The organism is Enterobacter sp. K510 (genome assembly GCF_055804875.1).
The window spans coordinates 221,273-336,615 of record NZ_JBNRLQ010000003.1 but is presented as its reverse complement, the minus strand read 5'-3'; the positions used below and the strand labels follow the sequence as shown (position 1 = coordinate 336,615).

Annotated in this window: 100 protein-coding genes, 1 tRNA gene, 1 other RNA gene and 1 other annotated feature (2 of these 103 running past the window's edge); of the genes, 53 read left to right on the top strand and 49 right to left on the bottom strand. The window is 56.1% G+C overall.

The annotated features are described in order from the left end of the window. From ACQUTD_RS07015 to ACQUTD_RS06990, 6 genes are all read right to left on the bottom strand, one after another. A protein-coding gene (locus ACQUTD_RS07015) for a cytochrome o ubiquinol oxidase subunit IV (protein ID WP_072567540.1) crosses the window boundary here: on the bottom strand, window positions 1-227 show its 5' portion. It extends 103 nt beyond the left edge of the window; only the first 227 of its 330 coding nucleotides appear in the window; the start codon lies at window positions 225-227; its stop codon lies off the left edge, out of view. Continuing rightward, window positions 227-841: a cytochrome o ubiquinol oxidase subunit III gene (locus ACQUTD_RS07010; RefSeq protein ID WP_072567541.1), complete on the bottom strand. Its 615-nt coding sequence runs from the start codon at window positions 839-841 to the stop codon at window positions 227-229. The genes ACQUTD_RS07015 and ACQUTD_RS07010 overlap by 1 nt, the downstream gene beginning before the upstream one ends. Further along, complete coding sequence (gene cyoB, locus ACQUTD_RS07005; protein WP_072567542.1) at window positions 831-2,822, bottom strand: cytochrome o ubiquinol oxidase subunit I; 1,992 nt, start codon at window positions 2,820-2,822, stop codon at window positions 831-833. Before cyoB ends, ACQUTD_RS07010 begins: the two co-directional genes overlap by 11 nt. 19 nt (window positions 2,823-2,841) lie before the next feature. Continuing rightward, window positions 2,842-3,789, bottom strand: coding sequence for a cytochrome o ubiquinol oxidase subunit II (cyoA, locus tag ACQUTD_RS07000; protein ID WP_072567543.1), 948 nt, complete (start codon window positions 3,787-3,789; stop codon window positions 2,842-2,844). A gap of 471 nt (window positions 3,790-4,260) precedes the next feature. Further along, window positions 4,261-5,736, bottom strand: coding sequence for a muropeptide MFS transporter AmpG (gene ampG / locus ACQUTD_RS06995; RefSeq protein ID WP_473274073.1), 1,476 nt, complete (start codon window positions 5,734-5,736; stop codon window positions 4,261-4,263). 43 nt (window positions 5,737-5,779) lie between these two features. Then, window positions 5,780-6,358, bottom strand: a complete 579-nt coding sequence (locus ACQUTD_RS06990; protein ID WP_072567545.1) for a lipoprotein — start codon at window positions 6,356-6,358, stop codon at window positions 5,780-5,782. 305 nt (window positions 6,359-6,663) lie between these two features. Here ACQUTD_RS06990 and bolA point away from each other — a divergent pair, with 305 nt between their 5' ends. The 9 genes from bolA to ACQUTD_RS06945 all read left to right on the top strand — a co-directional run bounded on the left by bolA (window position 6,664) and on the right by ACQUTD_RS06945 (window position 17,057). Beyond that, on the top strand, window positions 6,664-6,981 hold the full coding sequence (gene bolA / locus ACQUTD_RS06985; protein ID WP_072567546.1) for a transcriptional regulator BolA: 318 nt from the start codon (window positions 6,664-6,666) through the stop codon (window positions 6,979-6,981). A 348-nt stretch (window positions 6,982-7,329) separates the two neighbouring features. Then, a complete protein-coding gene (gene tig, locus ACQUTD_RS06980; RefSeq protein WP_072567547.1) occupies window positions 7,330-8,628 on the top strand; it encodes a trigger factor in 1,299 nt (432 codons plus the stop codon). A 285-nt stretch (window positions 8,629-8,913) separates the two neighbouring features. Continuing rightward, window positions 8,914-9,537 carry an ATP-dependent Clp endopeptidase proteolytic subunit ClpP gene (gene clpP / locus ACQUTD_RS06975; RefSeq protein WP_032616835.1) on the top strand — a complete coding sequence of 208 codons (624 nt, stop codon included), beginning with the start codon at window positions 8,914-8,916 and terminating at the stop codon, window positions 9,535-9,537. Between the two features lie 125 nt (window positions 9,538-9,662). Continuing rightward, window positions 9,663-10,937 (top strand): ATP-dependent protease ATP-binding subunit ClpX, encoded by a 1,275-nt coding sequence (gene clpX / locus ACQUTD_RS06970; RefSeq protein WP_072567548.1) that lies wholly within the window; start codon window positions 9,663-9,665, stop codon window positions 10,935-10,937. 185 nt (window positions 10,938-11,122) lie between these two features. Then, entirely contained in the window at window positions 11,123-13,477 is a 2,355-nt protein-coding gene (lon, locus tag ACQUTD_RS06965; protein WP_318363238.1) for an endopeptidase La, read from the top strand. A gap of 209 nt (window positions 13,478-13,686) precedes the next feature. Continuing rightward, complete coding sequence (hupB, locus tag ACQUTD_RS06960; protein ID WP_042391603.1) at window positions 13,687-13,959, top strand: nucleoid-associated protein HU-beta; 273 nt, start codon at window positions 13,687-13,689, stop codon at window positions 13,957-13,959. A gap of 202 nt (window positions 13,960-14,161) precedes the next feature. Beyond that, the gene (ppiD, locus tag ACQUTD_RS06955; protein WP_473274075.1) at window positions 14,162-16,036 is read left to right on the top strand and encodes a peptidylprolyl isomerase; all 1,875 of its coding nucleotides are present in this window, start codon (window positions 14,162-14,164) and stop codon (window positions 16,034-16,036) included. A 145-nt stretch (window positions 16,037-16,181) separates the two neighbouring features. Next, window positions 16,182-16,562, top strand: coding sequence for a helix-hairpin-helix domain-containing protein (locus tag ACQUTD_RS06950; RefSeq protein ID WP_072567551.1), 381 nt, complete (start codon window positions 16,182-16,184; stop codon window positions 16,560-16,562). Between the two features lie 96 nt (window positions 16,563-16,658). Beyond that, window positions 16,659-17,057, top strand: coding sequence for a YbgC/FadM family acyl-CoA thioesterase (locus ACQUTD_RS06945; RefSeq protein ID WP_072567552.1), 399 nt, complete (start codon window positions 16,659-16,661; stop codon window positions 17,055-17,057). 109 nt (window positions 17,058-17,166) lie between these two features. On the opposite strand, the gene queC is transcribed toward ACQUTD_RS06945, so the two are convergent. After that, window positions 17,167-17,862, bottom strand: coding sequence for a 7-cyano-7-deazaguanine synthase QueC (queC, locus tag ACQUTD_RS06940; RefSeq protein WP_072567553.1), 696 nt, complete (start codon window positions 17,860-17,862; stop codon window positions 17,167-17,169). A 26-nt stretch (window positions 17,863-17,888) separates the two neighbouring features. Continuing rightward, window positions 17,889-19,622 (bottom strand): SgrR family transcriptional regulator, encoded by a 1,734-nt coding sequence (locus ACQUTD_RS06935; RefSeq protein WP_072567554.1) that lies wholly within the window; start codon window positions 19,620-19,622, stop codon window positions 17,889-17,891. Between the two features lie 97 nt (window positions 19,623-19,719). Between ACQUTD_RS06935 and cof the strand changes: the two genes are divergently transcribed. Continuing rightward, window positions 19,720-20,538 (top strand): HMP-PP phosphatase, encoded by an 819-nt coding sequence (gene cof, locus ACQUTD_RS06930; RefSeq protein ID WP_072567555.1) that lies wholly within the window; start codon window positions 19,720-19,722, stop codon window positions 20,536-20,538. Window positions 20,539-20,581: 43 nt separating this feature from the next. On the opposite strand, the gene ACQUTD_RS06925 is transcribed toward cof, so the two are convergent. Beyond that, a complete protein-coding gene (locus tag ACQUTD_RS06925; protein ID WP_318375848.1) occupies window positions 20,582-21,628 on the bottom strand; it encodes a PLP-dependent cysteine synthase family protein in 1,047 nt (348 codons plus the stop codon). 115 nt (window positions 21,629-21,743) lie between these two features. On the opposite strand from ACQUTD_RS06925, the gene ACQUTD_RS06920 reads away from it, so the two are divergent. The 5 genes from ACQUTD_RS06920 (at window position 21,744) to amtB (ending at window position 27,709) form a co-directional block, all read left to right on the top strand. Beyond that, the gene (locus tag ACQUTD_RS06920; RefSeq protein ID WP_199775920.1) at window positions 21,744-22,202 is read left to right on the top strand and encodes an Lrp/AsnC family transcriptional regulator; all 459 of its coding nucleotides are present in this window, start codon (window positions 21,744-21,746) and stop codon (window positions 22,200-22,202) included. A 53-nt stretch (window positions 22,203-22,255) separates the two neighbouring features. Continuing rightward, window positions 22,256-24,028: a SmdA family multidrug ABC transporter permease/ATP-binding protein gene (locus tag ACQUTD_RS06915; protein WP_473274078.1), complete on the top strand. Its 1,773-nt coding sequence runs from the start codon at window positions 22,256-22,258 to the stop codon at window positions 24,026-24,028. After that, window positions 24,021-25,799 carry a SmdB family multidrug efflux ABC transporter permease/ATP-binding protein gene (locus ACQUTD_RS06910; RefSeq protein ID WP_318374453.1) on the top strand — a complete coding sequence of 593 codons (1,779 nt, stop codon included), beginning with the start codon at window positions 24,021-24,023 and terminating at the stop codon, window positions 25,797-25,799. The genes ACQUTD_RS06915 and ACQUTD_RS06910 overlap by 8 nt, the downstream gene beginning before the upstream one ends. A 254-nt stretch (window positions 25,800-26,053) precedes the next feature. After that, window positions 26,054-26,392: a P-II family nitrogen regulator gene (gene glnK, locus ACQUTD_RS06905; protein ID WP_002891893.1), complete on the top strand. Its 339-nt coding sequence runs from the start codon at window positions 26,054-26,056 to the stop codon at window positions 26,390-26,392. A gap of 30 nt (window positions 26,393-26,422) precedes the next feature. Then, the gene (amtB, locus tag ACQUTD_RS06900; RefSeq protein WP_072567560.1) at window positions 26,423-27,709 is read left to right on the top strand and encodes an ammonium transporter AmtB; all 1,287 of its coding nucleotides are present in this window, start codon (window positions 26,423-26,425) and stop codon (window positions 27,707-27,709) included. Window positions 27,710-27,808: 99 nt separating this feature from the next. On the opposite strand, the gene tesB is transcribed toward amtB, so the two are convergent. Further along, complete coding sequence (gene tesB / locus ACQUTD_RS06895; protein WP_318363247.1) at window positions 27,809-28,669, bottom strand: acyl-CoA thioesterase II; 861 nt, start codon at window positions 28,667-28,669, stop codon at window positions 27,809-27,811. Window positions 28,670-28,888: 219 nt separating this feature from the next. Here tesB and ACQUTD_RS06890 point away from each other — a divergent pair, with 219 nt between their 5' ends. Further along, the gene (locus ACQUTD_RS06890; RefSeq protein ID WP_072567563.1) at window positions 28,889-29,458 is read left to right on the top strand and encodes a YbaY family lipoprotein; all 570 of its coding nucleotides are present in this window, start codon (window positions 28,889-28,891) and stop codon (window positions 29,456-29,458) included. A 42-nt stretch (window positions 29,459-29,500) separates the two neighbouring features. Here the strand turns inward: ACQUTD_RS06890 and ACQUTD_RS06885 are convergent, their stop codons facing one another. Continuing rightward, window positions 29,501-29,815, bottom strand: a complete 315-nt coding sequence (locus ACQUTD_RS06885; protein ID WP_072567564.1) for an MGMT family protein — start codon at window positions 29,813-29,815, stop codon at window positions 29,501-29,503. Window positions 29,816-29,979: 164 nt separating this feature from the next. Here ACQUTD_RS06885 and ffs point away from each other — a divergent pair. From ffs to ACQUTD_RS06870, 3 genes are all read left to right on the top strand, one after another. Next, window positions 29,980-30,076: signal recognition particle sRNA small type (gene ffs, locus ACQUTD_RS06880), an RNA gene on the top strand. Between the two features lie 204 nt (window positions 30,077-30,280). Next, window positions 30,281-30,532, top strand: coding sequence for a hypothetical protein (locus ACQUTD_RS06875; protein WP_318363248.1), 252 nt, complete (start codon window positions 30,281-30,283; stop codon window positions 30,530-30,532). Beyond that, window positions 30,529-30,744 (top strand): hypothetical protein, encoded by a 216-nt coding sequence (locus tag ACQUTD_RS06870; protein WP_072567566.1) that lies wholly within the window; start codon window positions 30,529-30,531, stop codon window positions 30,742-30,744. The genes ACQUTD_RS06875 and ACQUTD_RS06870 overlap by 4 nt, the downstream gene beginning before the upstream one ends. 137 nt (window positions 30,745-30,881) lie before the next feature. Here the strand turns inward: ACQUTD_RS06870 and yczR are convergent, their stop codons facing one another. Next, window positions 30,882-32,309 (bottom strand): MocR-like transcription factor YczR, encoded by a 1,428-nt coding sequence (yczR, locus tag ACQUTD_RS06865; protein WP_473274083.1) that lies wholly within the window; start codon window positions 32,307-32,309, stop codon window positions 30,882-30,884. An 88-nt stretch (window positions 32,310-32,397) separates the two neighbouring features. Here yczR and yczE point away from each other — a divergent pair, with 88 nt between their 5' ends. From yczE to ACQUTD_RS06850, 3 genes are all read left to right on the top strand, one after another. Beyond that, on the top strand, window positions 32,398-33,012 hold the full coding sequence (gene yczE / locus ACQUTD_RS06860) for a membrane protein YczE (protein WP_473274085.1): 615 nt from the start codon (window positions 32,398-32,400) through the stop codon (window positions 33,010-33,012). A gap of 75 nt (window positions 33,013-33,087) precedes the next feature. After that, window positions 33,088-34,170 carry a LacI family DNA-binding transcriptional regulator gene (locus ACQUTD_RS06855; protein ID WP_473274086.1) on the top strand — a complete coding sequence of 361 codons (1,083 nt, stop codon included), beginning with the start codon at window positions 33,088-33,090 and terminating at the stop codon, window positions 34,168-34,170. Window positions 34,171-34,278: 108 nt separating this feature from the next. Continuing rightward, window positions 34,279-37,356: a beta-galactosidase gene (locus tag ACQUTD_RS06850; RefSeq protein WP_473274088.1), complete on the top strand. Its 3,078-nt coding sequence runs from the start codon at window positions 34,279-34,281 to the stop codon at window positions 37,354-37,356. 39 nt (window positions 37,357-37,395) lie between these two features. On the opposite strand, the gene ACQUTD_RS06845 is transcribed toward ACQUTD_RS06850, so the two are convergent. Beyond that, entirely contained in the window at window positions 37,396-38,964 is a 1,569-nt protein-coding gene (locus tag ACQUTD_RS06845) for an EAL domain-containing protein (RefSeq protein ID WP_473274090.1), read from the bottom strand. A gap of 92 nt (window positions 38,965-39,056) precedes the next feature. On the opposite strand from ACQUTD_RS06845, the gene ACQUTD_RS06840 reads away from it, so the two are divergent. Further along, window positions 39,057-39,773, top strand: coding sequence for a GntR family transcriptional regulator (locus tag ACQUTD_RS06840; protein WP_072567571.1), 717 nt, complete (start codon window positions 39,057-39,059; stop codon window positions 39,771-39,773). Here ACQUTD_RS06840 and ACQUTD_RS06835 read toward each other — a convergent pair. Then, window positions 39,770-40,969, bottom strand: a complete 1,200-nt coding sequence (locus ACQUTD_RS06835; protein WP_473274094.1) for an enolase C-terminal domain-like protein — start codon at window positions 40,967-40,969, stop codon at window positions 39,770-39,772. The genes ACQUTD_RS06840 and ACQUTD_RS06835 overlap by 4 nt on opposite strands. Window positions 40,970-41,246: 277 nt before the next feature. On the opposite strand from ACQUTD_RS06835, the gene ACQUTD_RS06830 reads away from it, so the two are divergent. The 3 genes from ACQUTD_RS06830 (at window position 41,247) to ykgO (ending at window position 43,183) form a co-directional block, all read left to right on the top strand. Beyond that, window positions 41,247-42,623: a PTS transporter subunit EIIC gene (locus ACQUTD_RS06830; protein WP_473274096.1), complete on the top strand. Its 1,377-nt coding sequence runs from the start codon at window positions 41,247-41,249 to the stop codon at window positions 42,621-42,623. Between the two features lie 155 nt (window positions 42,624-42,778). Then, complete coding sequence (locus ACQUTD_RS06825) at window positions 42,779-43,039, top strand: type B 50S ribosomal protein L31 (RefSeq protein WP_072567574.1); 261 nt, start codon at window positions 42,779-42,781, stop codon at window positions 43,037-43,039. A 3-nt stretch (window positions 43,040-43,042) separates the two neighbouring features. Further along, window positions 43,043-43,183 carry a type B 50S ribosomal protein L36 gene (gene ykgO, locus ACQUTD_RS06820; protein ID WP_072567575.1) on the top strand — a complete coding sequence of 47 codons (141 nt, stop codon included), beginning with the start codon at window positions 43,043-43,045 and terminating at the stop codon, window positions 43,181-43,183. Window positions 43,184-43,208: 25 nt separating this feature from the next. Here ykgO and ACQUTD_RS06815 read toward each other — a convergent pair whose 3' ends face one another. The 6 genes from ACQUTD_RS06815 to acrA form a co-directional block, all read right to left on the bottom strand. Further along, on the bottom strand, window positions 43,209-43,679 hold the full coding sequence (locus tag ACQUTD_RS06815) for a YlaC family protein (protein ID WP_318363256.1): 471 nt from the start codon (window positions 43,677-43,679) through the stop codon (window positions 43,209-43,211). 104 nt (window positions 43,680-43,783) lie between these two features. Then, window positions 43,784-44,350: a maltose O-acetyltransferase gene (gene maa, locus ACQUTD_RS06810; protein ID WP_473274101.1), complete on the bottom strand. Its 567-nt coding sequence runs from the start codon at window positions 44,348-44,350 to the stop codon at window positions 43,784-43,786. 182 nt (window positions 44,351-44,532) lie between these two features. Beyond that, window positions 44,533-44,751: an HHA domain-containing protein gene (locus ACQUTD_RS06805; protein ID WP_072567578.1), complete on the bottom strand. Its 219-nt coding sequence runs from the start codon at window positions 44,749-44,751 to the stop codon at window positions 44,533-44,535. A gap of 21 nt (window positions 44,752-44,772) precedes the next feature. Beyond that, window positions 44,773-45,147 (bottom strand): Hha toxicity modulator TomB, encoded by a 375-nt coding sequence (gene tomB, locus ACQUTD_RS06800; protein ID WP_072567579.1) that lies wholly within the window; start codon window positions 45,145-45,147, stop codon window positions 44,773-44,775. Between the two features lie 518 nt (window positions 45,148-45,665). Then, window positions 45,666-48,815: a multidrug efflux RND transporter permease subunit AcrB gene (acrB, locus tag ACQUTD_RS06795; RefSeq protein WP_072567580.1), complete on the bottom strand. Its 3,150-nt coding sequence runs from the start codon at window positions 48,813-48,815 to the stop codon at window positions 45,666-45,668. A gap of 22 nt (window positions 48,816-48,837) precedes the next feature. Then, window positions 48,838-50,034 carry a multidrug efflux RND transporter periplasmic adaptor subunit AcrA gene (gene acrA, locus ACQUTD_RS06790; protein WP_318375864.1) on the bottom strand — a complete coding sequence of 399 codons (1,197 nt, stop codon included), beginning with the start codon at window positions 50,032-50,034 and terminating at the stop codon, window positions 48,838-48,840. Window positions 50,035-50,176: 142 nt separating this feature from the next. Between acrA and acrR the strand changes: the two genes are divergently transcribed. Together acrR and mscK are read left to right on the top strand one after the other, a co-directional pair. Beyond that, window positions 50,177-50,830 carry a multidrug efflux transporter transcriptional repressor AcrR gene (gene acrR, locus ACQUTD_RS06785; RefSeq protein WP_072567582.1) on the top strand — a complete coding sequence of 218 codons (654 nt, stop codon included), beginning with the start codon at window positions 50,177-50,179 and terminating at the stop codon, window positions 50,828-50,830. A gap of 133 nt (window positions 50,831-50,963) precedes the next feature. Beyond that, on the top strand, window positions 50,964-54,317 hold the full coding sequence (gene mscK, locus ACQUTD_RS06780) for a mechanosensitive channel MscK (RefSeq protein ID WP_473274104.1): 3,354 nt from the start codon (window positions 50,964-50,966) through the stop codon (window positions 54,315-54,317). Window positions 54,318-54,351: 34 nt separating this feature from the next. On the opposite strand, the gene rsmS is transcribed toward mscK, so the two are convergent. After that, the gene (gene rsmS / locus ACQUTD_RS06775) at window positions 54,352-54,510 is read right to left on the bottom strand and encodes a pleiotropic regulatory protein RsmS (RefSeq protein WP_072567584.1); all 159 of its coding nucleotides are present in this window, start codon (window positions 54,508-54,510) and stop codon (window positions 54,352-54,354) included. Window positions 54,511-54,523: 13 nt separating this feature from the next. Beyond that, complete coding sequence (gene priC / locus ACQUTD_RS06770; protein WP_473274107.1) at window positions 54,524-55,051, bottom strand: primosomal replication protein N''; 528 nt, start codon at window positions 55,049-55,051, stop codon at window positions 54,524-54,526. A gap of 68 nt (window positions 55,052-55,119) precedes the next feature. On the opposite strand from priC, the gene ACQUTD_RS06765 reads away from it, so the two are divergent. From ACQUTD_RS06765 to ACQUTD_RS06725, 9 genes are all read left to right on the top strand, one after another. Continuing rightward, window positions 55,120-55,497: a DUF454 family protein gene (locus ACQUTD_RS06765; RefSeq protein WP_318375866.1), complete on the top strand. Its 378-nt coding sequence runs from the start codon at window positions 55,120-55,122 to the stop codon at window positions 55,495-55,497. A gap of 152 nt (window positions 55,498-55,649) precedes the next feature. Then, window positions 55,650-56,201, top strand: coding sequence for an adenine phosphoribosyltransferase (gene apt, locus ACQUTD_RS06760; RefSeq protein WP_318363262.1), 552 nt, complete (start codon window positions 55,650-55,652; stop codon window positions 56,199-56,201). Between the two features lie 119 nt (window positions 56,202-56,320). Next, entirely contained in the window at window positions 56,321-58,255 is a 1,935-nt protein-coding gene (dnaX, locus tag ACQUTD_RS06755) for a DNA polymerase III subunit gamma/tau (protein WP_473274108.1), read from the top strand. After that, window positions 57,588-57,652: a sequence feature (DnaX frameshifting element), on the top strand. Its footprint overlaps the gene before it by 65 nt. Before the next feature lie 81 nt (window positions 58,256-58,336). Continuing rightward, entirely contained in the window at window positions 58,337-58,666 is a 330-nt protein-coding gene (locus tag ACQUTD_RS06750) for a YbaB/EbfC family nucleoid-associated protein (RefSeq protein WP_072567589.1), read from the top strand. Continuing rightward, window positions 58,666-59,271, top strand: coding sequence for a recombination mediator RecR (recR, locus tag ACQUTD_RS06745; RefSeq protein WP_072567590.1), 606 nt, complete (start codon window positions 58,666-58,668; stop codon window positions 59,269-59,271). Before ACQUTD_RS06750 ends, recR begins: the two co-directional genes overlap by 1 nt. Window positions 59,272-59,382: 111 nt before the next feature. Continuing rightward, window positions 59,383-61,257, top strand: coding sequence for a molecular chaperone HtpG (gene htpG / locus ACQUTD_RS06740; RefSeq protein WP_473274110.1), 1,875 nt, complete (start codon window positions 59,383-59,385; stop codon window positions 61,255-61,257). Between the two features lie 233 nt (window positions 61,258-61,490). Next, window positions 61,491-62,135, top strand: coding sequence for an adenylate kinase (adk, locus tag ACQUTD_RS06735; RefSeq protein WP_072567592.1), 645 nt, complete (start codon window positions 61,491-61,493; stop codon window positions 62,133-62,135). Between the two features lie 120 nt (window positions 62,136-62,255). After that, entirely contained in the window at window positions 62,256-63,218 is a 963-nt protein-coding gene (hemH, locus tag ACQUTD_RS06730) for a ferrochelatase (protein WP_473274112.1), read from the top strand. Window positions 63,219-63,278: 60 nt separating this feature from the next. Continuing rightward, window positions 63,279-64,583, top strand: a complete 1,305-nt coding sequence (locus ACQUTD_RS06725; protein WP_473274113.1) for an inosine/guanosine kinase — start codon at window positions 63,279-63,281, stop codon at window positions 64,581-64,583. Window positions 64,584-64,635: 52 nt separating this feature from the next. Here ACQUTD_RS06725 and ybaL read toward each other — a convergent pair whose 3' ends face one another. Together ybaL and ACQUTD_RS06715 are read right to left on the bottom strand one after the other, a co-directional pair. Next, window positions 64,636-66,312: a YbaL family putative K(+) efflux transporter gene (gene ybaL, locus ACQUTD_RS06720; RefSeq protein WP_473274114.1), complete on the bottom strand. Its 1,677-nt coding sequence runs from the start codon at window positions 66,310-66,312 to the stop codon at window positions 64,636-64,638. A gap of 232 nt (window positions 66,313-66,544) precedes the next feature. Further along, complete coding sequence (locus tag ACQUTD_RS06715; protein ID WP_072567596.1) at window positions 66,545-67,762, bottom strand: MFS transporter; 1,218 nt, start codon at window positions 67,760-67,762, stop codon at window positions 66,545-66,547. A gap of 179 nt (window positions 67,763-67,941) precedes the next feature. Between ACQUTD_RS06715 and ushA the strand changes: the two genes are divergently transcribed. Beyond that, window positions 67,942-69,594, top strand: coding sequence for a bifunctional UDP-sugar hydrolase/5'-nucleotidase UshA (ushA, locus tag ACQUTD_RS06710; protein ID WP_473274115.1), 1,653 nt, complete (start codon window positions 67,942-67,944; stop codon window positions 69,592-69,594). Window positions 69,595-69,640: 46 nt separating this feature from the next. Here the strand turns inward: ushA and ybaK are convergent, their stop codons facing one another. The 3 genes from ybaK to copA all read right to left on the bottom strand — a co-directional run bounded on the left by ybaK (window position 69,641) and on the right by copA (window position 73,714). Then, on the bottom strand, window positions 69,641-70,120 hold the full coding sequence (ybaK, locus tag ACQUTD_RS06705) for a Cys-tRNA(Pro)/Cys-tRNA(Cys) deacylase YbaK (protein ID WP_321986995.1): 480 nt from the start codon (window positions 70,118-70,120) through the stop codon (window positions 69,641-69,643). Between the two features lie 184 nt (window positions 70,121-70,304). Then, window positions 70,305-71,114: a TraB/GumN family protein gene (locus ACQUTD_RS06700; RefSeq protein WP_473274117.1), complete on the bottom strand. Its 810-nt coding sequence runs from the start codon at window positions 71,112-71,114 to the stop codon at window positions 70,305-70,307. A 98-nt stretch (window positions 71,115-71,212) separates the two neighbouring features. Next, window positions 71,213-73,714, bottom strand: coding sequence for a copper-exporting P-type ATPase CopA (copA, locus tag ACQUTD_RS06695; protein ID WP_473274119.1), 2,502 nt, complete (start codon window positions 73,712-73,714; stop codon window positions 71,213-71,215). 95 nt (window positions 73,715-73,809) lie between these two features. On the opposite strand from copA, the gene cueR reads away from it, so the two are divergent. After that, entirely contained in the window at window positions 73,810-74,220 is a 411-nt protein-coding gene (gene cueR, locus ACQUTD_RS06690) for a Cu(I)-responsive transcriptional regulator (protein WP_072567601.1), read from the top strand. On the opposite strand, the gene ACQUTD_RS06685 is transcribed toward cueR, so the two are convergent. Beyond that, complete coding sequence (locus ACQUTD_RS06685) at window positions 74,221-75,645, bottom strand: PTS transporter subunit EIIC (protein ID WP_473274121.1); 1,425 nt, start codon at window positions 75,643-75,645, stop codon at window positions 74,221-74,223. It lies immediately after the preceding gene. Window positions 75,646-75,838: 193 nt separating this feature from the next. On the opposite strand from ACQUTD_RS06685, the gene ACQUTD_RS06680 reads away from it, so the two are divergent. Further along, window positions 75,839-77,224: a sulfatase-like hydrolase/transferase gene (locus ACQUTD_RS06680; RefSeq protein WP_473274122.1), complete on the top strand. Its 1,386-nt coding sequence runs from the start codon at window positions 75,839-75,841 to the stop codon at window positions 77,222-77,224. A gap of 24 nt (window positions 77,225-77,248) precedes the next feature. Here the strand turns inward: ACQUTD_RS06680 and ACQUTD_RS06675 are convergent, their stop codons facing one another. The 5 genes from ACQUTD_RS06675 to tesA all read right to left on the bottom strand — a co-directional run bounded on the left by ACQUTD_RS06675 (window position 77,249) and on the right by tesA (window position 81,225). Next, window positions 77,249-77,698 carry an NfeD family protein gene (locus tag ACQUTD_RS06675; RefSeq protein ID WP_473274124.1) on the bottom strand — a complete coding sequence of 150 codons (450 nt, stop codon included), beginning with the start codon at window positions 77,696-77,698 and terminating at the stop codon, window positions 77,249-77,251. 2 nt (window positions 77,699-77,700) lie between these two features. After that, window positions 77,701-78,615, bottom strand: a complete 915-nt coding sequence (locus ACQUTD_RS06670) for an SPFH domain-containing protein (RefSeq protein WP_318374638.1) — start codon at window positions 78,613-78,615, stop codon at window positions 77,701-77,703. Between the two features lie 274 nt (window positions 78,616-78,889). Then, window positions 78,890-79,744 (bottom strand): tetratricopeptide repeat protein, encoded by an 855-nt coding sequence (locus ACQUTD_RS06665; protein ID WP_473274127.1) that lies wholly within the window; start codon window positions 79,742-79,744, stop codon window positions 78,890-78,892. Window positions 79,745-79,802: 58 nt separating this feature from the next. Beyond that, a complete protein-coding gene (locus tag ACQUTD_RS06660; protein ID WP_473274130.1) occupies window positions 79,803-80,570 on the bottom strand; it encodes an SDR family oxidoreductase in 768 nt (255 codons plus the stop codon). Between the two features lie 28 nt (window positions 80,571-80,598). After that, complete coding sequence (gene tesA / locus ACQUTD_RS06655) at window positions 80,599-81,225, bottom strand: multifunctional acyl-CoA thioesterase I/protease I/lysophospholipase L1 (protein WP_158684884.1); 627 nt, start codon at window positions 81,223-81,225, stop codon at window positions 80,599-80,601. Here tesA and ybbA point away from each other — a divergent pair. The 5 genes from ybbA to ACQUTD_RS06630 all read left to right on the top strand — a co-directional run bounded on the left by ybbA (window position 81,193) and on the right by ACQUTD_RS06630 (window position 87,052). Next, window positions 81,193-81,879, top strand: a complete 687-nt coding sequence (gene ybbA, locus ACQUTD_RS06650; protein ID WP_473274132.1) for a putative ABC transporter ATP-binding protein YbbA — start codon at window positions 81,193-81,195, stop codon at window positions 81,877-81,879. The two genes, tesA and ybbA, sit on opposite strands and share 33 nt — an antisense overlap. Further along, window positions 81,876-84,290 (top strand): putative ABC transporter permease subunit YbbP, encoded by a 2,415-nt coding sequence (gene ybbP, locus ACQUTD_RS06645; protein WP_473274134.1) that lies wholly within the window; start codon window positions 81,876-81,878, stop codon window positions 84,288-84,290. Before ybbA ends, ybbP begins: the two co-directional genes overlap by 4 nt. A gap of 206 nt (window positions 84,291-84,496) precedes the next feature. Then, entirely contained in the window at window positions 84,497-85,324 is an 828-nt protein-coding gene (locus ACQUTD_RS06640; RefSeq protein WP_318363276.1) for a MetQ/NlpA family ABC transporter substrate-binding protein, read from the top strand. Between the two features lie 59 nt (window positions 85,325-85,383). Continuing rightward, entirely contained in the window at window positions 85,384-86,400 is a 1,017-nt protein-coding gene (sfbB, locus tag ACQUTD_RS06635; RefSeq protein WP_072569404.1) for a virulence-associated ABC transporter ATP-binding protein SfbB, read from the top strand. Beyond that, a complete protein-coding gene (locus ACQUTD_RS06630; RefSeq protein WP_072567612.1) occupies window positions 86,393-87,052 on the top strand; it encodes a methionine ABC transporter permease in 660 nt (219 codons plus the stop codon). Before sfbB ends, ACQUTD_RS06630 begins: the two co-directional genes overlap by 8 nt. Here ACQUTD_RS06630 and mnmH read toward each other — a convergent pair whose 3' ends face one another. The 5 genes from mnmH to ppiB form a co-directional block, all read right to left on the bottom strand. After that, complete coding sequence (gene mnmH, locus ACQUTD_RS06625) at window positions 87,053-88,126, bottom strand: tRNA 2-selenouridine(34) synthase MnmH (RefSeq protein WP_473274135.1); 1,074 nt, start codon at window positions 88,124-88,126, stop codon at window positions 87,053-87,055. A gap of 148 nt (window positions 88,127-88,274) precedes the next feature. Next, entirely contained in the window at window positions 88,275-89,342 is a 1,068-nt protein-coding gene (gene purK / locus ACQUTD_RS06620) for a 5-(carboxyamino)imidazole ribonucleotide synthase (RefSeq protein WP_072567614.1), read from the bottom strand. Further along, entirely contained in the window at window positions 89,339-89,848 is a 510-nt protein-coding gene (gene purE, locus ACQUTD_RS06615; protein WP_318363279.1) for a 5-(carboxyamino)imidazole ribonucleotide mutase, read from the bottom strand. The genes purK and purE overlap by 4 nt, the downstream gene beginning before the upstream one ends. A gap of 119 nt (window positions 89,849-89,967) precedes the next feature. Next, entirely contained in the window at window positions 89,968-90,690 is a 723-nt protein-coding gene (gene lpxH / locus ACQUTD_RS06610) for a UDP-2,3-diacylglucosamine diphosphatase (RefSeq protein ID WP_473274137.1), read from the bottom strand. A 3-nt stretch (window positions 90,691-90,693) separates the two neighbouring features. Next, window positions 90,694-91,188, bottom strand: a complete 495-nt coding sequence (gene ppiB, locus ACQUTD_RS06605; protein WP_072567617.1) for a peptidylprolyl isomerase B — start codon at window positions 91,186-91,188, stop codon at window positions 90,694-90,696. 174 nt (window positions 91,189-91,362) lie between these two features. Here ppiB and cysS point away from each other — a divergent pair, with 174 nt between their 5' ends. Beyond that, window positions 91,363-92,748: a cysteine--tRNA ligase gene (cysS, locus tag ACQUTD_RS06600; protein ID WP_318363281.1), complete on the top strand. Its 1,386-nt coding sequence runs from the start codon at window positions 91,363-91,365 to the stop codon at window positions 92,746-92,748. A 134-nt stretch (window positions 92,749-92,882) separates the two neighbouring features. Here cysS and malI read toward each other — a convergent pair whose 3' ends face one another. The 4 genes from malI to folD form a co-directional block, all read right to left on the bottom strand. Continuing rightward, complete coding sequence (gene malI / locus ACQUTD_RS06595; protein ID WP_473274138.1) at window positions 92,883-93,899, bottom strand: Mal regulon transcriptional regulator MalI; 1,017 nt, start codon at window positions 93,897-93,899, stop codon at window positions 92,883-92,885. 89 nt (window positions 93,900-93,988) lie between these two features. Continuing rightward, window positions 93,989-95,488: a PTS transporter subunit EIIC gene (locus ACQUTD_RS06590; RefSeq protein ID WP_318363283.1), complete on the bottom strand. Its 1,500-nt coding sequence runs from the start codon at window positions 95,486-95,488 to the stop codon at window positions 93,989-93,991. Between the two features lie 230 nt (window positions 95,489-95,718). Beyond that, window positions 95,719-95,931, bottom strand: coding sequence for a ribosome-associated protein YbcJ (gene ybcJ / locus ACQUTD_RS06585; RefSeq protein WP_072567621.1), 213 nt, complete (start codon window positions 95,929-95,931; stop codon window positions 95,719-95,721). A 1-nt stretch (window position 95,932) separates the two neighbouring features. Continuing rightward, window positions 95,933-96,799, bottom strand: a complete 867-nt coding sequence (gene folD, locus ACQUTD_RS06580) for a bifunctional methylenetetrahydrofolate dehydrogenase/methenyltetrahydrofolate cyclohydrolase FolD (RefSeq protein WP_072567622.1) — start codon at window positions 96,797-96,799, stop codon at window positions 95,933-95,935. A gap of 225 nt (window positions 96,800-97,024) precedes the next feature. Between folD and ACQUTD_RS06575 the strand changes: the two genes are divergently transcribed. Further along, window positions 97,025-97,101, top strand: a tRNA-Arg gene (locus ACQUTD_RS06575). A 132-nt stretch (window positions 97,102-97,233) separates the two neighbouring features. On the opposite strand, the gene fdnI is transcribed toward ACQUTD_RS06575, so the two are convergent. The 3 genes from fdnI to fdnG are packed head-to-tail and all read right to left on the bottom strand — an operon-like array spanning window position 97,234 to window position 101,826. After that, on the bottom strand, window positions 97,234-97,887 hold the full coding sequence (gene fdnI, locus ACQUTD_RS06570) for a formate dehydrogenase-N subunit gamma (protein WP_318377611.1): 654 nt from the start codon (window positions 97,885-97,887) through the stop codon (window positions 97,234-97,236). Next, the gene (gene fdxH, locus ACQUTD_RS06565) at window positions 97,883-98,767 is read right to left on the bottom strand and encodes a formate dehydrogenase subunit beta (protein WP_072567623.1); all 885 of its coding nucleotides are present in this window, start codon (window positions 98,765-98,767) and stop codon (window positions 97,883-97,885) included. The genes fdnI and fdxH overlap by 5 nt, the downstream gene beginning before the upstream one ends. Window positions 98,768-98,778: 11 nt before the next feature. Then, a complete protein-coding gene (fdnG, locus tag ACQUTD_RS06560) occupies window positions 98,779-101,826 on the bottom strand; it encodes a formate dehydrogenase-N subunit alpha (RefSeq protein WP_473274382.1) in 3,048 nt (1,015 codons plus the stop codon). A 268-nt stretch (window positions 101,827-102,094) separates the two neighbouring features. Here fdnG and ACQUTD_RS06555 point away from each other — a divergent pair, with 268 nt between their 5' ends. Further along, window positions 102,095-102,235 carry a hypothetical protein gene (locus tag ACQUTD_RS06555; RefSeq protein ID WP_473274139.1) on the top strand — a complete coding sequence of 47 codons (141 nt, stop codon included), beginning with the start codon at window positions 102,095-102,097 and terminating at the stop codon, window positions 102,233-102,235. A 452-nt stretch (window positions 102,236-102,687) separates the two neighbouring features. On the opposite strand, the gene ACQUTD_RS06550 is transcribed toward ACQUTD_RS06555, so the two are convergent. The 3 genes from ACQUTD_RS06550 to ACQUTD_RS06540 form a co-directional block, all read right to left on the bottom strand. After that, window positions 102,688-104,106, bottom strand: coding sequence for a PAAR domain-containing protein (locus ACQUTD_RS06550; RefSeq protein ID WP_473274140.1), 1,419 nt, complete (start codon window positions 104,104-104,106; stop codon window positions 102,688-102,690). A 9-nt stretch (window positions 104,107-104,115) separates the two neighbouring features. Next, window positions 104,116-104,817 (bottom strand): hypothetical protein, encoded by a 702-nt coding sequence (locus ACQUTD_RS06545; RefSeq protein ID WP_473274141.1) that lies wholly within the window; start codon window positions 104,815-104,817, stop codon window positions 104,116-104,118. 180 nt (window positions 104,818-104,997) lie between these two features. Further along, the gene (locus ACQUTD_RS06540; RefSeq protein WP_473274142.1) at window positions 104,998-106,029 is read right to left on the bottom strand and encodes a zinc-binding dehydrogenase; all 1,032 of its coding nucleotides are present in this window, start codon (window positions 106,027-106,029) and stop codon (window positions 104,998-105,000) included. 218 nt (window positions 106,030-106,247) lie between these two features. On the opposite strand from ACQUTD_RS06540, the gene ACQUTD_RS06535 reads away from it, so the two are divergent. Genes ACQUTD_RS06535 through ACQUTD_RS06520 form a run of 4 tightly spaced genes read left to right on the top strand, consistent with a single transcriptional unit; the run spans window position 106,248 to window position 113,603 of the window. Next, window positions 106,248-108,119, top strand: coding sequence for a fructose-specific PTS transporter subunit EIIC (locus tag ACQUTD_RS06535; RefSeq protein ID WP_473274143.1), 1,872 nt, complete (start codon window positions 106,248-106,250; stop codon window positions 108,117-108,119). A gap of 15 nt (window positions 108,120-108,134) precedes the next feature. After that, window positions 108,135-110,759: a glycoside hydrolase family 38 N-terminal domain-containing protein gene (locus ACQUTD_RS06530; RefSeq protein WP_473274144.1), complete on the top strand. Its 2,625-nt coding sequence runs from the start codon at window positions 108,135-108,137 to the stop codon at window positions 110,757-110,759. 13 nt (window positions 110,760-110,772) lie between these two features. Then, a complete protein-coding gene (locus tag ACQUTD_RS06525) occupies window positions 110,773-111,633 on the top strand; it encodes a nitrilase-related carbon-nitrogen hydrolase (protein ID WP_473385620.1) in 861 nt (286 codons plus the stop codon). Between the two features lie 44 nt (window positions 111,634-111,677). Then, complete coding sequence (locus tag ACQUTD_RS06520) at window positions 111,678-113,603, top strand: PTS sugar transporter subunit IIA (RefSeq protein ID WP_473274385.1); 1,926 nt, start codon at window positions 111,678-111,680, stop codon at window positions 113,601-113,603. 49 nt (window positions 113,604-113,652) lie between these two features. Here ACQUTD_RS06520 and ACQUTD_RS06515 read toward each other — a convergent pair whose 3' ends face one another. Next, window positions 113,653-114,720: an SDR family oxidoreductase gene (locus ACQUTD_RS06515; RefSeq protein ID WP_072567631.1), complete on the bottom strand. Its 1,068-nt coding sequence runs from the start codon at window positions 114,718-114,720 to the stop codon at window positions 113,653-113,655. Window positions 114,721-114,822: 102 nt separating this feature from the next. On the opposite strand from ACQUTD_RS06515, the gene ACQUTD_RS06510 reads away from it, so the two are divergent. Next, on the top strand, window positions 114,823-115,343 hold the 5' portion of the coding sequence (locus ACQUTD_RS06510) for a LysR family transcriptional regulator (protein WP_318363294.1). Its footprint extends 406 nt past the window's final position; only the first 521 of its 927 coding nucleotides appear in the window; it begins with the start codon at window positions 114,823-114,825; its stop codon lies off the right edge, out of view.

The window sequence follows — 115,343 nt, the reverse complement described above, 5'->3', positions numbered from 1 at the left end:
CAGCGATCCTCAGAAGAGGTATTCATATGCAGGAAGCACACCAGGTGAACCAGAATCTGTACCACTGCCATCCCCACGACGACGCTAACCAGCGTGGCATGAGAAGCAGTGCCGTTCATTACCATCCAGAACGGGATCACCGTCAGGATGATCGACAGGATAAAACCTGTCATGTACGTTTTTACGGTACCGTGAGAAGCGCCGCTATGATCGGTTGGATGACTCATTACATTGCCCCCATCAGATAAACAACAGAGAACACACAGATCCACACCACGTCCAGGAAGTGCCAGAACATGCTCAGGCACATCAGACGGGTACGGTTAGTGCTGGTCAGTCCGCGACGGGAAACCTGGAACATCATCAGCGCCATCCACACCAGACCAGAGGTCACGTGCACGCCGTGGGTACCTACCAGGGCGAAGAACCCGGACAGGAAGCCGCTGCGATCCGGGCCGAAGCCTTCGGCGATCAGATGATGGAATTCATAGATTTCCATCCCAACGAAGCCCGCACCAAACAGGAAGGTCAGCGCCAGCCAGGATAGAACCTGGCTTTTGTTGCCTTTGTCCATGGCGATAACCGCCATGCCGTAGGTGATGGAGCTAAACAGCAGGAGGAAAGTTTCCACCAGCACGAACGGCAGTTCGAAAATATCTTTACCGCTCGGGCCGCCCGCTGTGCCGTTCACCAGAACGGCATAGGTTGCGAACAGACATGCAAAGAGAATGCAGTCGCTCATCAGGTAGATCCAGAAGCCAAAGACTTTATTGGCTCCTGCATCGTGATGCCCATGGTCATGCGCATGAGCGCCAGAATGTGCCAGAGAATCAGTTGACATTTTTCAGCCCTGCTTTGCTAATTTCATCAAAGTGCTGGTTTTCCAGTTTCTCAACGGTCGCGACCGGGACGTAGTAATCCACGTCTTCATCGAAGCTCTTCACAATCCAGGTAATGATGATACCTGCGAAGCCTACGATGGCCAGCCACCAGATATGCCAGATCATGGCGAAACCGAAAATGGTGCTGAACGCGCCGATAACCACACCTGCACCGCTGTTTTTCGGCATATGAATTTCTTCATAATGCGTCGGCTGCTGGTACGCTTCGCCTTTCTCTTTCATTTCCCAGAACGCATCACGCTCGTGGATATGCGGAACTACGGCAAAGTTGTAGAACGGCGGCGGGGAAGAGGTTGCCCACTCCAGCGTACGGCCACCCCACGGATCGCCCGTCAGGTCGCGGTTCTGGTTGCGATCGCGTACAGAGGTATAAATCTGCATCACGATGCTGAAGATACCGCAGGCAATCAGCAGCGCGCCGATTTCAGCCACAATCATCAGCGGTTCGAACATCGGATCGATGTCCTGGCTAACGCGACGGGTCATACCCATGAAGCCCATAGCGTACAGCGGCATAAAGGTTACGAAGAAGCCGATGATCCAGAACCAGAATGCACGTTTGCCCCAGGCTTCGTTCATGGTGTAACCGAAGGCTTTCGGCCACCAGTAGGTCATACCTGCGAAGCAACCGAACACTACGCCACCGATGATAACGTTATGGAAGTGCGCCACCAGGAACAGGCTGTTGTGCAGTACGAAGTCTGCGCCCGGCACGGCCAGCAGCACGCCCGTCATCCCACCGATAGAGAAGGTGACGATGAAGCCGATAGTCCACAGCATGGAAGAGTGGAACTGGATACGACCCTGGTACATGGTAAACAGCCAGTTGAAGATCTTCACCCCGGTCGGGATGGCGATAATCATCGTGGTGATACCGAAGAAGGCGTTAACGTTCGCACCGCTGCCCATGGTAAAGAAGTGGTGCAGCCAGACGATGAACGACAGTACGGTAATAGCGATAGTTGCCCATACCAGCGAGGTATAACCAAACAGACGCTTTCTGGAGAACGTTGCCGTCACTTCAGAGAACACACCGAACACTGGCAGAACAAGAATGTACACTTCCGGATGGCCCCAGGCCCAAATCAGGTTCACGTACATCATCATGTTGCCACCCATATCATTCGTGAAGAAATGGGTGCCCAGGTAGCGGTCCAGGGTCAGCAGGGCTATCGTCACCGTCAGGATCGGGAAGGAGACGATAATCAGTACGTTAGTACACAGCGACGCCCAGGTGAACACAGGCATTTTGAACATCGTCATGCCCGGCGCACGCATACGCAGGATGGTTACAAAGAAGTTAATACCGGTCAGCGTAGTACCAATACCGGAGAGCTGGAGACTCCAGATCCAGTAGTCGACCCCGACCCCCGGACTGTACTCAATGCCCGACAGTGGCGGATAAGCGACCCAACCCGTCTGCGCGAACTCGCCCACACCCAGAGAAACGTTCACCAGGATTACGCCGACAACGGTGAACCAGAAGCTCAGGTTGTTCAGGAACGGGTAAGCAACATCGCGTGCGCCGATTTGCAGCGGCACCACAATGTTCATCAGACCGATAACGAACGGCATCGCCACGAAGAAGATCATGATAACGCCGTGGGCGGTAAAGATCTGATCGTAGTGATGCGGTGGCAAGAAGCCCTGTTCGCCCGCGGACACCAGCAACTGCTGGGTACGCATCATGATGGCGTCGGCAAAGCCACGCACCAGCATAACGATAGCGACGAGGATATACATAATCCCCAGGCGTTTATGGTCAACGGAGGTTAACCATTCGTTCCATAAGTAAGACCACTTACCGAAGTAAGTGAGTGCGGCAACCAGCGCCAGACCACCGACGAGGATTGCTGCAACCGTAACCATGATAATGGGTTCATGGTACGGAACTGCATCCAGTGTTAATTTTCCGAACATCGTATTATTCCTCAGCCCCTTAATGAGAGGTTTGGGCGTGACTCATGTCCATGCCTTCCATACCTTCATGAGAACTGTGTTCCCCTTCCGGCTGCGTCACGTCCATGCTTTTCCCGTGAGACATAAATTTGCCAATAACATCTTTAAACAAATTCGGTTTCACGCTGGAGAAGTATTCAACCTTGTTGTATTCGCTCGGAGCCGCAACTTTCTCGTACGTCGCCATATCGTTCATGACTTTCGGAGACTGTTTCGCTTTGGCAACCCAGGCGTCAAAGGTGGCGTTATCCGGCGTAGCAATAGCTTTGAACTTCATGCCGGAGAAACCTGCGCCACTATAGTTGGAGGAAATACCATCATAGGTGCCGGCTTCGTTGGCAATCAGGTGCAGCTTGGTCTGCATCCCGGCCATCGCATAAATCTGGCTACCCAGACGCGGAATAAAGAAGGAGTTCATCACCGAGTTAGAGGTGATTTTGAATTCCACTGGCGTGTTCGCCGGGAAGGCGATTTCATTCACCGTAGCGATACCCTGCTCCGGATAGATGAAGAACCATTTCCAGTCCATAGCGATAACTTCGATGGTCACCGGCTTAGCATCGTGATCCAGCGGTCTGCCTGGTTCTAATGCATGCGTGGTTTTCCATGTCAGTACAGCAAGGAAAATAATGATTAAGATGGGGATGGTCCAGACAACAGCTTCAACTTTGTTCGAGTGCGACCAGTTGGGGCTGTATTTGGCATCCTTATTCGACGCCCGATACTTCCAGGCAAAGCCGATAGCCATCACGATAGCGGGGATCACGACAATCAACATCAGCCCAAGAGCTGTCAGTATCAAGGAACGTTGTTCCAGTCCGATCTGTCCTTTGGGGTCCAGCAGTGCTGAATCACAACCACTGAGTAAAACAGTGCCTGCAATTAACGAAAGCAGTCCCAAACTTTTATTGTATTTCCTGAGTCTCATTTAACGACCTCAATTCCACGGGGATCAGGTGGCGTTTAAAGTGTGCGGGCATTTTACGGGAAGGTTACATTACTGTAAACATGAATGGCGCGGTGTCAGCGAGGTGTAACCGGGTTCTGCCGCGCGCGTCACATAGAATGCAACAATCTGTAAAAATTCGCGATCGCCTAAGTTACACCTATGTTAGAACAAAACTCCGTCCTCCAGTTAATTGATCAGGTTAATTGGTATAACCAATCAATTTTAAGTACAAATTATTAACATTGAATCAGCATTTATAGAACATTACTTGAAAGAAATAATTCATAACGGTGCTGAATCGTTTAAGAATAGTCATTATTTTAAACCGCACAAAATAATTAAAGAAATTTAAGTTTGCACGAATGAATAATGCCGACTAACAGCGATTTTATCGTTCGATATTTAATCAAAATAATAACTCAGGGGAATTAAAACCTGAGGTTAACCGGTTCAGATCAGACGAGTTTTGCGCAGGGCGAGGTAGTCAAGTACGCCCCCATAGAGGATACCTGCCGTTGCCAGCAGCGCCCCCCATTCCAGCAGTTGCAGGCCGAATGTCCAGGCGGTAAGGCCGGAAGCGTTAAGAAGCAAAATGACCAGCCAGGCCGCGATCAGGGCACAGCCGACCGCCAGGGTCCGCAACGCCAGCCGGTAGGCCGTGGCATATTCAGTGCGTGGAAGGAAGCTGTCCGTTTGCTGGGTAAACGCCAGCGTCTGCTTACAGACCAGCAGCAGGAGCAGACCAGGAAGGGCGGCAAACACCGAGAACAGATAAAAGGTTGACCAGCCATGCGCCTCGACAAACCAGCCGGCGAGGGGACCGACGTATACTCGTCCCACGGCAGACAGGGCAGAGAGCAGGGCAAACTGCGTGGCGGAAAAGGATTTATTGCACAGCGTCATCAACAGCGCGACAAAGGCGGCGGTGCCCATGCCGCCGCACAGGTTCTCAAAGAACACCGCCGCTGCCATGCTGTAGATATGTTTGTCGGTGATGGAGAGCCACCAGTAACCGGCATTAGATATGCCCTGCAACACGCCAAAGATCAGCAGCGCGCGGAACAGCGTCAGGCGCTGCATCAGTACGCCGCCGTACAGCGCGCCCACAATGGTGGCAATCAAGCCCAGCGTCTTATTCACCACCCCAACCTCACCGGCTTCAAAACCAACGCCGCGGATCAGAAAAGTGGTGGTCAGGCTCATGGCGAAGGCATCGCCCAGCTTATAAAGGACGATCAGCAGTAAAATCAGCCAGGCGTTGTTACGGCCAAAGAAATCACGCAGCGGCGCGACGACCGCCTGTTCAAGTGATTTCGGCACCGGAATAACGTCCGTGGGTTCCGGGGCCAGTAGGGTGGCGATGATGCAGGGGATAAGCAGCGCCGCCATCAGCCAGTACATACCCTGCCAGCCAAGCCACTTATCCGCCAGCCACAGCGCCAGTCCGCCGGAGACCAGCATCCCGAGACGATAACCCAGCACGCTGATGGCCGCGCCCGCGCCGCGTTCCTCCGCGGGCAATACATCAGTTTTCCAGGCGTCGAAGACAATATCCTGTGAGGCTGAGCAAAATGCGATCACTACCGCCAGCGCCGCCATCCAGCGCAACTGGCTGACCGGCTCCAGAAAGCCCATCGCAGCAATCGCCAGCAGCAGCAAAATCTGCGTGGTCAGCAGCCAGCCGCGCCGCCGTCCTAAAAAGGGTGGCGTGTAGCGATCCATCACCGGCGACCACAGGAATTTAAAGACGTAGGCCTGGCCGACCAGCGAGAAGAAACCAATGGTTTTCAGATCAATATTCTCGACGGTCATCCACGCCTGAAGGGTGCCCGAGGTCAGGGCAAGCGGTAAACCGGAGGCGAAGCCTAAGATCAGCAGGATCGCTGATTTTGGTTGCTGAAAAATGCGCAGATAGTGGCTGGACATAAGAGGGACGCTGACCCGACAGCTGCCGGGTCAGCGGGCAGAATTAACGCGCGTTCTGTTTAATGAATTCGTGGATGCTCACGTCCTGAGACATGTCCGCGATGGTATCGGTCAGCACGCTGTTAACCGCGTTAGCAATGTTTTCGTTCTTGGCGGTGAACGCACCTTCAACGGAGTAGCTGGCGCGATAGTTTTTGGTCATCTTGTTGCCGTTAGCCGCGGTGGCGATAATGGCGATGTCGGCTTTGGTGGCGATGTTGTAGCGCACGTTACCCTGCGACACATCGGCATACAGCTGATTGACAATAATCTGCAGGTTCACCGCACCGTTCGGGCCAACCATGTAACCGCGGGCGGTCATCTGTTTTTCGAGTACTTCCTGCAACAGGAAACGCAGATCGCGTGTAGCGGTCAGGGTGACTAACTGGTTGTCACGGGTGACTTTAGCCAGTGCCTGATCCTGACGCTGATCGGCGCCGTTAATGCTCACGGTCACGCCCATCAGGCTCGGGTCCTGCTGCGGCAGCGTAATTTTAGGTGAAACGTCAATGGTGTTTGGCGGTGTAGCGCAGCCTGCGAGCATAAACAGGGCGACCAGCGGGAAAAGCAGTTTTTTTAACATGTCGGGGGCTCTCGGAAGATCGGATGCTTATAAGAGAATAATTGTCGCCATCATAACATTGCCAACGGCCGGGGCAACCAGGGAACGCATGTAAATTCATCGTCTTGTCTGTTTTCTGACCGCCGAAGACTTTTCTGCCCGCCTGAGAGGGGCCGGAGCATAACTTTGTCTGTTGAGTTAATGCCTTTGAATGAGAAAAGGTCACAAAAGCTAAATAATTGTTTTTTTGGTGTAATGAAAGTGGTAAAAGCGGCTAACATTTAAAGGGATGGGTGATCTCTGGACGCTGTCAGAGGAGTAAAATCATGATGATGCGTGACCAAATCGAATCAAAATTAAGGGCCGCGTTTGAACCCGCGTTTCTCGAAGTGGCGGATGAAAGCTATCGTCACAATGTGCCGGCTGGTTCAGAAAGCCATTTTAAAGTCGTCCTGGTGAGCGACCGTTTCACCGGTGAGCGTTTCCTGACGCGTCATCGTATGATTTACAGTACGTTAACGGATGAACTGGCAGGATCGGTACACGCCTTAGCGCTACATACCTATACCATTAAAGAGTGGGAAGGATTACAGGATACGGTTCTGGCGTCGCCGCCATGCCGGGGTGCCGGAACCATCGCCTGATAAATGGAATTTGCAACTGCTGGAACTTTTCCAGTATGTTGCGTACAGAATATGTGAAAACGGCCTGCGGGCCGTTTTGTTTTGCCTGAGTTTTGTCCGGTTTGCGCCAAATTCAGACAAAAATTAGCCGGGAATTGTGAAAAATGCCGATCCGGCACGCAATAACCGTTCTCGACTCATAAAAGTGATGCCGCTATAATGCTGCGTCTTATTTTTCGGAATGTCTTCGGGATGATTCTGGTGACAGGGAATGTATATCTGATTCAAGAGAACATCCCGGTACTGTGAAGCCAAACTTACACGCGCTTCCAGAGTTGACCGAGCACTGTGATTTTTTGAGGTAACAAGATGCAAGTTTCAGTTGAGACCACTCAGGGCCTTGGGCGCCGTGTAACGATTACTATCGCTGCTGACAGCATCGAGACCGCTGTGAAGAGCGAGCTGGTTAACGTAGCGAAGAAAGTTCGCATCGACGGCTTCCGTAAGGGCAAAGTACCGATGTCCGTTGTTGCTCAGCGTTATGGCGCATCTGTACGCCAGGACGTGCTGGGCGAACTGATGAGCCGTAACTTTGTTGATGCGATCATTCAGGAAAAAATCAATCCGGCCGGCGCGCCTAACTATGTGCCGGGCGAATACAAACTCGGTGAAGACTTCACTTACTCTGTTGAGTTCGAAGTGTATCCGGAAGTGAAGCTGTCCGGTCTGGACACCATCGAAGTTGAGAAGCCGGTTGTAGAAGTGACCGAAGCTGACGTTGATGGCATGCTGGACACCCTGCGTAAGCAGCAGGCGACCTGGAAAGAAAAAGACGGCGCTGTAGAAGCTGAAGACCGCGTGACCGTTGATTTCACCGGTTCCGTAGATGGTGAAGAGTTCGAAGGCGGCAAAGCCACTGATTTCGTACTGGCCATGGGCCAGGGTCGTATGATCCCGGGCTTCGAAGACGGTATCAAAGGCCACAAAGCGGGTGAAGAGTTCACTATCGACGTGACCTTCCCGGAAGAATACCACGCTGAAAACCTGAAAGGTAAAGCCGCTAAATTCGTCATCAACCTGAAAAAGGTTGAAGAGCGCGAAATGCCGGAACTGACCGAAGAATTCATCAAGCGTTTCGGCGTGGAAGATGGTTCTATCGAAGGTCTGCGTGCTGAAGTGCGTAAAAACATGGATCGCGAGCTGAAAGGCGCGGTGCGTAACCGTGTGAAAACTCAGGCTATCGACGGTCTGGTGAAAGCGAACGAAATCGACGTGCCGGCTGCGCTGATCGACGGCGAAATCGACGTACTGCGTCGTCAGGCTGCACAGCGTTTCGGCGGCAACGAGAAACAAGCGCTGGAGCTGCCGCGTGAACTGTTCGAAGAACAGGCTAAGCGTCGCGTAGTGGTTGGCCTGCTGCTGGGTGAAGTTATCCGTACCCATGAGCTGAAAGCTGACGAAGCGCGCGTTAACACGCTGATCGAAGAAATGGCGTCTGCCTACGAAGATCCGAAAGAAGTGATTGAGTTCTACAGCAAAAATAAAGAGCTGATGGACAACATGCGTAACGTTGCGCTGGAAGAGCAGGCTGTTGAAGCCGTTCTGGAAAAAGCGAAAGTGACTGAGAAAGCCACTTCCTTCAACGAGCTGATGAACCAGCAGGCGTAAGTTTCGCCATTACGTACATAACGTAACCAGAAGCCCGTCACTTTGCTGTGGCGGGCTTTTTTTTATCATCCAGACTTTTTAGGATGAGTGCTAAAAGCGCGTTTCAGTGTTAGCGTTAAGCCAAAAGCTTGTTATGCTTGAAATAAGGCGTAGCCATCCCCATTACAGGGAGACTGTCAGAAGTGTTCTTGCTGAATATCCGTCCAGGGTGGTCGTAGTCAGACCAGTCATACTCAAGTAGAATCGGTCCAGCAGGTTTATTTATTTTTTATCCAGGAGACGGACATGTCATACAGCGGCGAACGAGATAACTTTGCACCCCATATGGCGCTGGTGCCAATGGTCATTGAACAGACCTCGCGCGGTGAGCGTTCTTTTGATATCTATTCCCGTCTTCTTAAGGAACGCGTCATTTTCATGACCGGCCAGGTCGAAGACCACATGGCTAACCTGATTGTGGCGCAGATGCTGTTTCTGGAAGCGGAAAACCCGGAAAAAGACATTTACCTGTATATTAACTCTCCGGGTGGTGTGATCACTGCCGGGATGTCGATTTATGACACCATGCAATTTATTAAGCCGGACGTCAGCACCATTTGTATGGGACAGGCGGCCTCTATGGGCGCATTCCTGCTGACTGCGGGCGCTAAAGGCAAGCGTTTCTGCCTGCCGAATTCTCGCGTCATGATTCACCAGCCGTTGGGCGGCTATCAGGGCCAGGCCACGGACATTGAAATTCACGCGCGTGAAATCCTGAAAGTTAAAGGGCGCATGAATGAACTTATGGCGCACCATACGGGTCAATCTTTAGAACAAATCGAACGTGATACCGAACGTGACCGCTTCCTCTCCGCTCCAGAGGCAGTTGAGTACGGTCTGGTCGACTCGATTTTGACCCATCGTAATTAATGCTCAGGCCAGACGTGTACCGCTATAATCATTAAGAGCGGCACTACGCCAGGCAGCATTTTGCGCCTGGATTGGCATTTGCGTCGTCGTGTGCGGCACAAAGAACAGATAAGAGGTTTTTACTCATGACAGATAAACGCAAAGATGGTTCGGGCAAACTGTTGTATTGCTCTTTTTGCGGCAAAAGCCAGCATGAAGTGCGTAAGCTGATTGCCGGGCCATCCGTGTATATCTGCGACGAATGTGTTGATCTGTGTAATGACATCATTCGCGAAGAGATCAAAGAAGTTGCGCCGCATCGCGAGCGTAGCGCGCTGCCGACGCCGCACGAAATCCGTCATCATCTGGACGATTATGTTATTGGTCAGGAACAGGCCAAAAAAGTGCTGGCGGTGGCGGTTTACAACCACTACAAACGTCTGCGTAACGGTGATACCAGCAACGGTGTTGAGCTTGGCAAAAGTAACATTCTGCTGATCGGCCCAACCGGTTCCGGTAAAACCCTGTTGGCGGAAACCCTGGCGCGCCTGCTGGATGTGCCATTCACCATGGCGGACGCCACCACCCTGACCGAAGCCGGTTACGTGGGTGAAGATGTGGAAAACATCATCCAGAAGCTGCTGCAAAAATGCGATTACGACGTGCAGAAAGCCCAGCGCGGTATCGTCTATATCGATGAGATCGACAAGATCTCCCGTAAGTCTGATAACCCGTCCATCACCCGTGACGTCTCCGGTGAAGGCGTGCAGCAGGCGCTGTTGAAACTGATTGAAGGCACGGTTGCCGCCGTTCCGCCGCAGGGTGGACGCAAGCATCCGCAGCAGGAATTCCTGCAGGTTGATACCTCCAAGATCCTCTTTATCTGTGGCGGCGCATTTGCGGGTCTCGATAAAGTGATCTCCCATCGTGTAGAAACCGGCTCCGGCATTGGTTTTGGCGCGACGGTGAAAGGAAAATCAGAGAAACCGCAGGAAGGTGAGCTGCTGGCGCAGGTTGAACCGGAAGATTTGATCAAATTTGGTCTGATCCCGGAATTCATCGGTCGTCTGCCGGTGGTCGCTACGCTGAACGAACTGAGCGAAGAAGCGCTGATCCAGATCCTGAAAGAGCCGAAAAACGCCCTGACCAAGCAGTATCAGGCGCTGTTTAATCTGGAAGGCGTGGATCTTGAGTTCCGCGACGAAGCGCTGGATGCCATCGCCAAGAAAGCCATGGCGCGCAAAACCGGTGCCCGTGGCCTGCGCTCCATCGTAGAAGCCGCTCTGCTCGACACCATGTACGATTTACCGTCCATGGAAGATGTCGAAAAAGTGGTCATCGACGAGTCCGTTATTGCGGGTCAATCCAAACCCATGCTGATGTATGGCAAACCGGAAGCGCAGCAAGCTTCTGGTGAATAAATCGCCAAAACATACAGTCAGTTAATAAAAAAGGGGGGATTTTATCTCCCCTTTTATTTTTCCTGTTCCCTGACGTTGAATGTCCGGGAAACATCCCCATATACTGACATACATGTTAATGGTTGCGTGAAGCACAGTCATGCCACCTGATTACCCTGGCGGACACTAAACTAAGAGAGAGCTCTATGAATCCTGAGCGTTCTGAACGCATTGAAATCCCCGTATTGCCGCTGCGCGATGTGGTGGTTTATCCGCACATGGTCATACCCTTATTTGTAGGGCGGGAAAAATCTATCCGTTGCCTTGAAGCCGCCATGGATCATGATAAAAAAATCATGCTGGTCGCGCAGAAAGAAGCCTCAACGGATGAACCGGGTGTAAATGATCTTTTCACCGTCGGGACCGTGGCCTCAATTTTACAGATGCTGAAACTGCCGGACGGCACCGTTAAAGTGCTGGTCGAAGGTTTGCAGCGCGCACGCATTTCAGCGCTGTCTGACGACGGTGAACACTTCTCCGCGAAAGCCGAGTACCTGGAATCGCCGGCCATTGACGAGCGCGAGCAGGAAGTGCTGGTACGCACGGCCATCAGCCAGTTCGAAGGCTATATCAAGCTCAACAAAAAAATCCCGCCGGAAGTGCTGACGTCGCTGAACAGCATCGACGATCCTGCGCGTCTGGCTGACACCATCGCCGCGCACATGCCGCTGAAGCTGGCGGACAAACAGTCCGTGTTAGAAATGTCCGACGTGAACGAGCGTCTGGAATATCTGATGGCGATGATGGAATCGGAAATCGATCTGTTGCAGGTTGAGAAGCGCATTCGCAACCGCGTCAAAAAACAGATGGAGAAATCCCAGCGCGAGTACTATCTGAACGAGCAAATGAAAGCCATTCAGAAAGAGCTCGGCGAAATGGACGACGCGCCGGACGAAAACGAGGCGCTGAAGCGGAAGATCGACGCGGCGAAAATGCCGAAAGAGGCAAAAGAGAAAGCCGAAGCAGAACTGCAGAAGCTGAAAATGATGTCTCCGATGTCGGCGGAAGCGACGGTGGTGCGTGGTTACATCGAATGGATGATCCAGGTACCGTGGAACGCGCGCAGCAAAGTGAAGAAAGATCTGCGTCAGGCGCAGGAAATCCTCGACAGAGACCACTATGGTCTTGAGCGCGTCAAAGACCGCATCCTTGAATACCTCGCGGTGCAGAGCCGTGTGAACAAACTGAAAGGGCCGATCCTGTGCCTGGTAGGGCCGCCGGGGGTGGGTAAAACCTCGCTTGGTCAGTCCATCGCCCAGGCCACCGGGCGTAAGTACGTGCGTATGGCGTTGGGCGGCGTGCGTGACGAAGCGGAAATCCGCGGACATCGCCGTACCTATATCGGCTCCATGCCGGGCAAACTGATCCAGAAAATGGCGAAAGTGGGCGTCAAAAACCCGCTGTTCCTGCTCGATGAGATCGACAAGATGTCGTCTGACATGCGTGGCGATCCGGCGTCTGCCCTGCTTGAGGTGCTGGATCCGGAACAGAACGTCGCCTTCAGCGATCACTATCTGGAAGTTGATTACGATCTGAGCGACGTGATGTTTGTCGCCACCTCGAACTCAATGAATATTCCGGCTCCGCTGCTGGATCGTATGGAAGTGATCCGTCTTTCCGGTTACACCGAAGACGAAAAGCTGAACATTGCGAAGCGTCACCTGTTGCCGAAGCAGATTGAGCGTAACGCCCTGAAAGATGGCGAAATTACGGTTGAAGACAGCGCTATCATCGGCATTATCCGCTATTACACCCGTGAAGCGGGCGTGCGTAGCCTGGAGCGTGAAATCTCCAAACTGTGCCGTAAAGCGGTGAAACAGCTGCTGCTGGATAAGTCGCTGAAGCATATTCACATCACTGGCGACAACCTGCACGAATTCCTCGGCGTCCAGCGTTTCGACTATGGTCGCGCCGATGACGAAAACCGCGTGGGTCAGGTAACGGGTCTGGCATGGACGGAAGTGGGCGGCGATCTGTTGACTATCGAAACCGCCTGCGTACCGGGCAAAGGCAAGCTGACCTATACCGGCTCGCTGGGCGAAGTTATGCAGGAATCCATTCAGGCCGCGCTGACCGTGGTGCGCGCTCGTGCAGAAAAACTGGGTATCAACCCTGATTTCTACGAGAAACGCGACATCCACGTTCACGTACCGGAAGGGGCAACCCCGAAAGACGGCCCGAGCGCCGGTATCGCAATGTGTACCGCGCTGGTTTCCTGTCTGACCGGCAACCCGGTGCGCGCTGATGTGGCGATGACTGGCGAAATCACCCTGCGCGGGCTGGTGCTGCCTATCGGCGGTCTGAAAGAAAAACTGCTGGCGGCGCACCGTGGCGGCATCAAAACCGTGCTGATCCCGGACGAAAACAAACGCGATCTGGAAGATATTCCGGATAACGTGATTGCCGATCTGAAGATCCACCCGGTGAAGCGCATTGAGGAAGTTCTGACTCTTGCCCTGCAAAATGAGCCGTCTGGCATGCAGGTTGTAAGCGCAAAATAGTGACCTCGCGCAAAGAGCACTAAGAAAAACAAGGCTGGCAGCGCATTTCGGGCTTGCCAGCCTTTTTTTGTATAGCTAATTTAGATTGCTGCCTGGATGTGTCATCATCAACTGATGTTGTAAGGGCATGACAGGCCTGATATAACTGCTGCGCGGTCGCTCTGTGAAGGATTCAGTGCGATATAAATTATAAAGAGAGGAAGAGAAGAGTGAATAAATCTCAACTGATAGACAAAATTGCTGCAGGGGCTGATATCTCTAAAGCTGCGGCTGGACGTGCGTTAGATGCTTTAATTGCTTCTGTTACTGAATCTCTGCAGGCAGGGGACGAAGTGGCACTGGTAGGTTTTGGTACTTTTGCTGTTAAAGAGCGTGCTGCCCGTACTGGTCGCAACCCGCAAACAGGCAAAGAGATCACCATCGCCGCGGCTAAAGTTCCGGGTTTCCGCGCAGGTAAAGCGCTGAAAGACGCGGTAAACTGAGCGCGATCTCCAAAGGGATTGTGAAAAAGTACAAGGGCGCATCAACCGATGTGCCTTTTTTATTTGTGATTGCCCAATTAATCGGCCCCGGTGGGCTGACATTTACCCCCGTTTCTTGTCACAATACGGGTTTGCGCGCGGCGGCAGGATAAGCAGTGTTGCGTGGGACCTCAAGTCATCTACAGCGGAGTGTTGCTACACCATGATGGACAATTTACGCACGGCGGCTAATAGCGTTGTGATCAAAATCATTTTCGGGATCATTATCGTGTCGTTCATTCTGACCGGCGTGAGTGGTTATCTGATTGGCGGCGGTGATAGCTATGCCGCAAAAGTGAATGGCCAGGAAATTAGTCGCGGACAATTCGAAAATGCCGTTGCAGGCGAACGTAACCGTATGCAGCAGCAGTTAGGTGAACAGTTCTCTGAACTGGCCGCTAATGAAAATTACATGAAAACCATGCGTCAGCAGGTGCTGGATCGTCTTATCGACGAAGCTCTGCTGGATCAGTATGCCCGCCATCTTGGCCTCGGCATCAGCGATGAGCAGGTGAAGAAAGCCATTTTCGCGACCAAAGCTTTCCAGAATAACGGCACCTTTGACAATACCCGCTATAACGCGCTGATTAACCAGATGGGCATGAACGCCGATCAGTATGCGCAGGCGTTGCGTAACCAGATGGTGTCTCAGCAGCTGATTAATGCCATTGCCGGTACCGATTTCATGCTGAAGGGTGAAACCGACGAGCTGGCTACCCTGGTGGCGCAGCAGCGTATCGTGCGCGAAGCGATCCTTGATGTGAATGCACTGGCCGCGAAGCAGACGGTGACCGATCAGGAAATCACCAGCTATTACGAGCAGAACAAAAACAGCTTTATGGCGCCGGAACAGTTCCGCGTCAGCTATATCAAGCTGGATGCTGTAAACATGCAGCAGGATGCGAGCGATGCCGACATTCAGGCGTACTACGACCAGCATCAGGATGAATTCACCCAGCCGCAGCGTAACCGCTACAGCGTGATCCAGACCAAAACCGAAGACGAGGCGAAAGCCGTTCTCGACGCCCTGAGCAAAGGCGCAGACTTCGCACAGCTGGCAAAAGAGAAATCCTCCGACATCATCTCTGCCCGTAACGGCGGCGATATGGGATGGCTGGAACCAGCCACCACGCCGGATGAGCTTAAAAATGCCGGTCTGAAAGAAAAAGGCCAGCTGTCTGGCGTGATCAAATCCAGCGTAGGTTTCCTGGTGGTGCGTCTGGATGATATTCAGCCTGCTAAAGTAAAACCGCTGGCGGAGGTGCGTGACGATCTGGCCGCGAAAGTGAAGCAGGAAAAAGGCCTTGATGCCTTCTACGCGCTGCAACAGAAAGTGAGCGAAGCGGCGAGCAACGACAACGTCTCCCTGACCGGCGCTGAACAGGCCGCAGGCGTGAAAGCCGTGGAAACCGGCTGGTTTGGTCGTAACAACCTGCCGGAAGAGCTGAACTTCAAACCGGTTGCCGATGCCATCTTCAATGGTGGTCTGGTAGGGGAAAACGGCACGCCGGGCAGCAACTCTGACATCATTACCGTCGACGGCGATCGTGCCTTCGTTATCCGTGTCAGCGAGCATAAGCCGGAAGCCGTGAAGCCGCTGGATGAAGTTAAAACGCAGGTGACGGATATCGTCAAGCACAACAAAGCGCAGCAGCAGGCCAAACTGGATGCTGACAAGCTGCTGGCCGCCCTCAAAGCCGGTAAAGGTGATGAGGCGCTGAAAGCCGCAGGTCTGAGCTTCGGTGAAGCGAAAACCCTGACCCGCACCGGGCAGGATCCGCTGAGCCAGGCCGCCTTTGCGCTGCCGTTGCCAGCCAAAGATAAGCCGTCTTACGGCGTTGCCAGCGATATGCAGGGCAACGTGGTACTGCTGGCGCTGGATGAAGTGAAAGCGGGCACCATGCCGGAAGAGCAGAAAAAAGCGATGGTGCAGGGTATCACCCAGAACAATGCGCAAATCGCCTTCGAAGCGCTGATGAGCAACCTGCGCAAGGAAGCCAAAATCAAAAAGGGCGACATCGTTGATCCTCAGCAATAACGAGGCGCTTCGCATCTTTTTGTAACCCACTGCAATATTCAAAGGCCGCTTACGCGGCCTTTTCCATTTCTGAAGCTTGCTGTTTGCACCCGTTTGGCCGCCTGTTTATCGTGAGATGGCTGTCAACAAACAAGGAGATAACAGCATGAAACGTGGAATCAATGCCCTCATTTTTACTCTCGGCCTCGCCTGTGCAGGCATGACACAGAGCACGCTTGCGGCGACTGCAAGCGCTAAACCGGCGGCGACGCAAACGAAAGCAGACGCCAGGCCGGACGCGCAAAACCTTACCCAGGCAAAGGAGACGGCAAAAGCCGGCGATGAGGAAAGTACCAGGGTCAGCATTAACGCCGCTTCTGCCGACGATCTGGCCCGTGTCCTCAACGGGGTAGGGCTGAAAAAAGCCCAGGCGATCGTCAGCTATCGGGAGGAATACGGGCCGTTTAAAACGGTGGAAGATCTTAAACAGGTGCCGGGAATGGGCAATGCGCTGGTGGAACGTAACCTTGAACGTTTAACCCTGTAGTTTTTGGGGTTGCGGAGTCGCTAAATTTTGCCAGGATAAAGAGGTCATACCAGTGATGACCTCTGTTCCTGGAAAAAAATAAAAGGTTAAGGCGCTATGCAGACTCAAATCAAAGTTCGTGGATTTCATATCGACGTTTACCAGCATGTGAACAATGCCCGCTATCTGGAGTTTCTGGAAGAAGCCCGCTGGGAGGGCCTGGAAAACACCGACAGCTTTCAGTGGATGTCCGCCCGCAACATCGCTTTTGTGGTGGTGAACATCAATATCAATTACCGCCGACCGGCCGTGCTGGGCGATCTGTTGACCATCAGCAGCCACCTCCAGCAACTGAACGGCAAAAGCGGCGTGCTAAGTCAGACGGTGACGCTGGAGCCGGGAGGGGACGTCGTTGCCGACGCGCAAATCACTTTTGTCTGTATCGACCTGAAAACCCAGAAGGCGCTGGCGCTGGAAGGAGAGTTGCGGGACAAATTACAGGCGTTGATGGAGTAAGGCCGGATGTGTAATGCCGGGTGGCGCTTCGCTTACCCGGCCTACGTGGGCAATGCCGTTGTAGGCCCGGCAAGCCTGCGCCGCCGGGCAACAGGTACGAACGCAGGCCTTACGCCAGGCCCGTCTTTTTCTTCATCGCCGCCATCACGCCCGCTTTATCCGCCAGGTAGTGATTCAGACCGTTAGCGCGCAGGTTACAGGCGGCGCACTGGCCGCAACCGTCGCCCTTAATGCCGTTGTAGCAGGTCAGCGTCTCGTTGCGGATCAAATCCAGTTTCCCCCAGCGATCCGCCAGCGCCCAGGTTTCCGCTTTGTCGAGCCACATCAGCGGCGTCTCGAAGCGAATATCCTTTGCCATGCCAAGATTAACGGCATGATTGAGCGCTTTCACGAACTCATCACGGCAGTCCGGGTAGCCGGAAAAATCCGTCTCGCACACGCCGGTAATGACCGCTTCCGCCTGTACCTGATACGCATAGATCGCGGTCAGGGTTAAGAACAGAATATTGCGCCCCGGCACAAAGGTATTCGGGATACCGCTGGCGTCTGGCTCATAGTCCGGCACCGGGATGCTGTCGCGGGTCAGGCTGCTGACCGCCAGTTCATTAAGCAGGGTAACATCCAGCACTTTATGCGCACGCGCCCCCAGTTTCAGCGCCAGTTCACGGGCAACGTCGATTTCGGCGCGATGACGCTGACCATAATCGAAGGTGACACAGTGGACTTCATCATACTGCTGTAACGCCTGCACCAGACAGGTAGTGGAGTCCTGACCTCCGCTAAAGACGACGACGGCACGTTTCATAATTCTTCCCGATTGCATGTAAAACACTATGGTAGCGTCTGCGGCAGTGCGCGACCAGCTTCTTCACGCGCCGGGGCGGGTAGCCAGGCCTCGGTAAAATCAAACCAGCCGCGGGTGTTCAGGCGGATCCCCTGCACGCCAGGCGGGGCGCTGATCTGATACTGATAGTTAAACAGCGGCGTCAGCACCGCCTCGTCCATTAATCCGCTGAATACATCCTGCAAATCCGCGCAGCGCGCCTGTTCATTCGGCTGACGCTGCACCGCATCCAGCGTGGCCTGGAGATGGGCAAAGCGAGAGGCGGGTAACAGATTGGGCCACAGCGGATCGCAGCGTAACCATTGCTCCAGAGTATATTCCGGCGCTTCGCCGATCAGCCTGTCGCCCATCATCAGGTCAGCAGTTGCAAGCCCGCTACAGTTATCCCAGTTCTTCGCATCATGAAAAATTACCGTCAGTTCACAGCCCAGCCCGGCAAGATAGCGCTTAAGCTCCTCCGCCATGGTGTGCAGTTCCACCGGCAGGTGATACAGCAGCGTCAGTTTTTCCGGCAGCGCCACCTTTTCCTCCGCCCAGTGCGGCATCGCCCAGCCGGGCAGTAATTCCCGGCTGGGGGTGATCAGGTTTTCATCCAGCGGCAGGGTCTGTAGCAGGCCGCTCTGATGGACGATCTGCACCAGTCGCCGCGCCTGTGCCTGGCTCAGTCTTTCACTGATACGCCGGGCGAGATAACAAAACCCGAGGCTGATGCCGCTGCTGACCTGTCGCAGGTGGATCAGTTCATCCGGCTTGCCAATGGTGATCTGCACCGGATGGCGGCAACTGCTGCCCAGATCCTGCTCGAACAGTTGCGGGGTGATCCAGTATTCCACCGCCTTTAACAGCGGATGGCTGAGGTGATAATGCTCATGGCTTTCCAGGCGCACCAGTTCCGGGCTGAAGGACGCCAGCCGGAAAGGGCCGGTGCCCACCAGCGGATGCTGCGGATGGGCCAGACGGCTACCGTAGCTTGCCAGTCGGTGCGCCAGCCAGTGATCCGGCTGATGCAGCGTGAACAGCAGACAGTGCGGGTGCGGCACCGCGATCTCCGCCACGCTGTTAAACAGCCTGCGCAGATCGGGCAGCGTCAGCAGATGCTGCAAACGCATCTGCAATTGTTGGGCGTTCACCGCATCGCCATTATGCCAGTGCAGGGTGGTGCGCAGATGAAAGCGCCAGCTCAGGCCATCGGCCGACACCTCCCAGTGGTGCGCCAGGTCGCTCTGCGGCAAAGGGTTATCGGTAATAAAGCGCGTCAGGCCGGAAAAGATCTGCCCGGCCAGATGCTGCTCGGCGCGCCCCGGCAGAAAGCCCGGATGCAGCGGCTCCAGAGGGCGATAATAGGGAATGCGCAGAGTAGGTGAGTCGTTTTGCCACAGGCCGCCCAGAAAAGGATGCAGCAGATTGCGCAGCGCCTCCGGCGGCAGTTGCGCCAGCGCCAGCGCGCTGTGCTGCTGCCCCTCATTCAGGGCCTGCTCCAGCAGCGCATTGCGCAGCGATCCTGGCGTGACGTGAAAATGCAGCACGCCACGTTTTCCACGCCCCGACTGCGCCTGCCAGCTCAGCCAGCCGGACGCCTCCATTTGACGTAACAGGGTACGCATATGGCGGTCGCTGCAAAAACAGCGCTCTGCCAGCCCCGCCACGCTGGCGTGCTGCGGTTCGCCATCGGAAAACTGCCACAGGCGCTGATACTGATTAAGTCGATTTAACTGGCGCATAAACCCGGAACAAATATCCTGAAGTATTCACTATTACTTCCGTATATCTCAGGCAATACTGGTACACAAGTTTCCGCATCACAAAACCGGGATAATTATGGCGCGACTGGCTGCATTTGATATGGACGGCACCTTACTGATGCCTGACCACCGTTTAGGCGAGCAAACGCTGGATACCCTGCGTCGTCTGCGCGACCGGGATATTACGCTGGCGTTCGCTACCGGCCGTCATGCGCTGGAAATGCGTCATTTGCTGGGGATGATTACGCTGGAGGCGTATCTGATCACCGGTAACGGCACGCGCATTCACTCGCTGGAGGGGGAGCTGCTGCACCGTCAGGATCTCAGCCCGGACGTCGCCGAACAGGTGATCCACCGTCAGTGGGATACCCAGGCGAGTCTGCACGTGTTTAACGACAGCGGCTGGCTGACCGGAGAAGAGATGCCTCTGCTGCTCGATTTCCATATTTACAGCGGCTTTAAATACCGGGTGGTGGATCTCAAAGCGCTCAGCCCGCACGAAGTGACCAAAATCTGTTTCTGCGGCGATCATGAGGATCTGGAGCGTTTGCGCATTCAGCTGCACGAGGCATTAGGCGATCGCGCGCATATCTGTTTTTCGGCCTTTGATTGTCTTGAGGTGCTGCCTGTGGGCTGTAATAAAGGCGCGGCGCTGGCGATCTTAAGCGATCGGCTGGGGATCGCCATGCAGGATTGCATGGCATTTGGCGACGCGATGAATGACCACGAAATGCTCGCCGCCGTCGGACGCGGCATGATTATGGGCAACGCCATGCCGCAATTGCGCGCGGCGCTGCCCCATTTACCGGTGATCGGACACTGTCAGAATCAGGCGGTATCGCACTATTTAACGCATTGGCTGACCACACCACATCTTCCTTATTCCCCCGAATAATGAGCATTGTCAGCAAGCCGGGTCCGTTTAAACCCGGCTTTTTTTATGCCAGTAAACGGGCGATTTCCGCTTTCCACGGCGTCACATCGCCGATATTCGCCCGCACCCATTCCGCATTGTAATAGGTGTCGAGATAGCGCTCGCCGCTGTCGCACAGCAGGGTGACGATAGAACCGGTCTGGCCTGCGTCGCGCATTCTGGCGGCCAGCGTCAGCGCGCCCCACATATTGGTGCCGGTGGACGCGCCGACTTTGCGGCCTAACTGCGTTTCCAGCCACTGCGCGGTGGCGACGCTGGCGGCATCCGGCACGCGCAGCATCTCATCCACCACATCCGGCACGAACGACGGCTCGACGCGCGGGCGGCCAATACCTTCGATTTTACTGCCCACCGGGCTGCGCAAAGTGCTATCGCGGGTTTGCCAGTAATCCATAAACACCGAGTTTTGCGGATCCACCACCATCAGTTGAGTATCGTAGCCCTGGCAGCGCAGGTAGCGGCCAATGGTCGCGGAGGTGCCGCCCGTACCGGCGCTCATCACGATCCACGTCGGCTCCGGGTGCGGTTCGCTCTGCATCTGGCGGAAAATGCTGTCGGCGATATTGTTATTGCCGCGCCAGTCGGTGGCGCGTTCGGCATAGGTAAACTGATCCATATAATGGCCGTGCAGCTCCCGCGCCAGCATCTCGGAAGCGGCGTAGATCTCGCAGGCGCTCTCCACGAAGTGACAACGCCCGCCGTAGAATTCAATCTGCTCGATTTTGCGCTTCGCCGTACAGGACGGCATTACGGCGATAAACGGCAGGCCCAGCAGACGGGCAAAATAAGCTTCCGACACCGCCGTTGAGCCGGAGGATGACTCAATAATCGGCGTGCCTTCTTTGATCCAGCCGTTGCACAGACCATATAAAAACAGGGATCGCGCCAGGCGATGCTTCAGGCTGCCGGTCGGGTGGGTGCTTTCATCTTTTAAATAGAGCTGAATGCCCGGAAAACCCGGCAGCGCCAGACGGATAAGGTGCGTATCCGCCGAGCGTTGATAATCGGCATTGATTTCACTGATAGCATGTTTAACCCAGGTGTTTTTCATGGCGCGGATCCGTTTGTCATTTTGTGCCCAGCTTAGCGGAAAGCACGGAAAAAATTGTTGCTTTATGACCTTTGAAATAGACTTTAAGGAGAAAGAAATTCTCCCGGAGGGGGCAATGCTAGATAAAATTGACAGAAAGCTGCTTTCATTACTGCAAAGCGACTGCACCCTCTCTTTGCAGGCGCTCGCGGATGCCGTTAATCTGACAACCACTCCCTGCTGGAAACGGCTGAAACGGCTGGAAGACGACGGCGTGATCAAAGAACGGGTCGCGCTGCTGGATGCGGAAAAGCTCGGCCTCGGGCTTACGGCCTTTGTGCTGATCAAAACCCAGCATCACAGCCGCGACTGGTACTGCCGCTTTGTCTCTGAGGTCAATGCGCTGCCCGAAGTGTTAGGTTTCTGGCGCATGGCCGGCGAATACGACTACCTTTTACGGGTGCAGGTCGCCGACATGAAGCGCTATGATGATTTCTATAAACGGCTGGTGAACAGCGTACCTGGGTTGTCCGATGTGACCTCCAGTTTCGCCATGGAACAGATAAAGTTCACCACTGCGTTACCCATTGAATAACTCTCCCGGCCCGAAGCACCACCGCCGGAAAATCACGTTCAGGAAATGACCGCGTGCGATTATTTGCTCAATTAAGCTGGTACTTTCGCCGGGAATGGCGACGCTATCTCGGTGCTGTAGCCCTGCTTATCTTTATTGCCATCCTGCAGCTTATCCCGCCGAAAGTGGTGGGCTATGTGGTGGATGGCGTGACGCAACAACATTACACCACCAGCCGGGTGCTGATGTGGATCGGCCTGCTGGTGGGGGTGGCGATTGTCACCTACCTGCTGCGCTACGTCTGGCGCGTGCTGCTTTTCGGCGCCTCCTACCAGCTCGCCGTTGAACTGCGTGAGGATTTTTACCGCCAGCTCAGCCGCCAGCATCCGGAGTTTTACCTGCGCCATCGCACCGGCGATTTAATGGCGCGCGCCACTAACGATGTCGATCGCGTGGTGTTCGCCGCCGGGGAAGGGGTGCTGACGCTGGTGGATTCGCTGGTGATGGGCTGCGTGGTGCTGGTGGTGATGTCGACGCAAATCAGCTGGCAGCTCACCCTGCTGGCACTGCTGCCCATGCCGATCATGGCGATTGTCATCAAGCGCTACGGCGACCAGCTGCACGAGCGCTTTAAGCTGGCGCAGGCGGCATTCTCCTCGCTCAACGACCGGACCCAGGAGAGCATGACCAGCATCCGCATGATCAAGGCCTTTGGCCTGGAAGATCGCCAGTCGGCGCTGTTCGCCGCCGATGCCGCCGACACGGGGCGCAAAAATATGAAGGTCGCCCGCGTGGATGCGCGTTTTGATCCGACGATTTATATCGCCATCGGCATGGCGAATCTGCTGGCCATTGGCGGCGGCAGCTGGATGGTGGTCAACGGCTCGTTAACCCTTGGGCAACTGACCAGCTTTATCATGTATCTGGGACTGATGATCTGGCCGATGCTGGCGCTGGCGTGGATGTTTAACATCGTCGAGCGCGGCAGCGCCGCCTATACCCGTATCCGCGATATGCTGGCGGAGGCGCCGGTGGTCAACGATGGCAGTGAATCCCTGCCGGACGGACGCGGCGAGCTGGCGGTGACCATTCGCGAATTCCGCTATCCGCAAACCGACAGCGCCACGCTGAACGGCGTCAATTTCACGCTTAATCCCGGACAAATGCTCGGCATCTGTGGGCCGACCGGCGCCGGGAAAAGTACCCTGCTGTCGCTGATCCAGCGCCATTTCGATGTCGATCAGGGTGAGATCGCCTATCACGGTATTCCGCTGCCGCGCCTGAAGCTCGACGCCTGGCGCAGTCGTCTGGCGGTGGTGAACCAGACGCCGTTTTTATTCTCCGATACCGTGGCGAACAATATCGCCCTTGGCAAGCCTGGGGCCACGCAGCAGGAGATCGAACACGCGGCGCGACTTGCCAGCGTCCATGAAGACATTCTGCGCCTGCCGCAGGGCTATGAAACCGAAGTGGGTGAGCGCGGCGTCATGCTGTCCGGCGGACAGAAACAGCGCATTTCTATTGCCCGCGCGCTGTTGCTCAATGCCGAGATCCTTATCCTCGACGATGCGCTCTCCGCCGTGGACGGTCGAACCGAACACGAGATCCTGCACAACCTGCGGCAGTGGGGAGAAGGGCGCACGGTGATCATCAGCGCTCACCGCCTGTCGGCCCTTACCGAAGCCAGTGAAATTCTGGTGATGCAGCACGGACATGTTGCTCAGCGCGGTCATCACGACCAGCTGTCGCAGCAGCCCGGCTGGTATCGCGACATGTATCGCTATCAGCAACTGGAAGCGGCGCTGGATGAGGCGCCGGAAGAAAAAGAGGATCCTGCCAATGCGTAGTTTTGGGCAACTGTGGCCTACGCTCAAACGGCTGTTAGTGTATGGCAAGCCCTGGCGTAAACCCCTGACCCGCGCCGTTGTTATGCTGTGGGTGGCGGCGATTGCCGAAGTCTCCGGCCCGGCGCTAATCAGCTATTTTATCGATAACATGGTCGCCAAAAGTTACCTGCCGTGGGGCCTGCTGGCGGGCATGGCGGCCGCCTATATCGGCCTGCAACTGCTGGCGGCAGGGCTGCACTATGCGCAGTCGCTGCTGTTTAACGAGGCGGCGGTGGGCGTGGTGCAGCAACTGCGTACCGACGTGATGGATGCGGCGCTCCGTCAACCGCTGAGCGCCTTCGATACCCAACCGGTGGGGCAGTTGATCTCCCGGGTGACCAACGATACCGAAGTGATCCGCGATCTCTACGTCACTGTGGTGGCAACCGTGCTACGCAGCGCGGCGCTGATCGGCGCGATGCTGGTGGCGATGTTCACCCTCGACTGGCGTATGGCGCTGGTGGCGGTGACCATTTTCCCGGCGGTGCTGGTGGTGATGGCGCTGTATCAGCGCTACAGCACGCCTATTGTCCGTCGTCTGCGCAGCTATCTCGCCGACATCAACGACGGCTTTAACGAAGTGATCAACGGCATGGGCGTCATCCAGCAGTTCCGCCAGCAGGCGCGCTTTGGCGAGCGGATGGGGGAAGCCAGCCGCTCGCACTACACGGCACGTATGCAGACGCTGCGCCTCGACGGCTTTTTGCTGCGCCCACTGCTGAGCCTGTTTTCGGCGTTGGTGCTCTGCGGCCTGTTAATGCTGTTTGGCTTTACCGCCGTCGGCACCATTCAGGTGGGCGTGCTCTATGCCTTTATCAGCTATCTGGGGCGGCTTAACGAACCGCTGATCGAACTCACTACCCAGCAGTCGATGCTGCAGCAGGCGGTGGTGGCGGGGGAGCGCGTGTTTGAACTGATGGATCGCCCGCGCCAGACCTACGGCGATGACGATCGCCCGCTGGAAAGCGGCGCTGTTGAGATCGAAAACCTGTCGTTTGCCTATCGTGATGACCGGCTGGTATTGCAGGATATTAATCTGACCATTCCGTCACGCAGTTTTGTGGCGCTGGTGGGGCATACCGGCAGCGGCAAAAGTACGCTCGCCAGCCTGATGATGGGCTACTACCCGCTTACCCGGGGGGAAATTCGCCTCGACGGACGTCCGCTCTCCACCATCGGCCATAACGCGCTGCGCAACGGCGTGGCGATGGTGCAGCAGGATCCGGTAGTAATGGCAGAATCCTTTTTTGAAAACGTGACTCTCGGGCGCGACATCAGCGAAGAGAAGGTTTGGCAGGCGCTGGAAACGGTGCAGCTGGCGGAGCTGGCGCGCAGCATGAGCGACGGAATTCATACCCGTTTGGGGGAGCAGGGCAATAATCTCTCCGTCGGGCAAAAACAGCTGCTGGCGCTGGCGCGGGTGCTGGTTGGCACTCCTCAGATCCTCATCCTTGATGAGGCGACGGCCAATATCGATTCGGGCACCGAGCAGGCGATCCAGCAGGCGCTGGCGGCGATCCGCCAGCAGACCACGCTGGTGGTGATCGCTCACCGGCTGTCGACCATTGTCGATGCGGATACCATTATGGTGCTGCATCGCGGTCAGGCGGTAGAGCGCGGCACTCATCAGGAGTTGTTAAATGCGCAGGGGCGCTACTGGCAGATGTACCAGCTGCAACTGGCTGGAGAAGAGCTGGCCGCCGCCACGAAAGAAGAATCGCTTATCGCGTGATGCACCATTATCAGGCAGGCTACTGACAGCCATCGCTGTTGGTGCAAAAATGCAACGCACCCTGCACTGGCATGGTGCGTTTTTCTTTTCCAGGAACAATCTGAATCCCCGTCACACTTTTCCCTTTTGCGTTTTTCCCTCGCCACGCGGCGTAACGGCCTGAACTTCTCCTCGTTTTTATTTCTGGCACAGCGATTGCAATATCAGATTCATGTTAGCTGCTGCCATTACCGAATTCCGCCTGGAGGAACTTTATGAAGCTGGTTACCGTGGTGATTAAACCATTCAAACTCGAAGACGTGCGAGAAGCGCTCTCTTCAATTGGTATTCAGGGGCTGACCGTGACTGAAGTGAAAGGCTTCGGGCGTCAGAAAGGTCACGCCGAGTTGTACCGTGGCGCCGAGTACAGCGTTAACTTCCTGCCAAAAGTGAAGATTGACGTGGCGATTGCTGATGATCAGCTCGATGAAGTGATCGATGTGATCAGCAAGGCGGCCTACACCGGAAAAATTGGCGACGGCAAAATTTTCGTTGCCGAGCTGCAACGCGTCATTCGCATTCGTACCGGCGAAGCCGACGAAGCGGCGCTGTAACTCCTGCACACAGTGATAGGGATGGGAAAAATGAGCAAAACCACTTTTAAATCCGTACTTGCCGCGCTGGCTCTGCTTCCGGGACTGGCGCTGGCCGCCCCGGCTGTTGCTGACAAAGCGGACAACGCCTTTATGATGATCTGCACCGCGCTGGTGCTGTTTATGACAATTCCCGGCATCGCCCTGTTCTACGGCGGTCTGATCCGCGGCAAGAACGTGCTGTCGATGCTGACGCAGGTAACAGTGACCTTCGCGCTGGTATGCATCCTGTGGGTGGTTTATGGCTACTCGCTGGCCTTCGGCGAAGGCAATAACTTCTTCGGCAACTTTAACTGGGCGATGCTGAAAAACATCGAGCTGACGGCGGTGATGGGCAGCTTCTACCAGTATATTCACGTTGCGTTCCAGGGCTCGTTTGCCTGTATTACCGTCGGGCTTATCGTTGGCGCGCTGGCGGAGCGTATTCGTTTCTCTGCGGTGCTGATCTTCGTGGTGGTATGGATGACGCTCTCCTATGTGCCGATTGCGCACATGGTCTGGGGCGGCGGTCTGCTGGCTTCCCACGGCGCGCTGGACTTTGCGGGCGGTACTGTGGTGCACATTAACGCTGCGGTCGCCGGTCTGGTGGGCGCTTACCTGGTGGGTAAACGTGTCGGCTTCGGTAAAGAAGCCTTCAAACCGCACAACCTGCCGATGGTGTTTATCGGTACGGCGATCCTCTACGTGGGCTGGTTTGGTTTTAACGCCGGTTCCGCAAGCGCCGCGAACGAAATCGCCGCGCTGGCCTTCGTTAACACCGTGGTGGCAACAGCGGCAGCGATTCTGTCCTGGGTCTTTGGTGAGTGGGCGCTGCGCGGTAAACCTTCGCTGCTGGGCGCCTGTTCCGGTGCGATTGCTGGTCTGGTTGGCGTGACTCCGGCGTGCGGTTATATCGGCGTGGGCGGTGCGATGATCGTCGGTCTGGCGGCAGGTCTGGCGGGGCTGTGGGGTGTGACTATGCTGAAACGCTGGTTACGTGTCGACGACCCGTGCGATGTGTTCGGTGTGCATGGCGTCTGCGGCATCGTGGGCTGCGTACTGACCGGCGTATTCGCTTCCTCTTCTCTGGGCGGCGTGGGCTTCGCAGAAGGCGTGACCATGGGCCATCAGGTGCTGGTACAGCTGGAAAGTATCGCCATCACCGTGGTGTGGTCTGCTGTAGTGGCTTTCATCGGCTTCAAAGTGGCGGACATGACGGTTGGCCTGCGCGTACCGGAAGAGCAGGAGCGTGAAGGTCTGGACGTGAACAGCCACGGCGAGAATGCCTACAACGCCTGATTATTAACCTTAAAATTGGCCCGGCGGCGCAAGCTTGCCGGGCCTGCGTTTATCTCGTAGGCCGGGTAAGGCGAAGCCGCCACCCGGCACAACATCTCATCAGTTACGATTACGCATTACCCCTTCCTGCACGGTCGACGCTACCAGCACGCCATCCTGGGTATAGATCTCACCGCGGACAAAGCCGCGCGCGCTGGACGCCGAGGTGCTCTCCACGCTGTACAGCAGCCACTCGTTAATATTGAACGGACGGTGGAACCACATGGAATGGTCGATGGTCGCGACCTGCATCCCGCGCTCAAGAAAACCGACGCCGTGCGGCTGTAACGCCACCGGCAGGAAGTTGAAATCAGAGGCGTAACCCAGCAGCGACTGATGCACACGCGGATCGTCCGGCACGTTACCGTTCGCGCGGATCCACACCTGACGGGTGGGTTCGGCGACATGGCCTTTCAACGGATTGTGAAACTCCACCGGGCGGATCTCCAGCGGCTTGTCGCTGAGAAACTTCTCTTTAGCCTGCGGCGGCAGCAGGTGCGCCAGCGAGCGGGCAATGTCGGTTTCTGATTTCAGCGTATCCGGTGAGGGAGCGTCAGGCATGGTTTTCTGATGCTCATAGCCCGGCTCCGGTGCCTGGAAGGAGGCGGTCATATAGAAAATCGGCTTACCGTTCTGGATAGCCGCAACGCGACGTGCGCTGAAACTGTTGCCATCGCGCAGCACTTCCACGTCGTAAACAATGGGTTTTTCACTGTCGCCGGGGCGCAGGAAATAGCTGTGAAAGGAGTGCACCAGGCGCTCAACCGGCACGGTTTCTTTGGCGGCATACAGCGCCTGCCCGACAACCTGCCCGCCAAATACCTGACGAAGCCCTAAATCTTCGCTTTGTCCGCGAAACAGGCCCTCTTCGATTTTTTCCAGATTTAATAATGCCAGCAGATTGTTCAACGCTTGACTCATATGTTTCCTCAATAAAAATAAAATCCGCCAGACCGGAGGGTTCGGTCTAAGTATAACGCAGGATCGTCAGTGGTCCGATGGGTGCAAAAATCTGAATAACCGGCCATTTCCAGGCAGAAATGAGTGATATGTGCCACACTTATTCCCGTTATCTAAGTGTTAACCACTGATTCTGGCAGGAATAAATCCTTCTGGTGCATTGAAGATAAGGAGAACTCAATGAAACTCGTGCACATGTTAAGTGGTGTTGCGGTCGCTGTTTCGCTGGCTGCCTGCGCGGATAAGAGCGCGGATATTCCGACACCTGCACCAAATCCAAATACGTCTATTAACGCTACCCAATCGACTATTGCGCAGCCTAATGTCTCCGGTTCTGTGTGGATCCGCCAGAAAGTGGCGCTGCCGCCGGATGCAGTGCTGACCGTGACGCTGGCCGACGCTTCGCAGGCCGATGCGCCGTCGAAAGTGATCGCGCAGAAAGCGGTGCGTACCGAGGGTAAACAGGCGCCGTTCAGCTTTGTGCTGCCGTTTAACCCGGCTGACATCCAGCCGAACGCGCGCATTCTGTTGAGTGCGGCCATCACCGTGAACGATAAACTGGTGTTTGTCACCGATACGGTGAAACCGGCGGTTAACCAGGGCGGGACTAAAATCGACCTGAACCTGGTGCCGGTGCAGCAGACGGCGATCCCGTTGCAGCAGAGCGGTGGCGCAACCACCACGGTACCTTCTACGTCCCCGACGCAGGTGGTGCCTTCGGCTTCTACGCCAGCGCCGACCCAGATGTAATAGTTTTACTGCCCGGCGGCCTTTGCTGCCGGGTCAGCGGTTTTATGAGTACACCCACCGATAGCGCTGTAAATCAATCTGCCCGTCTCCTGATACCTGAACCCCTTCCGCCAGCAACGCCTGTCGCTGTCGTTGCAGATCCGGCCCGCTGAGGGAAATGGCCCCATGACGATTTACCACCCGATACCAGGGCAGCGTCGTACCTTCCGGTAAGCGCTTCAGTACGCCGCCCACCTGGCGCGCGGCTCTGGGCGATCCGGCAAGACGCGCCACATCGCCATAGGTGGTGACAAAGCCTTCGGGAATGGAGGCAACTATCTGCCATACGCGCTGGGGAAAAGAGTCCTGCGGATCCATAGCATCTCCTGAGTATTGATTCTTCAGGATAAACAGCCAGCCGGACACTGTGAAGAGGGGGCTGCGCAATAAACCAGCATACGGCAGGCGCGCGCTTGCAATTGCCGGGGTGTACAGGGATAATGCGCCTGCGCGTTGGTTAACAACGCTCTCAATGGGGGCCCTGTTGGTTCTCCCGCAACGCTACTCTGTTTACCAGGTCAGATCCGGAAGGAAGCAGCCAGAGCAGATGACGTGTGTGCCGGGATGTAGCTGGCAGGGCCCCCACCCATTTGTGCCCCGCATAACTCGCTGTGTTTCGCCTCGTCAATCCCTCTTATTAGCCGCACCTGAATTTCCCGCTGCGTTATGTGACACCCCTCAGCATATTATTGCGATGTCATGTAAATGAAATGTTATTGTCATTATAGTGTCATAAATGCATGGCAGATTAATCGTGGGTAATTCAATGGGTAAGGGATAATCATGGTTAGTGCAGTTTTAAATGTTAAAATTGACGAGGCAGTCAAAGAGAAACTTCGCCATTACGCAGAAGCCAATAACGAAAACCTGAGCACGGCCACTGAGAAGCTCTTACTGCTGGCACTGGAATCGGACGAAGAAACCAGCGTTTCAGAAGAAGAGATCGACAGTCAGCACACCGAAGAAGATAACGCTTCACCATTAACTTCCAAAGAAATCAAAGCCCTGAGAAAAATTCTGAAGAAGAAAAAATGAAACAACATCTCCAGAAGACCGCGACCAGCTACGGCGAAGCCTGTCAGTTATTGCGATCCGGCCATGTGAAAACCGTACGCCTGAACTGGAATGTCGGCACCGATGAATTTTTTCGCATAGCCTCTGACTGGTGTGATGCCGGTGCCAGAATCAAAAAAGATGGCGAGCATTTTATTATTTCGATTAAGGGATTTCCTATCCCGCGACAATAGTCATTATGTTGTCATGCAGGCGTCATCGAAATAACATTCGAATATGAGAACCTGTCCGAAAATACAACGTTACACAACCATCTCATGTTCATTATGGATGATGATTACGACGAGCCGTTCGGCTCGTCGCTATTTTCTCAGATCACTTTCCGCTGCCGTAACATCATCGGCTGACTGACCAGAGATGCCCAGATCGGTTGCAGCGTCATAAAGGCCTCGCGCAAAACTTCATCCGGCTGTGAAAACGGCATCCGTAAAAAGCGATCAAAAGCCCCCTGTAAACCGAAACGCGTTCCCGTTCCCAGACTGATACCGGCACTTTCCGCGTGGGTGGCAAACAGCGTCGCCAGCGCATCGGGCAGTTCCACCCAGAACGATAATCCGCCCTGCGGCGTCGTCCACTGCCAGCGGGGAAAGAATCCCTGCAACAGCGCCGCGCAGTCATCCCGGTGCGCCATCAGCATCTGCCGTCGCGCCGGTAAAAAACTCTCGCCGTTTTCGATAAGCCAGCGGGTCGCCAGCTGTTCCAGCAGCGGCGAGCCTAAATCCAGGGTTTCGCGCATTTGTACCAGCGCGGCTATGGTACGCGCCGGGGCGCGGATCCAGCCCACCCGCAGCCCGCCCCAGAAACTTTTGCTGGCGGAGCCGAGGGTAATGATCGGCGCGGCGGTATCAAAGGCGGCCAGCGGGGGAGGCGGCGGCGCGTCCATCCACAGATCGACCATGGTTTCATCCACCACCAGCGTGGTGCGCGTGCGCGCCGCCAGGCGGGCGACGTTTTCGCGGGTCGGCGCATCCATACAGCGCCCGGTGGGATTGTGGAAATCCGGCATCAGATAGGCAATGCGCGGCGAGGTCTGGGCGATAGTGGCGGCGAGGCCGTCCACATCCCAACCCTGAGAGGGTAACGCTACTCCCACCGGACGGCAGGACGCCCCTTCGATGGCGGCAATCGCCAGCGGATAGGTGGGATGATCCACCACCACACGATCCCCCGGCCCGGTCAGCAGCCGCAGGATCAGCGCCAGGCCGCTGACCGCGCCGTTGACGATCATCACCTCGTCGGGGCGTGTCGGCAGCCCCCGCGCCACGTAACGCCGGGCGATGGCTTCCCGCAGCGCCGGTAAACCCTGCTGGTCGTAGCCGGTGCCGGACAACAGCGGCGGCATCGCCGTCAGCGCGTGCTGATAAGCCTGGTGGATCTCCGGCCCGGCGGGCAGCGAAGCGGCAGAAAGATCAAGGGCGGTCGGCTGCGCCATGCGGGTCGGCACGACGCGTTTGTTTTCCGGCAGGATCACCACTGAGCCGCTGCCGTGGCGGCTCAGCAAATAGCCTTCCTCCCGCAGCTGCGCCAGAGCGCTGGCGGTGGTGGTGCGACTGATGCCCAGCGCGCTGGCTAACTCCCGCTCGCCGGGCAGACGCGTATCCAGCGCCAGTCGGCCATCAAGAATAAGTAAACGCAGGGCCTGCGCCAGCTGCCGCCATAAGGGCGTACGGGAGGCGGATTGTTGCCACTGGCCGAGCAGGCGTACCAGGGACTGACTTCCGGTGCGACGAGGTGACATAGCGGTCCACTTTTTGAAAACTGGTCATTAATCATAATGCCAGCCAGGGCCATGATGTCACTCTGTTTCGCAGTTTTCGGGGTGAGAAATGGTTCGGCGTTTGATCCAGTTATATATCGGTCTGAGTTTTTATGGCGTTTCCACCGCGATGTTTGTGCGCGCTAATCTGGGGGCCGATCCGTGGAATGTCTTCCACCTCGGCGTCGGCAAGCTGCTGTCGCTGGATATTGGCGTGGTGATGATTGCCACCGGCGCGCTGGTGCTGCTGCTGTGGATCCCGCTGCGTCAGCGTCCGGGACTGGGCACCATCAGCAATGTCATTGTCATTGGTCTGGCTGCCGATGCCGCGCTGGCGCTGATGCCGCCGCTGGAATCGCTGCTGGCGCGCAGCGTCCTGCTGGTGGCGGCTATTGTGGTTAACGCGCTGGCGACCGGTATGTACATTGGCGCAGGCTTCGGTTCCGGCCCGCGCGACGGTCTGATGACCGGCATCAATGCCCGCACCGGCTGGTCGGTACGCTCAGTGCGCACGGCGATTGAAATCACCGTTCTGCTGCTGGGCTGGGCGATGGGCGGCACCTTTGGCGTCGGCACCGTGCTGTACGCCCTGACCATCGGCCCGCTGATCCAGCTCTGTCTGCCGTGGTTTCGTCCGCGCCCGCAACCGGTAGAGGTTCCGCTGCCGCAAACCCCGGTTGTTTAAACGGGCGAAGCGCTCACAACATCATGCTTTAGATTGAGGTACACTCACGCCATTCTGACCGTTGCGGTGTGAGTGATGAAACCGATAACCCTGTACGATGTGGCCCGCCTCGCGGGCGTCTCCTACCAGACCGTCTCCCGCGTGATTAATCAGGCGGAGCATGTTTCCGCCCGCACGCGCGAAAAAGTGCAGCGGGCAATGGCGGAACTGCACTACATTCCCAACCGCGGCGCGCAGCAGCTGGCGGGCAAACGCACCCGCACGCTGGGGCTGATCACCACCGATCTGGCGCTGCATGCGCCGTCGCAAATCGCCTCGGCGGTGAAAACCCGCGCCGGGCAGGCGGGCTGCGGCACGCTGATTTCCATGGTGGAACGTCACGATTTGGCGGCCTGTCAGGGGGCGCTACAGGAGTTATTGTCGCAACGCGTGGACGGCCTGCTGGTGAATATTCCGCTGGATGACGAGGATGCGCAGGCGCTGGCGGCGCAGGCACGGCCAACGCCGGTGCTGTTTCTGGACGTCAGCCCGACGGCGGCGGTTCACAGTCTGGTGTTCGATGCCGCTCAGGGCGCAAGCCTGGGCGCGGCGCATCTGCTTTCTCTCGGCCACCGGCATATTGCGCTGCTGGGCGGCCCGGAAAGCTCGGTGTCGGCCCGCGCACGTTTTGCGGGCTGGCTGGCGGCGCTGGATGAGGCCGGGCTTGCCCCGGTCGCCCGCGCTCATGGCGACTGGAGCGCCGCCTCCGGCTATGAGAAAACCCATTTGCTACTGGCCTGCGCGCCTCACACCGAAGCGATCCTCGTGGCGAACGATCAGATGGCGCTGGGGGCGATCCGCGCCTGTGCAGAAAAGGGCATTCGCGTGCCGGAGCAGCTGTCGCTGGTGGGCTATGACGATACCGCCGACAGCGCCTGGTTCTCTCCGCCGTTGACTACCGTGCGGCAGGCCTTTAAGGAGGCGGGTGAGCGCAGCGTCGACTGGCTGCTGGGCGGGGAAGCCGCAGGCCGCAGTGAGCTGAGCCAGACCCGCTGCCCGGTCACGCTGGTGGTACGCGGCTCTACCGCCGCACCCGGCGGGCAGGCAATCGACGGCCAAACGCTGGCGCAGCGGCTGAATGAACTGGCGGTGCTGGCGGCGCGGCTGGAGAGGCGTTAACGCTTTTGTGATCGACGCCGCTTCTGGCGGATCCGATCCTTTACCCGCCGTGAAGAAACAGGCATGGTACTGATAATTGTGAGCGCTTCGCAAAATTCAGAGGTCACTATGTCTGCATCTGCTTTATCCACCCTGATAGCCCGCCGCGACTGGGAAAACCCGGTCGTCACCCAGTGGCACCGTCTGCCCGCCCATGCGCCGATGAACAGCTGGCGTAACGCCAAAGACGCGGCCCGCGAGGCGGCATCGCCGTCCCGCCGGCTGTTAAACGGCGACTGGCAATTTCGTCTTTTCCCCGCGCCGGAAGCGGTGCCGGAACAGTGGCTGACGCAGGAGCTTGACGATGCCGTCGCCATACCGGTGCCGTCCAACTGGCAGATGCAGGGCTTCGACACGCCGATTTATACCAACGTGACCTATCCCATCCCGGTGACGCCGCCTGTTGTCCCGGCCGGGAACCCGACGGGTTGTTACTCGCTCACATTTGAGATGGACGAGGGCTGGCTGGCAGCCGGACAGACGCGGATTATTTTTGAAGGCGTTAATTCGGCATTTTACCTGTGGTGCAACGGCGAATGGGTCGGCTATTCCCAGGACAGCCGCCTGCCGGCGGAATTCGATCTCAGCGCCTGTCTTAAACCCGGCGCTAACCGGCTGGCGGTAATGGTGCTGCGCTGGAGCGACGGCAGCTATCTGGAAGATCAGGATATGTGGCGCATGAGCGGGATTTTCCGCGACGTGGTGCTGCTGCACAAACCGGCGACCTATATCGCCGATTATCAGGTCGCCACCCATCTCAACGCCGATTTTACCCATGCGCAGCTGGTGGTGGATGTTGAACTGGCGGGGGAGTATGCGGATTGTCAGGTGGCGCTGACGCTGTGGCGCGGCGATGAGGCTATCGCGCAGGCCAGCCAGGGGCCGGGCAGCGAGATTATTGATGAACGCGGCGCCTGGGCGGAAAAACTCAGCGTCAGCATGCCGGTGGCTAACCCGCGCCTGTGGAGCGCGGAAGATCCGGCGCTCTACCGGCTGGTGGTGTCGCTGCTGGACGGCAATGGCAAACTGCTGGAGACGGAAGCCTGCGATGTGGGCTTCCGCAACGTTGAGATCAGCAACGGCCTGCTGAAGCTGAACGGTAAACCGCTGCTGCTGCGCGGCGTGAACCGCCATGAGCATCACCCGGAGCGCGGTCAGGCGATTGATGAAGCGACCATGCGGCAGGACATCGAACTGATGAAGCAGCATAACTTCAATGCCGTACGCTGCTCCCACTATCCGAACCATCCCCTGTGGTATCGCCTGTGCGATCGCTACGGCCTGTACGTGGTGGACGAAGCCAATATCGAAACCCACGGCATGGTGCCGATGCGCCGCCTGTCTGACGATCCGCGCTGGTTCCCGGCGATGAGCGAGCGCGTGACGCGCATGGTGCAGCGGGATCGCAACCATCCGTCGATCATCATCTGGTCGCTGGGCAATGAGTCCGGGCATGGCGCCAGTCACGACGCGCTCTATCGCTGGGTGAAAAGCAGCGATCCGACCCGCCCGGTGCAGTATGAAGGCGGCGGGGCTAACACTGCGGCCACCGATATTATCTGTCCGATGTATGCCCGCGTGGATCAGGATCAGCCGTTCCCGGCGGTGCCGAAATGGTCGATCAAAAAATGGCTCAGCATGCCGGATGAGCAGCGCCCGCTGATTTTATGCGAGTACGCCCATGCAATGGGCAACAGCTTCGGCGGCTTTGCCAAATACTGGCAGGCGTTCCGCGACTATCCCCGTTTACAGGGCGGTTTTGTCTGGGACTGGGTGGATCAGGCGCTGACCAAAACCGATGATAACGGCGAGCGCTTCTGGGCCTACGGCGGCGATTTTGGCGACACGCCAAACGATCGCCAGTTCTGCATGAACGGCCTGGTGTTCCCGGATCGCACGCCGCATCCGGCGCTATATGAAGCCCAGCGCGCCCAGCAGTTCTTCCGGTTCCGGCTGGAGAGCACCTCGCCGCTTGCGATCGACATCACCAGCGAGTACCTGTTCCGCACGGCGAATAATGAAGTGCTGCGCTGGTCGATTGCCCGCGATGGCGACGTGCTGGCGACCGGCGAGCTGGCGCTGGACATTGCCCCTGAAGGCACGCAGCGCGTTACCCTTGATGCGCCCGCGCTGAGCGCCGCGCCGGGGGAAGTCTGGCTGAACGTAGATATTTATCAGCGCGAGGCGACGGACTGGTCACCGGCAGATCATCTCTGCGCCTGGGATCAGTGGCGCTTACCGGCCCCGCTGTTTGTCGCGCCGCCGGTGGCGAGCGGCACCGCGCCTGCGCTCGCCATCAGCGATGAAGATTATGTGATCACCCATCAGACGCAGCGCTGGCAGTTCTCCCGCGCCACTGGCGAGCTGATCCAGTGGTGGCAGGGGGAGACGCCAACGCTGCTTACGCCGGTGCGCGATCAGTTCACCCGCGCGCCGCTGGATAACGATATCGGCGTCAGCGAAGTGACGCGTATCGATCCCAATGCCTGGGTGGAGCGCTGGAAGGCGGCGGGAATGTACGCCATGACGCCGCGCCTGCTGCACTGTGCTGCGGAACGCACCGCCGCCGAGGTCTGTATCGAAACGCGCCACTGCTGGGAGGCTGGCGGGAAAGTGCTGTTTATCAGCCACAAGCGCTGGCGCATCGACAGCTATGGCGTGCTGCATGGCGACGTGGATGTTGAAGTGGCGACCGACGCGCCGCCGCCAGCGCGTATTGGCATCACTTGTCAGCTGGCGGATGTGGAGCCCTCGGTGAGCTGGACGGGGCTGGGGCCGCATGAAAACTATCCGGACCGTAAACTGGCGGCACGCCAGGGGCGCTGGACGCTGCCGCTGGCGGCGCTGCATACGCCGTACATTTTCCCCGGCGATAACGGCCTGCGCTGCGATACCCGCGAACTGCGCTACGGCGCGCATCAGCTGAACGGACGCTTCCACTTTGCCCTCAGCCGTTACGGTCAGGCGCAGTTACAGGCGACCACGCACCACCACCTGCTGCGCGAGGAGCCGGGTTGCTGGCTGCATCTGGATGCCTTCCATATGGGCGTGGGCGGGGATGATTCCTGGAGTCCGAGCGTGTCGCCGGAATTTATTCTGGCGCAGGATCGCGTGCACTATCGCTTTAGCTGGCAGCAACGCCGCTAACCCCCGATTGACGCGGGCAGCAAGACTGCCCGCGTTGATTTATTCGCGCTTAGCGGTGCGCAGATTCGCTTCGGCCCACAGAATAAAGGCCGCTTTCGGCAGCGCCTTGCTGTACAGCCAACCCTGACCATACTGCACGCCGTGCTCCCGCAGCCACGCCTGCTGGCTGTCGGTTTCAATGCCTTCCGCCACCATCGCCAGATCCAGCGCTTTCGCCATCTCAATAATTTGTGGCGTGACGTTTTTATACTCCAGCGCATCGACAAAGGATTTGTCGATCTTGAGAATATCAACGTTCAGGTTTTGCAGATAGCTGAGGCTGGAATAGCCGGTGCCAAAGTCGTCGATATAAATGGCGTGTCCTGCCTTGCGCAGCGCGTCGATGGCCGGGGCGCTGATCTCCGGATCGGCAAAACCGCGCTCGGTAAGCTCAAGAGCAATCTGAGCGGGGGAGAGCTGCCAGCGCGCCAGCTGTTCACGCAGCAGCACGGGCAGGGTTTCGGAGGTCAGATCGCCCGGATCCAGATTCACAGAAATATGTATTTCCGGATGCTGTTGCAGCCATTTGCCCAAATCCTCAAACACCGTTTCGATAATGAGCTGCGTCAGGCGCGGCATCAGGCCGGTTTTCTCCGCCAGCGGAATAAACACATCGGGCGTGAGAAAGGTGCCATCCACTTGCGGCCAGCGGGCAAGGGCTTCTGCGCCGACGATCCTGCCGCTACTGAGCGCCACTATAGGTTGGTAATAAACCACAATATTTCGGGCATTAATGGCATCCAGCATGCGATAGTGCGGCGACTGCAAACGACGCAGATAGTGCAGCAAGAAAAGCGCCAGCAGCAGACTCATCAACAGGCCGAACGGCAGCCAGATCAACAGCTGGCGGTGCCAGCTTTTTTCCAGCGGCGCGAGGGAGGCGGAAGTGACAATGGCCACGCCCAGTTGCGGGTAATACTTCATGGTATAGATCGCGCCCTGGAATTTAAGCTGCTCATCGCCGTTCTGTTTCAGGCGCTGCCAGAGCGCAGGGGTCAGTGCAAAGCTGCTGGCGATCACCTGGTTGCTGTCGGTGCCAATCAGCGCGGTGCTGATCGACCAGTTACCGAACGGCAGCACGTCAATCAACGACTGGGGATCGATCATCACCACATGGCGCTTACCCCCCAGCGCCAGCATGGTACGTTGCAGGCCGATGTCGTTCTGGGTGGTGAGCCAGGCGCGATAACCGTCGCGGGTCACTTTGACAGTCGCCGGAAAGATGCCTTCAGTGCTCAGGCTTTCCAGAGAGGAGCAGCGCGGCCTGAAGCCGTCGAGATAGATCACTTCCTGAATATAACGATTTACGTAGGAGACGCGGCGCATTGCCAGCAGGTGTTCCGGTCCGCAGGGCTTGCCGCTGAAGGTTTCAATATCATCCAGCGCGCGTTTGCCCTGCTCAATCACCTGTTCCGTGCGCATCACCACCCGCGAGGCGTAATTGCCCATCTCGCTGGCAAAGTTTTCCTCTGCCTGACGATGCGCCAGCCAGATGCTCAGCCCGACGGGGAGCAGCACCGCCAGGAGCAGTACACCAGTGATGACGCTGATAAGCCGCCGGTTGTTCATAATCAAAAGTCCCTGTTTTGATGTTCACCACACCTTGTGGAATGATAGCGTTATATCACGGCTAATTAATACATTATTGCAGGATGCGTCAGATGAAGAAAAAAGAGTTTGTGACGCAGGATTTGCTGAGCAAAATTTATCAGAACCGCGAGCCGGGCCCGCGTAAACTGCCGCCGGAGCGCCAGTTAGCCAGCGAATACGGCGTGTCGCGTTTTACCATTCGCCAGGCGCTGGAAAAACTGGCCAGCATCGGAGTGGTACGTATTGTCCAGGGTTCGGGGATCTGGATCAACGAACAGTCGCGCAGTAATCCGCTGGTGTACAACTCGATCACTGAAAAGCGCTTCGATCAGATCCGCTTTCGCATGATCAGCTTGCATAAAAAACGGCCTGACCGTGATGAACAGCAGATCTTCGGCCTGCCGGAAGAGAGCTTTATCTGGCAGTTTTGCCGCCTGCGTTTTGTGGATGAAGAGGCGGTGCAGATTGAAGTGTCGCGTATGCCGGTGGCGGATTTTCCGGATCTGAATCAGCAGGTGATCGAGCGCTCATTGCAGCAGTACGTGCTGAGCAAGGGTTATCAGGTGTCCCATCTGCTGACCACCTACCGCGCGGTGAGCGTCAGCCGTGAACAGGCGGTGCTGCTGGGCTGCAAGAAGGGCAGCCCGGCGATGCATATCAGCAACCGCGGCATTCTGGAAGGCGGTCAGGTGTATGAGATCAGCGATATTATCGACATCAATTACACCTGCACCTACATCATTCCTTATAACCGCGACAATCTGACCTTCCGCCAGGGCGGCAGTTAAGGCGTGTGGATGCTGCCGTCCGGCAGGCGGCTTTGCGTCCACTCATGGGGGCGGTAGACCACCGGGCTGGCGAGGGCTTTTTGCTCGTCAAAACCAACGCCGATACCCGGCGTTTCCGGCGCACAGACAAAGCCGCTTTTCGCCACCGGCGCGCCGGGGAATACCGCATCGGTACCGGCGGAGCGGGGAATAAATTCCTGGATCGCTGCGTTGTGCAGGTGAATATTCAGATGGGTATTTACCGCCACGCCAATCGGCGTCATATCGCCAGGGCCGTGCCAGGCAAGACGAACGCCAAAGGCCTGGCAGAGCACCGCCAGCTTCAGCGCCGGGGTGATGCCGCCAATCTGCGAGATATGGCAGCGGATAAAGTCGATGCGGCGGTTGACGATCAGATCGTGCCACTCCGCCGGGTTGTTAAACAGCTCACCCATCGCCAGCGGCGCGGTGCTGTGCGCCCGCACCTGCTCCAGCCACGCGCTTTGCGCCGGCGGCAGAATATCTTCAATAAAATAAGGCTGGTACGGCTCCAGCTGTTTTGCCAGCTGCACCGCCTGCTGCGGGAACAGCCGCTCGTGCACATCATGCAGGATATGCAACTGGTAGCCATATTTCTCCCGCAGCGCGGCAAACATCGCCACCGTGTTACTGATGTACTCCTGCTGATCGAAATAGGCTCCCGGCGTGGGGTTGTCAGGGGTGTGCAGATTCGCTGGCGTGCCGCCGTAAAAACCCAGCTGACAGCGCACATGGCGATAACCCTGGGCCACCAGTTTGTCGACGGCGGCAAAGAGTTCGTCCAGGGTTTCGCCGCTGGCGTGAGAATAGGCGGGAATGGCATCGCGGGATTTACCGCCGAGCAGCTGATAGAGCGGCATCCCGGCAAGCTGGCCTTTGATGTCCCACAGCGCCATATCAATGCCGGAAATAGCGTTGTTCATCGCCGGGCCGTTACGCCAGTAGGCGTTGACATTCATCATCTGCCAGGCGTCTTCGATATGGTTGGCGTCGCGCCCGACCATCAGCGGTTTCAGGTACTCGTCGACCAGGGTTTTCACCGCCAGCGGGCGCTGCTGAAAGGTGGCGCATCCGTGTCCTGTGATGCCTTTATCGGTGGTGACCCGCACGGTAACCAGATTGTGGCGATCGGGGCGGGTAATAAAACATTCGATATTTTTGATAATGGTTGGCGTCACAGGGAATACTCCTTTTCAGGCCAGATGAATCGTAATGGCTATTATCATCCCCTGAATTTCCGGAAAAGGTAAACCGTTTTTTTTATAAATATTTTGGTCAGTTATTTGGATTTATTTTAATTAAATACCATACCAATTTTCGTTATATGACGCTTTGAGATTGCTGTTAGAGAGGAATTGTGACGAAATTCATATTTTATTGGTTTGTTTTGTGGTGACGATTTACCTACCATGAGTGACAGATATTAAAACGACAACACTTCCGGCAGGAGCTTTTATGGGAACGCAAGACGCCATTAACAATATTATCCGTCTGGTGGGCGGCGAGGGTAATATTAACAAGGTATGGCACTGTATGACGCGCTTACGCTTTGATCTCATTGACGATAATAAAGTCGATCAGGGTGAAATCAAAAAACTGCCGGGCGTCCTGGGCGCGCAGTTGCAGAGCGACCAGTTTCAGATCATCATCGGCCCGAAAGTGAACAGCTGGTATGAGCAAATGCTGGCCACGCTTGGCGGCGACAATCGAACCACCGATGCACCGGCGCAGAAAGGGCGGAAAAGCCTGGTGTCGATGTTCATGGATACCGTCTCCGGCGTGTTCGGGCCGATTGTTCCGGCGATTGCCGGGGCGGGGATGATCAAAGGTCTGCTGGCGGGGCTGATCGCCCTGAAGCTGGTTTCCGCGAAAAGCGACACCGTGGTGGTGATCGACCTGATCGCCAGCGGCGTGTTCTATTTCCTGCCGTTCTTCCTTGCGGTGTCGGCGGCGAAAATTTTCAAAACCAATGAATATCTGGCGGCGGCGGTGGCGGCCTGTCTGATGTATCCGTCGCTGATTGAGGCGGCAAAAGCGCTGGCGGCGCATCAGCCTGAAGCGGTGACAGCCTTCTGGCTGCTCAACGCCATTCCGGTGTCGGTGTTTAACTATTCTGCCAGCGTCATTCCGGTGATTTTCTCGGTGCTGGCGCTCAGCTATATCCACCGCTGGGTGGACAGCATAATGCCGGACGTGCTGAAAACGGTATTTACGCCAACGCTGACGCTGTTCCTCGGCGCGCTGGCGGCGCTGGTGGTGATTGGCCCGATCGGTATTTACCTCGGCAAAGGACTGGCGCTGTTTATCGAAGGGCTGTTCAGCGTGTCGTCGAGCTTTGCCGGTCTGGTGGTCGGGGCGATCCGCCCGGTGGCGATCCTCACCGGTATGCACCACGCGATGACGCCGATTGCGCTGCAAAACTTCAGCGACCGTGGTTACGACATGCTGATGCCGATGATGTTTATGGCCAACATGGCGATTGCCGGTTCTACCTTCGCTATCTGGCGCATCAGTAAAAACCGCCAGGATCGCACCGTGACCTTATCGGCGGGGATTTCCGCGCTGCTGGGCATCACCGAACCGGCGCTGTTTGGCGTGCTGACGCGCTACAAAAAAGCCTTTATCGCCGCGACCATCGCCAGTTCGCTGGCCTCGGCGTTCATTGCCTTCTTTGGCGTGCGGCTGTACGGCTATATTCTGTCGAGCATTTTCAGTCTGCCTGCCTATATCGGCCCGTACTTTATGTTCGCCCTCGCAGGCGTGGTAATAGCGCTGGTGCTCTCCTTCATCTTAACGACGATCCTTGTCGGAAAAGATCAGCCGGACACCTGAGTTAACGTCGGTGCGCCAGACGGCGCGCCGACATTTGCTTACTTCCTCTCTTTCATTCTCCCCTGCTTTCGCATCCTTATGGGCTTTAAAGAGTTGTATTCCTTTTATTACCGGGATAGAATTTTGTTATGTTATAACAAAACATATGAGGCATTATGAAAGCTGATATCCATCCCCATTACCGGACGGTGGTGTTCCACGACACCAGCGCCAATGAATATTTCAAAGTAGGATCGACCATCAAAACCGATCGTGAAATTGAGCTTGAAGGCAAGACCTACCCCTATGTGACCATTGAAGTGTCGTCAAAGTCACATCCGTACTATACCGGTAAGCAGAAGACGTTCACCAATGAGGGCAGCGCTGCAAAATTCCAGCAGCGCTTCGGTCGTTTTATCAGTTCTAAGAAGGACTAAAAGATGCAGGTGCTGAATTCATTACGCAGTGCAAAACAACGTCACCCGGACTGTCAGCTGGTGCGCCGTAAAGGGCGGGTGTACGTGATTTGCAAATCGAACCCGCGCTTTAAAGCGGTGCAGGGGAAAAAGAAAAGACGTTGAGGGATAAAGAAGAAACGGGCGGCAATTATTTTGCCGCCTCTTTGCGCGTCAGGGTGTAGATATCGTAAAACGACAGCTCGCCCTTACGGGCCATCATCTGCTGTAACTGTAATTTCTCTTTCTCGCTGACCGCAGGCGAGCTGAGGATATCGTCAATCAGCGTTTGCGGTACAAAGCGGGTGTTGTACCACTCGCCGTTGTAGCAGACGCGGAAATCCAGCACATCGATATCTTCATAGCGGTAGCGCGGATAAACATCAAAAAAGAAAAAGCCGTTAAGCAGCGCAAAGAGCACCACCAGCAGCCAGACGGAGCCTGCCAGGGTTTCGGACTGCAACATCACCGCCAGGGTGGCAAACCAGGCGATGTACATACCGACAAATAATCCGGGATGATTGCGGATGAAGCTGATGCTGAAGCGCGGCCTGTTGTCGCGTTTCTCGCGGGTATTAAGCTCATCGATAGTTTGCATGAGCAGCCGCTGGATCTCGGTCATTTATTTCCCTTTTTATTCGGACGAGGTGCAGGTGAAACCGCCTATTTTACGCGCCCGCAGAGTCTGAAAAAAAGTAACAGTCGCACGGCAAAAAACAATAACAGTCAGACGGCGCCAGGCGTCAGCGTTTTGATGATGCGCGCCGGGTTCCCGGCAATCACCACGTCAGACGGGACATCGCGGATCACCACGCTGCCCGCGCCAATCACCACGTTATCGCCAATGGTGACGCCAGGATTTATCACCGCGCGTCCGCCGATCCACACGTTTCGACCAATGCTGACCGGCGCGCCGAACTCCAGACCACTGTTGCGCGCAGTGGCGTCCAGCGGATGCGTGGCAGTATAGATATGTACTCCGGGCGCGATCATACAGTTATCGCCGATGCGGATCGGGCAGACATCCAGAAACACGCAGTCAAAGTTGGCGTAGAAGTCTTTGCCGAGGAAAATATTGTAGCCGTAGTCGCAGCGGAAATTTGGTTCGATATACGCATTGCCGCTGTCGCCAAGCAGTTCCGCCAGCATAGCGCGACGTGCCGCTTTTTCATCTGGCGCGGAGTGGTTGTATCGGTGAATGATTTCTCTGGCGCGCAGACGGTCGGCGCGCAGGGTGTCATCCGATGGCCGGTAGGGCAGACCGGCTATCATTTTTTGTTTCTCGTCGCTCATTGCTTTCTCACCAGTAAAATTAACAGTGAACACCGTAAAGTGAGATAGCCGGAAAGGATAATACCTTCGCGAGGGCTTGTGATCGCGATCACATGGGCACTCGCTGTTCATCGTCGGGAGAAGCCGCCTGACAAAGGCTATGGGAGAGCGCTACGATACAACCTCAAAAAACATCACAGGGATTAACGGACGAATTTCCAAACCGACGACGGAATTTTGTCATACAGCTTATTCATGGTCAGTTCAGCCAGACGGTGATCCGCCGCTGAATAAAATACGGTCAGTTCCGGATCCGACAGCTCATATTTATTCTTTTCAATGACGCGTTCCAGCGTATCAATAGTCTGACAGCGCCTCAGGCGCATCAAGTAATCAGTCTTGGTTAATGGTTTATCAGACATAACTTCACCTTTGTAATAGTTCTAACAGGAGAGGCTAACGGGGTTAGCCCTGCTCACATTGAGGAAACAGCGAAACAAGCGATTCCCTGATTTACGCCATTTCTGTAAGTCTTCTGTGTTAATGCCGTAGCTGCTGAACAACATAAACGTGTCATCGAGGTATTCATCGATTTGGGCGATCAGCTTATTATCTTCATTATACTTAATTTTATAATTAAGTGCGAAGGTTGCTATATGCTCAACAAGCTCGTTTAACTGTAAATTGATTGCTGAAGTTGGATCATTTACCCAGCCATGGTGGCTTTCTTCCAGATTGGCGAGGCAATCATGGTACAGGGTTTCACAAAGAAATTTCAGCTGCGCAATATCATGCCTTTTTGGCGAGTATTCGTCCATAACGCATCCCCTTCTGAGTGACTTTTTTTTACTAACCGAACACCGTATCGGGATGGATACAACACTGTGACCTGCCGCGTAAGCTGCTCTTACGTCTCATTTTAACTATAAGCCAGACTGAATAATATTTCCTGGCGCTATTACGAAAAATTACAATTATTACAACTTATGTCTGTCAGTAAGGTTATTTCCGATGGTTAATCTACCGCCGTGGGGCGCGTTAAATCTTCAGCACCTTTAATGCATCCTTAGGTTTCATTAGGTTATCCGGGATTAACTGGTCGGATGTTATTGCCGTGTTCGCGACTAAGAAAATTGCTTAGGAATAATCTTACTGAACAGCAAAATTCACAATAATTAAGATTTTTACCCATACTTTTAAGAGTGAACTTAAGCCTTAAGAATTATATGACTTATTTTCGTTGCATAATATAAACGCACAGACAATAAGCTGGTTTTATCATTTTTTGCGAAAAAGAAAAAGGCCGCTTGCGCGGCCTTTGTTAAAGCATCATGGCTTAATGGTGCTCAACCTTATGGGAATGCTCAATATCTTCCGATTTGCGGCTGAAGCGGCGGCGAACCACCACAAAGAACACCGGTACGAAGAAGATAGCCAGTACGGTCGCGGTGACCATCCCGCCCATTACGCCAGTACCTACGGCGTTCTGCGCGCCGGAACCGGCACCCGAGCTGATAACCAGCGGCATAACGCCGAGGATAAACGCCAGCGAGGTCATGAGGATTGGACGCAGACGCATACGTACCGCTTCCATCGTCGCCTCGATCAGGCCTTTGCCTTCTTTCTCCATCAGATCCTTGGCGAATTCGACGATTAATATCGCGTTCTTCGCCGACAAGCCAATGGTTGTCAGCAGGCCCACCTGGAAGTAAACGTCGTTACCCAGACCGCGGAAGGTCGCAGCAAGGAGCGCGCCCAGTACCCCCAGCGGTACCACCAGCATGACCGAGAACGGAATCGACCAGCTCTCGTACAGCGCTGCCAGACAGAGGAAGACGACAATCAGCGAGATGGCATACAGGGCAGGGGCCTGGTTGCCGGAGAGGCGTTCCTGATAGGACATGCCCGTCCAGTCGTAACCGATGCCTGCCGGCAGTTTGCCCGCCAGTTCTTCCATCAGATCCATCGCTTCACCGGTACTTTTACCCGGTGCGGCTTCGCCAAGAATTTCCATCGACGGTAAACCGTTATAGCGTTCCAGACGTGGTGAGCCGTATTCCCAGTGCGTGGTGGCAAAGGCGTTCAACGGTACCATCTGCCCTTCGTTACCGCGCACATACCAGTTGCCAATATCTTCCGGCAACATACGGTATTTGGCTTCTGACATGACGTAAACTTTCTTCACACGACCACGGTCGATAAAGTCGTTTACATAGCTGCCGCCCCATGCCGCGCCGAGGGTGGTATTAATATCGCTAATGGATACACCCAACGCCTGCGCTTTTTCCTGGTCGATATCGATTTTAAACTGCGGCGTATCTTCCAGACCGTTCGGACGCACGCCAACCAGCACATCAGAGCGCTTACCGACTTCGCCGAGCAGCTGGTTACGCGCCTGGGTCAGTTTCTCGTGGCCAAGACCGCCCTGGTCGATCAGCTGGAAGTCGAAGCCCGTCGCCGTACCGAGATCAACAATCGCCGGCAGGTTAAAGGCGAAGACCATCGCATCTTTGATCTGCGAGAAGGTGCCCATAGCGCGACCGGTGATCGCATCCACTTTGTTTTCATCGCCCGGACGCTCGCCCCACTCTTTCAGAGAAACGAACGCGATACCGGTGTTCTGTCCACGACCTGCAAAACCGAAACCGTTAACCGCAAACACAGAGTTTACGTTCGCTTTTTCGTTTTTGAGGTAGTAGTCCGTCACCTCATCCAGCACCTTCTGTGTACGCTCCTGGGTTGCGCCCGCAGGCAGCTGAACCATGGTCAGGAATACGCCCTGATCCTCGTCCGGCAGGAAGGAGCTTGGCAGACGTACGAACAGGTAGGCCATACCAATAACGATGATGATATAGAGCAGCAGATAACGACCGGTACTGCGCAGGATATTACCTATGCTGTCGGTGTAATGGTTGGTGCTCTTATCGAACATGCGGTTGAACCAGCCGAAGAAGCCTTTCTTGCCTTCGCCGTGATCGCCTTTGGCGACCGGTTTCAGCATAGTGGCACACAGGGCCGGGGTCAGGATCAACGCAACCAGAACCGACAGCGCCATCGCGGAAACGATAGTGATGGAGAACTGACGATAGATCGCACCGGTAGAGCCGCCGAAGAAGGCCATCGGAATAAATACCGCCGACAGCACCATCGCGATACCGACCAGCGCGCCCTGGATCTGGCCCATGGACTTACGCGTGGCTTCTTTGGGCGGCAGACCCTCTTCGGTCATTACACGTTCGACGTTTTCCACCACCACGATGGCATCATCCACCAGCAGGCCTATCGCCAGCACCATGCCGAACATCGTCAGGGTGTTTATCGAATAGCCAAAGGCGGAGAGGATCGCGAAGGTCCCCAGCAAAACAACAGGTACAGCAATGGTCGGGATCAGCGTGGCGCGGAAGTTCTGCAGGAACAGATACATCACGATGAACACCAGCACGATCGCTTCGACCAGGGTTTTAACCACTTCGTTAATGGAGATTTTTACGAACGGCGTGGTGTCATACGGATAAACCACTTCCAGACCGGCCGGGAACGTCTCTTTCATGCGTTCCAGTTCAGCACGTACCGCGTTTGCCGTATCCAGGGCGTTCGCACCGGTGGCAAGTTTAATCCCCAGACCGGAAGCCGGCTGGTTGTTAAAGCGCGCGATAATGTCGTAGTTTTCACCGCCCAGCTCAATACGGGAGACGTCTTTCAGACGCACCTGCGAGCCATCCGGATTCACTTTCAGCAGGATCTTGCCAAACTCTTCCGTCGAGGTCAGACGCGTCTGCGCAATGATAGAGGCATTAAGCTGCTGCCCTTTCACCGGCGGGGTACCGCCTAACTGACCTGCTGCCACCTGGGCGTTTTGCGCTTTGATGGCGTTAATGACATCAACCGGCGTTAACTGGAAGTTGTTCAGTTTGGTCGGATCCATCCAGATACGCATCGCATATTGCGAACCAAAGAGCTGAACGTCGCCCACGCCGTTGGTACGGCTGATCGGATCCTGCATGTTGGCGGCAACATAGTCAGAAATATCTTCCTGGGTCATGGAGCCATCGGTGTTAATCACCCCGACCACCATCAGGAAGCTACTCGCTGATTTTTGTACGCTTACGCCCTGCTGCTGAACTTCCTGCGGCAGCAGCGGCATCGCCAGCTGCAGTTTGTTCTGCACCTGAACCTGTGCAATGTCTGCGTCAGTACCGGATTCAAAGGTCAGGGTGATCTGCACCGAACCGGTGGAGTCACTGTTTGAGGACATGTACATCAGGCCATCGATACCGTTCATGTTCTGTTCGATAACCTGGGTTACGGTATCCTGCACCGTTTTAGCGTCAGCGCCAGGGTAGTTTGCGGATACAGTTACAGCAGGCGGCGCAATCGTAGGATATTGCGCTACCGGCAACTGCATAATCGCAAGCCCCCCGGCCAGCATGACGATGATCGCCAACACCCATGCAAATATGGGGCGATCGATAAAGAAATTAGGCATGTCTTAACGGCTCCTGTTTAAGTTAAGACTTAGGCTGTTCTGACTGGGCGCCGCCTGCGGCTTGCTCTTTCGTCTCAGCCTTCACTTCCTGCACTTTTACCTGAGCGCCAGGACGAACTTTTTGTAATCCGGTGACGATGACGCGATCGCCCGTTTTCAGGCCATCGGTAACCAGCCATTTATCCCCAATCGCCTGAGTGGCGGTGATTTGACGCTGTTCAACTTTGTCGCCTTCGCCAACCACCATCACGCTCGCATCGCCGCGCGGCGTACGGGTCACGCCCTGTTGAGGCACCAGCAGCGCATTCGGGTTAACACCTTCTTCAAGACGAGCGCGTACGAACATACCCGGCAGCAGGGAATGATTCGGGTTCGGGAAAATAGCACGCAGCGTAATAGAGCCGGTGGTCTGGTCAACGGTCACGTCAGAGAACTCGAGGGTACCGGTTTGCGGCAGTTTTTCACCGTTGCTGGCGACCAGTTCCACTTTCGCTTTACCGTTTTCCTGTTTCAGCTTGCCGCTTTCCAGTTCTTGTTTCAGACGCAGGAAATCGTTGCTCGACTGGGTGACATCCACATAAATCGGATCCAGCTGCTGCACGGTAGCCAGCGCGGTAGCCTGACCGCTCTGCACCAGCGCGCCTTCCGTTACGGCGGATTTACCAATACGACCGCTGATAGGGGAGGTGACTTTGGTGTAAGCGAGGTTAATACGCGCGGTTTCAACGGCGGCTTTCGCAGCCACGACAGCGGCATTGGCCTGCATCGCATCAGCCTGCGCCGTATCCAGATCCTGTTGACTGATGTAATTGGTGCCAATCAGTTTCTGATAACGGTTAAGGGTAACCTGAGCAATTTTCGCTGCGGCCTGCGCTTTCGCCAGATCGCCTTTGGCGCTCTCATAAGAGGCCTGATAGGTGGCTGGATCAATCTGATAAAGCGAGACGCCCGCTTCGATATCGCTACCTTCGGTGAAGTTACGTTTTAAGATAATGCCGCTGACCTGAGGTCTGACTTCCGCGATGCGATACGCGCTGGTACGGCCAGGCAATTCAGTGGTGATTTGCAGAGGTTCAGATTTGAGTGTCACAATCCCAACTTCTGGCGCCTGTCCGGCACCCTGTTGCTGAGCCGGTTTATCATCACATCCTGTAAGCGCTAAGCTGCCTGAAAGCATCAGAACGACCGCCAGAGGCGTGAACCCTCTGTTTTTGTTCATAGGTAAACCTCGAGTATCCGATTTCAAATTGATCAATGGATCAAGCGTCCACAAACCCATTGCTGCGTTTATATTCTGGTCATGCTATGTTACATACATTCATAAATGTATGTAAATCTGACTCCTGTAAAATCACCTACATATGGCACGAAAAACCAAACAACAAGCGTTAGAAACACGTCAGCACATTCTTGACGTGGCAATGCGATTGTTCTCTCAGCAAGGTGTATCTTCAACCTCGCTGGCTGAAATTGCGCAGGCGGCGGGTGTGACACGCGGCGCGATTTATTGGCACTTCAAAAATAAGTCAGACTTATTTGGTGAAATTTGGGAGCTGTCAGAGTCCAGCATTAGCGATCTTGAGCTTGAGTATCAGGCAAAATTCCCGGACGATCCACTCTCAGTTTTGCGGGAAATCCTGGTTTATATTCTGGAGGCGACAGTTATTGAAGAACGCCGTCGGCTAATGATGGAAATCATTTATCACAAGTGTGAGTTTGTCGGTGAAATGGCAATTGTGCAACAGGCACAGCGCAGTTTATGTCTTGAAAGTTACGATCGTATTGAGCAAAACCTTAAGCGCTGCATACAAGCGAAAATGTTACCGGCAGATCTGTTGACCCGTCGGGCGGCGATCCTGATGCGCAGTTATATTTCCGGCATTATGGAAAACTGGTTGCTCGCGCCACAATCCTTTGATCTCAAAAAAGAAGCGCGGGATTACGTGGCGATTTTGCTGGAGATGTTCCAGTTCTGCCCGACGATGTGTAAAGCGCCCGGTACCCTGTCCGCTTAGGACAAAATCTCCGTCGCCAGGATTTATCCTGGAGGCTTTGCGCGCCGCTAGGTAGTCGCTGGCGGGCGTGATATTCTCCGTGCCAGGCTATTTCCGGCCGCTTTCCGGTTAAGAACACATTCACACTAAAATTATGCTGCACACCATACGCCCGCAAAACCCGATTTCCGCGTTTGCCTTTGCGCTGTGTTTATTCGTCGCGTCATTTTGCGTCACGATAAACGTAGCCCAGGCCGCAACCGATCTGCCATCCCGCGCCGAAACGCAAAGTCGGCTGGATGCGCTGAACAAGCAAAAAACCCACAGTCCGCAGGATAAACTGGTCATTGAAGATCTGACCGAAACCCTGGACACGCTTGATAAAATCGAGCGTATCAAACAGGAAACGGCGCTGCTGAAACAGAAAGTCGCCCAGGCCCCGGAAAAACTCCGTCAGGCGACGGAAGGGCTGAACGCGTTAAACGATAAAGACAATGACGACGAAACGCGTAAAACCCTGGCCGCGCTGTCGTTGCGTCAGCTGGAATCCCGCGTTGCTCAGGTGCTGGATGATTTGCAGACGGCGCAAAACGATCTCTCCACCTATAACAGCCAGCTGGTGTCTTTACAGACACAGCCGGAGCGGGTGCAGAACGCCATGTATGCCGCCTCCCAGGAGTTGCAACAGATCCGCAACCGTCTGAACGGCACCATGACCGGAGAAGGGGCGCTGCGTCCTACGCAGCAAGAGCTGCTGATGGCGCAACAGGCGCTGCTGAACGCGCAAATTGAGCAGCAGCGGAAAAGCCTCGAAGGGAATACCACGCTGCAGGATACGCTGCAAAAACAGCGCGATTACGTCACCGCCAACAGTAATCTGCTGGAGCATCAGCTACAGCTGTTACAGGATGCGGTCAATAATAAGCGCCTGACGCTTACCGAAAAAACCGCCCAGGAAGCCGTCAACCCGGACGAAACCGCCCGTATCCAGGCGAATCCGCTGGTGAAACAGGAGCTTGATATTAACCATCAGCTCAGCCAGCGGCTGATTGATGCCACCGAAAGCGGCAACGCGCTGGTGCAGCAAAATATCAAAGTCAAAAACTGGCTCGATCGCGCCCTGCAATCCGAACGCAACGTCAAAGAGCAGATCGCGGTGCTGAAAGGCAGTCTGCTGTTATCCCGCATTCTGTATCAGCAGCAACAGACGCTGCCGTCGGCGGATGAGCTGGAAGACATGACCAACCGCATCGCGGATTTGCGTCTGGAACAGTTTGAAATCAACCAGCAACGTGACGCGCTGTTCCAGAACGACGCCTTCGTGTCGAAGCTGGAAGAGGGCCACCAGAGCGAGGTGAATGATGAAGTGCATGACGCGCTGCTTCAGGTGGTGGATATGCGTCGTGAGCTTCTCGATCAGCTGAACAAGCAGCTGGGCAATCAGCTGATGATGGCGATTAACCTCCAGGTGAATCAGCAGCAGCTGATGAGCGTCTCCAAAAGCCTGCAGGAAATCCTTACCCAGCAAATATTCTGGATCAACAGTAATAAGCCGATGGACTGGGAGTGGCTGAAAGCCTTCCCCGAAGCGCTGAAAGAGCAGATCAAATCGACCAACATCACCGTTAACTGGGAAAAAGCCTGGCCTGCGGTGGCTATCGCGCTGCTCGCCGGATTGCCGCTGCTGCTGATTGCCGGTCTGATCCGCTGGCGTCTGCGCTGGCTGAAACAGTATCAGGCGAAGCTCGCGGATGAAGTGGGACAGCTGCGTAACGACAGCCAGCTGCATACGCCAAAGGCCATTCTTATCGATCTGATCCGTGCCCTGCCGGTATGCATGCTGATCCTCGCCGCTGGCCTGATCCTGCTCACCATGCAGCTCAATATCAGCGAACTGCTGTGGGCGTTCAGTAAAAAACTGGCGCTTTACTGGCTGGTATTCGGCTTGTGCTGGAAAGTGCTGGAAAAAGACGGCGTCGCCGTGAAGCATTTCAACATGCCTCCCGCGCTCACCAGCCACTGGCGTCGGCAGATTGTGCGGTTAAGCCTCGCTCTGCTGCCGCTGCATTTCTGGTCGGTGGTATCGGAACTGTCACCGCTGCACCTGATGGATGATGTGATAGGGCAGGTGGTGATTTTGCTTAACCTGCTGGTTATCTCCGCGCTGATCTGGCCGATGTTTCGCGAAAGCTGGCACGATAAAGAGTCGCACAGCATTCGTCTGATCACCATTACCGTGCTGTCGATTGTGCCGGTGGCGTTGATGGTGCTGACGGCCACGGGCTATTTCTATACCACGCTGCGCCTCTCCGGCCGCTGGATCGAAACCGTCTACCTGGTGATTATCTGGAACCTGCTGTACCAGACCGTCCTGCGCGGTTTAAGCGTGGCGGCCCGCCGTATTGCCTATCGTCGGGCGCTGGCGCGTCGACAGAACCTGGTGAAAGAGGGCGCAGAAGGGGCCGAGCCGCAGGAAGAGCCGACCATGGCGCTGGAGCAGATCAACCAGCAAACCCTGCGTATCACCATGCTGGTGATGATTGCGCTGTTCGGCGTGGTGTTCTGGGCGATCTGGTCTGATTTAATCACCGTCTTCGCTTATCTCGACAGCATTACGCTGTGGCATTACAACGGCAGCGAAGCGGGCGTTAACGTGGTGAAAAACGTCACCATGGGCAGTCTGCTGTTTGCCGTCATTGCGCTGGTGGTGGCCTGGGCGCTGATCCGCAACCTGCCGGGTCTGCTTGAAGTGCTGGTGCTCTCACGGCTGAAAATGCGCCAGGGCGCGTCCTACGCCATCACGCAGATCCTTAATTACGTGATCATCGCCGTCGGCGCGATGACGGTCTTCGGCTCGCTCGGCGTGTCGTGGGATAAACTGCAATGGCTGGCCGCGGCGCTCTCTGTCGGTCTGGGTTTTGGTTTGCAGGAGATCTTCGGTAACTTCGTCTCCGGCCTGATCATTCTGTTCGAACGTCCGGTGCGCATTGGCGATACCGTGACTATCGGCACCTTCTCCGGTACGGTCAGTAAGATCCGCATTCGCGCCACCACCATTACCGATTTTGATCGTAAAGAGGTGATCATCCCGAACAAAGCCTTTGTGACCGAGCGGCTGATCAACTGGTCGCTGTCCGATACCATCACCCGCGTGGTGGTGCGTCTTGGCGTGGCTTACGGTTCGGATCTGGAGAAGGTCAAAGAGGTCTTGCTAAAAGCGGCGATGGAGCATCCGAAAGTGATGCACGATCCGGAACCGGCGGTGTTCTTCACCACCTTCGGGCCGAGCACGCTGGATCACGAACTGCGTCTGTACGTGCGCGAACTGCGCGACCGCAGCTACACCGTGGATGAGCTGAACCGCACCATTGACCGTCTGTGCCGTGAAAACGGTATCGACCTTGCCTTTAACCAGCTGGAAGTGCATCTGCATAACGCGAAAGGCGACGAGCATACCGAAGTCAAACGTGACCTGCGCGGGAATAATTCCGCGCCAGGCATCGCCTGACAGACATCCGCCGATCCTCTCCCACAGGAGAGGGTCACTCTGTGGCGGCGCTTGCCGCCACTTTCTTTTCAAAATCCCGGCGTACGATCTCCAGCGCTTTCAGCACCGTATCCGGCGGAATGGCGTGTTCTTCCAGCAGCATAATCAAATCCACCGCCAGTTTAATGTCGTCCGGGGCATTCTCTAATGACATGATAACGTCTTCCTTAGCGGGTCATCCGTGCCAGCACGGACTCAATACGATGTAATGCAGTCTGACAGCGGGACAGCCGGCCTTGCAGCGCCACGATCTCCTGTTGCAGTTTCTGCTGTTCTGCCGGATCGACGGCTGCGCGGCATCGCGCTTCCCGTGTCTGTTTCATTTCGATCAGACGGCGCTCAAACTCCTGATGCTGCAAACGGCGGCGCTGCCATTTTGCGATCCCCGGCGACGCATGATCCCACTGCCTGAGCGACCAGGTGGCGGTTTCGCGCATCAGGGCGGCAATTTGCGCGCTGAGATGCTCCGCCAGCCAGCTTACCTGCGCCAGTTGCGCTTTCTCAACCGCATGATGAAGGGCGGCGAGATTGGCTTCCGCCTCTTCAAGACAGGCGGACATCAGCGTGCTGCGCGTGCGGAAAAGCTGGCGATCGAAGCGCGCGCTGACGGTGGCATGGCCGGCAAGGGGCGCAACCTGCATCCGTAATGCCGCCAGTTGCTCAGCGAGCGTCTGTAAAAGTCGAACCGTTTTCACCTGTCTCTCCGGTCATTCATTCAAAGCCTGTGTTAAAGTGACCCTAACATCAGATAACGATCCCTATCATGCAACGCACTATTTTAATCATCATCGGCTGGCTGGCGGTAGTCCTGGGGACGCTGGGCGTCGTGCTGCCGCTGTTACCCACTACGCCTTTTATCCTGCTTGCCGCCTGGTGCTTTGCCCGCTCCTCGCCGCGCTTTCACCAGTGGCTGCTTTATCGCTCATGGTTTGGCGGCTATCTGCGGCACTGGCAGAAGCACCGCGCGATGCCGCCGGGCGCGAAGCCCCGCGCAATCGTGGTGATCCTGCTCACCTTTGCGCTGTCATTATGGCTGGTAAAGCTGATGTGGGTACGCATTTTGTTGTTATGCATCCTCGCCTGCCTGCTGATTTTTATGTGGCGCATCCCGGTGGTTGACGAAAAACAACAAAATCAGTGACGCGAACGGAAGTGTGTTGCATTTGTCGCGCGCAGCCAGTAAATTCGAGCGTTTTCGAGCACGGGCACTCCTGGTTAAATGTTAAACAATGGTTGCATTTGATCCTTCTCAGCGTGCCGTGAGTAACACCGTTTCTATCAGGCAAAAAATCCATGACCGCGACTGCGCAGCAGCTTGAATATTTAAAAGACAGCATCAAAAGTATCCAGGATTATCCGAAACCGGGCATCCTGTTCCGTGATGTCACCAGTTTGCTGGAAGACCCGAAAGCCTACGCCCTCAGCATTGAACTGCTGGTTGAGCGCTTTAAGGATGCCGGTATCACCAAAGTTGTTGGTACTGAAGCCCGCGGCTTCCTGTTCGGCGCACCGGTTGCGCTGGCGCTGGGCGTTGGTTTCGTTCCGGTGCGTAAGCCCCGTAAACTGCCGCGTGAAACCATCGCGGAAAGCTATGAGCTGGAATACGGCACCGATCAGTTAGAGATCCACGTCGATGCCATCAAGCCTGGCGACAAAGTGCTGGTGGTGGACGATCTGCTGGCGACCGGCGGCACCATCGAAGCCACCGTGAAGCTGATCCGCCGTCTGGGCGGCGACGTCACAGACGCGGCCTTTATCATTAACCTGTTTGATATCGGCGGCGAACAGCGCCTTGAAAAACAGGGTATTAAATGCTTTAGCCTGGTGCCATTCCCGGGTCACTAATACCCGTCATCGACATTCATCATGCGGGCCTGCTGGCTTGCATGATGAAGTGTATTCAGCCTGTTGCTGTGTTAGCATAACCCCTCGTAAATCACCTTTCAGCGTTGCAGAGCCTGCCAATGAGCTATCAGGTCTTAGCCCGTAAGTGGCGACCACAAACTTTTGCTAACGTTGTCGGCCAGGAACATGTGCTGACCGCCCTGGCGAACGGCTTATCCCTGGGACGCATTCATCATGCGTATCTCTTTTCCGGCACCCGCGGCGTCGGTAAAACGTCCATTGCCCGTCTGCTGGCGAAGGGACTGAACTGCGAAACCGGGATCACCGCCACGCCCTGCGGCGTCTGCGATAACTGCCGTGAAATCGAGCAGGGGCGCTTTGTCGATCTGATTGAGATCGATGCCGCTTCCCGCACCAAAGTTGAAGATACCCGCGATCTGCTGGATAACGTGCAGTACGCGCCAGCCCGTGGCCGCTTCAAGGTCTATCTGATCGATGAAGTGCACATGCTGTCGCGCCACAGCTTCAATGCGTTACTGAAAACGCTGGAAGAGCCGCCTGCGCATGTCAAATTCCTGCTGGCGACCACCGATCCGCAAAAACTGCCGGTGACGATCTTATCGCGCTGCCTGCAATTCCATCTCAAAGCGCTGGACGTCGATCAGATCCGCCAGCAGCTTGAGCACATTCTCGACGAAGAAAAAATCAGCCACGAGCCGCGCGCCCTGCAACTGCTGGCGCGCGCCGCCGACGGCAGCCTGCGCGATGCCCTGAGCTTAACCGATCAGGCGATTGCCAGCGGCGACGGTCAGCTGACCACTCAGGCCGTCAGCCAGATGCTCGGCACGCTCGACGACGATCAGGCGCTGTCGCTGATTGAAGCGGTGGTGGAAGCCAACGGCGAACGCGTCATGGCGCTGCTCAACGACGCCGCCGCCCGTGGCGTGGAGTGGGAAGCCCTGCTGGTGGAGATGCAAACGCTCTTACACCGCATCGCCATGGTGCAACTCTCCCCGGCCGCGCTCAGCAGCGACATGGCTGCCATTGAGCACCGTATGCGCGAGCTGGCCCGCACCGTGCCGCCGACTGACGTGCAGCTCTACTACCAGGCGATGCTGATTGGTCGTAAAGAATTGCCGTACGCGCCGGATCGCCGTATGGGCGTCGAAATGACGCTGCTGCGTGCGCTGGCCTTCCACCCGCGCCAGCCGCTGCCGGAGCCGCAGGTTCCGCAGCAGTCTTTCGCGCCGGTGGCCCCCACGGCTGTTCTGAACCCGACGCAGGTCGCCCCGCAACAACACGCCGTCGCCCCACCGGCCATAAGCCATGACGCGCCATTACCGGATACCACCAGTCAGGTGCTGGCGGCGCGTAATCAGCTTCGTGCCCAGGGAGCGACCAAAGCAAAAAAGAGTGAACCGGCAGCGGCAACCCGCGCGCGGCCGGTGAATAACGCTGCGCTGGAGCGCCTGGCGACCATGAGCGAACGCGTGCAGTCGCGTCCTGCTTCATCGACCCAGGAGGCTCCGCCTGCTAAAAAAGAAGCGTATCGCTGGAAAACGACCACGGTCACCGAAGCGGTAAAAGAAGAAGTCGCCACGCCGAAGGCGCTGAAAAAAGCGCTGGAGCATGAAAGAACGCCGGAGCTGGCGAAAAAACTCGCGGAAGAAGCCATTGCCCGCGATCCCTGGGCGGCGCAGGTCAGCCAGCTTAATCTGCCGAAACTGGTGGAGCAGGTGGCGCTCAACGCCTGGAAAGAACAGGACGGCAACCGCATTTGCCTGCATCTGCGTCCGACCCAGCGCCATCTGAATTCGGCGGGTGCGGCTAAGGTGCTGACGGAAGCGCTGTCGACCTTATGCGGCGAAGCAGTTGAACTGACTATCATTGAAGATGATAATCCGTCGGTACGCACGCCGCTGGAATGGCGGCAGACGATTTATGAAGAAAAACTCGCGCAGGCGCGCGAGTCGATTGTCGCGGATAATAATATCCAGACGCTGCGGCGCTTTTTTGACGCGGAGCTGGATGATGAAAGTATTCGCCCCATTTGACAGCCAGCGGTGCTGACTGTCGCCAACCCTGAATGTGACTTACCTGACCGGTAAATCACCCCTAGCCTGAGAGAGAAGCCTATGTTTGGTAAAGGTGGTCTGGGTAACCTGATGAAACAGGCCCAGCAGATGCAAGAAAAAATGCAGCAGATGCAGGAAGAGATCGCGAAGCTGGAAGTGACCGGCGAATCCGGCGCGGGCCTCGTTAAAGTGACCATCAACGGCGCGCATAACTGCCGTCGCGTGGAAATCGATCCGAGCCTGCTCGAAGACGATAAAGATATGCTGGAAGATCTGGTGGCGGCAGCCTTCAACGATGCGGCGCGTCGTATTGAAGAAACCCAGAAAGAAAAAATGGCGGGCGTGTCCTCCGGCATGCAGTTGCCGCCAGGCTTTAAGATGCCGTTCTGATGCAAGCCAGCCCGCTGTTAAATCAGCTGATGGAAGCACTGCGCAGTCTGCCGGGCGTTGGCCCGAAGTCCGCGCAGCGTATGGCGTTTTCGCTGCTCCAGCGCGATCGCAGCGGCGGTATGCGACTGGCACAGGCCCTGACGCGCGCAATGTCTGAAATCGGTCATTGCGCACAGTGCCGCACCTTCACCGAACAGGAAGTGTGCAATATCTGCGCAAATCCGCGTCGCCAGGAAAACGGTCAAATCTGCGTGGTGGAAAGTCCTGCTGACATCTACGCCATTGAGCAGACCGGACAGTTTTCCGGCCGTTACTTTGTGCTGATGGGGCATCTGTCGCCGCTCGATGGCATCGGGCCGAACGACATTGGCCTTGATAAGCTTGAGCAGCGGCTGTCGTCTGAACAGATGAAAGAGGTGATCCTCGCCACCAATCCGACGGTGGAAGGGGAGGCGACCGCCAACTATATTGCGGAGCTGTGCGCGCAGTATGGCGTCGATGCCAGCCGTATCGCCCACGGCGTGCCGGTGGGCGGCGAGCTGGAGATGGTCGACGGCACGACGCTGTCGCACTCGCTGGCCGGGCGTCACAAGATCCACCTTTAGTAAAAATCAGTAAAAAAAATCGGGGGCATTTCTTTGCCCCCGCTTGAAATTCTTCCCGCATATCCCCATTTCCCCCTCAACACCAAATGGCATTGTTGAGGTATTTTTTCGATGAAAGGACAAGAAACACGCGGTTTCCAGTCAGAGGTCAAACAGCTTCTGCATCTGATGATCCACTCGCTGTATTCCAACAAAGAAATCTTCCTGCGTGAGCTTATCTCTAACGCCTCGGATGCGGCAGATAAACTGCGCTTTCGCGCGTTGTCGAATCCCGATCTTTATGAAGGCGACGGTGAGTTGCGCGTACGCGTCTCCTTCGATAAAGAGAAGCGTACATTGACCATTGCCGACAACGGTATTGGTATGAACCGTGACGAGGTCATCGACCATCTGGGTACGATCGCCAAATCCGGCACCAAATCTTTCCTCGAAGCCATGGGCTCTGACCAGGCGAAAGACAGCCAACTGATCGGTCAGTTCGGCGTCGGCTTCTACTCGGCGTTTATCGTGGCCGATAAAGTCACCGTGCGCACCCGTGCGGCAGGCGACAGCGCGGAAAACGGCGTGTTCTGGGAATCTGCCGGTGAGGGCGACTACACCGTTGCCGATATCACCAAAGAGGATCGCGGCACCGAGATCACCCTGCATCTGCGCGAAGGGGAAGACGACTTCCTCAACGACTGGCGCGTGCGCTCTATCATCAGCAAATACTCCGATCACATTGCGCTGCCGGTAGAAATCGAGAAACAGGAAGAGAAAGACGGCGAAACCATCGTCAGCTGGGAAAAAATCAACAAAGCCCAGGCCCTGTGGACCCGTAACAAGTCGGAAATCAAAGACGACGAGTACAACGAATTCTACAAGCACATCGCCCACGACTTTACCGATCCGCTGACCTGGAGTCACAACCGCGTTGAAGGTAAACAGGAATACACCAGCCTGCTGTATATTCCGTCCCGCGCGCCTTTTGACATGTGGAACCGCGATCACAAGCACGGTCTGAAACTCTACGTGCAGCGCGTGTTCATTATGGACGACGCTGAACAGTTCATGCCGAACTACCTGCGCTTCGTGCGTGGCCTGATCGACTCCAACGATCTGCCGCTGAACGTCTCCCGTGAGATCCTGCAGGACAGCAACGTCACCCGCAACCTGCGCAGCGCGCTGAGCAAACGCGTTCTGCAAATGCTGGAAAAACTGGCGAAAGACGATGCTGAAAAATACCTCACTTTCTGGAAGCAGTTCGGTCTGGTGCTGAAAGAAGGCCCGGCGGAAGACACCGCCAACCAGGAAACCATCGCTAAACTGCTGCGCTTTGCCTCCACGCACACTGATTCTTCAGAGCAGACCGTGTCGCTCACCGATTACGTGTCGCGCATGAAAGAAGGCCAGGAGAAGATCTACTACATCACCGCCGACAGCTACGCGGCCGCGAAGAGCAGCCCGCACCTGGAGCTGCTGCGTAAGAAGGGCATCGAAGTGCTGCTGCTCTCTGACCGCATCGATGAGTGGATGATGAGCTACCTGACCGAGTTCGACGGCAAGCCGTTCCAGTCTGTCGCCAAAGCCGATGAGTCACTCGACAAGCTGAACGACGAAGTGGACGAAAGCGCGAAAGAAGCGGAAAAAGCGCTGGAGCCGTTTGTTGAGCGCGTGAAAACCCTGCTGGGCGACCGTGTGAAAGAGGTGCGTCTGACGCATCGTCTGACCGACACGCCAGCCATCGTCACCACCGATAACGACGAAATGAGCACCCAGATGGCGAAACTCTTTGCCGCTGCGGGCCAGGCCGTTCCGGACGTGAAGTACATCTTTGAACTGAATCCGGATCACGCTCTGGTAAAACGCGCCGCCGATACCCAGGACGACGCGCAGTTTAAAGAGTGGGTTGAACTGTTAATGGATCAGGCGCTGCTTGCCGAGCGCGGCACGCTGGAAGATCCGAACCAGTTTATCCGCCGTATGAACCAGCTGCTGGTTTCCTGATAGCGTCATTTCCTGCCGGATAAGCCCCTGCGCTTATCCTGTCTGGACGATCAACCTGTATGCCGGATAAGCGTCAGCGCCATCCGGCATTTTTTCGCCAGAATTACCGCTTTTCTTATAATTCCCCATTAACCGTTTCAGCGTCGGGCGCCTTTCTTGAGGCGAAGGCGTGATAATGGTATCTTTTAGCGCTTTTTTAAAAAATTTTGATAACCTTTGAGGGGATTTTCGCAATGCGTATCATTCTGCTTGGCGCTCCAGGCGCGGGGAAAGGAACTCAGGCACAGTTCATCATGGAGAAATATGGCATTCCGCAAATTTCCACAGGTGACATGCTGCGTGCCGCGGTTAAATCCGGCAGCGAGCTGGGCAAACAGGCAAAAGACATCATGGACGCCGGTAAACTGGTTACCGATGAGCTGGTTATCGCGCTGGTGAAAGAACGTATCTCTCAGGAAGATTGCCGCAACGGTTTTCTGTTAGACGGCTTCCCGCGTACCATTCCGCAGGCTGACGCCATGAAAGAAGCCGGTATCAACGTGGATTACGTCCTGGAATTCGACGTACCGGACGAACTGATCGTTGACCGTATCGTTGGCCGTCGCGTTCATGCGGCCTCTGGCCGTGTTTACCACATCAAATTCAATCCACCGAAAGTGGAAGGCAAAGACGATGTTACCGGCGAAGAGCTGACCACCCGTAAAGACGATCAGGAAGAAACCGTGCGTAAACGTCTGGTGGAATACCATCAGCTGACCGCGCCGCTGATCGGCTACTACCAGAAAGAAGCCGAAGCCGGCAACACCAAATATGTGAAAGTCGACGGCACCAAAGCGGTGAGCGACGTTCGCGCAGAGCTGGCCAACATCCTCGGCTAATGCTTATCCCCGGTGATCTCACCGGGGAACTCCCTTCTGTTTTCCCTTTCGCTACAATTGGTTTCGTTTACCTGCAATTCAGCTACAATTATCGCCCGTTTAAAAGGATAAGAGGCGCGAATGAGTCAGGCGAAAACCGGCATACTGCTGGCGAATCTGGGCACCCCGGATGCACCCACACCCCAGGCCGTTAAACGCTATTTACGGCAGTTTTTAAGCGACCGGCGGGTGGTCGATACCCCACGTCTGCTGTGGTGGCCGCTGTTGCGCGGCGTGATCCTGCCGATCCGTTCACCGCGCGTCGCCAAACTTTATCAGTCCGTGTGGATGGAAGAAGGCTCGCCGCTGATGGTCTACAGCCGTCGTCAGCAACAGGCGCTGGCCGCCCGTCTGCCGGAAATGCCGGTGGCGCTCGGTATGAGCTACGGCTCGCCATCGCTGGAAAGTGCCGTGGACGAACTGCTGTCGCAGGGGGTGGAACATCTGGTGGTGCTGCCGCTCTATCCGCAATATTCCTGCTCCACCGTGGCTGCCGTCTGGGATGAGCTGGCGCGTATTCTGGCAAAAAAACGCCGTATTTCCGGCGTCTCTTTTATTCGCGATTACGCCGACAATTCAGCCTATATAGACGCGCTGGTAAACAGCATTCGCGCCTCCTTTGCCGTTCATGGCGAGCCGGATCTGCTGCTGCTCTCCTATCACGGGATCCCGCAGCGCTATGCTGACGAAGGGGATGATTATCCGCAGCGCTGCCGCGACACCACCCGTGAAGTGGTTTCCGCCCTTGGCCTGCCGCCGGAAAAAGTGATGATGACCTTCCAGTCGCGCTTTGGCCGCGAGCCGTGGCTGACGCCGTACACCGACGAGACGCTGAAAATGCTCGGTGAAAAGGGCATTAAGCACATCCAGGTACTGTGCCCGGGATTTGCCGCTGACTGCCTGGAAACGCTGGAGGAAATCGCCGTGCAGAACCGCGAATTCTTCCTCGAAGCGGGTGGCGAAAAATATGAATATATTCCGGCGCTTAATGATTCAGCCGATCATATTGAGATGATGGTCAGCCTGACGGCCCCTTATCGCTGATCGCGAAGCGGGCCGCGAGTGTGCTACCATTTGCGGCCCAATTCTTCACTATTACTGATTATGAAATTTCCCGGCAAACGCAAATCCAAACACTACTTTCCTGTTAACGCCCGCGATCCGCTGTTACAACAACTTCAGCCGGTCAGCGACGCCAGTAATTCCTGGGTGGTGGGTATTGATCAGACGCTTGTAGATATCGAAGCGAAAGTGGATGACGCGTTTGTTGAACGTTACGGTCTGAGCGCCGGGCATTCGCTGGTGATCAGCGATGAAGTGGCGGAAGCGCTGTACCAGGAGCTGATGCGCGACAACCTCATCACGCACCAGTTTGCCGGCGGCACCATCGGCAACACCATGCACAACTATTCGGTGCTGGCGGATGACCGCTCGGTGCTGTTGGGCGTAATGTGCAGCAATGTCGAGATCGGCGGCTATGCCTATCGCTATCTGTGCAACACCTCCAGCCGTACCGATCTGAATTACCTTCAGGGCGTTGATGGCCCGATAGGGCGCTGCTTTACGCTGGTGAGCGACTCCGGCGAGCGAACCTTTGCAATCAGCCCTGGCGCGATGAACCAGCTGCGCCCGGAAAGCATTCCGGAAGCGGTGATAGCCGGTGCCTCGGCGCTGGTGCTGACCTCCTACCTGGTGCGCTGCAAACCGGACGAGCCGATGCGCGACGCGACCATGAAAGCGGTGGAGTACGCCAAAAAGCATAACGTGCCGGTGGTACTGACGCTGGGCACCAAATACGTTATCGCCGATAACCCGCAGTGGTGGCGTGATTTCCTGAAAGAGAATGTCTCGATCCTCGCCATGAACGAAGAGGAAGCGGAAGCGCTGACCGGCGAGAGCGATCCGCTGCTGGCCTGTAACAGCGCGCTGGACTGGGTGGATCTGGTGCTCTGCACCGCCGGTCCGGTGGGTTTATATATGGCGGGTTTCACCGAAGAGCAGGCGAAACGCAAAACCCAGCACCCGTTGCTGCCGGGGGCGATCGCGGAATTCAACCAGTATGAGTTCAGCCGCGCCATGCGTCATCAGGACTGCCAGCAGCCGCTGCGCATTTTCTCCCATATCGCGCCTTACATGGGCGGCCCGGAGAAAATCATGAACACTAACGGCGCAGGCGATGGCGCGCTGGCAGCGCTGCTGCACGATATCACCGCCAACAACTTCCATCGCACTAACGTGCCGAACTCCAGTAAGCATAACTACACCTGGCTCAGCTACTCATCGCTGGCGCAGATGTGCAAATACGCTAACCGTGTGAGCTATCAGGTGCTGAATCAGCATTCGCCACGTCTGACCCGCGGGCTGCCGGAGCGTGAAGACAGCCTCGAAGAAGCTTACTGGGAGCGTTGATTTCGTGATTACAGGCCGGACAGGATAGTAAAACTTGTCCGGCACCCTGACCTTATACTGTCACCACGTCGCCCGCAGGCGGCGTTTCCAGCAGTTCCAGCATGGTGCGGGCGATTTCGCGCTCGCCCATCACCACCTGATTGGCACCGCGTTCAGTGATGTAATCCACCTCATCGTCATAATGCGCGCGGGCGATAATCTCAATGTTCGGGCACTTCTCCCGCGCCGAGGCCACGATTTCCCCGGCTTCATAGCCGTTCGGGATCGTCAGCAGCAGCCAGCGGGCGCAGTCGAGATGCGCCAGATTCATGATCTCTTCATTGGCGGCGTTGCCGAGCACCGCGCGGATACCCCGCTCGCGCAGCTCATCGACGCGGGAGCGGGAGGTTTCGATCACCACCAGCGGAATACCCTGCGCCATCAGCTTCTCACCCAGCAGGCTGCCGACGCGGCCAAAGCCCACCAGCAGCGCATGATTACAAATGTCCACCGGGATCTGCTTCTCTTCTTCGATGGCTTCTTCCAGCGTCTGCTCTTCCAGGGTTTCGGTTTTATCGAGGTATTTTTCAAGGATGGCGAACAGGATCGGGTTCAGCATAATCGACAGGATCGCCCCGGCCAGCACCAGGTTCTGCCCGGTCTGTGGCAGCAGATCAAGAGCCATTCCCAGTCCGGCGAGGATAAAGGCGAATTCACCGATTTGTGCGAGGCTGGCGGCGATGGTCAGCGCCGTGCGTGGCGAGTGACCAAACAGGCGCACCAGGAAGAAGGCGGCCACGGATTTACCGAAGATAATGATCGCCAGCGTACCCACAACCGCCAGCGGCTCATCGATCAGGATCAGCGGATCGAACAGCATGCCCACCGACACAAAGAACAGCACCGCGAAGGCGTCGCGCAGCGGCAGGGTATCGTGCGCCGCCCGGTGGCTCAGTTCGGATTCGTTCAGCACCATACCGGCGAAGAACGCGCCGAGGGCAAAGGAAACGTCGAACAGCTCCACCGCGCCAAAAGCAATGCCGAGGGCCAGCGCCAGCACCGAAAGCGTAAAGAGTTCCCGCGATCCGGTCGCCGCGCTGCGTGCGAGGATCCACGGCACCAGACGGCGGCCCACCAGCATCATGATGGCGATAAAGGCCACCACCTTACCGATGGTGATACTCATATCCAGCGCCAGAGTGGCGAGGCCGACATTGCCTTTTTCCATCATGCCCGCCACCGCAGGCAGCAGCACCAGCGTCAGCACCATCACTAAATCTTCAACGATCAGCCAGCCAATGGCGATTTGCCCGCGCTGACTGTCGATAAGCTGCCGCTCCTCAAGGGCGCGCAGCAGCACCACCGTACTGGCGGTGGAAAGACATAAACCAAATACGATACCGGTCATCAGTGACCAGCCCATCAGAGACGAGAGCGCCATGCCCAGCAGGGTTGCCACCGCAATCTGTGCGATAGCGCCGGGTATGGCGATGGACTTTACCGCCATCAGATCCTTCAGCGAAAAATGCAGCCCCACGCCAAACATCAGCAGGATCACGCCCAGCTCGGCCAGTTCAGGTGCCAGTTTGGTATCGGCAACGAAGCCCGGGGTAAAGGGTCCGGCTAACACACCCGCCAGCAAATAGCCCACCAGTGGCGAAATGCGTAATTTGTTGGCAAGCATGCCGAGGATAAAAGCGAGCACAAGGCCGCCGACAATGGTGGTGATAAGCGGTGTGGCGTGATGCATCCCATCTCCTTTCGTGAAGGTGTGTATCCATTTTTGGTCGAAAACCAAAAGCCCGAATTACAGTTTATGACAATTTTAACCATTATGTTGATGAATAATTGTTGAATTCTGAAGAAAAGAGCAACCTGTGCTAAAAAATCGGGCATCAGCCAGGATCTGAAAGGAGAGGGGCTGGCGGGCTGATGGGGCGGGAGGATCGGGCGACCACCCATGCGGTTTGGTCGCCCGTAAATTACGCTTTCTGCCGGTTATCGGGCAGGAATATCGTTAAGATCCCCAGTAATGGCAGGAAAGCACAGATTTTATAAACCAAAAAGATACTGGTATGGTCGGCAACCAGCCCCAGCACAGCGGCGCCAAGGCCTCCCATGCCAAAAGCAAAGCCGAAGAACAGACCGGAAACCATGCCAATCCGCCCCGGAAGCAGCTCCTGGGCATAGACCAGGATGGCGGAAAACGCCGAGGCGAGAATAAAGCCAATGATCACCGTTAAAATGCCGGTCCAGTACAGAGATGCATAGGGTAAAACAAGGGTAAAGGGCGCAACGCCGAGGATTGAGCCCCAAATCACATATTTACGGCCAATCTTATCCCCGAGAGGGCCGCCAATCATGGTGCCAGCGGCCACAGCAAACAGAAACGCAAACAGATGATACTGGGCGTTTTGCACCGATAAACCAAATTTTTCCATCAAATAAAAGGTGTAATAGCTGCTGATGCTCGCCATATAGAAATATTTCGAAAAAATCAGCATCAGCAGGATGGAAACGGCGAGGATCACCTTATTGCGCGGTAGCGGATTGATTACTTTCACCGCCGGTTTGCCTTTATTGACGCGATGCTGCGCCGCATACCAGCGGCTGACCTGCGCCAGCACCACGATCGCCAGCAGCGCAGCCAGCACGAACCAGGCAACGTTGCCTTTGCCGTATGGGGCGATCACTAACGCCGCCAGCAAAGGGCCGAGTGAACTGCCGAAGTTGCCGCCCACCTGGAACAGGGACTGCGCCAGGCCATGACGTCCACCGGAGGCCATGCGTGCCACGCGGGATGACTCCGGGTGGAATACTGACGATCCCGTGCCCACCAGCGCGGCCGCCAGCAGCACCATGCCGAAACTGCCCGCCAGCGCCAGCAGCACCAGTCCGCTCAGCGTAAAGCACATGCCAATCGGCAATGACCACGGCATCGGGTGTTTATCGGTATAAGCGCCGACCACCGGTTGCAGCAGCGACGAGGCCATCTGGAAGGTCAGGGTGATCAGACCGATCTGCACGAAAGTGAGGGAAAACTCAGACTGTAACAGCGGATAAATCGCGAGGATGAGCGATTGCAGCATATCGTTAAGCAGATGAGAGACGCTGATCGCCCCCAGAATGCCAAACGAGGTGCGCGCCTGCGGCGACGCAGGCGATCCCGACAAGGCCGGGGCGGGTTCACTTATTGCCATAAAATTCACTTCTTTTTAATGGTGGAAGGGGCAGGTGTTTATCATAAAGATGACTAATAATTATCTGCCTAACATACCTGCCCGAAAGGTTTGAAGGAAGTCGCAATTCTGAAAACTTATTTGTCTAATATTGCCGGGCACGCTACTTTTTGCGTCTGTTAAGGATCAGGGAGAGAAGCATGAAATTTGTAAAGCAGGGCATCGCGCTGGCAATGCTGGCGGCATTGGGGCTGACGACTTTACCGGCTCAGGCCTACGAAAAAGATAAAACCTATAAAATCACCATTCTGCATACCAACGATCATCACGGCCATTTCTGGCGTAACGATTACCGTGAATATGGTCTGGCGGCGCAAAAAACGCTGGTGGACGGTATTCGCAAAGAGGTGGCGGCAGAGGGCGGCAGCGTGCTGCTGCTCTCCGGCGGCGACATCAATACCGGCGTGCCGGAATCCGATCTTCAGGACGCCGAACCCGATTTTCGCGGCATGAATTTGATTGGTTATGACGCGATGGCCGTCGGCAACCACGAGTTTGATAACCCGCTCAGCGTGCTGCGCCAGCAGGAAAAGTGGGCGAAATTCCCGTTCCTCTCCGCCAATATTTATCAGAAAAGCACCAACGAACGGCTGTTCAAGCCCTGGGCGATTTTCAAACGCCAGGACTTAAAAATTGCGGTTATCGGCCTGACCACCGATGACACGGCAAAAATCGGTAATCCCGAGTATTTCACCGACATTGAATTTCGCAAACCGGCGGAAGAAGCGAAGCTGGTCATTCAGGAGCTGAATGCCAACGAGAAGCCGGACATCCTGATCGCCACAACGCATATGGGCCATTACGATAACGGCGAGCACGGCTCCAATGCGGCAGGGGATGTGGAAATGGCACGCAGCCTGCCGGCGGGCGCGCTGACGATGATTGTCGGCGGTCACTCGCAAAACCCGGTATGCATGGCGTCGGAAAACAAAAAACAGGTGGATTACGTGCCGGGTACGCCGTGCGCGCCGGATCGCCAGAACGGTATCTGGATCGTACAGGCGCATGAATGGGGAAAATATGTCGGGCGAGCTGATTTTGAATTCCGCAATGGCGAGATGAAAATGGTGCGTTACCAGCTGATCCCGGTCAACCTGAAGAAAAAAGTGACCTATGATAACGGCGACAGTGAACGCGTGCTCTACACGCCGGAAATCCCGGAAAACGCCCAGATGCTCTCTCTGCTGACGCCGTTCCAGAACAAAGGCAAAGCCCAGCTGGATGTGAAAATAGGTAACGTGAACGCGCACCTGGAAGGCGATCGCAGCAAAGTGCGTTTTGTGCAGACCAACCTGGCGCATCTGATCCTTGCGGCGCAAATGGCGCGCACCACTGCCGATTTCGCGGTGATGAGCGGCGGCGGTATTCGGGATTCCATTGAGGCCGGGGACATCACCTACAAAGACGTGCTGAAAGTGCAGCCCTTTGGCAACATCGTGGTCTATGTCGACATGAGCGGCAAAGAGGTGACAGAGTACCTGAGCGCCGTGGCGAAAATGAAACCAGATTCCGGCGCTTATCCGCAGTTTGCTAACGTCAGCTTCACTTCTGCGAACGGCCAGCTTAACGATCTCAAAATCAAGGGCGAACCGGTGGATGACGCCAAAACCTACCGCATGGCGACGCTGAGCTTTAACGCCACCGGCGGCGATGGCTACCCGCGCATTGATGAAAAGCCGGGCTATGTAAATACCGGCTTTATTGACGCGGAAGTGCTCAAGCAGTTTATCCAGCAGAATTCACCGCTGGATGCCGCGACCTTTGAGCCGAAAGGCGAGGTGGTCTGGCAGTAACCCTTTCTCTTGCCCTCTCCCTGGGGAGAGGGCCGGGGTGAGGGGCCTACTCGCGGCGGGCAATATCGGCGAATTTCGCATCAAGGATCTTCGCCAGATCCGCCGCCGCCAGCTCAATATCCAGCCCGCGTTTGCCGCCCGACACATAAATGGTGGCAAACTGCTGCGCCGGGGCGTCGATCAGCGTCGGCAGACGCTTTTTCTGCCCTAACGGACTGATGCCGCCCACCAGGTATCCCGTAGTGCGTTGCGCCACCATCGGATCGGCCATATCCACTTTCTTCGCGCCCAGCGCCTTCGCCACTTTCTTCAGATCCAGCTGTCCGGCCACCGGCGTGACGGCGACGGCTAACTGCTTCATGTCGCCGTTTATCGCCACCAAAAGCGTTTTATAAACCTGATCGGCATTCAGGCCGAGCTTACGCACCACTTCATCGCCAAAATTCGTTTCGCTGGGATCGTGATCGTAAGCGTGAAGCTGAAAAGTAACCTTGTTTTTTTCCAGTAATTTAACGGCGGGTGTCATAAAAATCCTTCTTACCACTGAGGTATCACACAGCCAGCATACGCCGGGCAAGGGGCGCAAAAATAGTACCATCTTGCGCAATAGTGTTGGCAGTTGCGCTAACTTTGAGCGACAATTAGCGCGCACTGGCGTTAACGCCAGAACTACAATAATGATGAAATTCCTCTTTGACGGGCCAATATGATTATTGGCCATTTTTTTGCCGCAACAGCGTCGGCAAGTTCCCCTCTCCGTACAGATGCAGCGCGCCCGCGGCTACCACATAATGCCCCGGCGGCAACGCCAGTAAATGCTCACACCACGCCTGATTACGCTGATGCATCAGGATCTCATACAGCGGCTCGCTGAAGGTCGACGGCAGGGCGATGTCCCGTTCTTCCGGCGGTTTATTCATCCACCAGCCAATCATCACCTGCAACAGCCGGGCATTGGTGTGCCAGTGCTCCAGCGTATCCAGCAGCAGGGCTTTGCCGTCGTCGGGCAACTGGCTCAGCAGATCGATTTGATTCTGCGTCCCTTCCAGCTCCATCACCGGAAGCGCCGCCTGTTTTGCCGCCTGCAACAGCTGATAATCAATGCCGAAATCCGGACGCAGGCCCAGCCGCTGCGCCTGGGTAGCCTGCAATACCAGCGCGATTTTCCACGCGGGCTGATCGTCAAAGATGTCAGGGGCAAGGGATAAGGTTTGTAGCAGCGTTTCAAGATCGCGCTGTTCCGCGTCCGTCAGCCGTTCCGCCAGCGGCGCGCGCGGCGGAAGATCGTTAAAGGGTGAGGCCTGGCCGGAGACATCAGCCTCGACAATCAGCGCCGTCGCCTGATGAAGCTTTTTCAGCAAGCCAGCGGGCAGGGGAGCCATGTCGCGCGTACCCATATGAATACTGCCGACCAGATGAAGATGACGCCCGCCGGGCAGCGTCAAATCTATCGCGGGCCACGGATAACGGGGGGCCCACAGTGCGTCAAACCAAACTTTTAACCGGCTAAACAGGCTCATACAGGCTCCCGCAAAAGAAAGGACCATGCTAGCGCGCGGGGAAGGTGGGTGCAAATCGGCTAACGGCGACCCTCCCGCAGGAAGGCCGCCGGTGCGGATCAGGCTTTAGGTTTGTAGCGCAACAGGCGGTTGGCGTTGCTCACCACGGTGATGGACGACAGCGCCATCGCCGCGCCCGCCACTACCGGGCTTAACAGCGAGCCGGTCAGCGGCCACAGCACCCCTGCGGCAATGGGAATGCCCAACGAGTTATAGATAAAGGCTCCCAGCAGGTTCTGCTTCATATTGCGCAGCGTCGCTTTCGAAATATCCAGCGCATCCGCCACGCCCGTCAGGCTGTGACGCATCAGGGTGATAGCCGCCGTTTCGATGGCGGCATCGCTGCCGCCGCCCATGGCGATCCCCACTTCCGCCTGCGCCAGCGCCGGGGCATCATTGATGCCGTCGCCGATCATCGCCACCTGACGGCCTTCCTGCTGCAATTTCTTAATCGCATCGGCTTTACCGTCCGGCAGTACCCCGGCGATTACCTCATCGATTCCGGCTTCCTGCGCAATGGCTTTCGCGGTTACCGGGTTATCGCCGGTGAGCATCACCAGCCGGTAGCCGGCCTGATGCAGACGCGCCAGCGCGCTCACGCTGTCGGAACGCAGCGGATCGCGGATCGCCAGTAGCGCCACGGCGGTGCCGTCCACCGCCAGCAGCACCGGCGTCGCGCCCTGCGCCGCCCGGGCGGCAATCGCCTCGTCAAGCGCGCGGGTATCAACGCGCTGTTGATTAAGCAGCGCCTGGTTGCCCAGCAACAGCGCGTGATTATCCACTGTGCCGCTGACCCCCAGCCCGCCGAGGGTACGGAAATCCCGCACCTCCGGCAGCGCGTCGTCAGCGGCTTTTTCGACGATTGCGCGGGCCAGCGGATGGCTGGATCCCTGCTCCAGCGCCGCAGCCAGCCGCAGCACCTCGCGTTCTTGATAAGCGCCGGTCAGGGTGACGGCGACCACCTGCGGTTTGCCTTCTGTCAGGGTGCCGGTCTTGTCGAAGACCAGCGTATCCACCTGGCTGCCGCGTTGCAGCGCATCGGCATCGCGCACCAGCACGCCATATTCAGCAGCGCGCCCGACGCCGGAGATAATCGACATCGGCGTGGCCAGCCCCAGCGCGCACGGACAGGCGATGATCAGCACCGTGGTGACGATCACCAGGGTGTAAACAATTTGCGGCGCGGGGCCGAAGAAATACCAGATCGCGCCGCTGAACAGGGCAATGGCGACCACCACCGGCACAAAAATGGCCGAGATTTTATCCGCCAGCTGACCGATTTCCGGCTTGCTGCTCTGCGCCTGGCGCACCATACGGATAATGCGCGACAGGGTGGTGTGGCTGCCGACGGCGCTGGCTTTGAACAGCACGCTGCCATCGGTCATTACCGTTCCGGCGTGAACGCTGTCACCCTGGCTTTTTTGCAGTGGCACCGGTTCGCCGGTAAGCATCGCCTCATCCAGCCAGGCCTCGCCCTGGACGATCTCGCCGTCGACCGGCACGCGATCGCCGGTGGTCAGGCGCAGGATCATGCCCGGCTGCACCTCCGCCAGCGGAAGGGTTTTCTCACCCGCGTCGGTGACCACGCGCGCCGAGGGCGGCGTTAAGTCGAGCAGACGTTCCAGCGCTTTTGACGAGCGCGCCCGCGCCCGTGCTTCCAGCATATGCCCGAGGTTAATCAGGCCGATGATCATCGCGCTGGCTTCATAGTAGAGGTGGCGGGCTTCCATCGGGAAGGCATGCGGCCAGAGGTTGACGCTGATGGAATAGATCCAGGCCACGCCCGTCCCCAGCGCGACAAGGGTATCCATGGTGGCGGTGCGGTTCAGCAGGCTTTTCCAGGCGCTGCGGTAAAAATGCCCGCCCGCGAACACCATCACGGCGAGAGTGATAGCGCCGATCATCAGCCACAGGGTGCGGTTAGCATCGGTGACCATCATATTGTCACCCGTCATGCCCCACAGCATCACCGGAATACCGACCAGCAGCGCGACAATGGCCTGCCAGCGGAAACGTTTTAAGGTCGCAAGGGCGGTTTCCTGTTGGCGCTCGCGGCGCTTCACATCATCTTCGATGATCTCCGCGCCGTAGCCGGCATTTTCCACCGCGCTCACTAATTCAGCGGCGGAGGCGCTGCCCATTACCAGCGCAGAGCGCTCCGCCAGATTGACCCGTGCCTGGCTGACGCCCGGTACCGCCTGTAAGGCTTTTTGCACGCGGGAGACACAGCTGGCGCAGCTCATGCCGCTTAACAGCAACTGCTGGCTGTCTTGCAGGTCATCCGCTGCCGGAAGCTCAGGTTGCGCCGCTGTCAGTGCTTCCGACGGGAGTGATGACTCTGCCAGCGGTTTAGCCTTTGGGTATTCGGGGCTCGCGTCGTACCCGGCTTGTTTAATGGTATCGATAAGCTCCGCCGCGCTGGCGCTGCCGGTCACGTCGGCATGGGTCAGCGTCACTTCCGCCTGTTCAACGTCAGGGCGCTGCTCCAGACTTTCTTTAACACGTTTCACGCAGTGGCCACAGGTGAGGCCATCAAGCGCTAAAGCGATGGTTTGCGACATAATTAAACTCCTGTAATTTCGGTTGAACCAATACACACATTGATTACAGTTATAAAGGTTAAACCTTCCATCAAGGGGAAGGTCAAGGGGGAAAGATGAATATCAGCGATGTGGCGAAAAAAACCGGCTTAACCAGCAAAGCGATCCGTTTTTACGAGGAAAAAGGGCTGGTGACGCCGCCGTTACGCAGTGACAACGGTTACCGGCACTACACGCAAAAACATCTTGATGAGCTGACGCTGCTGCGTCAGGCGCGGCAGGTGGGATTTAATCTTGAGGAGTGCGGCGAGCTGGTGGGGCTGTTTAACGATCCGGCGCGGCACAGCGCTGATGTGAAAGCGCGCACGCTGCAAAAAGTGGCGGAGATTGAGCGCCACATTGTTGAGCTGCAATCGATGCGCGAACAGTTGCTGACGCTGGCGGCCTCCTGTCCGGGCGATGACAGCGCCGACTGCCCGATTATTGATAATCTCTCGGGCTGCTGCCATCGCAAGGCGCAGGCATAATCAGCCTGCGTCGCCCGGCGAAAGCGCCTGGCGAAACCAGCGGGTACGCGATAACAGCAGAGTAAACAGCCCGGTGCACAGTAGCGATGTGCCCATGGCGATAAAATAGACCGTCCAGTGCTCCGTAAACACCGACAGAAAACCCGGCAGCCCGGAAATGCCTATCGACGGGGCTTTCACCTGATAGCTGGCGACGATGCTGCCCGCGATGCCTGCGCCGAACATCGCCGCCATAAAGGGGAAGCGATAGCGCAGATTAACGCCAAAAATCGCCGGTTCCGTGACGCCAAGCCAGGCCGATACCGCAGCGATTGCGGCCACGCCCTGCATCTTTTTATTGCGTACCAGAAAGAAAATCGTCATCGCGCCCATTCCCTGGGCCAGGCTCGCCATCACCTGAATCGGCCACAGGGTGGTGTACCCCAGGGTGCCGATCATTTGCAGATTCACGCCTAAAAACAGATGATGCATCCCCGTTACCACCAGCGGCGACAGGATAGCGGCGAAAACCCCGCCCGCCAGCCCAGGCGCGACGTCAAACAACCACAAAATGCTGCCGGTCATGCCATTTCCCAGCAGCATGGTCAGCGGACCAATCACTAAAAATGCCGCAAAGCCGGTGACCAGCAGGGTCACGGGCGCGACGATAATCACCTGCACCATATCCGGAACTACGCGCGCCAGTAAACGCTCAGTACGCGCCAGTAACCAGGCGCAAAGCAGTACGGTGATCACCTGCCCCTGATAGGCCACTTTTTTCAGTTCCAGGCCCATAATCGACCAGTACTGCACCTGATCCGGCGTTTTTGAGAACTGCTGGGCGCTCATTAAATCCGGGTGGATGAGCAGCAGACCAAGCACAATCCCCAGCACCGGATTACCGCCGAATTTTTTCACTGCCGACCAGCCAATCAGCGCAGGCAAAAACAGAAAAGAGGTGTTGGCGATAAGATTAATAATGCCGGACACGCCCTGCCAGGAGGGATAATGTTTTATCAGCGCATCATCAAAAAACAGCCCCGGATTAACCAGAATATTATTCAGCCCCAGTAATAGCCCGGAGGCGACAATCGCTGGCAGGACCGGAATAAATATATCGGCAAGATTCTTTATCAGTTGCTGTAACAGGTTGCCGCGTTTTTCGGATGGTTTTTGGGAAGGGACTGGAGTATTTCCGCGCTGCTGGGAAATTTCCTCATAAACCTTATCAACCAGCCCGGGGCCGATAATAATCTGAAATTGCCCGTTAGCGTTAAAACAACCTTTAACTAAATCATTGCTTTCCAGTTCCTGAATATTAATACACTTCTCATCATGCAGTACCAGCCGCAATCGCGTCAGGCAATGTCCCATGGAAATGATATTATTACTCCCGCCAATAAGTGTAAGCAGCGAACTGGCGTTATCCTCCAGCGTTCCTTTCATGATTTTCGTCCTGAAGTGTCGGGTGACGCACCGGATAATTACATGCGCTTTTTTATACTGTCAATACACTTAATTTATTGATTTTATGAATATATTGTTTATAAGTTATCCGTGCTATTCGCCGTTGTTTTTCTGGACAGAAACCGGGCGTAGTGCCACGATGGACGCGATATTCTTCGCAAATGGAATTCCGATGATGCAGCCCAATATTTTGCTGATGATTTCCCATGACAGCGGACGTAAATTTCAGAACTACGGTTATCGGGTGGCAACGCCGCATATTAATGCCCTGGCGCAGCGCGGCCTGCAATTTGACAATTGTTATTGTCCAGCCCCGCAATGCAGCCCCAGCAGGGGCGCGTTATTAACCGGGTTATACCCACATAATAATGGCCTCATCGGGCTTGCGCATCTCGGTTTTTGTATTTCAGAGGGTGTAACTACTTTACCAAAAGAATTACAAAAAAACGGCTATTATACGGCGCTGATCGGGCTCAGTCATGAAACCATTAATAACGCGCAGCCGGTCGCGGAACGCATATTCTCCTCTACCACCGCGCTTGGCTACGATGACTATATCCCGGTGCCCGGCGAGCGCGCGTCACAGGTTGCCGATTCGGTGATCGATTTTCTCCTCCGCCATCAGCATGACGATCGCCCGTTTTATCTTAACGCCGGTTTTTTTGAAACCCACCGCGATTTCGATGAATATCAGCCAGTTGCGGATCGGCCTGACGAGGTGGAGGTGTTCGATTTTCTGCCGGATGTCGAAGCCGTTCGCCAGGATATCGCCCTGTTTAACGGCGCGTTAAAAATGCTGGACAGTGCCGTAGGGCGCATTTGCGCGGCGCTGGATGCAACGGGACTGGGCGATAACACCATAGTGGTGTTCACCACCGATCATGGCGTCGCCTTTCCGCTGGCGAAAGGCACCTTAAAAACGGCAGGGCTGGAGACGGCGCTGATTATCGTGCTGCCGGGCAAAGCAGCTGTCACCGGTCGCCGCCAGGCGCTGTTGTGCAATATCGATCTGATGCCCACCTTGCTTGAACTTATCGGCGCAGCCTGTCCCGACGGGCTTGACGGCAAAAGTTTTGCTTCGCTTTTGCAAAGCCCGTGCGACGAAGGACGGGAGTCGTTCTTTACCGAGCTGACCTGGCACGACAAATACCACCCCATGCGCGGTGTGCGTACCGCCCGTTACAGTTACGTCAAAAATTTTGCCGACGGGCCGCTGGTCTATGTTCCCGTTGATGCGCATCTGAGTCTGTCTGGGCTGGCGGTGCGGGAGCGGCTGTACGTTCCAAACGAGCCGGAGGAGCTGTACGATCTGCATCTGGATCCGCTGGAGAAAAATAATCTTATCGCTCATCCTGACTATCAGGCCATCGCCGCCCGGCTGCGTGAGCGCGTGGCAAACTGGATGCGTGAAACCGACGATCCGTTGCTTAGCGGTCCGGTGAAAGGCGTTGAGTCACGGCGCTGGGCGCAGGAGATCGCCGCCGGTCGGGCGTATCCGGGACGGGAAAAGTGGCAGAAGCAGATGAAAAGCCCGGAGGGCGATGACCGCTCCGGGTAAAGGTGCGGCCATCGGGGGAAGGGATCAGCGGGCGCGTACCCGCAGGGTGATCCCCTCAACGGCGATCACCACCACCGGCGTCCCGGCAGGCAGATCCTCATCGGCGCTCACCGGCCAGGAGCTGTCGCCCACCCGCATGTGTCCGCGGCCATTCACCAGGTCGGTTTCCAGCGTAAAGCGACGGCCCACCAGCTGAACGCCCCGCTGATTCAGCGCGGCATCGGCAGGTTTTTGTTCTTTCACCCGCCGCGCCAGCCAGCGCCACCACAGCCAGGCGGCCAGCATGGTCAGCAGGGAAAACATCACCCCCTGCCACTCCCAGCCAAAGGGCAGCAGCCAGACTACAAGGCCGGTCACCACCGCGGCCACGCCGCTCCACAGCAGATAACCGTTGCCGCCGAGCATTTCAGCCGCCAGCAGGATCCCGCCGAGGCTTAACCAGAAAATGTGCGGATGCGCGAGCAGGATGTCCATGGCTATTTCTTCCGCGCAGTGGCGCTGTCGTTGAGCAGTTCTGAAATCCCGGCGATGGATCCCATCAGGCTGCTGGCGTCCAGCGGCATCATGATCACTTTGCTGTTATTAGACGAGCCGATGTGTTGCAGCGCTTCGGTATATTTTTGCGCCACAAAGTAGTTCACCGCCTGAATATCACCAGCGGCAATCGCCTGAGACACCATTTTGGTCGCCTCGGCTTCCGCTTCCGCCGAACGTTCACGCGCTTCAGCCTGCAGGAAGGCGGACTGACGCTCGCCTTCCGCTTTCAGGATCTTCGATTGCTTCTCACCTTCGGCTTTCACAATCTCTGCCTGGCGAATACCTTCGGCTTCGAGAATATAGGCGCGCTTGGTACGTTCCGCTTTCATCTGCGCGTTCATGGCGTCGATCAGTTCAGCCGGCGGGCGTACGTCGCGGATCTCAATACGGGTAATCTTGATGCCCCACGGATTGGTGGCTTCATCGACGATGTGCAACAGGCGGGTGTTAATGTTATCGCGCTGCGACAGCATTTCGTCCAGCTCCATGGAGCCCAGCACAGTACGGATGTTGGTCATCGTCAGGTTGATGATCGCCAGCTCCAGATTGCTCACCTCATAGGCGGCTTTCGGCGCGTCGATCACCTGGATAAAGCACACCGCATCAATGGATACGTTGGCGTTATCTTTGGAAATGACTTCCTGGGACGGGATGTCGAGCACCTGCTCCATCATATTGATTTTACGGCCAATGCGGTCCATAAAAGGTACCACCAGGCTCAGCCCCGGTTGCAGGGTGTGGGTGTAACGCCCGAAGCGCTCGACGGTCCACTGATAACCCTGCGGCACGATTTTCACCCCCGCGCCGACCACCACCAGAGCAACAAAGATAAGAATAGGGATAACGATAAGCATAAAACCTCCTGTTATTAAATCCGTGGGTATTGAATTACATCCATTTCATTGCGGGTAAGTATAACTTTTATCGCCACCAGGCACCCCCTGTTAATCCTGAGGGTGAAAAAGGGCGGGAATGAAATCGAAAGATGCGGACGCTTTATGCAACAGGATAAGACCGCACGGCAAGTACGGAATATGACTTTTCAGACTAAGTGGTAACCCGCAGGCTGGCACAATACCACTGCACTCCGTAGGCCGGGCAAGCCTGCGCCGCCCGGCGAAACCCATGTCAGTACAGCAAAGAATACAGCTTACGGCGATATTTCGACGCCAGCGCATCACCCGTGCCAAGCGCTGCTAGGATCTCCTGCAACATCTTACGCGCCTGGCCGTCGGCGGCATTCAGATCCTTGCTCAGATGGCTGAACAGCAACTCCAGCGCTTCTTCATTGCGGCCCACCTGATGCAGTTGCAGCGCCAGCTGCGTGGCGAGCGTTGCGTTTGCCGGATCGATTTCCACCTGCTGTTGCAGCAGCTGGATCTCCGGCGTATCCGCCGCCTGTTTCAGCAGATCGATCTGCGCCACCAGCCCCTGATAGCGGGTATCCTGATCCTGCATCGGGATGGTTTTCAGCACCGCTTCCGCATCCTCGGAGCGGTTAAGGGCGATTTGCGTTTCCGCCAGCAGCAGACCAATTTCGCTCCCCTGATTTGAAAGCTGCCAGGCCTCTTTTAACAGAGGCAGGGCATCAGCATAGTTGCCTTCTTCGATCAGCTGCATTGCCTGCTGCGCTTTCAGCTCTTCTTCACGCGGCAGCACTTTTTCCAGCAGCGCGCGGATGGCTTCTTCCGGCTGCGGCCCCTGGAAACCATCCACCGGCTGGCCGTTCTGGAACAGGTAAACGGTCGGGATGGCGCGCAGACCAAACTGCGAGGCCACCATCTGCTCGGCGTCGCAATCGACCTTCGCCAGCAGGAACTGCCCGTTATACTGCGCCGCCAGCGACTCCAGCACCGGCGTCAGTTGCTGACAGTGCTGGCTACGCTCGGACCAGAAATAGAATAACACCGGCGTGGCGACAGACTGCTCCAGCGTTTGCTGTAGGTTCGCTTCGGTAACATTGACAATATTTTGTACGGACATAACGTTTTCTCTGTTTTCGCGTTTATCTTTACATGGGGTCAGGCGCGAAGCCTTCAACTCAACCGCGTAAAATTTTATCCATCAGACGATCCGGTAACAGGCGTTTTAAGGCGCTGACCGCGTAGGTCACCAGCGTCACCGGATAACGTATTTTTGGTCGTTTACTCTCAAAAGCATGGCGCACTTTGGCGACCACGGCCTCCGGGCCGAGGGTAAAACGTGCGGCGATACCCGGATTTTCCACCGGCTTGTCGCTGGTCTGATTGACGTTTTTCGTAAAGCGGGTGCGGATAGGGCCAGGCTCAATCAGGCTCACCTTGATGCCCGTGTGCCGCAGCTCCATACGCAGCGCATCCGACCAGGCTTCCAGCGCATATTTACTGGCGGCATAGGCCCCGCGACCGGGCGTGGAGATCAGCCCCATCACTGATGACGTCATCACGATACGGCCCTCACCGTGGGGGATCATCGCGGGCAGCAGGCGCATGGTGAGCTGGTGCGCGCCAAAAAAGTTGGCGGAAAACTGCTGCTCCATCTGCTCGCGGGACACGGTATTAAGCGCGCCATAGACCCCGTAACCCGCATTATTAAAGAGGCCGTACAGACGATTGTCGGTGCGCGCAATCACCTCATCGGCGGCGCGCTCCACGCTTTCCGGCGAGACCAGATCCAGCAAAATGCCGGTAAAACCCATCGCATTCATCCGCGATACGTCATCGGGTTTGCGGCAGGCGGCAAGGATATGAAATCCCTGACGCTTCATCTCCACTGCCGTTTCCAGACCAATTCCGCTGGAACATCCTGTAATTAAGACCGATTTTTGCATAACTTTACCCGTCGGCTTTCCCGATTATTTATGAGGCGTGGTTTACTAAAGGTGCCAGGCGTGTCGCCATCCAGTCGGCGATAAACGGCTGGGCGTCAGGATTAGGATGGATACCATCGTCCTGCATCCACTGCGGTTTCAGATAGACCTCTTCCATAAAGAAGGGCACCAGAGGAATATCGAACTCGCTGGCAAGTTTGGGATAGATGGCGCTGAACGTCTCAGTGTAGCGACGGCCATAGTTCGCCGGCAGACGGATTTGCATCAGCAGCGGTTGCGCGTCGGCGGCTTTTATTTCCTGCAAAATTTTACGCAGCGTGGCTTCGGTCTGCGCCGGTGCGAAACCCCGCAGGCCGTCATTGCCGCCCAGTTCCACCAGTACCCAGCGCGGCTGATGCTTTTTCAGCAGGGCGGGCAGACGCGCCAGCCCCTGCTGCGAGGTATCGCCGCTTATACTGGCATTAACTACCGGCGTCTTCTGCTGCCATTTATCGTTGAGCAGCGCCGGCCAGGCCGCCGTTGCCGCCATGCGATACCCGGCGCTCAGGCTGTCACCCAGAACCAACAACGTGTCCGCCGCGGCGGCGCGACAGGTTAACAGAAGCATAAAAAGGAAGGGCAAATGCCAGCGGAAAACATTGTTGAAGTTCATCATCTTAAGAAGTCCGTCGGTCAGGGGGAACATGAGCTGTCCATCCTCACCGGAGTTGAGCTGGTTGTCAAACCCGCGCAGACCATCGCGCTGATTGGCGAATCCGGATCCGGCAAGTCCACACTGCTGGCGATCCTCGCCGGGCTGGATGATGGCAGTAGCGGTGAGGTGCACCTGCTGGGGCAGCCATTGCACAGTATGGATGAAGAAGCGCGGGCAGCCCTGCGCGCGCAGAACGTCGGCTTTGTCTTTCAGTCCTTTATGTTGATCCCAACGCTGAACGCGCTGGAAAACGTCGAGCTCCCGGGGCTGTTGCGCGGCGAAAAGAGCAGCCAGAGCCGGGAAAATGCCCGCGCGCTGTTAAGCGAGCTGGGGCTGGCGAAGCGTCTTGATCACCTTCCGGCGCAGCTTTCCGGCGGCGAACAGCAGCGCGTGGCGCTGGCGCGCGCCTTTAACGGGCGTCCCGGCGTGCTCTTTGCTGATGAACCCACCGGCAACCTCGATCGCCAGACCGGGGATAAAATCGCCGATCTGCTGTTTTCCATGAACCAGCAGTACGGCACTACGCTGATCCTCGTCACCCACGATCCGCAGCTCGCCGCCCGTTGCGATCGTCGTTTGCGGCTGGTTAACGGCCTGCTGCAGGAGGAAGCATGATCGCCCGCTGGTTCTGGCGCGAATGGCGCTCGCCTTCGCTTTTGATCGTCTGGATGGCGCTGAGCCTCGCCGTCGCCTGCGTGCTGGCGCTCGGCAACATCAGCGACCGCATGGAGAAAGGCTTAAGCCAGCAGAGCCGCGACTTTATGGCGGGCGATCGCGCGCTGCGTAGCTCGCGGGAAGTGCCGCAGGCATGGCTGGATGAGGCGCGTAAGCGTGGCCTGAAAGTCGGCACGCAAATCAGCTTTGCCACCATGACTTTTGCCGATGACGCCCCGCAGCTGGCGAACGTCAAGGCGGTGGATGACATCTACCCGATGTACGGCGAGCTGGAAACCCGCCCGGCTGGCGTAAAACCGCAGCCGGGAAGCGTGCTGCTTGCGCCGCGTCTGATGGCGCTGCTGAAGCTGAAAACCGGCGATGAAATCGACGTCGGCGACGCCCGTTTACGTATTGCCGGGGAGGTGATCCAGGAGCCGGATGCCGGTTTCAATCCCTTCCAGATGGCGCCGCGCCTGCTGATGAACGTGGCGGATGTGGCGAAAACCGGCGCGGTGCAGCCCGGCAGCCGCGTCACCTGGCGCATCAAATTTGGCGGCACGCCCTCGCAGCTGGAAGCCTACGAGAAATGGCTGCTGCCACATTTAAAGCCGGAGCACAAATGGTACGGCCTTGAGCAGGACGAAGGGGCGCTCGGCAAATCCCTTGAGCGCTCGCAGCAATTCCTGTTGCTGTCGGCATTGCTGACGCTGCTGCTGGCGGTTGCCGCCGTAGCGGTGGCGATGGGGCATTACTGCCGCAGCCGCTACGATCTGGTGGCGATCCTCAAAACCCTCGGCGCGGGCCGCGCTCAGTTACGCAAACTGATCGTCGGCCAGTGGCTGATGGTGCTGGGGCTGTCGGTCATTACGGGCGGTGTCATCGGCCTGGTGTTTGAACGGGTGCTGATGATCCTGCTGAAACCCGTGCTGCCCGCCGCGCTGCCGCCCGCCAGCCTGTGGCCGTGGCTGTGGGCGGTGGGCACCATGGTGGTGATCTCCCTGCTGGTGGGGCTGCGTCCTTACCGTCTGTTGCTGGCAACGCAGCCGCTGCGCGTGCTGCGCCGCGATGCGGTGGCCAGCGTCTGGCCGCTGAAGTTTTATATCCCGGCTATCAGTATCGTCACTGTCCTGCTGCTGGCCTGGTTGATGGGCGGCAGCATGCTGCTGTGGGCAGTGCTGGCTGGTGCGGTGGTGCTGGCGGCGCTGTGCGGACTGCTCGGCTGGATGCTGCTTAACGTGTTAAAACGCCTGACGCTGAAAGCGCTGCCGCTGCGCCTCGCGGTAAACCGCCTGCTGCGCCAGCCCTGGTCAACGCTAAGCCAGCTGTCGGCGTTTTCGCTGTCGTTTATGCTGCTGGCGATGCTGCTGGTGCTCAGAGGCGATCTGCTTGACCGCTGGCAGCAACAGCTGCCGCCGGAAAGCCCGAACTATTTCCTGATCAACATTGCTTCTGAGCAGGTCACGCCGCTGAAAGGGTTTCTCTCGGAACATCAGGTGATCCCGGAATCCTTCTATCCCATTGTAAGGGCGCGGCTGACGCAGATTAACGGCACATCCACGGACGGCAATCAGGATGAAGCCTTAAACCGCGAGCTGAACCTGACCTGGCAGTCGCAAAAACCGGATCACAACCCGATCACCGCAGGTAACTGGCCGCCGAAAGCCGGGGAAGTGTCGATGGAGCAGGAGCTGGCGAAACGGCTGAATATTTCGCTCGGCGACAGCGTGACATTTATGGGCGACACCCAGGATTTCACCGCCAGAGTCACCAGTCTGCGTAAAGTGGACTGGGAAAGCCTGCGGCCTAACTTCTACTTCATCTTCCCCCCTGGCGCGCTGGACGGACAGCCGCAAAGCTGGCTGACCAGTTTCCGCTGGGAAAACGGCAACGAGATGCTGACGCAGCTTAACCGCGAATTCCCGACGGTCAGCCTGCTGGACATCGGCGCGATCCTGCAACAGGTCGGTCAGGTGCTGCAACAGGTGAGCCGCGCGCTGGAAGTGATGGTGGTGCTGGTGACCGGGTGCGGCGTACTGCTGTTGCTGGCGCAGGTGCAGGTAGGAATGCGTCAGCGTCATCAGGAACTGGTGGTATACCGCACTCTTGGCGCGGGCAAAAAACTGCTGCGTACCACGCTGTGGTGCGAGTTCGCGCTGCTCGGTTTTGTCTCCGGGCTGGTGGCTGCTATCGGCGCGGAAACGGCGCTGGCAGTTCTGCAGACGCGTGTGTTCGACTTCCCGTGGGAGCCGGACTGGCGGCTGTGGCTGGTGCTGCCGCTTTCCGGCGCGCTGCTGCTGTCACTGTGCGGCGGCTGGCTTGGCACACGGCTGCTGAAGGGCAAAGCGCTGTTCCGTCAGTTCAGCGGTTGATTTTCTCTCTGCCCCTCTCCCTGCGGGAGAGGGCCGGGGTGAGGGCAGTCACGATCCCCTGTCATTCAGTGACATACTCAGTAGCATCATGAAATATTTTCAATTACTGCCGCGCCGCCTTTATGCCATCTTAAACCGTCAAATTCTGAATGCGCCGCGTAGCACGGCGCGTCACACAGCACATATCACATTGATCAGGAGAAATTATGGGACGTCGTTTCAGCGTGCGCGCCGCCGTCGGGGCATTACTGTTAACCTGCGGGCTTGCGCAGGCCAGCGATCCACAAACCATCACCTTCGGCGTGGCCCCAGGCCCCTATGGTGACATGGTAAAACAGGCCATCGCGCCGTCGCTGAAAGAGAAAGGCTACAAAGTGGTGGTGCGCGAATTCAGCGACTACGTGCAGCCGAACATGGCGCTGTCCAACGGCAGCATCGACGCCAACCTGTTCCAGCACTCGCTCTATTTCAACAAATTTATCGCCGATAAAAACCTCAAGCTGACGAAGCTGATTAACGTGCCGACTGCCGGTATGGGCTTTTATTCGCACAAAATCAAAAGCCTCGACGAGCTGAAAAAGGGGGATATCGTTACCCTGTCTAACGATCCCACCAATCTGGCGCGCGGCCTGCGTTTCCTGCAATCCCTAGGTCTTATCACCATTAAAGACAATATCGATCCGACCAAAGCCTCCGAGCGCGATATTGCCAGCAACCCGAAAGGCCTGGTGTTCAAACCGCTGGAAGCCGCTCAGCTACCGCGTACCCTCGACAGCGCCACCGCCGCCCTGGTCAACGGCAACTTTGCTATCGCCGCAGGCATGAAGCTGGACTCGGCGCTGAAGCAGGAACAGCTGGATGATAATCTGAAAAACATCATCGCCGTGCGTAGCGAAGACGCCGAAAAACCCTTCGCGAAAGACATTGTTGCCGTGGTCAAATCTCCGGCTTACCGCGCGGTGATCGACTCGCCAGACAACGTTTACAGCGCCTTCCAGAAACCTGAATGGATGGTTGCTGCGGATAAAAAATAAGCGGCGCACAGGATTAATTCTGGCAGGCTGCGGCCTGCCTTTTGCATTTCGAGGACGGCATGATTGAGATAGATAAGGTCTGCGTGGACTTTCCCGCAGGCCGTGGCCCGACGACCCGGGCGGTGGATGACGTCAGCCTGCGCATTGCGCCGGGCGAAATTTTTGGCATTGTCGGCACCAGCGGCGCGGGCAAAAGCACCTTACTGCGTACCCTGAACGCGCTCCAGCGCCCCTCGCAGGGCAGCATCAAAATTAATGGCGTCGAGATCTCCGCGCTGGAAGGCGTCACCCTGCGCCGCGCGCGGCAGCGTATCGGCATGATCTTCCAGCATTTTAACCTGATGCACACCCGCACCGTGGCGCAGAACGTCGCCTTCAGCCTGAAAGCGGCGGGCTGGGAGCGGGCGAAAATCGCTCCGCGCGTGGCGGAAATTCTGGAACTGGTGGGGCTGGCGGATAAAGCGAATCGCTACCCGGTACAGCTCTCCGGCGGGCAGAAGCAGCGCGTCGGTATTGCCCGCGCTATTGCCAATCACCCGGACGTGCTGCTGTGCGATGAGCCGACCTCCGCGCTGGATCTGGAAACCTCCGCCACCATTCTGGCGCTGTTAAAGCAGATCAATGACACCCTCGGCATCACCATCGTGCTGATCACCCACGAAATGAACGTCATCAAAACCATCTGCGATCGCGTGGCGGTAATGTCCGGCGGCAAAGTGGTGGAGATGGGCGAGGTGTTTGATATTTTTGCCCACCCGCAGCACGCGTTCACGCAGCAGCTGGTGTCCCACACCCTGAACCTGACGCTGCCGGAGCGTCTGCAGCAGCATCTGCCGGGGCAGTTGCTCAAAATCCTGTTTATTGGCGATTCGGCGGAACAGCCGGTGTTGTCCGACGCGGCGATCCAGTTTGGCGTGGCGGTGAACATTCTGCACGGCAAAATCGAATACCTCGGCGAGCGGGCACTCGGCATTCTGGTCGTGCAGCTCACCGCCCCCGATAACCCGACGGCGGTGGACGCCGCCGTTGATTATATTCGCAACCGTACGGCACGCGTGGAGGTGATCCGTGGATGAGTTATTACCGGATTTGATGCTGGCGTTTAATGAAACCTTCCAGATGCTGAGCATTTCGACGGTGCTGGCGATAGTCGGGGGTTTACCGCTGGGCTTTCTGATTTTCGTCACCGATCGCCACCTGTTCTGGCAGAATCGCGGCGTTTACCTCATCAGTTCCGTACTGGTGAATATCATCCGCTCGGTGCCCTTTGTGATCCTGCTGGTGCTGCTGCTGCCGCTAACGCAGTTTCTGCTAGGCAACACCATCGGGCCGATTGCCGCCTCCGTACCGCTGTCGGTGGCCGCCATTGCCTTCTATGCGCGGCTGGTGGACGGCGCGCTGCGGGAAGTGGATAAGGGCATCATCGAAGCGGCGGAAGCCTTCGGCGCCAGCCCGATGCGTATCATCTGCACCGTACTGCTGCCGGAGGCCAGCGCCGGGCTGCTGCGCGGCCTCACCATCACGCTGGTCAGCCTGATTGGTTATTCCGCGATGGCGGGGATCGTCGGCGGCGGTGGCGTGGGGGATCTGGCGATCCGCTATGGCTACTACCGCTACGAAACCCAGGTGATGGTGGTGACGGTGATCGCGCTGATTATTCTGGTGCAGGTGGTGCAGATGCTGGGCGACTGGCTCGCCGCGCGGGCCGACAAGCGGGGCCGCCACTGATTAGCCCAGTTGCAGCCAGCCGTTAACCTCCTGCCATGAGCCGCGAAAGACGATCTTCGCGGCTTTCTTTTCCAGCTGATAGCGGTACATCGGATCGTAATACTCCTTCAGTAACGGCACCAGCCAGGCATTATGACCTTGCGTGTCGCCGTGCTGCCGCTGGCTAGCCAGCGCCGTATCAAGGTGCGCGCTGAGTTCGGCAAAGCGCTGCAAGCCCAGACGGCGACGAATGGCGAACAGCCCGTGATGCAGGTATTCCGCATAGGCCAGCCAGCCCGCGTCTTCGCCGTACGCCACGGTAAAATCGCGCTGCATCCGTACAAAATATTCCTCATGCAGACGCGCCACCCGCAGGTCGAACGGATCCTCCACCACCGCGATGGGCGACTGCGCCATGCGATCCCGCAGGCACTCCGGCAGATGATTAGCGCCGATCATACGGCCCTCATCTTCCAGCACCCAGCGCGCCGCATCCCGCTTAAGCAGTTTCACCGCCAGCGCGTTCTCAAAGCTCGCCTGGGAAAGTTGTGGCCTGAGCGTGCGGCCAAATGACGAACCGCGATGGCGGGCCAGACCTTCCAGATCGATGCCGTCCGCATGCTGGCGTACCAGATCCGTTTTTCCGCTGCCGGTGCAGCCGCCGATGAGGATCAGCGGACGCTGTACGCGCTGCTCTGTTGCCTGGATCGCCGCCTGGCGCAGCGCCTTATAGCCGCCGGGGATGAGCGGGTAATCAATGCCTGTTTCGCGCAGCCACTGCTGAGTAATATGGGAACGCTGGCCGCCGCGGGCGCAGCACAAATAGCCGTCAGGATGGCGCAGGCAGGCATCACGCCAGGCCTGTATGCGCTGCTCGCGCGTGGCGCCGGACACCAGCTGATGCCCGAGCTTCAGCGCGGCTTCAGGTCCCTGGCGTTTATAACAGGTGCCGACCGCCGCGCGCTCTTCGTCGTTCATCAATGGAAGATTAAGCGCCGACGGCATCATTCCCTGGGTAAATTCAACCGGGGCGCGCACGTCCAGCAGGGGCGTATCAGCGGCGAGGATCGCGCAATAATCCATGCCAGTGTTCATGGGACTTCCTTCTGCACATCAAAGGGCGACGTTTTACGTCAGATCGCCGTATTTTACGCGTTCATTTGTGCGGTGGGGGAAAAATGATGGCATTACGGGGCAGGAACTTTATGTAGGCCCGGCAAGCCTGCGCCGCCGGGCGATAGCGCTACGCTAATTTTGACTGTGCCCAGGCGATGCCGCTGGCGTATTCCGGCGGCAGTAACGGGAGCAGGGCTTCGAGGGTGGCGCTCAGGCGGTCGGTGTCGGCATCATTGAGATTCAGATGCCCGACCTTACGGCCCGGACGCACTTCTTTGTCGTACCAGTGCAGATGCACCAGCGGCAGCTTCAGCCAGTCATAATTCAGATCGCTGCCGATCAGGTTGATCATCACCGACGGGCTGTTAATCACCGGTTGCGGCATCGCCAGCCCGGTAATGGCGCGCAGATGCAGTTCAAACTGGCTGATGGACGCGCCGTTCTGCGTCCAGTGCCCGCTATTGTGCACGCGCGGGGCCAGCTCATTGATCAGCAGTCCACCAGGGGTGACAAAGCACTCCATCGCCATCACGCCGACGTAATTGAGTTCATTCATTACCGCGCTGAGCATGGTTTCCGCCTGCGTCTGCTGGGCGGCGTTCGCCTGCGGGAAGGCCACGCTGGTGCGTAAAATACCGTCCTGATGCAGGTTGTGTGTCAGGGGATAAAACACCGTGCTGCCGTCATGTCCGCGCGCGCCTACCAGCGACACTTCGCCGGAAAAATTAATGCCCTGCTCGACAATGCACTCGCCGTAGCAGTCATCCGGCAACTGGTCGGTATCGTCTGCGCGCAGACGCCACTGACCGCGTCCGTCATAACCGCCAACGCGGCGCTTGACGATCGCCAGCTCGCCCAGGCGATCAAACACGCCGGACCATTCATCGCGGCTGGCCAGCAACTGCCAGGGCGCGGTGGCAAGCCCGAGGGTGTCAAACAGCTGCTTTTGCGTCAGACGATCGGCGATGATCGGGAACACATCGCGGTTGACGAACGCCGGGTGACGGGCCAGCTCGCGGGTGAGGGCGGTTTCCGGCCAGCGCTCGATTTCAGCGGTGATCACGCTTTGCGCGAAAGGCACCGCTTCCGGCTCCGCATCCAGTCCCACCGGCCATACCGCAATCCCCAGCGGCTCACCGGCCTGGCGCAGCATCCGGCCCAGCTGACCGTTACCTAAAATACAGACCTGTTTCATGCTTCGCTCCGCGGATCCGGGTTATCCAGCACTTCATCCGTCTGGCTTTGTCGCCACTCGACCAGGCGCTGATGCAGCTCGCGATCCTGAGTAGCGAGGATCTGTGCCGCCAGCAGCGCGGCGTTGGCGGCACCGGCTTTACCAATCGCCAGCGTGCCCACCGGAATACCGCGCGGCATCTGCACGATGGAGTAAAGACTGTCGACACCGCTTAACGCGGCGCTTTGCACGGGCACACCCAGCACCGGCACCAGCGTTTTCGCCGCAATCATGCCCGGCAGATGTGCAGCCCCCCCTGCGCCGGCAATGATCACCTGATAACCGTTCTGCTCTGCGCTTTCGGCGAAGCTGAACAGTTTGTCGGGGGTGCGATGGGCGGAGACCACTTCAACATGGTAAGAAACGTGCAGAAGATCGAGGATTTCAGTGGCGAACTGCATGGTTGCCCAGTCGCTTTTGGACCCCATCACGATGGCGATACGCGCCGGATTATTGCGGGAAGACATGCGCCTTAAAACTCCTGTGGGTGTGCTTCAGACTGCTTTTAAGGCCACAGAGAATAACATGGATAATTAGCAAGGAAAACGGTTGCGTAACGCGGTATAGTTCAAATACAGGCGTTTTCTCAGAAGGGAAACGCGATCAGTTCAATCTTGTCAGCGGTCACTTTCACCATTGAGCCTTCACTGTGCCAGGCGCCCAGCACATAACGACAGGCGGGTTCACCGTTGGCGGTCAGCGCGTGAATATCCGGGCGATGGGTATGACCGTGGATCAGATGCTGCACCTGATGCTTTTCCATCACCTTCACCACCGCCTGTGGGTTAACGTCCATGATCGCCAGAGACTTGGTGCGGTTGGCGGATTTGCTGCCGGCGCGCATTTTCGCGGCGATGCGCGTGCGGATAAACAGCGGCAGGGCGAGAAACAGCTTTTGCAGCCAGGGCTGGTGAACTTTGGCGCGAAACGCCTGATAACCCGCGTCGTCCGTGCACAGGGTATCACCGTGCATAATCAGCAGCCGTTTACCGTACAGCTCAAGGACTTTTTCTTCCGGCAGCAATGTCATGCCGCTTTCACGCGCAAAGCGCTGACCGAGCAGAAAATCACGATTGCCGTGAATGAAATACACCGGGATGCCGGAATCCGCCAGCGCTTTCAGCGCGGCGGCGATCTGCCGGTGCAGGGGATTGGGATCGTCATCGCCGATCCAGGCTTCAAACAGATCGCCCAGAATGTACAACGCGTCCGCTTCCCTGGCTGTACCGGCCAGAAAACGCAGAAAACCGGCGGTGATCGCCGGTTCTTCTGTTTGCAGATGGAGATCTGCAATAAAGAGTGTCGCCACCGATTACTCGCTGACGGTCACGCTTTTAATGATTACGTCTTCTTTCGGCACGTCCTGGTGCATACCGCTGCGGCCAGTAGAAACGGCTTTGATTTTATCAACCACGTCCATGCCTTCCGCCACTTCGGCGAATACGCAGTAACCCCAGCCCTGCAGGCTTTCGCCGCTGAAGTTCAGGAAGTCGTTATCAACCACGTTAATGAAGAACTGCGCAGTCGCAGAGTGCGGCGCCTGAGTACGGGCCATGGCCAGGGTGCCACGGGTGTTTTTCAGACCGTTGTTGGCTTCGTTTTTAATCGCCTCTTTGGTCTCTTTCTGCTTCATACCCGGTTCAAAACCGCCGCCCTGGATCATAAAGCCATTGATCACACGGTGGAAAATGGTGTTGTCGTAAAAACCTTCGCGGCAGTAGTCGAGGAAGTTTTTAACGGTTTCAGGTGCTTTATCATCAAAGGTTTTGATTACGATATCGCCGTGATTAGTGTGGAAAGTAACCATTGTTGCATCCTGTTCTGTTTGGTAAGTCGCGTAGACCCGGCAATGGGTCAGAGATAATCGCCTTTTATAGCATAACCCTGAGGTTCGATCACCTTGCAAAGGGTGCTGCTTCGCTGCCGAAATATGGTTATGATAAGAAAGATATTCTCCACACACGTCTAAACGGAATCTTCGATGCTTAAAATTTTTAATACCCTGACGCGCCAGAAAGAGGAATTCAAACCCATCCATGCCGGTGAAGTGGGCATGTACGTGTGTGGTATCACCGTTTACGATCTGTGTCATATCGGCCATGGCCGTACCTTTGTAGCTTTTGATGTGGTGGCGCGCTATCTGCGTTTTCTGGGCTATCAGCTGAAGTACGTGCGTAACATCACCGATATTGACGACAAAATCATTAAGCGTGCCAATGAAAACGGCGAGGAATTCGTCGCGCTGGTTGATCGCATGATCGGCGAAATGCATGCGGATTTCGACGCGCTGAATATTCTGCGTCCGGACAGCGAGCCGCGCGCCACTCACCATATTCACGAGATCATCGATATCACCGCACGTCTGATTGAGCGTGGCCACGCTTATGTGGCTGACAACGGCGACGTGATGTTCTCGGTACCCACCGATCCGAACTACGGCAAGCTGTCGCGTCAGGATCTGGATCAGTTGCAGGCTGGTGCGCGCGTCGAAGTGGCCGACATCAAACGCAATCCGATGGATTTCGTGCTGTGGAAAATGTCCAAGCCGGGCGAACCGAGCTGGAGTTCGCCGTGGGGTGAAGGCCGTCCGGGCTGGCATATTGAGTGCTCGGCGATGAACTGCAAACAGCTGGGCAACCATTTCGATATTCACGGCGGCGGCGCGGATCTGATGTTCCCGCATCATGAAAACGAGATCGCGCAGTCCACCTGCGCCCACGACGGCGAATACGTTAACTACTGGATGCACTCCGGCATGGTAATGGTTGACCGTGAAAAGATGTCGAAATCCCTCGGCAACTTCTTCACCGTGCGCGACGTGCTGAAGTATTACGACGCGGAAACCATTCGCTACTTCCTGATGTCCGGTCACTACCGCAGCCAGCTGAACTACAGCGAAGAGAACCTCAAGCAGGCGCGTTCCGCGCTGGAGCGTCTGTATACCGCGCTGCGCGGCACTGATAAAAACGTGGCTCCGGCAGGCGGCGAGGCCTTTGAAGCGCGCTTTATCGAAGCGATGGACGACGATTTCAACACCCCGGAAGCCTATTCGGTGCTGTTCGACATGGCGCGCGAGGTTAACCGCCTGAAAGCGGAAGATATCAACGCCGCGAACGGCATGGCCGCGCAGCTGCGTAAACTGGCTGGCGTGCTGGGTCTGCTGGAGCAGGATGCAGAACAGTTCCTGCAAAGCGGCGCGCAGGCTGATGATGGCGAAGTGGCCGAGATCGAAGCCTTAATCAAGCAGCGTCTGGATGCGCGTCAGGCAAAAGACTGGGCCGCCGCCGATGCGGCGCGTGATCGTCTCAATGAGATGGGTATTGTGCTGGAAGACGGCCCGCAGGGAACCACCTGGCGTCGTAAGTAAGTCAGTAACGCCCGGCGGCGCGTTGCTTGCCGGGCCTACAAATTGTCTTGTAGGCCGGGTAAGCAACGCGCACCCGGCAATTACGGCTCTGTGTTGTAGGCCGGGTAAGCGCAGCGCCACCCGGCAACGGCAAATCACGCGGACTCCCGCGCCACTAACTGACCGGACAGGGTTATCCGCTGGGTAAGCAGATCCGGCTCTTTCAGTTTACGTATGATCAACGCCGCCGCCTGGCGTCCGGTCTCTTCACTCGCTGACGACACGTAGGTGAAGGACGGCGAGGTCAGATTCACATGCAGCATATCTTCAAATCCCACCAGCGCCACCTGTTGCGTCAGAAACACATCTTTACCCACCGTGCGCCCGACCTGGCTGATGCCGGACAAACAGCCAATCACCGCATCAGGCGAATGGCACAGCAGGGCGGTGATCTTATTGTTCTTCTCCAGCAGCTGACGCGTGGCGTGGCTGGCGGCATGGGTGCCATCGCAGCAGGCGGGGGTAAACTCTTCCCGCGTCACCAGCCCGTACTGCGTTAACGCGCTGCGAAAACCCAACAACCGTTGCTGGCGAATCAGGTTATTTTCACTGCCGCCGATATAGGCGATATTGCGATGACCGCGTTCAATAAGATAACGGGTGGCGAGGTTCGCCGCCTGACGGTTATCGCGCATCACTAAATCGCAGGGCTCGTCCAGCAGAGATTGCGACACCACCACCAGCGGTAGCGGACAGGCGCGAATTTGCTCCGGCACCGTCGCCCGCGCAGCATCCGCCGCCAGATAGATGACCCCCGCCACGCCCTGTTGCTTGAACGATAACAGACAGCGCTCAAGGTGTTCCTCATCGTTGAGCGGCTGGCCGAGAAAGACCATAAAACCCTGTTTCTCCAGCTCCTGCACAATGCTGGCCATCACTTTGATGGAAAAGCTGTCGCTGAAATCCCGTAAAATCAAACCGATAAGATTGGAGGTACTGGAGCGCAGATTGGCTGCCGCCACGTTGTGCACGTAGCCGAGCGTGGTGATGGACGCCTGCACTTTCTCAATGGTCGCCGCCGAAATTTTCCCTTTCTGACGCAGCACCAGCGAAACGGTCGAAACAGAAACCCCCGCATGCCTTGCGACATCAATAATGCTGACCTTCTTCAAACGCGCTCCCTGAAATCACCGGATAATCAGCCAAATATGACAACGTCTCCTGCGCGGGCAGAAGACGTTATCACCTTAACAGCTTCGGGTTATCTGCCCATCATACCGGACATGGTTTGTGCGATAAATTGTGCGCGCGCGCCAAAAATCACCTGTACGCCCTGATCGCCGACGAACACCACGCCCCGTGCGCCCAGATTGTTCAGCCCGTCTTTATCCACCAGCGCGCCCTTTGCCACTTCCAGACGTAAACGTGTGATGCAGGCGCCGACCGAGCTAATGTTCTGCTCGCCGCCGAGCAGGGCGATGATTTCCGTGGCGAGTTCGTCATCGGTTTTATCGCTGACGCTGGCGGTGATTTCCGTGCGGCCCGGCGTTTTGACATCAAAACGACGGATCACGAAGCGGAAGGTGAAGTAGTAGATCAACGCCATCGGCACGCCGACGATAATCGCGCTCAGGAAGTTGGTCTGGAAGCCGTTGAACGACGGCAGGATGCCGAACGACAGGTAGTCGATAAAGCCCGCCGAGAAGGATTTGGCGATATGCGCATGCAGCAGATACATACACATGTACGACAGACCCGCCATGATGGCGTTAAACACGTACAGCACCGGCGCGACAAAGATAAAGGTGAATTCCACCGGCTCGGTGATCCCCGTCAGGAAGCAGGTGAGGGCGGCGGAGAACAGAATACCGGCGGCAATCTTTTTGTTTTTGGTCTGGGCTTCGTGATACATCGCCAGACAGGCCGCAGGCAGCGCGAACAGCATCAGCGGGAACTCGCCCTGCATGAACTTACCGGCGTTCTGGTAGGTGTCGCTGCTGAAGGATTTCACGCCTTCTTCCAGCATTTTAAACCAGATGGTCTGGTCGCCATGGATCACCTGGCCTGCCTGCGTAGTGTAATCGCCGAAGGAGTACCAGAAAGAGGGATACCAGATATGGTGCAGACCCAGCGGGATCAGCGCACGTTCAACCAGCCCGAAGATAAAGGTTGAGGCCGCCTGATTATCGCCGTTCACCACCACTGACAGCGCATCGATGCCCGACTGAATGTGCTGCCAGACATAGGGCAGCAGCAGACCGAGCAGGAAGGAGAGAAACGCGGTGGCGATGGCTACAAAGCGTTTACCCGAGAAGAAGCCAAGGAATTCCGGCAACTGCAACGTATGGAAACGGTTGTAGCACCAGGCGGCGAGGATGCCGCAGATAAGCCCGCCAAACACGCCCATCTGTAAGGTTGGAATGCCGACCACCATCGCATACTTACCGCCCTGCGAGGCCATTTCCGGCGTGATCGACAGCACCGTACCTATGGTGATGTTAGTGACAAACACCGACACCGCCGCCGACAGCGCCGCAATACCGGACTCAGACGCCAGACCCACCGCGGAACCAATGGCGAACAGCATCGGCAGGTTATCAAAGATAACGCCCCCGGCATTCATCATCAGCGGCAGCTGGAATTTATCACCAAACGCCAGTAACAGACCGGCGGCGGGTAATAACGAAATTGGCAGCATCAACGCGCGGCCAATCATGGACAATTTTGATAACGACTTAATGAAACCTGACAGCATAGTCATGCCTTATCCCCCGAATGCAGACGCCTTTGTTGGGCGCTTATTTTTGTGAGTATAACGTTCTACTAAAACGTTATACCTAATGTCAGTTAAGCGCGGTTTTACCGCAACTGAAATCACGTGGCGCGTCAGAGGATTTTGTTATTCTTTTGAAGTCGATCGGGCAATGCCCCTGGCGGGCGCGGGGAGAAGGGCGGTTTTTACCCTCTCCGGCGGAGAGGGTAAAGGGGGGATCAGGCGGTGATGGTGATGCTCTGCCCGTTAAAACTCACGGTCTGACCGGCGACGATTTTGCAGCGCTTGCGGGTTTCCACCTCGCCGTCCACCGTCACCAGACCGTCGGCGATAAAAATCTTCGCCTGCGCGCCGCTTTCGCTCCAGCCTTCCAGCTTGAGCAGATCGCAGAGTTCAACATGCGGATGTTTGCCCAGGGAGAATGTTGCCATCTTATGCTTCCTTAACGTCGTGATATTCTTCGCACGCCTGTAGCGTGTTCTGGATGAGTGTGGCGACCGTCATCGGCCCGACGCCGCCCGGCACTGGCGTGATGTACGCAGCGCGCGCGGCGGCGTCTTCAAACACCACATCGCCCACTACTTTACCGCTTTCAAGACGGTTAATCCCGACATCAATAACAATCGCGCCTTCTTTGATCCACTCGCCGGGGATAAAGCCCGGTTTGCCCACCGCGACGATCAGCAGATCGGCGTTTTCCACATGCTGGCGCAGGTTTTTGGTGAAACGGTGCGTCACCGTGGTGGTGCAACCGGCCAGCAGCAGCTCCATGCTCATCGGGCGGCCGACGATATTGGAGGCGCCAATCACCACGGCATTCAGGCCGTAGGTATCGATGTTGTAGCGCTCCAGCAGCGTGACGATGCCGCGCGGCGTACAGGGGCGCAGACGCGGCGCGCGCTGGCACAGACGACCCACGTTATAGGGATGGAAACCGTCCACGTCTTTATCCGGCGCGATACGCTCCAGCACTTTTACGTTGTCGATGCCCGCAGGCAGCGGCAGCTGCACCAGAATGCCGTCGATGGCGCTGTCGGCATTCAGCCTGTCGATAAGCATCAGCAGTTCGGCTTCGGTGGTGGTTTCAGGCAGATCGTAAGAGCGGGAGATAAAGCCCACCTCTTCACACGCTTTGCGTTTACTGCCTACATAGATTTGCGAAGCCGGGTTGCTGCCAACCAGAACAACAGCCAGCCCTGGTGCGCGTTTTCCTGCAGCCAGACGTGCCTGCACTTTTTCCGCAACTTCAGAGCGCACCTGCTGCGCAATCGTTTTACCGTCAATAATCTTTGCTGCCATCAGAGAGAAGATTCCGTCTGTGAATAGAAGAGTGGGGATGGCTATATTTTGTCAGAAGCGGGAGGCGCTGTCAGTTAACCTTTATGAAATTCACCTGCGGCAGCGTCGTGAAGCAGTTCAGGATGCTCATTTACCGCGCATCCAGATGCAAAGCCATTGACTCAATGGAGGTTGACCGTATAATCCGAGGCGTTTCCACCATAAAAGGTGTGACATCCGCGTAACGCGCCCTTAGCTCAGTTGGATAGAGCAACGGCCTTCTAAGCCGTAGGTCACAGGTTCGAGCCCTGTAGGGCGTACCATTCTGCTTTCGCTCACGCCCTTCGATTAAATTTCTTCCCTGGTACGTTTTATCCGTTTTGGCATTTAGCGTCGTCGATCGACGTAAAAAAACCGCCAGCGTTTCCCCTGACGGTTTGTTTATCAGCCCCGACTTACAGCCCTTCGGTGCTCTCTTTTTTCGCTTCCATCGCTTCGACATCACGGTACCAGCGCGGATGATGCTTCTGCGCCCAGCGGCGGCTCACTTTGCCGACAATCATGCCTTTGATGGAGCCTTTGACCCAGAACGCCATATACATATGAATAAGAATGGCGTGGATCAAAATAATCGCCGTGGTGGCATGAATAAGCAGGCTATAACGCACCACTTTGATCGGGAAATAATCGGCAAACCACGGACGCCAGATAATAATCCCGGTTACCAGCAGCACAAAAATCATGCTCATAATGGTCCAGAACATCATCTTCTGCCCGGCGTTATATTTGCCGACCCGCGCCACTTTATGCTCGTTGCCTTTCAGCACCTCGACAATACCCTTTACCCACGGAATATCGTGTTTATCGGGAATATTGTGATGCACAAAACGCACGAACATAAACATCAGCGCGATGAAGATCAGCACCCCAAACCACGGGTGCAGAATACGGCCCATCTGCGGCGTACCGAAGGTTTCCGTCAGCCATTGCAGCGTCGGGAAAAACAGCGCGATGCCGGAGAGCGCCACCAGGAAAAAGCAAATCACGACCGTCCAGTGGCAGGCGCGGTCAATGAATTTCGTCCTGACGATCATCCTGCTCTGCTTAATCATGGTGTTCCTCCTCGTCTTCATCCACCTCTTCATTCGGCCCGACGCCCACATAGTGGAAGATCAGCCCCGCGAAGGTGGCGATAAAACCTGCCGCCGACAGCGGTTTCAGCAGCCCTTTCCACAGGGAAATCGGGGTGTCGATGTGCGGATCGTTCGGCAGATTGTGATACAGCTCCGGCTGATCGGCATGATGCAGCACATACATTACGTGCGTGCCGCCCACGCCCTGCGGGTTATAGACGCCCGCGTGCGGATAGCCGCGCTTTTGCAGCTTCGCCACGCGCTCGTCCGCCACCTCCAGCATCTCTTTTTTTGTGCCGAAATGAATGGCCCCCGTCGGGCAGGTTTTCACGCAGGCTGGCTCCTGGCCCACGCTCACCCGATCAACGCACAGCGTGCATTTATAGACGCGGTTATCGTCTTTATTCAGACGCGGAATGTTGAACGGGCAACCGGCAATGCAGTAGCCGCAGCCAATGCAGTGTTCCGACTGAAAATCGACGATGCCATTGGCGTACTGAATGATTGCGCCCGCCGACGGGCAGGCCTTCAGGCAGCCCGGATCGGTGCAGTGCATACAGCCATCCTTACGGATCAGCCACTCCAGCCTGCCGTTCTGCGACGTCTCGCTAAAGCGCATCAGCGTCCAGGATTTGGCGCTCAGATCGGCGGGATTGTCATACACCCCGACGCAGTGGCCCACGTCGTCGCGGATGTCATTCCACTCCGAGCAGGCCACCTGGCACGCTTTGCAGCCAATACAGCTGGAGACGTCAATCAGCTTCGCGACCTCTTCTTTATAGTCGCGGGCGCGAGGCGGCGGCGTCATGCCGTTCGTCGCTGAACGGCGGATAATATCCTGAGATTGCATGGACATAATATTGCTCCTTACGCCTTCTCAATGTTGACCAGAAACGCCTTGTACTCCGGCGTTTGCGAGTTGGCGTCGCCGACGGACGGCGTCAGGGTATTGGCGAGATAACCCTTACGCGCCGTGCCTTCAAAGCCCCAGTGCAGCGGAATACCGATGGTTTCCACCTCCTGGCCGCCCGCATACAGCGTGCGCACGCGTGGCGTCACCACCGCGACGGCGCGAATAAAGCCGCGTTTGCTGCTGACCTTCACGCGATCGCCATTGGCAATGCCTTTGGCTTTCGCCAGCCGCTCGCTGATTTCCACAAACTGTTCCGGCTGCACAATGGCGTTCAGCCGCGAATGCTTGGTCCAGGTGTGGAAGTGCTCCGTCAGGCGGTAGGTGGTGCCGACATACGGGAAAGCGTCGCGTTTGCCGATGCGTCGGGCATCCGCGGCGTACAGACGCGCTGCCGGGTTCGACACCACCTTCGGGTGCAGCGGGTTGGTGCCCAGCGGCGTTTCGAACGGCTCGTAGTGTTCCGGGAACGGCCCTTCCGCCATTTTGTCGATGGCGAACAGGCGGCCCAGACCTTCCGGTTGCATGATAAACGGCCCGACGCCGCTGCCCGGCGGCGCGGTGTTGTAGTCCGGAATATCGTTGCCGACCCATTTCGTACCGTTCCATTTGATCAACATGCGTTTCGCGTCCCAGGGTTTCCCCTGCGGATCGGCGGAGGCGCGGTTGTAAATGATGCGGCGGTTCATCGGCCATGCCCAGGCCCAGCCCAGGGTGTTACCCAGCCCGGACGGATCGCTGTTGTCACGGTTCGCCATCTGGTTGCCTTTCGCCGTCCAGCTCCCGGCGTAGATCCAGCAGGCAGACGCCGTGGTGCCGTCGTCACGCAGCAACGCAAAGGAGTCCAGCAACTGACCTTTTTTCGCCAGCAGATTGCCACTGGCATCAAAGAGATCTTCCAGCGCGTAGCCGTTGTTCTCCCGGGCCACTTCGTCCGATTCCGGATGATCCGGCTGATCGTAGTCCCAGCCCATTTTCAGCAGCGGCTCGACGCCTTTCCCGCCTTCGGCGCGATACATTTCGCGCAGCCGGTGGTACAGGCCTGCAAGGATCTCGCCGTCGTTTCGCGCTTCGCCAGGAGCGTCCGCGCCTTTCCAGTGCCACTGCAACCAGCGCCCGGAGTTGGCAATGGAGCCATCTTCTTCGGCAAAGCAGGTGGACGGCAGACGGAACACTTCGGTCTGGATAGTGGCCGGATCGACATCGTTCATCTCGCCGTGGTTCTGCCAGAAGTTCGAGGTTTCCGTGACCAGCGGGTCGATGATCACCAGATACTTCAGCTTGCTGAGGCTGGCGACCACTTTGTTTTTATCCGGGAAGGAAGCGACCGGGTTAAAGCCCTGGCAGATATAGCCGGTGACCTGCTGACGATCCATCATGTCGAAATACTTCAGCACGTCGTAAGACTGATCCCACTTCGGCAGCCAGTCGAAGCCCCAGTTGTTTTCCCGGGTCGCATCGTCGCCATAAAAGGCTTTCATCAGGCTGACGAAAAACTTCGGATAGTTGCCCCAGTAGTTCACCTGGCCCGGCAGCGTGGCTTTCGGCGTATTGGCCGCCAGATAACTTTCCAGCGTGGTGTGTTTTTCCGACGGCAGAGTCAGATACCCCGGCAGGCTGGTGGAGAGCAGGCCCAGATCCGTCAGCCCCTGAATATTGGAGTGGCCGCGCAGCGCGTTTACGCCGCCGCCTGCCATGCCCATATTGCCGAGCAGCAGCTGGATCATCGCCATGGTACGAATGTTCTGCGCGCCGACGGTGTGCTGCGTCCAGCCCAGTGCATACAGGAATGTCGTGGTGCGATCCGCCGCGCTGGTAGAGGCCAGCACTTCACACACTTTCAGGAAATCAGCCTTCGGGGTGCCGCAGATATGTTCCACCACGTCAGGCGTATAGCGTGAGACGTGATCTTTCAGCAGGTTCCACACGCAGCGGGGGTGCTGGAGCGTATCGTCGCGTTTCGCATAGCCGTTCTCATCGAACTGATAGTTCCAGCTGGTTTTGTCGTACTGGCGTTTCGCCTCGTCGTAGCCGCTGAACAGGCCGTCATCAAAACTGAAATCATCCCGCACCAGCAGGCTGGCGTTGGTGTAGTGTTTAACGTATTCGGCGTTGATTTTGTTATGGGAAATCAGATACAGGATGACGCCCGACAAGAAGGTAATGTCGGTGCCGGAGCGGATCGGCGCATAAATATCCGCCACCGAAGCGGTGCGGGTAAAGCGCGGATCGACCACGATCAGCGTGGCATCGTTATTGTTTTTGGCTTCCATCGCCCAGCGGAAACCGACCGGGTGGGCTTCAGCGGCGTTACCGCCCATCACCATCACCACGTTGGCGTTTTTGATATCAACCCAGTGGTTGGTCATCGCACCGCGACCAAATGTTGGAGCAAGACTTGCTACCGTTGGTCCGTGTCAGACGCGCGCCTGGTTATCGACTGCCAGCATGCCCAGCGAGCGGGCAAATTTTTGCGTCAGCATCCCGGTTTCGTTGCTGGCTGCCGAGGCACACAGCATGCCGGTGGAGAGCCAGCGGTTAACCGTGACGTTCTGTTCGTTCTTCTCGATGAAGTTGGCGTCGCGGTCATCTTTCATCAGGCGGGCGATGCGGGTAAAGGCCTCGTCCCAGCTGATGCGCTGCCATTTATCAGAGCCTGGCGCGCGGTATTCCGGGTAGCGCAGGCGGTTGTCGCTGTGGATATAATCCAGCAGACCCGCGCCTTTCGGGCACAGCGCCCCGCGGCTGACCGGATGATCCGGATCCCCTTCAATATGGAAAATACTGGATTTGGCATTTTTCGCGCCGTCACCCATGCTGTACATCAATAATCCACAGCCTACGGAACAGTAAGTGCAGGTATTGCGGGTTTCTTTCGCGCGCAGCAATTTGTAGTTGCGCGTTTCCGCAAGTGCAACGGTGGGGGCAAAGCCCAGCATCGCCGCCGTGGTTCCTGCCATTCCGCCGGCGCAAATTTTAAAAAATTTTCTGCGACTGACGTCCATCATATCCCCAATGTTTTGACTTGTTATGACGTGTTTTCGGCGGCGAAAATAACAGGACAGCGGGCAGGGATATTGCGTGAAATCAATTCACTATGGATTGGCGGGCGACTCACCTCTTATGGGGTAGGCAGGGTTGGCGGGGCGGTAATCCCTTTGAGGCGTGTATGTACGGATTTTACGAAGGCGGGGAGTCATTGTATTGTGCACGCGCATCTGCAAAATCAGATGCCGGGATTAGCCTCCCGGAAATCTTAGTGGAGGCTATCCCATGGCTATTAACCTTAACCAGACTCACCCGTTACTGACCGTCCCTATTAACGTCGATACCGATTTCACTGTTCCTGAAGAACATGCAAAACCAGTGCAGAAAGCAGCTGTCATCTTAATTTTCCTATGTCTGGCAAAATAAAAAATAAACTATTAAATCCACTATAAAGATATAACATCCAAGCTTGCTTATATAATGTTCATATTTGAAAGTTGTTGTTAGACTGGCGTCAAGATTTCGGAAGAACTGTATTTCATCATCATGATGATTCAGGCGCGATCTCTTGCCGTATATTAATGGGTATTTAATAAAAGTTGTTTTTAGACCATAGCCACTAAATGAAGAAAACACACCTGAGTCGTAAAAGAACCAAGCTTCTATAGGTAAATCTTTGTACCTTTCAAAGTATAGTTCACATATAATTTTGAATTTCTTGTTATTCACTGTTCGAAGTGTTATTAACGGTATTGTTAAAATGATACAAGTTATAAATAAACCTACAACGATATAGTCAGCCATGTACTAAGTCCTTTAAAAGTGCAGTTGATGTATTTAAAACTGCACTAATAAAATAGATAAGTGAGAATGCTTAGTTAATTAACGAAGTGATATGCTTTCTCACCAACATATTCGCCTGTGGATTCGCCTATTTTTCCAACGGCAAATCCCATCGCGCCTGCAACAATAATTTCACATGTTAGCGCCAGACTGCCGCCCAAAGGCGCACTTAAAATTCCTAATGCCACATTACAGCCAATGATTGATGCCTGGGTTATCGATGTTTCTAAAAGCCATGGTGCGATTACCCCTCCCGCAAATCTACCAATCTCTGTAAAAGTTGTTTTCTCACAGTCCCGGCCGATCGTACAGGCGTCATAGATATTATTCGCGCCATTTAGTGCGGAGAAGCCAATGGCTACCCGGTTCATATTGCGCATAAGTTTGACGAGTTTTGCCGACCTTTCGATATAGGTTGCGTAACCTTCAATATCCCTGACGCCAGTCTGATCCCACCGGTGCATTATTGATGATGAGGATAACCCTAGCGCGCGTTTGATATTGTCATAGGGTGCCAGCCCGATTTTTTCGCGGAACATTCTCAGAAAGATATTATCCAGCCTTGCAAATAACATTCTGCGTTCGGCATAGAATTGCTCACCGATCAAGGCACCCCGGGTGATATAGGCATTCTGATAACTTTGCTGGATTTTTATCAGGATTTTTTCAATCTCTGAAAAATATTGCTGCCCCATACCCGTCAGCAATCCACCATAATCACTGGTTAACGCAGAGAAAATATCAATAACGTTACGGTTCTTATATAAAAAGCTGGCTTCCTCACTGGTTAATGGCTTCAGCGCAGCATCCACTCTGTCTCTTGCCTGCGTCAGCACCTCAATCTGCTGCGCATCCTGTTTAAGCGGATCGGCAACAATCAGTATGGAACCGGCCTTTTTCTGCTGCCAGGGATTCAGCGCCTGATAAAGCGCTTCTGCTCCGGCGGGCGGATTAACGAATAACGATGACTGATAATGCCACGGCGACGTCAGATGCGGGACAATACAAAACCCGGCGTCGACAGGTTCTCTGGGCCGGGAGAGCGGGGCTGGTATTACAGTGGCCTGTTCTGGTTCAGGAGCTGGTTCTGCTTCCGGACCGGCTTGTAAGGCATGTTGAGCTCGTTTTTCTGCGGCCTCGGCATAATGTATTATTCCGCCCCAACGTGAAGCTGAATACTCATAACTCATAGGCAGATTAGAGGGAATCAACATAGCGCGGCATGGGCAGGTGCTGACGCTGTGATCCGATCCTGCCACGCGGATCCCGTTGTACGAAATGTCGGGGATACCCCCCGAGATAGGAAAGGTACCTGGATGTTCTCCGCATGTACACATATCCCCTTCAACGGCGAGAGGGAACCCCTGACAGGTAAAACCATTACGACCGGTTAATACCTCGCCGCCACAAGAAGTTCGATCGCCTCGTTGTATAAAAAACCCAGTGTGTCCCATATGTTTTCCCTAGTGAACTGTCTGGCTATTCCACGGTTGTGTAAAAATCCATTTCTGATCCATAACCGACCAGGTGCCGATACTTAAATTGTCCGTCTTATTTGGGGCTGCTAATTCCGTTACTGACATGTAAGCTTTAAGCGCCTCACACTGGAGGATACGGGCGTCAAGTTTATTCTGTGCCGAAATAACTTCAGAATAGCTGGCGAAATGCGAAAACCATGTGTTCTCAATGTCTGTAAAGTCCTGATCCGAAAATTTTAATATGAACGAATAAGGGCGTTGGTATTTCATAATTTCTTTGCCGATAGCAAACCTTTCTGTAAGCGCAAAAAGGTTCAGGTAACGCTTTCCGTTAATTTTCCCCATCGTAGCTATGCTTAATCCAATAACCATATGTGTAAAATAGTATTGCTGAAAGCCATGAAGCGCCTGCAGCATTTCTGTGATATTCATATCGTCTAAAGGCCAGACGCTCCAGTTTTCTCCCTCAACATCCTTATAATGCAGAGCCTGGATTTCAGCATCTAATCTTGAATAGAAGAGGCAAATCCCGTTGTAGCCATTAAGCATCGACCACCTGGGCTGCAGGCACAGCCTACCGTCTGTTAAGGTGGTGTATCTTGCCAGCACCCACAAGGTGACATTGGAGTAATAACTGCTTTTACCGGGAGAGTAAAAATAGACTTTTTCAACGTCTGCTTCCTGCATAACAGAACTCCTTTATTTAAAAGGGTTACTCTATGCCTGTATTTTCGGTGGTTTTTGATAAAAATGGCTTTTCGGATTTTTGGGTGTATATATTATTTTTAACTGGTTTTTACATGAAATATTGATTGGGTTTATAATTTGCGCAGGGGAAAAAAAGGGGACCATGGTCCCCATTATATTTTAGCGATGCGCCTCTTCATCCATAATCAGCACCACTTTGCCGATATGTTTACTGTCGTCCATCATCTGATGCGCCTCACCAGCTTTCTCAAACGGGAAGGTTTTGCACACCTGAGGTTTGACGGAGCCTTTTTCCAGCAGCGGCCAGACGTTCTCAGTAAGCGCTTTGATCAGCGCCGCTTTCTCTTCCGGCGAACGGGAACGCAATGTCGAGCCGATATGCGTCAGGCGCTTGCTGAGCATCGGGAACAGATTCAGCTCTTTGGCGGCGCCGCCAATTACGCCGATCTGCACGATTCGGCCATTCATCGCCGCCGCGTCATAGTTCCGCGCCACGTAATCGCCCGCCACAATATCGAGAATAATGTCCGCGCCGTGGCCGTCCGTGACCTCTTTAGTGACTTCAACAAAATCCGCTTCTTTATAAAGCACTGCGGTATCTGCACCGAGCTTCAGGCTGGCTTCGTGATGCGCTTTTGATCCCACGGTAGTGATGATTTTTGCCGCGCCGAACGCCTTCGCCAGCATGGTGGCGGTGGTGCCGATACCGGACGCGCCGCCGTGGATCAGAATAATGTCGCCCGCCTTAAACTGACCGCGCTCGAACATATTGAGCCACACCGTCATAAAGGTCTCAGGCAGGGCAGCGGCCTCGATCAGGTTTAAGCCCGGCGGCAGCGGCAGGGCGTTGGTTTCATGGGCCACGCAATACTCTGCGTAACCGCCCCCCGGAATCAGCGCGGCCACATGATCGCCCACCGTAAAGCTTTTCACATCCGCACCGACTGCCGCCACGATCCCCGAGACTTCCAGTCCCGGAATATCAGACGCCCCCGGCGGCGGCGCATACTGGCCTTTGCGCTGCATGATGTCAGGGCCGTTAACGCCCGCGGCGACCACGCGGATCAGCACTTCATGCGGCTGTGGCTTCGGCACCGGGCGGGTGGTGGGCTGTAAAACCTCGGGGCCGCCGGGCTGCGTGATCTCAACTGCGGTCATGGTGTCGGGAATGGTTGTGGTGTGTTCAGACATCTTTTTCCTCCTGCATTCAGTGTCTTTAGTATGGCTGCGATCGGCAAGCCTGTGGCAAAGAAGGGTAACTGAATGTGAGGTTATTCAATGCTGTTCTGTTTACTTCCACTTCGGAGGGGAAATTTTCAGAATAAAACTCGCAAGTGAGAGCTGTTAGGGTAAATGCGTCGAAAAGCAGTGAGGCATTTTACCAGGATGGTCAAAAGGGAAGGGGATATATGCAACTATCAACATTAACCACTAACGCTCTAATAATACTTAACAGTGACGCCGATAAGAAAGACGAGATTATTCGCACGCTGGCCCGAAAACTGTTTGAAAGCGGAAAACTGACGTCGGAAGAAGCATTTTTGCAGGCCGTTTATGCGCGGGAAGCGCTGGGCGAAACCGGAATGGGAGCAGGCCTCGCGCTGCCTCATGGGAAATGCGCCGCCGTAAAGGAAGCCTGTTTTGCCGTGATGACCACAAAAAAGCCTGTCATGGACTGGGAATCTTTTGAAGAAGATGACGGTGTTCAGCATATTTTTATGCTGGCGATCCCGGAAAGCGAAGCCGGTAGTACGCATCTGGCGCTGCTGGCAGAACTGATGCAAAACATGGGCGATGAAGAATACAGCGAGCGCTTATTTTCCTCCCCCACCCCCGATGCCTTTATTCACAATCTTGATATCCCTGTCGCCGCCGCCGATCAGACGGCGCAGTGCCAGAAAACGCTGCTGGCGGTGACCGCTTGTCCCGCGGGTGTGGCGCATACCTATATGGCCGCCGACGCGCTGGTCAAAGCCGGGAAGGCGCTAGGGGTCACTGTCCGGGTTGAAAAGCAGGGGGCGAACGGCATAGAAGGTAAACATACCGCTGAGCAATTACGTGAGGCTGACGCGGTGATATTTGCGGTGTCGGTGGCGGTAAAAGAGGCCGAACGCTATGACCATCTGCCGCAGGTAAAAGTATCAGTGTCCGATCCCATCAGGGATGCGCAGGCTGTTATTTTACAGGCGCTGAAGCAGGCGGAAACGCAAAAGAAAGGCGAGAATATCCCCCGTGATGCTGTTAACACGGCAGGTAAAGAGAAATCGACTATCGGCAAACTGCTGGACGACGCTAAAAGTCATTTAATGACCGGCGTCTCTTTTATGCTGCCGTTTGTGGTCGCCGGAGGCTTAATTCTGACCCTCGGCCTGTTGCTGGGCGGCGGCGATCAAAAAAACGGTTTTGCACATATGACTGTACAGACTGGCGTGCTGATATTTTCGTTAATGGTGCCGGTTATCGCTGGATATATTTCTTATTCCATTGCGGATAAACCTGGCATCGTTGCGGGCATGGCGGGGGGCTTAATTGCCAGAGAAATTGGCGCAGGCTTTTTGGGCGGCATAGTTGCCGGATTTGTCGCAGGCTTTATTGTTAATCAACTAAAACGCATCCCCATGCATGCTTATCTGACGCAGCTTAAGCCGATTATTATTATTCCTCTGCTGGGATCGGGGCTGGTGGCGCTGGTGATGTATACGGTGGGCGTCCCCATTGCACAATTATCTGTTTTACTGGAAAACGGACTGAAATCCCTCCAGGGCGGAAATTTGATTGTGATGGGCATGATCATCGGCGCGATGATGGCGATTGATATGGGTGGCCCGATTAATAAAGTGGCCTTTGCTTTTTGCGTCGGCATGCTGGCACAGGGAGTTTATGCCCCTATGGCCGCCTGCTGGATCGGCATTATGACGCCGCCCGCAGGACTGGCGCTGGCCACCCGTCTGGCACCCAAAAAATTCAGCGTGGCTGAGCGAAGCAGTGCCATTGCCACCGCAATCATGGGGCTGACCGGCATTACGGAAGGCGCGATCCCCTTTGCGGTGGCCGATCCCTGGCGCGTAATTTTATCCATTGTCACCGGATCTGCGGCTGGGGCGGCGCTGGCCCTGGGAATGGGCGTAGAAGCGTCCGTGCCGAGCGGCGGTATATTCGTCGTGCCCTTCTTCCGGCACCCGTTGTTATTTATGGGCGCTTTTCTTCTTGGCGTTGCGGTTACCGCGCTGTGCGTGATTACCCTGAAGAAAGAATTTATTGAACGGACAAACGCGTTATAAACAGAGGACGTTATTATGGATTTCTATATTATTTCGCACACGCACTGGGATCGTGAGTGGCATAAAACCTTCGAAGAATACCGGGTCCGGCTGGTGATATTTTTCGATAATCTGATCGAGCTGTTAGAACATAATCCGCATTATCCCTCTTTTATGATGGACGGGCAGACCATCGTGCTTGAGGATTATCTGGCAATTAAACCGCACAAAAAACAGCAGTTGCAGCAGTTAATTGCCCACAAGAGAATTATCGTCGGCCCCTGGTATATTCAGCCGGATGAGTTCATTCCCGGCGGAGAATTCCAGATCCGCAATCTGCTCATCGGTCAGCGCATTGCAGCCGCTTTCGGCGGAAGTATGCAGGTGGGTTATCTGCCGGACTCCTTTGGACAGGCGGCGCAACTGCCGCAGCTGCTGCAGGGGTTTGGCATTGACTACGCGGTGTTCTGGCGGGGCATAACAGAAGATGAATGCCCTGATGTGGATTTTATCTGGCGAAGTGCGGATGGCTCGTCGGTAAAAACCACGGTACTGGCGGAAGGATATGGCAACGCGCGCCTGCTGAATGACGATCCCGATAATAACGTCAGCATCATAAAGAATAATCTTGCTGCCCTGTACGCCAGATCCGATAAGCGCAACATGCTGCTGATGTGCGGTTTTGACCAGCGCAATGCAAACCCACTACTGCCGGAGATCGTGAAACAGTTGAATGCTGACCTGCCTGAGCATAATTTCCGCATCGGCGCGCTTACAGATTATCTTGCGGCGGTATTTAAGCAGGGTGATAAAAAAGTGGTGGAGGGGGAGTTTCGCAAAGGAAAATATATGCGGGTGCATGTCAGCATTGGTATGACGCGCCTTGATATTAAAATTACGAATTATCATACGCAGACGCAGCTGCAACGGATGGCCGAACCGTTGATGAGCATGAGCGCTCTTTTTGGTCAACCTTACCAGCACGAACTTATTGGCCAGGCCTGTAAATATATTCTACAAAATCATGCGCATGACTCCATTTGCTGCGTCTGCACTGACAGCACCCATGCGCAAATGATGCAGCGTTATCATAATGCGCAGCAAATTTCTGCCATGCTGTTACAGGATGCCTCCGAATACATCGGTGACCATATTGCGTATAAAACGCAGGGTACGCCGCTGGTGCTGTTTAATTTTTCCGGATCGGCGCGGAGTGGCTATGAAAATGTCTCTTTTGTCACGCCCGCTGAAGATTTCACCCTTGTCGACAGCGGAGGGCAGCCTGTTGATTTCGCGGTCAGCGCTGTCAGCGCCATTAACCAGAATGATGCGCAGATCGAAATCGGGCAAAAAAATCATGATCGTCTGCTGTACCGTTATGAGATGGCAATTAAGGTCAGTTTTCCGGGCTTCGGCTATCAGACGCTGTATATGATCCCACGGCCTGTGCCGCAAAGCGAAGCAAAGGGTCAGCCTTTGTTTAACGAGAATACCGCGACCTTTACCACCGACTTTTTTACTCTGACCGTTCAGCAAAATGGGGCATTAACCTATACCGACCGGGCAACGGGCGAACAGTTTGCGGATCTTAATTATTTCATCGAGAACGGAAATGCCGGTGATGAATATGACTATTCGCCGCCGGTTAGCGATCGGCTGTGCCATCCCCATCATGGCCTGCCGGATATTGAGGTGCTGCATAATTCCTCGCTGTCGGCAGCGGTCAGACTTATTTTTAATTTCGCCGTACCTGCCGATACGGGTGCCGATAAACGCAGCGATGAAACCCTTGATCAGCGAATAGCATGTATTCTGCGCATCAGTAAAGACTCACGACGGGTAGATTTTTGTACCACTCTCCATAATCAGGCCCGCAATCATCGGGTGTGCGTTACTTTTCCTGATAACCAGCCGGGCAGGCGACATTTTGCTGAACAACAGTACGGCATGCTTTATCGGGAAAACAGCGTGCCGGATCCCGATGCCTGGCAGCGCGAAGGATGGGAAGAGCGCTATTACGCCCTGTACCCACAGCAGCGCTATATGGGATTTGAACACGCCAGCGGCAAAGTGCTGATTTTTAATAAGGGACTCGTCACCTATGAAATAAACAGTGACGGGGCTACGCCGGTCGTTTCGGTGCCGCTAATTTGCACCATGGATTACATGGGCAAGCAGGATCTGGTGGATCGTCCGGGACGGCGCTCTGGGCTGCATGTACCTGTGCCGGACAGCCTGATGCCCGGCGACCATACCCTTGAGTATGCATTTATGTATTTGCCATCCTCCGCGGGCGATATTGCGGCCGAGGCAGATCGCTGGCAGTTGCCGCTGCTGGCGACAACGCCGCGCGGCAAAAGGGGGAGCCTGGCGGACGCAATGACGTTGTTTGCGGTTGAAACCCCGCATATTAGCGTGATGGCCTTTAAGCGCTGCGAAAAGGGGCCGGGTTTTATTCTGCGGCTGGTCAATCAGTTGGCGGAGAAAGCAGATGACGTGCAGTTGCGGCTTAACACCACATGCTTCAACCATGTCAGACGCGCGACGCTCAACGAGCAGGAAATCCCCGGCGTCGTGAGCTTCAATGCCCTTACCGGCGTGATTAGCGTCGGGCGGTTACAGCCCAATGAGATCGTTACCTTTATTGTGGATGCTTTCTGAAAGGGATAAACAGATGAACATTGCCATTGCACAAATTACGCCAGAAACCGCCAACAAAAATGCCAACCTTGAAAAAATGACGCGCTTTGTTCTGGAGGCAGCTCAGCAGGGGGCTGAGCTGATAGTTTTTCCAGAGCTCGCCTTGACTGGTTATCATTGCGGCGATCGTTTTTTTGAGGTGGCGGAAACGCTCCCCGGCGCGACAACGGATTATTTCACGCAGCTTGCCCGTCAGCATAGCATTCATATTATCTGGGGCATGGTGGAAAAAACGCTGCCCGGCATCCTGTATAACGCAGCAGCACTGGTGGGGCCGGAAGGCTATATTGGAGGCTGGCGAAAAAATACTTTGCCGGGCCATGCCACTGATAATGGCGGAGCGGGTGCGTTCCCCGATCGACGTTATTTCAGTCATGGAGGTGAACTTGAGGTCTATAACACTGCCATTGGCCGCATTGGTGCGTTGATTTGTTACGACATCTTCTTCCCTGAACTGGCACGATTACTTACGCTGAAAGGGGCCGATGTCATTGTGGGTATATCAGGTTCACCTGCCTTTGAGAAAGACATTTTTGAACCAATCGTGAAAGCCCGGGCGATGGAGAATACTGTTGATTTTATCTACACCAATCTGGTGGGGCAGGAGGGTGAAACAACCTACTGGGGTGGCGGTTGTATTATCGCAGCAGGCGATTGCGGATCTAAAATCCCGGGCAGTCCGGTGATTTGTAAAGCGCCTTATGAAGGAGAGTGTATAACGCTCGGCAAGACAGACATTCAAAATAAAGCAATCCGGCCATTATTCCCTGTGCTGCGCGATGTTACGCCCCGGATGTATGAAAACCTGAAACAGGCGCATCAAAAGCACAGATAACCATGCCGGCTGCGTTAATTTCCATGGAAGGGGGGCGTGCAGTGATGCTATTTCCTTATCAGCGTCTGGCTGAACTGTATGAGACGATCCAGGCAGAAACCCTGCCGCAGGATGAGTTAGCGACGCGTTTTCAGGTGTCGGCGCGTACGATCCGCACCGACATCGGGATACTCAATGACGCCCTCCAGGATTATGGGGCGCATATCCATTATGAGCGGGGGACGGGCTATCGCCTGATTGTTGACGATCAACGGGCTTTTGCCGCCTTGCCGCAGACCGCAGGGCGGAAAAAAATCATTCCCCGCAGCAGTAAAGATCGCATACATCTTTTGCTGCTGCGCTTCCTGACCCAGGCTGCGCCTGTCAAACTTGACCTTATCGCTGATGAATGGTGTGTCAGCCGTGGCACGGTTCACCGGGATATGAACGAGGTGAAAGACGCTTTAAAAAAATATCAGCTCGCGCTGGAAACACGCCCCTGGTCTGGATCCCGCGTCAGCGGAACGGAGCCTGCGATCCGCAACGCGATTGCCGATGTTATCTGGCAGATGAGCGTCGCCGCCAATAAGCCGCTGATGACCATGGCGGTGCAGGAATTCCTGATGAATATCGATCTGCATCACCTGGCTAAAATTCTGCAAAATAGCGTGGATCGTTTTGATATAAAGCTGAGCCACGATGCGCTTCACTATTTGAGCATGGTGTGTGCGGTATCCATAGTGCGCATCACCTCCGGCCATGAAATCATCCATCTCACGGCCTGCGATAACGATCCGGTGATAGACAAAGCCAGCCAGGATATTGCGCAGGGATTGTCGTTTTTTCTCGGCAGTGAATATTCAGCCGCCGAGCTGGCCTGGCTGCAAATTCAGATTGCCGCCCGGCGGATTATAGGATCCGCTGATGAGCTGAAAACCGAAATTAACAGCGCGGAGCTGGTGGATAATATGCTTAATTTTATCCACGGCACCTATAACTACGATTTACGGCACGACCGCCAGCTGCGTGACGATCTCACGACACACCTGGTGGCAATGCTGACCCGGGTAAAATATCAGGTCAGTACGCCCAATCCATTGCTTGCTGATATCAAAACCTATTATCCCTTTGCCTGGGACGTGACCCTTAGCGCCTTATCGAAAATGGCCAGTTGCGTGCCTTACAGCGTCAATGAGGATGAGGCCGGTTATCTGGCGGTGCATATTGGCGTCGGGCTGGAGCGTAATTACAGTTCTGGTTTTGAACGCCATCCCAGGGTAATTATCGTCAGTGATTCCGGTATTTCAGTACTGCGCATGATCGAAGAAAAGCTTCTGCGCCAGTTCCCGCAAATCGTCGTCGAACGCGTTATCGCCCTGCGTGACTACGAGCAATTGCCTCACGTTGAGGAAGATTTCATTATCTCGACGCTGCGCCTGACCCAGAAAAATAAGCCCGTGGTCCGCATTGCCCTGTTTCCGACCCCCTGGCAAATAGAGCAGATTGGCCGCCTGGTAATGGTTGATCGCACGCGTCCATGGATTTTTGCCCGTTTTTTCAATGAACGACGTTTTATGCGGATTAACGGGCCGATGACACAAGGAGCATTATTTAAACGCGCCTGCAATCTGCTGAAAGAGCAGGGGTTTACAGCGGATGATTTTTATCCCTCGCTGCTTGAGCGTGAATCCATTATGTCCACTCTGCTCGGCGACGGCATTGCTATTCCCCATGCGCTGGGCCTGCGGGCTAAAAAGACCGCGGTGGTGACGATCCTCGTACCGGACGGCGTAGCCTGGAGCAATAAAGGTGAGGTGGCACAGGTGATTTTCTTACTGGCGATCAGTAAAGAGGATAGCGACGAGGCGGTGAGAATTTACGATCTGTTTATGACGTTTATCCGTGAAAAAGCAACCCGACGACTGGTTAACAGCGCCAGCTTCGATGATTTCCAGGCGATAGCCACGGACTGTTTTGGCCGGAGTGCATAAGAAATAAAGCGCTTACCCTCTTGTGCAGAGGGTAAACGCAGGCGCGGCATTAACCAGGAATAATCTTTTCCTGCTTCAGTTTATCGAACAGCGTGGTGAAGGAATCCAGCGTGCTGCGATAGCCGGTAAAGCCTGCTTTGCGGCTTTTGCTCATGTCGGTAAAGGCTTCCATCGGACGACCCAGATCGGCGTCGGTATGCCACCAGGAAACCAGCTTATTGATGTCCTGCTCGCGCAACTGGTGCTGCGCGGCGATGGTCTGCCAGGCGGCTGCCGCTTCCTGCATACGGCCTTCCAGCGGCATCATCTGCGCCGGATAATCCGCCGCTTCAATACCGAAATAGGCGGCCAGTCGCGGCCACAGCCAGCGCCAGCGGAATACGTCGCCGTTCACGGCGTTAAAATCTTCATTCGCCGCCGTCGGGCTGGTGGCCGCCCAGCTAAGCTGCTCTGCCAGCAGGCCCGCGTCGGTAACGTCGCTGACGCCGTTCCACTGCTCCGGCGAGCCGGGGAAAATAAACGGCCAGCCTTTTTCACGGCACAGGGTCGCGTAGACCGCCAGCGTCTGGCCCATGTTCATGGCGTTACCCACGGCATAGCCGACGATGGTGTGGGGACGGTGAACGCTCCAGCGATAGCCGTACTTCTCGGCGCCGGCAAAGAGTTCATCTTCCTGGGCGTAGTAGAAGTTATCCACTGGCTGACGCCCCTGTTCTTCGCGGAACGGGGTAACGGCGGCGCTGCCTTTGCCGTAGTTCTCGAACGGGCCAAGGTAGTGTTTCAGGCCGGTGACCAGCGCGACATGCGCACCGTGGAGGCGCTCGCCCAGCGCGTCAATCACGTTTTTGATCATCGCGCCGTTGACGCGGATATTGGCTTTTTCGTTTTCCTGACGCGCCCAGACGCTGAAAAATACCGCGTCAGGTTTGACCGATTTCAGCGCTTCGCTGACCGCCGCTGCGTCAGTGAGATCCGCCGTCAGGCTGGTACAGCCCGCCAGCACCTCGCCGCGCCCGCGGGACAGGCCGGTCACTTCCCAGCCGTCCTGCAATAATTTCTCTGACAGCGCGCGGCCAATTACGCCGCTGATACCGACGATCAATGCTTTTTTAGTCATCTGTGTTTACCTCGTAACAGGGGATATATACAGACTAATAGAGAATCTCATTCCCGGCTCTGGTATAAATTCACAAGATCCTTAACCTGAGGTCATCAATCCGTGCACGACCAGCGTCTGAAAGATATTGTCCCTTTTGTCACCAGCGTCGAAAAAGGCAGCTTTACCGCCGCGGCGGAACACCTGCACGTCACCGGATCGGCGGTGAGTAAAAGCGTCAGCCGCCTGGAAGCGCGCCTCGGATCGCGCCTGCTGGAACGCACAACCCGGCATCTGCAACTGACCGACGCCGGACACGCGTATTATCAGACCTGTATGCGCATTCTGGAGGAGTTGTCAGAGGCCGAGTCGGTGCTCGCCGCCCAGCGCACCATTCCCTCCGGGCGCTTACGGCTGGCGGTGCCCAATACCTACGGGCGGCTGGCGGTGATGCCGCTGCTGATGCCGTTTTGTCAGCAACACCCGGAAATCGAGCTTAGCCTGACGTTTTCCGATCGCTTCATCGATCTGTTTGATGAAGGAATAGACGTGGCGGTGCGTATTGGCGGCTCGGTGGATCTGCCCGCGTCGCTGGGCTGTCGGCTGTCGGGGCGCGAGAAAATGGTGTTTTGCGCCGCGCCGGA

Excerpts from the sequence above, each read along its gene's own strand:
- ACQUTD_RS07010 (WP_072567541.1), bottom strand. The coding sequence starts at position 841 with ATGTCAACTGATTCTCTGGCACATTCTGGCGCTCATGCGCATGACCAT.
- cyoB (WP_072567542.1), bottom strand. The coding sequence starts at position 2,822 with ATGTTCGGAAAATTAACACTGGATGCAGTTCCGTACCATGAACCCATT.
- cyoA (WP_072567543.1), bottom strand. The coding sequence starts at position 3,789 with ATGAGACTCAGGAAATACAATAAAAGTTTGGGACTGCTTTCGTTAATT.
- ampG (WP_473274073.1), bottom strand. The coding sequence starts at position 5,736 with ATGTCCAGCCACTATCTGCGCATTTTTCAGCAACCAAAATCAGCGATC.
- ACQUTD_RS06990 (WP_072567545.1), bottom strand. The coding sequence starts at position 6,358 with ATGTTAAAAAAACTGCTTTTCCCGCTGGTCGCCCTGTTTATGCTCGCA.
- bolA (WP_072567546.1), top strand. The coding sequence starts at position 6,664 with ATGATGATGCGTGACCAAATCGAATCAAAATTAAGGGCCGCGTTTGAA.
- tig (WP_072567547.1), top strand. The coding sequence starts at position 7,330 with ATGCAAGTTTCAGTTGAGACCACTCAGGGCCTTGGGCGCCGTGTAACG.
- clpP (WP_032616835.1), top strand. The coding sequence starts at position 8,914 with ATGTCATACAGCGGCGAACGAGATAACTTTGCACCCCATATGGCGCTG.
- clpX (WP_072567548.1), top strand. The coding sequence starts at position 9,663 with ATGACAGATAAACGCAAAGATGGTTCGGGCAAACTGTTGTATTGCTCT.
- lon (WP_318363238.1), top strand. The coding sequence starts at position 11,123 with ATGAATCCTGAGCGTTCTGAACGCATTGAAATCCCCGTATTGCCGCTG.
- ppiD (WP_473274075.1), top strand. The coding sequence starts at position 14,162 with ATGATGGACAATTTACGCACGGCGGCTAATAGCGTTGTGATCAAAATC.
- ACQUTD_RS06950 (WP_072567551.1), top strand. The coding sequence starts at position 16,182 with ATGAAACGTGGAATCAATGCCCTCATTTTTACTCTCGGCCTCGCCTGT.
- ACQUTD_RS06945 (WP_072567552.1), top strand. The coding sequence starts at position 16,659 with ATGCAGACTCAAATCAAAGTTCGTGGATTTCATATCGACGTTTACCAG.
- queC (WP_072567553.1), bottom strand. The coding sequence starts at position 17,862 with ATGAAACGTGCCGTCGTCGTCTTTAGCGGAGGTCAGGACTCCACTACC.
- ACQUTD_RS06935 (WP_072567554.1), bottom strand. The coding sequence starts at position 19,622 with ATGCGCCAGTTAAATCGACTTAATCAGTATCAGCGCCTGTGGCAGTTT.
- cof (WP_072567555.1), top strand. The coding sequence starts at position 19,720 with ATGGCGCGACTGGCTGCATTTGATATGGACGGCACCTTACTGATGCCT.
- ACQUTD_RS06925 (WP_318375848.1), bottom strand. The coding sequence starts at position 21,628 with ATGAAAAACACCTGGGTTAAACATGCTATCAGTGAAATCAATGCCGAT.
- ACQUTD_RS06920 (WP_199775920.1), top strand. The coding sequence starts at position 21,744 with ATGCTAGATAAAATTGACAGAAAGCTGCTTTCATTACTGCAAAGCGAC.
- ACQUTD_RS06910 (WP_318374453.1), top strand. The coding sequence starts at position 24,021 with ATGCGTAGTTTTGGGCAACTGTGGCCTACGCTCAAACGGCTGTTAGTG.
- glnK (WP_002891893.1), top strand. The coding sequence starts at position 26,054 with ATGAAGCTGGTTACCGTGGTGATTAAACCATTCAAACTCGAAGACGTG.
- amtB (WP_072567560.1), top strand. The coding sequence starts at position 26,423 with ATGAGCAAAACCACTTTTAAATCCGTACTTGCCGCGCTGGCTCTGCTT.
- tesB (WP_318363247.1), bottom strand. The coding sequence starts at position 28,669 with ATGAGTCAAGCGTTGAACAATCTGCTGGCATTATTAAATCTGGAAAAA.
- ACQUTD_RS06890 (WP_072567563.1), top strand. The coding sequence starts at position 28,889 with ATGAAACTCGTGCACATGTTAAGTGGTGTTGCGGTCGCTGTTTCGCTG.
- ACQUTD_RS06885 (WP_072567564.1), bottom strand. The coding sequence starts at position 29,815 with ATGGATCCGCAGGACTCTTTTCCCCAGCGCGTATGGCAGATAGTTGCC.
- ACQUTD_RS06875 (WP_318363248.1), top strand. The coding sequence starts at position 30,281 with ATGGTTAGTGCAGTTTTAAATGTTAAAATTGACGAGGCAGTCAAAGAG.
- ACQUTD_RS06870 (WP_072567566.1), top strand. The coding sequence starts at position 30,529 with ATGAAACAACATCTCCAGAAGACCGCGACCAGCTACGGCGAAGCCTGT.
- yczR (WP_473274083.1), bottom strand. The coding sequence starts at position 32,309 with ATGTCACCTCGTCGCACCGGAAGTCAGTCCCTGGTACGCCTGCTCGGC.
- yczE (WP_473274085.1), top strand. The coding sequence starts at position 32,398 with ATGGTTCGGCGTTTGATCCAGTTATATATCGGTCTGAGTTTTTATGGC.
- ACQUTD_RS06855 (WP_473274086.1), top strand. The coding sequence starts at position 33,088 with ATGAAACCGATAACCCTGTACGATGTGGCCCGCCTCGCGGGCGTCTCC.
- ACQUTD_RS06850 (WP_473274088.1), top strand. The coding sequence starts at position 34,279 with ATGTCTGCATCTGCTTTATCCACCCTGATAGCCCGCCGCGACTGGGAA.
- ACQUTD_RS06845 (WP_473274090.1), bottom strand. The coding sequence starts at position 38,964 with ATGAACAACCGGCGGCTTATCAGCGTCATCACTGGTGTACTGCTCCTG.
- ACQUTD_RS06840 (WP_072567571.1), top strand. The coding sequence starts at position 39,057 with ATGAAGAAAAAAGAGTTTGTGACGCAGGATTTGCTGAGCAAAATTTAT.
- ACQUTD_RS06830 (WP_473274096.1), top strand. The coding sequence starts at position 41,247 with ATGGGAACGCAAGACGCCATTAACAATATTATCCGTCTGGTGGGCGGC.
- ACQUTD_RS06825 (WP_072567574.1), top strand. The coding sequence starts at position 42,779 with ATGAAAGCTGATATCCATCCCCATTACCGGACGGTGGTGTTCCACGAC.
- ykgO (WP_072567575.1), top strand. The coding sequence starts at position 43,043 with ATGCAGGTGCTGAATTCATTACGCAGTGCAAAACAACGTCACCCGGAC.
- ACQUTD_RS06815 (WP_318363256.1), bottom strand. The coding sequence starts at position 43,679 with ATGACCGAGATCCAGCGGCTGCTCATGCAAACTATCGATGAGCTTAAT.
- maa (WP_473274101.1), bottom strand. The coding sequence starts at position 44,350 with ATGAGCGACGAGAAACAAAAAATGATAGCCGGTCTGCCCTACCGGCCA.
- ACQUTD_RS06805 (WP_072567578.1), bottom strand. The coding sequence starts at position 44,751 with ATGTCTGATAAACCATTAACCAAGACTGATTACTTGATGCGCCTGAGG.
- tomB (WP_072567579.1), bottom strand. The coding sequence starts at position 45,147 with ATGGACGAATACTCGCCAAAAAGGCATGATATTGCGCAGCTGAAATTT.
- acrB (WP_072567580.1), bottom strand. The coding sequence starts at position 48,815 with ATGCCTAATTTCTTTATCGATCGCCCCATATTTGCATGGGTGTTGGCG.
- acrA (WP_318375864.1), bottom strand. The coding sequence starts at position 50,034 with ATGAACAAAAACAGAGGGTTCACGCCTCTGGCGGTCGTTCTGATGCTT.
- acrR (WP_072567582.1), top strand. The coding sequence starts at position 50,177 with ATGGCACGAAAAACCAAACAACAAGCGTTAGAAACACGTCAGCACATT.
- mscK (WP_473274104.1), top strand. The coding sequence starts at position 50,964 with ATGCTGCACACCATACGCCCGCAAAACCCGATTTCCGCGTTTGCCTTT.
- rsmS (WP_072567584.1), bottom strand. The coding sequence starts at position 54,510 with ATGTCATTAGAGAATGCCCCGGACGACATTAAACTGGCGGTGGATTTG.
- ACQUTD_RS06765 (WP_318375866.1), top strand. The coding sequence starts at position 55,120 with ATGCAACGCACTATTTTAATCATCATCGGCTGGCTGGCGGTAGTCCTG.
- apt (WP_318363262.1), top strand. The coding sequence starts at position 55,650 with ATGACCGCGACTGCGCAGCAGCTTGAATATTTAAAAGACAGCATCAAA.
- dnaX (WP_473274108.1), top strand. The coding sequence starts at position 56,321 with ATGAGCTATCAGGTCTTAGCCCGTAAGTGGCGACCACAAACTTTTGCT.
- ACQUTD_RS06750 (WP_072567589.1), top strand. The coding sequence starts at position 58,337 with ATGTTTGGTAAAGGTGGTCTGGGTAACCTGATGAAACAGGCCCAGCAG.
- recR (WP_072567590.1), top strand. The coding sequence starts at position 58,666 with ATGCAAGCCAGCCCGCTGTTAAATCAGCTGATGGAAGCACTGCGCAGT.
- htpG (WP_473274110.1), top strand. The coding sequence starts at position 59,383 with ATGAAAGGACAAGAAACACGCGGTTTCCAGTCAGAGGTCAAACAGCTT.
- adk (WP_072567592.1), top strand. The coding sequence starts at position 61,491 with ATGCGTATCATTCTGCTTGGCGCTCCAGGCGCGGGGAAAGGAACTCAG.
- hemH (WP_473274112.1), top strand. The coding sequence starts at position 62,256 with ATGAGTCAGGCGAAAACCGGCATACTGCTGGCGAATCTGGGCACCCCG.
- ACQUTD_RS06725 (WP_473274113.1), top strand. The coding sequence starts at position 63,279 with ATGAAATTTCCCGGCAAACGCAAATCCAAACACTACTTTCCTGTTAAC.
- ybaL (WP_473274114.1), bottom strand. The coding sequence starts at position 66,312 with ATGCATCACGCCACACCGCTTATCACCACCATTGTCGGCGGCCTTGTG.
- ACQUTD_RS06715 (WP_072567596.1), bottom strand. The coding sequence starts at position 67,762 with ATGGCAATAAGTGAACCCGCCCCGGCCTTGTCGGGATCGCCTGCGTCG.
- ushA (WP_473274115.1), top strand. The coding sequence starts at position 67,942 with ATGAAATTTGTAAAGCAGGGCATCGCGCTGGCAATGCTGGCGGCATTG.
- ybaK (WP_321986995.1), bottom strand. The coding sequence starts at position 70,120 with ATGACACCCGCCGTTAAATTACTGGAAAAAAACAAGGTTACTTTTCAG.
- ACQUTD_RS06700 (WP_473274117.1), bottom strand. The coding sequence starts at position 71,114 with ATGAGCCTGTTTAGCCGGTTAAAAGTTTGGTTTGACGCACTGTGGGCC.
- copA (WP_473274119.1), bottom strand. The coding sequence starts at position 73,714 with ATGTCGCAAACCATCGCTTTAGCGCTTGATGGCCTCACCTGTGGCCAC.
- cueR (WP_072567601.1), top strand. The coding sequence starts at position 73,810 with ATGAATATCAGCGATGTGGCGAAAAAAACCGGCTTAACCAGCAAAGCG.
- ACQUTD_RS06685 (WP_473274121.1), bottom strand. The coding sequence starts at position 75,645 with ATGAAAGGAACGCTGGAGGATAACGCCAGTTCGCTGCTTACACTTATT.
- ACQUTD_RS06680 (WP_473274122.1), top strand. The coding sequence starts at position 75,839 with ATGATGCAGCCCAATATTTTGCTGATGATTTCCCATGACAGCGGACGT.
- ACQUTD_RS06675 (WP_473274124.1), bottom strand. The coding sequence starts at position 77,698 with ATGGACATCCTGCTCGCGCATCCGCACATTTTCTGGTTAAGCCTCGGC.
- ACQUTD_RS06670 (WP_318374638.1), bottom strand. The coding sequence starts at position 78,615 with ATGCTTATCGTTATCCCTATTCTTATCTTTGTTGCTCTGGTGGTGGTC.
- ACQUTD_RS06665 (WP_473274127.1), bottom strand. The coding sequence starts at position 79,744 with ATGTCCGTACAAAATATTGTCAATGTTACCGAAGCGAACCTACAGCAA.
- ACQUTD_RS06660 (WP_473274130.1), bottom strand. The coding sequence starts at position 80,570 with ATGCAAAAATCGGTCTTAATTACAGGATGTTCCAGCGGAATTGGTCTG.
- ybbA (WP_473274132.1), top strand. The coding sequence starts at position 81,193 with ATGCCAGCGGAAAACATTGTTGAAGTTCATCATCTTAAGAAGTCCGTC.
- tesA (WP_158684884.1), bottom strand. The coding sequence starts at position 81,225 with ATGATGAACTTCAACAATGTTTTCCGCTGGCATTTGCCCTTCCTTTTT.
- ybbP (WP_473274134.1), top strand. The coding sequence starts at position 81,876 with ATGATCGCCCGCTGGTTCTGGCGCGAATGGCGCTCGCCTTCGCTTTTG.
- ACQUTD_RS06640 (WP_318363276.1), top strand. The coding sequence starts at position 84,497 with ATGGGACGTCGTTTCAGCGTGCGCGCCGCCGTCGGGGCATTACTGTTA.
- sfbB (WP_072569404.1), top strand. The coding sequence starts at position 85,384 with ATGATTGAGATAGATAAGGTCTGCGTGGACTTTCCCGCAGGCCGTGGC.
- mnmH (WP_473274135.1), bottom strand. The coding sequence starts at position 88,126 with ATGAACACTGGCATGGATTATTGCGCGATCCTCGCCGCTGATACGCCC.
- purK (WP_072567614.1), bottom strand. The coding sequence starts at position 89,342 with ATGAAACAGGTCTGTATTTTAGGTAACGGTCAGCTGGGCCGGATGCTG.
- purE (WP_318363279.1), bottom strand. The coding sequence starts at position 89,848 with ATGTCTTCCCGCAATAATCCGGCGCGTATCGCCATCGTGATGGGGTCC.
- ppiB (WP_072567617.1), bottom strand. The coding sequence starts at position 91,188 with ATGGTTACTTTCCACACTAATCACGGCGATATCGTAATCAAAACCTTT.
- cysS (WP_318363281.1), top strand. The coding sequence starts at position 91,363 with ATGCTTAAAATTTTTAATACCCTGACGCGCCAGAAAGAGGAATTCAAA.
- ACQUTD_RS06590 (WP_318363283.1), bottom strand. The coding sequence starts at position 95,488 with ATGACTATGCTGTCAGGTTTCATTAAGTCGTTATCAAAATTGTCCATG.
- ybcJ (WP_072567621.1), bottom strand. The coding sequence starts at position 95,931 with ATGGCAACATTCTCCCTGGGCAAACATCCGCATGTTGAACTCTGCGAT.
- folD (WP_072567622.1), bottom strand. The coding sequence starts at position 96,799 with ATGGCAGCAAAGATTATTGACGGTAAAACGATTGCGCAGCAGGTGCGC.
- fdxH (WP_072567623.1), bottom strand. The coding sequence starts at position 98,767 with ATGTCCATGCAATCTCAGGATATTATCCGCCGTTCAGCGACGAACGGC.
- ACQUTD_RS06555 (WP_473274139.1), top strand. The coding sequence starts at position 102,095 with ATGGCTATTAACCTTAACCAGACTCACCCGTTACTGACCGTCCCTATT.
- ACQUTD_RS06550 (WP_473274140.1), bottom strand. The coding sequence starts at position 104,106 with ATGGGACACACTGGGTTTTTTATACAACGAGGCGATCGAACTTCTTGT.
- ACQUTD_RS06545 (WP_473274141.1), bottom strand. The coding sequence starts at position 104,817 with ATGCAGGAAGCAGACGTTGAAAAAGTCTATTTTTACTCTCCCGGTAAA.
- ACQUTD_RS06540 (WP_473274142.1), bottom strand. The coding sequence starts at position 106,029 with ATGTCTGAACACACCACAACCATTCCCGACACCATGACCGCAGTTGAG.
- ACQUTD_RS06535 (WP_473274143.1), top strand. The coding sequence starts at position 106,248 with ATGCAACTATCAACATTAACCACTAACGCTCTAATAATACTTAACAGT.
- ACQUTD_RS06530 (WP_473274144.1), top strand. The coding sequence starts at position 108,135 with ATGGATTTCTATATTATTTCGCACACGCACTGGGATCGTGAGTGGCAT.
- ACQUTD_RS06525 (WP_473385620.1), top strand. The coding sequence starts at position 110,773 with ATGAACATTGCCATTGCACAAATTACGCCAGAAACCGCCAACAAAAAT.
- ACQUTD_RS06520 (WP_473274385.1), top strand. The coding sequence starts at position 111,678 with ATGCTATTTCCTTATCAGCGTCTGGCTGAACTGTATGAGACGATCCAG.
- ACQUTD_RS06515 (WP_072567631.1), bottom strand. The coding sequence starts at position 114,720 with ATGACTAAAAAAGCATTGATCGTCGGTATCAGCGGCGTAATTGGCCGC.